Here is a 113,757-nt window from a genome sequence, read left to right on the forward strand (position 1 = left end):
AAGGCAAATTCAGACCTGCCCACCCTGCCCACCCTGCCCACTCTGCGCACCCTGCACGTCCACGCCTTCTTCCGGCTCCGCTGGGGGCTTGGCGCTGCGACGGCCCTCCTTGGCCAGAAGTTCCAGGTAAAACGAGTCGCCGCCCTCACGCGCCACGCCATCAACCAAACCCATGATGGTCGCAAAATGAACCACGGCTGCGCTGTCCTCACTGACGCCGAAACGGCAATCAAAGTCCCAATAGTCCACACCTTCCGGCAAAGGCACCCGGCGCTGCCTTTTGACGTATTTGCGAATGTCGTGCTTGACGGCATCCAGCACACGGTCACGGTTTTTGCCTTCAATATTCAGCTGAAATGTCTTTTTCACGGAGGCCCTTGATGTCGATCGATGACCCGGCCGGAAGGTCCTGAGTCACAAGCCTTCGATTATGCGACCTGGGCAGCTTAAACTGGGCACTTGCGGTGAGGCTCCCCGGGACCACTGCCACCGTCACAAAGCCCTCCATGCCCTTTTCTTCCCTGGGTTTATCCCCTTCCCTGCTGCGTACCATCGGCCTGCGCGGCTACTCTGCACCCACCCCTGTTCAGGCGGCCACCATTCCGGCGGTGCTCCAGGGCCGCGATGTGCTGGCCTCGGCACAAACGGGATCGGGCAAAACCGCGGCCTTTGTGCTGCCCTTGCTGCAGCAACTGCAATCGATACCGTACGACAAACCGCGCAAGGTGCGGGTGGTGATTCTGGTGCCCACCCGCGAGCTCGCGACGCAGATCGGCGAAGAAATCCGCAGCCTCTCGCAACACCTGCCCCAAGTGACCAAAGTGGCCGTCGTGTTTGGCGGCGTCTCCATCAATCCGCAAATGATGCACCTGCGCGGCGGAGCCGACATCGTTGTCGCCACACCCGGCCGCCTGCTGGACCTTGCCGTCCACAATGCGGTCAGGCTGACAGACGTCACCTCATTGGTGCTTGACGAAGCCGACCGTCTGCTGGACCTTGGGTTCGCCGAGGAACTCGGGCGCATCCTCGCCATGCTGCCCGCTCAGCGGCAGAACCTGTTTTTCTCTGCCACTTTTCCACCCTCCGTCCAGGCACTGGCGCAGACGCTGCTGCGCGAGCCCATCCGCATCGAGCTTGTGCCTGAACCGGAACAGGCGCCCGACATCACACAACGCGCCATTGCGGTGGACGCAGGCCGGCGTACCCAGCTTCTGCGGCATCTGATCGGGCAAAACGGCTGGCGCCGGGTGCTGGTTTTCGTGGCAACCAAACACGCGGCCGAAATGGTGGCCGACAAGCTGCGCAAGGCCAGGATTTATGCCGAGCCTTTCCATGGCGAGCTGAGCCAGGGCAAGCGCACCCAGGTTCTGGCCGACTTCAAGGCATCGCGCCTCAAGGTGGTTGTAGCGACCGACGTCGCGGCCCGGGGCATCGACATTGCGCAACTGCCGGTGGTAGTGAACTACGACCTGCCGCGCTCTGCGGTGGACTACACCCACCGCATCGGCCGCACCGGCCGCGCCGGTGAAAGCGGGCTGGGCCTGAGCTTTGTCAGCTCGGACACCCTGGCCCATTGGCGCCTGATCCAGAAACGCCAGCAGCTGGAATTACCACTGGAACAAGTCGAGGGGTTTGAGCCGCTGCAAGCGGCACAAGCAGCAACAGCTGCCGAAGAAGCCGATAGCCCGCCCTCCACCGGCGGCATCAAGGGCAAACGCCCCAGCAAAAAAGACAAACTCAGGGCTGCCGCCAGGCGCGAGCCCTGAGCGCACCAGAAGCTAGAAACTAAGGCTTGCCGCCGGATCCATTCGCCGCGCCGTTGACGCTGGTGATGGCATAACCCTTTTCGGCAATCTGCTGCTCGGGCCGGGGAATCTCGTACTGGCTGACCTGCTCGGCCTTCTCACCCATTTCAATCGCACGGGCTTCGGTTTCCCAGTCGGTATTGGTGGCCTCTTCGGGGATCACTCGTCCCGCGGGCACCGCGAGATAAGAAAATTGCTGGTTGGACTCGGCTCGACGGTAAATATCCACACGCATGGTTTTTTCCTTTGCAGCTGACGGCTCTCCACCTTAACGCTCCCCCGTTTTCCTCTTGTAGGAGAAACCCTCTTGTTCGCGCGGCCTTGCCTTGCCCGTCGGCCGGAATGAGTTTGCACGGCGTCCATGATTCGCTCTGTTTTTCATAGCTATTGGCGCCCGTCGGATATGGAGAAACGGCCTGTTTTACCTGCAAAAATCACCCAAAAGGCCGGTAGAGGCCAAAAGCCGCAGACACGAAGGCGACGCCACGCTGGCGCGGTGCGCGCTAAGCTGGCCGCCCGTCTTCCTTCCCGATTCACCGGAGCAGTCATGAACGATCTTTTTTCCCTGCAGGGCCGCACGGCCCTGATCACCGGTGGCTCACGCGGCATTGGCCGCATGATCGCCGCAGGCTTTCTGGCCCAGGGCGCGCGCGTCTACATCTCGGCGCGCAAAGCCGCCGCCTGCGACCAGACGGCCCGGGAGCTTTCCAGCCTGGGGCACTGCGTTTCCCTGCCGGCCGATGTGTCCACGGCCGAGGGGGTCAAAGCCCTGGTGGAGGCTTACTGCGCTCACGAACCGCAGCTGGACATTCTGGTCAACAATGCCGGCGCCGCCTGGGGCGCGCCGTTTGACGAGTTTCCTGAAAACGGCTGGGACAAGGTGGTGGACCTGAATCTCAAGACGCCCTTCTTCCTGACGCAGGCCTTGGCGCCTCTCTTGCGCAAGGCGGCTGCCAAGCGGCCGGCCAAGGTCATCAACATCGCGTCCATTGACGGCATCTCTGTTAACCCGATGGAGACCTACTCGTATGCGGCGAGCAAGGCCGGCCTGATTCAGCTGACACGGCGCATGGCGCTGCGCCTGATCCAGGACAACATCGTGGTCAGCGCCATTGCACCCGGCGCTTTTGCCTCAGACATGAACAAGGATGCGCGCGACCATGGTGACGAGGTGGCGGCACGCATTCCGGCCGGGCGCGTTGGGGAAGACGCCGACATGGCGGGCGCGGCCATCTACCTGGCGTCGCGCGCCGGCGACTACGTGGTGGGCTCCACGCTGGTGGTTGATGGCGGCGTCACCCATGCGCGCTGAGCAGTTAACCCGCTACAGCGATTCGCGAACTCTTAATCTTCGGTGCCGGAGGTCGACAGCGCATCGCTGACATGCTGCGGCAGCACCAAGTTGCCCTGGGCATCCGGCAAGGCTTCGATGCGAATCAGCGGTGCTGAGGAACTCACACCGCCAAACATGGTGGCAAACGCGGCATCCGCCGCGTCACGGCCCGTCGCAAAACGCACGAAGCCCATGGGAATGGCCGTGCCCGACGGGTCGAACATGTACCAGCGGTGGCCCACATACACCTCCACATAGGCGTGAAAGTCGGTCGGGCCCAGTGACGGATCGGCGCCATAGTCGATCCCGCTGACAAAACGCGCAGGAATGTTGACCGCGCGGCACAGCGCAATCATCAAATGGGCAAAGTCGCGGCAAACACCCGATTCGTCAATCAAGGTGTCCACCGCCGTGGTGTAACCGGTCGAGCTGTTGGAGGTGAAGGTCACGCGCTGGTTGACCCAGTCACGGATCGCCTGGACACGGCTGTAGCCCTGACGCAGGTGGCCAAACTCCTTGACCGCCAACCGATGCAGCCGGTCGGACTGGCAATAACGGCTGGGGTAAAGGTAAGCCAGCACCTGGCCGGGCAGCTGAAGCACGCCGATCTCACCCAGGTTTTCGGGCTGTTCCTGGTGATGATGGATCTCCACCGTGGCGCCGTAGCTGACCGTCAATGGCCCGGGAGCAGCCCTGAACTTCAGGTAGCGGTTGTGGCTGACCGGGTCGGTATAGAGGTCAGGCTGGAGTATCTGGCTGATACCCAGGGTTTCACCGAGGACGTTTTGCTGGCGCGTTTGCGCGGCATGGATGTTGAAAATGAAATCACAACCAGCATCAGCCACCTGGTAATTGAGTTCAATCGAGAAGCCGAGCCTGACCATATGCGGTTTTCCTGAGGTATGTACCGCGAAGCAGCGCAACTGAAAATAAATGGCCGCCCATCCAGGAAGTCACAGGCAATCATCGAGTCGTGCCACGCCGAAGCGGGGGTTGAACGATTGTGGACCTGAAAAACAACCCTTCTTGCAAGTCAGGCCAACCGGCCGCCATGCTTGCGCCGCCGGCGCAGGCTCGCACATGGTGCGTCTGACGCCAATGAGAGCCTGCTTCCTACAGACGGGATGCGTACTGCAAGCCTCCACCAGAGCCGAATCCGGTCTGGCGGCAATTTGCTACATTATTTATAGCTGTCAGCGCCCGTTTCATATGGGCTACAGCCCTATTTCATTAAAAAAACAAATCTACCCGCGGAACTCGCGCCGATACGTGGAAGGCGATGTTTTCAGCGAAGCTGCAAAGTGCTGGCGCAACGATACGGCCGTGCCAAAACCCGCGTCCACGGCTATTTGCTCGACGCTGCGGCTGGTGGACTCCAGCTGCCGCTGTGCAAGCGCCAGGCGCTGGTTGAGCAACCACTGGCCCACCGTGGTCCCGGTGACCTGCCTGAAATGACGCGTGAAGGTGCGCCGCGAAAGCAGCGCGCGGCGTGCCAGGTCATCCAGGTTGTGTGGCTGGTTCAAATTTTTCTGCACCCAGGCCAACACGCCAGCCAGCCGATGATCGGCGCCTGAAGCAGGCAGCGGCTGCTCTACATACTGCGCCTGCCCACCCTGCCGGTGCGGCGCCACCACCATGCGCCGCGCCATGTGGTTGGCCACCTCGGCGCCGTGATCGGTGCGCAGCAGGTGCAGGCAACAGTCGATGCCTGCGGCAGTTCCGGCCGATGTCAGCACATCACCATCGTCCACATAAAGCACGTCGGGCCGCAGTTCCACCTGCGGGTAACGCTGCGCAAAAGCGGGAACCACCGCCCAGTGCGTGGTGGCGGGCCGGCCATCAAGCAACCCGGCCTCGGCCAGCACAAAGGCGCCCACACACAAACCCACGATGCGCGCGCCGCGCTTGTGAGCTGCGCGCAGCGCCTTCAACAAGGCTTCGGGCGGCGCCCGGTAGTTCTTTTCATTCGGGCTGTGCCATGAGGGAACGATGACGATGTCAGCCCGCGCCATGGCCGAGAGCTTGTGCACCACATCAACGGAAAAGCCGGCCGGTGTGCGCAATGGCCCGGGCTCGGCCGCGCACACCAGCAGCTTGAAGTGAGGCATGTGCGGGCCACCCATCTCCTGCCCAAACACCAGACAGGGCACCGAGAGATGAAACGGACTGATGCCGTCGAAAGCAACAACTGCCACGGTTTGCACCGAGCCGGTTTTGTGGGAAGAAGCGCGCATGGCCCGATTCTATCGATTTATGGCTATTGGGCCACTTTCGCCAAAACGCCTCGAAGCGAACAATCCATCTCATCAACCACTTGCTTCAAGGAGAGCTTTCATGACCACCACCACCCCACGCCGCGCCCTCGTTGTGATCGACGTCCAAAACGAGTACTTCACCGGCAATCTGCGCATCGAGCATCCACCGGTGCAGCAGTCCCTGCCCAATATCGGCCGTGCCATGGATGCCGCCCGCGCAGCCGGCATTCCGGTGGTGGTGGTGCAACACAGCGAAGCAGCCAGCGCACCGCTGTTCGCCAAGGGCTCCGCCACTTGGGAACTCAACGAGATCGTGGCCAGCCGCCCGCGCGACCACTACATCGAAAAGGCCTGGCCCAGCGTCTTCACCGAAACCGATTTTGCGGACTGGCTGAAAGAAAAGCAGGTCGACACATTGACGGTGGCCGGCTACATGACGCACAACTGCGATGCCTCGACGATTTTTGAAGCCATGCACCGAGGCCTGCAGGTGGAATTCTTGCAGGACGCCACCGGCGCACTGCCCTATGCCAACACGGCAGGCAGCGCGACGGCAGAAGAGATACACAGGGTGTTCAGCGTGGTGTTCCACACCGGGTTTGCGGCCGTCGCATCCACCGATGATTGGATCAACACCGTGCAGGCAGGCGGTGCACTGAAGAAAGGCAGCATCCTGGCATCAAACCAGGCAGCGCTTGCCTTGAAGTGACTGTCAGGGCGATTTCAAAAGCTACAGCTCTCAGGCCTCGTCCATGAAGCGCACCTTGACGCTTTTGCCCTTGACGCCGCCATTGGCCAGCTTTTGCTGTGCCTGGCTGGCAATGGCGCGGTCCACCGCCACGTAGGTTGAAAATTCGTTGACGTTGATCTTGCCGACCTGCTCGCGCGTGAACGGCGGCAGCTTGCCGGCATCGCCGGTCAATGCGCCCAGCACGTCGCCGGCGCGGATTTTCTCCTTGCGCCCGCCCACGATTTGCAGCGTCACCATGGGCGGCAGCAGCGGTTCGTTGCTGGCCGGCGTCAACTCGGTCAGCTTGTGCCATTCGGACTCGGCTTTCTGCAGCACCTCGATTTTCCCCACGTAACCCATCTCGTCCATGCTCGCCAGGCTGATGGCCCAGCCCTCCTCGTCGGCACGCCCGGTGCGGCCGATCCGGTGGATGTGCACCTCGGCGTCCGGCGTCACGTCAACGTTGATGACCATTTCGAGTTGCGCGATGTCCAGGCCGCGCGCGGCCACGTCGGTGGCCACCAGCACCGAGCAGCTGCGGTTGGAAAACTGCACCAGCACCTGGTCACGCTCGCGCTGTTCGAGCTCGCCGAACAGGGCCAGCGCACTGAACCCTTGCTCTTTCAGATAAGCGACCAGCGCACGGCACTGCGACTTGGTATTGCAAAACGCCAGCGTGCTAGCCGGCCGGAAATGGCGCAGCACTTGCGCCACGGCGCCCAGGCGGGCTTCGTCATGGTCGCTGTCAGGAACCTGGTACCAGCGTTGCTGGATCTTGGTTTTTTCATGCTGCGCCTGCACCGTGATGGTTTGCGGCGTCTTCATGAACTGCTGGCTGATTTTTGCAATGCCTTCCGGGTAGGTGGCCGAGAACAGCAGGGTCTGCCGCTCTTTGGGGCATTGTTTGGCGACGGTGACGATGTCTTCGAAGAAACCCATGTCCAGCATCCGGTCGGCTTCGTCGAGCACCAGGGTGTTCATGGCTTCCAGCGTCAGGTTGCCGCGTGCCAGGTGGTCCATGATGCGGCCCGGTGTGCCGACCACAATGTGCGCGCCGTTCTCCAGGCTGGCGGTCTGGTTGCGCAATGGCACGCCACCGCACAGCACCACGACTTTCACATTTTCTTCCGCACGCGCCAGGCGACGAATTTCGGTGGCCACTTGGTCCGCCAGTTCGCGGGTCGGGCACAGCACCAGGGTCTGCACGGCAAAGCGCCGCGCATTGAGGTTAGCCAGCAAGGCCAGCGCAAACGCCGCGGTTTTTCCGCTGCCGGTTTTGGCCTGGGCAATCAGGTCTTTGCCGGCCAGCGCCAGCGGGAGGCTGGCCGCCTGGATCGGCGTCATCGCGAGGTAGCCCAGCGTTTTGAGGTTGGCCTGCATGGCAGGGTTCAGCGGCAAAGTGCTGAAGTCAGCGCTTGCTGCGCTGGAAGGCTTGGGGGAAGAGGTCATGCACCGATTATCGACGTTGCACTTTTTGGAGCCCGCTGGACGAGGCGGTACCCCTTCGTTCATGAGGTGCTGCCGGGAGCTCCTTCACTTGATTTGCATGACAAACCAGCAGTTACCCCTTAACCCACGGGCGCAAGCAGCTATGTTATTAATAGCAAAATCAATTGCTACAGATACGGCGATAACTCGGCCTTGCCCCAGCGCAGAGGCAAAGACGCCTTCACCCGTTTCATGGACAGCGGTCTGAACCGAAGCAGGCGCTGCGCCCCCTCAAACGCCGCCAGGTCCGGGCCGTCCCAGACGATCTCTGCCGACACAGCAAGATAAAGCAGGTCACCATTCTCGAAGTCAATCAACAGCAAGCCGGCACGCGGATGGACCGCAATGTTGCCCAGGGTGTTGAAAAAGAAGTTACCGGCATAGTCCGGCATGGTGAGGACGCCGTCTTCGCTCACCCGCACAAAGCCGGGCCTGCCGCCGCGGTGCGACACATCCACACCACCGGCACGCCCGGCCTCCGCGGAATCTCCCGCGTAGGCGGTGGCAATAAACAGCGTGTCGGCCATGGCAATCATGCGGCGTGCCGCGTCGTCCAGTTCCCTGGCTTCATGCACTGCCGGCGCTGCGACGGATGCGCCTGCCTGCACATACACCGGCTCACGCGCCTGGATGTATTTGGGGCAATTGCCAAAACTCTGGCTGAGTTCCACGGTGAACCCCGACGTTCCCACATCGCGCACTACACCGTTCATCCGGTTGCGGCGCCGGGTATGCGGCTCAATACCCAGCAGGCCTATGGCCGCACCATCGACCAGCGTGTGTATCAGCGGGTCGCCTTGCAGAGGCTGGGCCGCAACCTGCAAATGCCACGGATCGGGAGAACGGATAAAACCAGGCGGCTGCGCCAGCACCGAGGCCCAGGGCTGACCATCGGCATCGACGGTGCCTGCAATCAGAAAAGGCAGTTGCTCAAAAAAAGCGCGATGCTGTTCGGGCATAAAGTCGCGTATCACGCGCGGGCCGAGCTGCTCCATCCGGCTTTCCACACCCACCCGCGCCTGCACTGCGCGTTCGCCGGCATGAAACGCAGGGCTCATGCCGCGAGTCCCACGGGGGTTTTGACCATGGGCACAAAACCAGGCAGGGCCTCAACGCGGGCCAGCCAGGCACGCAGCGCCGGATAGGGCACCAGCGACACATTGCCTTCCGGCGCCCGGGCCACATAGCTGTAGTTGGCAATATCAGCCAGCGTGGGTGTGCTGCCGGCCAGAAAAGCGGACTGCGCCAGTTGCTGCTCCATGACCGCGAACAACGCATGCGATCGTGCGACGGCTTCGGGATTGTCCGGCCGCTTGAACAGCTGAACAACACGCGCCGCAGCCGGGCCAAAAGCGAGCTGGCCTGCAGCAACTGACAGCCAGCGCTGAACACCCGCCGCGGCCAGGGGCTCGGAGGGAAGCCACGTGTTCGCATCAACCGCATAGCGCCCGGTGAGATAAACGAGGATGGCATTCGAGTCCGCCAGCGTGACGTCACCGTCCTGAATCACTGGCACCTGTCCAAAGGCGTTCATTGCCAGAAAATCCGGCGTCTTGTGGCCCTTGGCCGCCAGGTCAATGTCCACACACTCAAAAGGCAGGTCCAGCAGGGAAAGCATCAGTTCCACCCGGTGCGAATGACCGGAAATCGGTGTGCGGTAAAGCTTGATCGGCTGCGCAGGTGCAGTCTTCAGACGGGGGCGCGATGTTGGAGCTGGCGATGCGGTCATACGGGTCTTTCAGTCAAGTTTTATCTCGGAAGGCCTGATTTTGTTTGATTCGATATCTTCAATAAATGGCGTTGAATGTATTTGACTAATCCATTTATCGGATGAATATGAATTACCATCCTGCGCATGGACAAGCTCCGGGCCATGCAGGCTTTCATACATATTGCCGATGAAGGCAGCCTCACGGCTGCGGCGCGGGTCATGGCGTCTTCACTGCCCGCCATGGTGCGCACTCTTGCTGCTTTGGAGGCGCAGCTCGGCGTGCGCCTGTTCAACCGCACCACACGCCGCATTTCGCTGACCGAAGAAGGCCGGCGCCACCTGGACAGCTGCCGGCAAATACTCTCAGCCCTGGATGACGCCGAAGCCGCCTTGTCTGCCGATGCCGCAGAACCGGCGGGCCATCTCACCATCACCGCACCCATCCTGTTCGGCCAGATGCATGTAGCGCCCGCGGTAACGCGCTTTGTGCAGCAGTACACCCAGATGCGCTGCAGCGTGGTGCTTGCCGACCGTGTGGTCAACCTGCTTGAAGAAGGCATTGATGTGGGCATTCGCATCAGCGAACTGCCGGACTCCTCTCTGGTGGCCCAATCTGTCGGGCAGATCCGCCGGGTGGTGGTGGCCAGCCCCGCCTGGCTGCGCCTGCATGGCACACCCCGCCACCCGAAAGATTTGCTCAAGGCCAACTGTGTACGCGTCACCGACCATGCGCCAACCTGGGGGCCCTTTAATGATCAGGGCCGTCCCCTGCGGCTTGCCGTCAGTGGCAACCTGGAGTTCAACCAGAATGCCCCGGCGGTTGAAGCCTGTGCCGCAGGCGTCGGTGTGGGCAACTTTTTTTCGTACCAGGTCGCGCCCTTCCTGAAAAGCAAACAACTGCGCATCATCCTGGAAGATTTCGAGCCTCCACCCCGGCCCATCAGCATCGTGTACCCACACGCACGCTTGTTACCTGTGCGCACCCGGGTTTTTATTGAATGGATGAAGAAAGAACTGCGGGCCTTCCAGCGCTGACGCGATGAACATGCATACAAAACCGCTGTGGGCCGTTGTTGCACGGTCACAAGCAGCTATCATTTTTATAACAAAAACCCCTTCACAATGCGGGTGCAAGCCAAGGCAGGCATGCTCCTGCCAGGATCAGCAGAGAAAGAATATCCATGCAAACTTTTGATTTCGACCTGTTTGTCATAGGCGGCGGCAGCGGCGGCGTGCGTGCCGCGCGCATGGCGGCGCAGCGCGGAGCACGGGTGGCGCTGGTCGAGGTTGCGGCCATGGGCGGCACATGCGTCAACGTGGGCTGCATTCCCAAAAAGCTCTACAGCTATGCTGCGCACTTTGCCGATTCCTTTGAGGAATCGCACGGCTTTGGCTGGACCGGCGAGGCGCCAGTCTTCAACTGGGATGTATTGAAAACCAACCGGGCTCGCGAAATCCTGCGGTTGAATGGCATATACAACCAGTTGCTCACCAATGCCGGCGTAACCATCATCACCGGCTGGGCCAGCCTGGTGGACGGCCACACCGTGAAGGTGGAGGAGCGCAGCTTCACCGCCAAAAACATTCTGGTCAGCACGGGCGGCACGCCCACCGTGCCGGCACTTCCGGGTCGTGAACACATCGTTACCTCGGACCAGATGTTCGATCTGGACCCGTTCCCGCGGCGCTTGCTGGTGGTCGGCGGTGGCTACATCGCCTGCGAATTTGCATCCATCTTCAATGGCCTGGGTTCCGAGGTGACGCTCGTGCACCGCGGAGAAAAATTGCTCACTGGCTTTGATGAAGATGTACGCAGCTTCATCGCCGCCGAAATGGAAAAGACGGGCGTCAAGCTCCAGCTGGCCAGCGAAGTAACGGCCATCACCAAAACGGGCGATGGCCTGCAGGTCAGTCTCAAGGGCGGCCATGCCGGCCCTTTCACGGTGGACAGCGTGCTCTACGCCACCGGCCGCGTACCCAACACCAACGGGCTCGGGCTCGAAGCTGCAGGCGTGAAGCTCAATAGCAAGGGGGCTATCGAAATCAATGCCCACTACCAGACGTCGGTGCCTTCCATTTACGCGCTTGGCGACGTCACCGCCCGCCTGCAGCTGACGCCGGTCGCGCTTGGCGAGGCCATGGTGGTGGTTGACCAGCTTTTTGGCGCCGCCGCCGGGAAGAAGCCGCGCTGCATGAGTTACGAATTTGTTCCGACTGCCGTGTTCACGCATCCGAACATCGGCACGGTCGGTTACTCCGAGGCTGCCGCACGCAAGGAGTTCGGCAAGGTCAGCGTGTATCGCGCAGATTTCAAGGCACTCAAACATACGCTGAGCGGCAGCACTGAGCGCACCCTGATGAAACTGCTGGTGGAAGACGCCACCGACCGGGTGGTGGGCCTGCACATGGTGGGGCCCGACGCGGGTGAAATAGTTCAGGGTTTTGCCGTGGCCATGAAAGCCGGCGCCACCAAGGCCGTGTTCGACAGCACCATAGGCATCCACCCCACGGTGGCCGAAGAATTTGTGACCATGCGCGAACCGGTGCAGGTACTGGCAGGTTCCAACGCCTAGAAATTGCTGTCCGGCAAGAAGGCAATGTTGCTGCGCTCGATGGCTGCATCAAATGCAGCCAGCTCCGCATCGCCCTGGGTTGCTGTCCGTGTGTCCAGCGGATGAAAAACCTGGTGTTGCAAGCGACGCAGTGCGTCGGATTTTTCCATCACCTCCAGTACCTGTTGCGGTGCCATCATCAAGACAAAAGGGTTGGCGTTCGGTGCGTCGACTCGCATGGCAGGGCTCCTGGTCAAAGGGGTTGGTACAGGCATCAATGAGATGAATGCACTTTAGGAGAAGCCTTAAATTCCTGGAAGTCAGCGGGCAGCGTGACCGGGTGTAGGCGTCCGGCTGACACGCGTCCAGCCGGGTTGGCATCGCACCTCACCGCCAGAGCACTCAGAACGCACGTTCACCCCTGTGCCAGGCCGCCCGGACGATGGGCATGCCGCCGCTCATCCGGACGCGGATCAAGTCTGCCCGCAGGCCGGGAGCCAACTCACCGCGGTCTGTGAGGCCGATGGCGTGCGCCGGATTGCGTGTGACGGTATTGACGGCCTTGGGCAGGCTCCAGCCGGCAGTGTCCTGCAACAAAAAAGCCGACTGGAGCAGGCTGGCCGGCACGTAGTCCGAGGAAAAAATATCGAGCAGATCAAGCTGCGCCAGTTCCGCCGCCGAAACATTGCCCGAATGGGAACCGCCCTTGACCAGGTTCGGCCCGCCCATGACGATGCCCATGCCGGCCTCCCGTGCCGCGCGGGCGGCAGCCACGGTGGTCGGGAATTCCGAGATGGCGATTCCCTCTTCGCTGGCCTGCTCGACATGTTCGACTTCGGTGTCGTCGTGGCTGGCTACCGGCAGGGCACGCGCGCGGCTGCCGGCAATCACGGCCGCGCGGTTGGGCATGGCAAAACGTTCCTGGTGTATCCGGCGCTCCTGAACAAGTGCTTCGTATTCCGCATCATTGAAGCTGCCGTACCGCTCGGCGTAGCGCCGGTATTTGCCTAGGTCGCGCCACTGGCGCTGGCCCGGTGTGTGGTCCATCACGCTGACCAGTTCGAGCAGGGAGTCGTCGGCGTAGTGCTCGAAAACATCCACGATGTCAGGGGCCGAGACCTCGCAGCGCAGGTGCAGCAGGTGTTCAACTCGCAGCAGGCCTTCGGCACGGCATTCATGCAGGGCCTCGATCGATACATGCTGGGTCTGGCTGCGTGTGCCGCCCTGGTCCATGTCACCGATCACCACCGAATCGAGCACGGTGATGATGCCCGCAGCCGCACACAGCGCATCGTGCATGACGGTGGCTGAATGTGCATTCCACAGCACGCCCGGGCGCGGTACCAGGTGTTTCTCGAGGTTGTCGGTATGCAACTCGACCAGGCCGGGTAGCAGCCAGTCGCCCTGCCAGTCTTCGGCTCCCGACACGGAGGTGCCGCCGCGCTCGAGGGAGCGGATGAGGCCGCCTTCCACCACCATGCAGCCGGTGAATTCCTCCGTGGCTGTGACAATTCTTGCGTTCCTGATGATCTTCTGTTTCATGCTTGTTTCGCTTTAAAGTGATTTTCGATAGTGTTCGACGTCCAGGCAGCGGCTGGCCACCGCTTCGCGCACTTCGTCGTCGTGAAAAATGCCGACTACCGCAGCCCCGCGCGCACGCGCCGCATGAATCAGCTCCACCACAACACGGCGGTTATCGGCATCCAGCGAGGCTGTGGGTTCGTCGAGCAGCAACACGGGAAGGCCGGCTATCAGGCCGTGCGCGATGTTCACCCGCTGCTGCTCGCCACCAGAGAAGGTGGCGGGCGGCAAATGCCACAGGCGCTCGTGAAGGTTCAGGCGCGTCAGCCATTCGGCGGCATGCCCGCGCGCCTCGTCGGCCGCCACACCGAGCCGACGCAGCGGCTCGGCCACGATGTCCAGCGTCGACACCCGGGGAATCACGCGCAGAAACTGCGACACATAGCCGAGGGTGCGGCGCCGCACGTCCAGCACCTCGCGCGGCAGGGCGGCCGACAGATTGACCCACTGGTCCTGGTGGCGAATGCGCACATCTCCGCTGCTGGCTGCGTAGTTACCGTAAAGGCAGCGCAGCAACGAGCTTTTACCGCTGCCGGAGTGGCCTGTCAGTGCCAGGCACTCGCCGGAACTGACACTCAGGCTGATGCCGGAAAAAACAGGCAGCGCCACGCCTCCACGCGCATGCAGGGTGAAGGTTTTGGAAAGATCGGCGGTTTCAAGGACAGCGGTCATGGTGAGGTTCGGGTGTGACAGTCAGGGGGTGAGAACGGAAGACACCAGCAGCTGGGTGTAGGGGTGCTGCGGGTCGTCGAGCACGCGGTCGGTCAGGCCCTGTTCCACCACGCAACCGTCTTTCATGACCAGCATGCGGTGCGCAAGCAGTCGCGCCACGGCAAGGTCGTGGGTGACGATGACCGCAGCCAGATTCAGCTGGTCGACCAGTTCGCGCAGCAGATCAAGCAGCCGCGCCTGCACCGAAACGTCGAGCCCGGTGGTTGGCTCGTCCATGAAAACCAGCCGCGGGTGGGTCACCAGGTTGCGGGCAATCTGCAGGCGCTGCTGCATGCCGCCCGAGTAGGTACCCGGCAGGTCGTCAATGCGGTCCACGTCGAGCTCGACCCGCTCCATCCAGCTCAAGGCCTGGCCGCGCAGCTTGCCGTAATGGCGTGCACCCAGCGCCATCATGCGTTCGCCGATGTTGGCGCCACCCGAAACATTCATGCGCAGGCCGTCGCGCGCATGCTGCTCGACAAACCCCCAGTCGGTGCGGGCCAGCCAGCGCAGCCGCGCTTCCGACAGTTCGGCCAGATCCACCAGCCCCGGCGCTGCGCGGGCTGCGGACACTTCGGTGCCGGCTTCGTCCCGCAAGTCGTAATGCACGGAGCCCTCATCGCAGGCCAGGCGGGAAGCCAGAAGCCGCAACAGCGTGGATTTGCCGGAACCGGATTCGCCGACAACGGCCAGCACCTCGCCAGGGTAAAGATCGAAACTCACATCACGGCAGGCCCAGCGCAGGCGGTTGCCCTGCATGAACTGCTTGCCGGCGCCGCGTACAGACAGGAGAAGACCGTCGCTCATGCGATGTCCTTTGCTGCGGCACGCGCCAGCGCATTTGGCATGGATACCGCCTGCTGCGAGCCCACATGTCCGGCCTCGCGGCGCTCGCCGCAGAAGTCGCTGTCCGAACAGACAAACAGCCGGCTGCCTTCGTCATCCACAATCATTTCGTCGAGAAAACTGTCCGCCGCACCGCACAGCGCGCAGGCATGATCCCAGCGCTGCACCTCAAACGGATGGTCTTCAAAATCCAGGCTGCGCACAGCGGTATAAGGCGGGATGGCGTAAATGCGTTTTTCGCGGCCAGCTCCGAACAGCTGCAGGGCCGGGTTCATGTGCATCTTGGGGTTGTCGAACTTCGGTATCGGCGAAGGTGAGGTCAGGTAACGCTCGTTGACCAGCACCGGGTAGTCGTAGGTCTTGGAGATGGCACCGAGCTGGGCAATGTCTTCGTAAAGCTTGACATTCATCAGGCCATACTCCCCCAGCGAGTGCATGGTGATGGTTTCAAGGCGGCGCGGTTCGAGCCGGAACAGCGGTTCCGGCATGGGCACCTGATACACAATGGTTTGCGCTTCTGTAAGTGCCGTCTCCGGGATGCGGTGCCGCGTCTGGATGATGGTGGCCTCAACCGTTTTTTCCGTCGTTGGCACGCCGGTGGTGCGCGCAAAGAAGCGACGGATGTTAACCGCGTTGGTGGTGTCGTCCGCACCCTGGTCAATCACCTTGAGCACATCCTCGCGGCCTATGATGCTGGCCGTCACCTGCACGCCGCCAGTGCCCCAGCCATACGCGAAAGGCATCTCGCGCGAACCGAAAGGCACCTGGTAGCCCGGAATGGCCACTGCCTTGAGCATGGCGCGGCGTATCATTTTTTTTGTGCGTTCGTCGAGGAACCCGAAGTTGTAGTTCTCGTCCATCATGCTGCCCTCTGTATCGCCGGTGCGGCGTTGCCGGGACCTTCTGCGCGGCCTTCTTCCATCTGCCTGTCGTTCTGTCTTTCCTGCGCGTGGGCTACACGCAGCTTGCGCACCAGTTCCAGCTCGGACTGGAAGTCCACGTAATGCGGCAGCTTCAGGTGCTGGACAAAACCCGAGGCCTCCAGGCTGTCTGCGTGGGACAGCACAAATTCCTCATCCTGCGCAGGTGCAACGGCCAGCTCACCCAGCTCGCGCGCACGCAGTGCGCGATCAACCAGTGCCATGGCCATGCTCTTGCGTTCTGCTCCGCCGAAAGCCAGGCCGTAACCCTGGGTGAACTGCGGCGGCACCTCGCGGTTGCCGGCAAACTGGTTGATCATCTGGCACTCGGTAAGCTCGACCTCACCGATATCGATCTCGAAGCCGAGCTCGTCGGCCAGAATTTCCACCGACACGGTGCCGCGCCGGATCTCACCGGCAAACGGGTGCGCATTGGCATAACCACGCTGGGTGGAATAACCGAGACCCAGCAACCAGCCTTCGTCGCCGCGCGCCAGCGCCTGCAGCCTTCGCGGCCGGTCGGCCGGGAACATCAGGGGTTCACGCGTCAGGTCACCGGGCTCGCTGTCTGAAAGAGGGCGTGGTGTTTCCATCAGGCCTTCCCGCGCCATCAGCTCATTGACACGCGGCATGCTGGCCGGGAGTTCCTGCGCTCCAGCCTGCATCGCTTCCTGCTGCTCCTCGCTGTCGCTGCCTTCGGCCAGCAAGGCAAAGTCCAGCAGGCGCTGGGTGTAGTCATAGGTGGCACCGAGCACCTGACCGCCGGGCACGTCCTTGAAGGTTGCAGACACACGGCGCGTCAGTTTCATTTTTGCAGTGTCCAGCGGCAGGCTGTAGCCAAAACGCGGCAAGGTGGTGCGATAGGCGCGCAGCAGGAAAATCGCTTCAATCAGATCGCCACTGGCCTGCTTGATCGCAAGCGCGGCCAGTTCAGGGTCGTAAAGAGACCCCTCGGACATGACTCGATCCACTGCCAGCGACATCTGTGCGCGTATCTGCGCGACGGACAGTTCCGGCAGAGAGGTATCACCACGGCGTTGCGTCGCAAGCAGGCGCCAGGAGTTTTCGATGGCGGCCGTGCCGCCCTTGACTGCCACATACATTTCAGACTCCTTCCAGACGCCGCACGCGGGTCGTTCGCGGCAGCCCAAGCGCAAGGTCTGCGCAGGTAAACACAATGTCCACCCCTTGCGGAAAGGCAGCATGGTTGGCTTGCCATTGCGCCCAGAAGTCATCGGGCAGCCCGGCAATACACGCCGTCTGCGTATCCTGGATGCCAGGGCCTCGCCACTCGACAGCAGGCCCGGTCTCCAGCGACGGCACTTCCACCAGCAAGGTGGCGGAGCGCTCGGGTGATGCCACCAAGCCGGGCGGGAAACTGTCCAGCGCCGGCATGTTGCCCGCGTCGATGAGCACGGCGAAAGCAGCTTCATCCGGCATATCAGCCAGGCCTGCACCGGTATGAAAACGCAGCCAGCCTGAAGCACGCCCATCGTCCTGCTGCCACCAGACGGGGGTGTCGTGGTCGGTCAGGGCCAGCAGCAGGTGGGCCATGGCCGCGCCCAGGGCCAGACCCTCGACCGGGCTGCCAAGCGCAAAACGCCTGCCCGGCCGCGACAGGGCTTCGAGCACGCGGCGAAAAGCGGTTTGTGCGTCATGCACCGGGTCGACAAAACCGGCGCTGAGTTGGACAGACTGTTTCATGCCTGGCCCCGGACAAAGGTAAAGAATTCAACTTTCGAAGCCGCGGCTGCGCGGCTGGCAGCGTCGCGCTCCGCAGCCTGCTGCTTTGCCAGCGGCTCGACCACCAGGCGCATGATGTCCGCATGCCACTGGACGTCCTGCAACAGCGCGTCGAAGACAGCCATCAGTTCAACCTTGCGGCGATCACGCCCCAGGGCATAGCCCACCCCCAGCGCGCCGGAACCGACACGTATTGCGCATCGCGTCACACTGGCCTCGCCAAGATTGAAAGCGTCGCCGGTTCCGCCTACACGACCACGCAGCATGACCATGCCGGATTCGGCGGGCCGCACATGCGCCAGTGGCGGCAACTCTTCCAGGAAGAGCCGCGCCTTTTCCAGCTCTGGACGGGGCGCGCGTGCCAGCACGGCCAGCCAGCGCCTACGCGCCTCGTTGTCGGGATTCACGGTCTTTGTCATACAGATGTCTAAATCAGTCGCTAGAGTTGGGTCTGTCGCTGCAAACAGCCACAAGGGCTGCAGGAAGACCCTAGTTCAACCGGACAACATGACCAAATGATGACAAGCGAACGCCCTCTTTCCAGTGCGCCCGGCCGGCGCAGCGGTGTGGCTGTGTGGAAGCAGATAGCCGACACACTGAGCACCGAAATCCGCGACCGCGCCTTCACCGCGACCGGCCGCCTGCCCAGCGAAAACGAACTCTCCATACGTTTTGGCGTGAACCGCCATACCCTGCGCCAGGCCGTTGCCGCCTTGCAGCTTGATGGCCTGGTGCGCATCGAGCCGGGACGCGGTACTTTTGTCCAGCACGAACTGCTGGACTATGTGCTCTCGCGCCGTACGCGCTTTAGCGAAAACCTCCAGCGCCAGGGGCTGCTGCCGAGCAAGCAACTGCTCACCGCCAGGGAGATGCCTGCGCCCGAACGGGCAGCGCATGAACTGCGGTTGGACAAGGGCGCCAAGGTGTTGATGGTGGAGATGCTGGACGAAGCAAACGAGCAGCCGATAGCCCTGGCCACGGCCTACTACCCTGCAGCCCGCTTTGCGGGTTTGCTCGACATGCTGGGCAGCGGCACCTGCACCACCGACATCCTGCGCCATTTTGGCGTCGAGGACTATGTGCGTGCCGAAAGCCGCATCACCACCCAGATGCCCTCTGACGAAACCGCACGGCTGCTCAGGCAGCCGGCCACGCGGCCGGTGCTGTGCGTCGAATGCCTGGACGTGGACATGGCGGGTCAGGCCATCAAATATGGAGAAACCGTGTTTTGCGGCGACCGGGTCCAGCTGGTGGTTGGCACAGGGAATGACGCGGGAGAAGAGGCATGAGCGCGCGGTATGCCATTTATTTTGCGCCTTACCGACACTCTCCATGGTGGACCTTTGGCGCGCATTGGCTGGGCCGCAACGAACATGACAACACCGCGCTGCCCCAGCCGCAGCTGGAGGAAATCAGTGCAGCGGAACTGGCAGGCATCACTGCAGAACCCCGGCGTTACGGCTTTCACGCCACCCTGAAAGCGCCCTTTCGGCTGTCTGCTGCGCACACCGAACCGGATCTGGTGGCGCGCCTCGGGCGGCTGGCCCAGACACTGGCGCCAGTAGCGCTGGGATCGCTGCGCATCGCCACCCTGGGCAACTTCGTGGCCCTGGTCCCCGAGACCAGTCCCGCCGGCCTGCAGGCCCTGGCTGCAGCCTGCGTGAGCGGGCTGGATGAATTGCGTGCGCCACTGGAAGAGGCTGAACTTGCCCGCCGCCACGCCGCTGGCCTGGACGCCCGCGAAGCCGAACTGCTGGCCCTCTATGGATACCCCTATGTCATGGAGCGGTTCCGCCTGCACCTCACGCTGACGGGGCCGGTAGATGGTTCACTGGCACAGCGGGTCATACGCACAGCCGGCCCTGCCATTGCCCGCCTCAACAAGGAGGCGCCGCTGTCGCTGGACCGGCTCTGCCTGTTTGTGGAGCGGAGTCCGGGTGCGGCGTTTCAGCGCGTCATCGATGTCAGGCTGGGTGCATGAGCGGCCTGTGGGTGTTTGTCTGCGGGCCTTCCGGCGCCGGCAAGGACAGCGTCATCGACTCCGCGCAGAAAGTGCTCGGCGCGCGTACCGGCATTGTGTTTGCTCGCCGCATGGTCACGCGCGCCGCACATGCAGGCTCCGACCATGACCCGGTAAGCGCATCGGCCTTTACCGACCTGCTGCAGTCGGGCGGCTTGTGCTGGCACTGGCAGGCCCATGGCTTTTGTTATGGCATCGCCGGGCATTACGGCGACGCCGTACGGTCCGGATGCCTCGTGGTCGTCAACGGCTCACGCGCGCATGTAGAAAGCCTGCCGCCTTCCCCCGCCCTGCGGGTGGTCCGGATCAGTACCGACCCCGACCAGCTGGCATCCCGCCTGCTGCAGCGTGGCCGCGATACAGCCGCGGCCGTCGCCGACAGACTGGCACGCAATCTTCATTTCGCCGACATGCAGGCTGACTGCGTGATCGTCAACAACGGAGAACTGGCAGCCGCCGGCCACCAGCTGGCGGGCTATCTGGCCAGTGCGGTCCGGCCTGTGAGTGTGATCGACAGTACCCCGCACTTGGCCTGCATGAGAACCTCCACGTAGTAAGCCCAATCGGGCGGGCTCGCTGCAGGGTCCTTGGCCAGATCATCCCAGCGCCGGAGTGCCACCGCATCGGCGGCAAAAGGCTGTTCAATAAAGGCCGCCGCTTCCTCTTCTGAAAAGGAGCCGCCCTGCAGCGCCAGGCTGCGCACCGAGGCCGCCGACAGGCTGGAGCGGTAATGCCTGTCCACATGGCAAAGATAGCGCTTGGCATCCACATGCATGCGGATGGGCTCGAGCACGGCGTCCGGGAACACTCCGCGCAAAAATGGCAAGGCCAGGTACTGGTGCAAGTCATCACCAGCTGCGGACTTCGCCGATACCGGGGAGGACAGCAGATGGCCGAGGTCATGCAGCAATGCGGCTGCCGTCAACTCGGGTGACGCGCCCGCACGCTCCGCCAGGCAGGCGCACTGCAGGGCATGCTGCTGCTGACTGACCGCCTCGGAGCCGTATTGCACGGCGCCCTGCGTTTGAAACAGCTCCGTGATTTCTTCTATTTCCAGGGCCATGCCTTTTGACTCGCAGCGTATCGTGACTAATTGGTGTGAACAGGGCCTAAACGAGCGCCTTGCGGATGCGCGCCGAGATCAGGTCGATGACGCTCACAGTGACCACGATGATGATCATCACGGCGCAGGTTTCGGCGTACTGAAAGCCGCGGATGATTTCCCATAACACGACACCAATGCCGCCCGCGCCCACCATGCCGACCACGGAAGCGGAGCGCACATTGGACTCGAAGCGGTACAAGGTGTAGGAAATCCACAGCGGCAGCACCTGCGGAATCACGCCATAGCAAATTTCTTCCAGGACATTTGCGCCGGTGGCCCGTATGCCCTCGACCGGCTGCGGATCGATCGATTCGACGGCTTCCGAAAACAGCTTGGCGAGAATGCCGGTGGTGTGAACCCAGAGCGCCAGCACCCCGGCAAAAGGCCCCAGCCCCACCGCCACGATGAACAGCATGGCAAACACCATTTCATTGATGGCGCGTGCTGCGTCCATGAGCCGACGTACCGGCTGGCGCACCCAGACGGGCGCGATGTTCTCTGAGCACAGCAAACCCAGAGGGATGGCGCAGACTACGGCAAGGGCGGTGCCCCACAGCGCGATCTGCAACGTCACCACCATCTCCTCCAGGTAGTAACGCCACTCCTTGAAGTTGGGTGGGAAGAAGCTGGAGGCGTACTGCGCCATATTGCCGGAGTCGCGCCACAGGTCTGCCGGGCGCATTTCGGCGCCCTTCCACGACGCCGCAAGCAACGCGATCAGCACGCCCCAGGCCAGCAGCGCCACCAGGTTGGCGCGCGGCGGCGCCGGGGGAAGACCGGGCACGACGGAAAGATGCGGGTTATGGGCGTTCACGGCGTTGTTACCCGACCGATCAGCCGGCCTGCTGCAGCTCGGCCAGCTTCTTGTTGATGGCGTCGAGCTTGGTCGCCTTCTCCTGCGGATTAACCGTGGCGTCGGCCTCCAGCTTGGTCTTTTCCTTGAACAGCTCGAGTTGGCGAATGGGCGAAAGCTGCGCGTTGCTGGAGTCGCGGAAACCGCCGAGCACAAGCTTGTTCAGGATCGCCAGTTCACGGGCCGAGTCGCTGCCCTTGCCATAGGAAAGCAGGAAGGCCTTGATCTTTTGTTTGCTGCCCTCGTCCAGATCCTTGCGCCACACGATCGGGTCGCCCGCGATCAGCGGTGACTTCCACACGATGCGCAGCTTGGTAAAAACCTCGGGCGAACGCTTCTCGATGCGCTCCAGCACGTCGGAGCTGTGCACTGCGGCGTCGACCTGCTTGTTGGCCACGGCCATGATGTTGGATTCGTGGTTGGCGCCGCGAATGTTCTTGAAAGTGGCCTTGGGGTCGAGATTGTGCTTGGCGAAAACGTAGTAGCTGGGGACCAGGAAGCCCGAGGTGGAGTTGGGGTCGCCGATGCCGAAGCTCAGGTTCTTCGCATTCTTGAGCACATCGTCCAGCGTGTGGTACGGGCTGTCCTTGTGCACCGAGATCATCGACCAGTAGCCGATCGAGCCGTCCACATTGACGACCTGCGAGAACACTTCACCGTTCGCGCGGTCCACGGCTTCCATGGCCGACTTGTTGCCAAACCAGCCGACCTGCACCTTGCCGAAGCGCATGGCCTCGATCACGCCGGCGTAGTCGGGCGCGAAGAAGGCGTTGACCTTCAGGCCGGTGCGCTTTTCCATGTCTGCCAGCAGCGGCACCCAGTCCTGCTTCAGATTCTGGCTCGACTCGGTGGAAATGATGCCGAAGTTGATTTCCTTGGTGTCTTTGGTTTGGGCCCAGGCAGCCCCGGTGGTCGCAACGGCCAGCGCCAGCATGGCGACGAGTTTCTTGAACATGATGGGTTCCTTGTGAATGCGAGAAAGAAGAAAGAAGAAAGAAAGGGTTTCAGGCCGCCTGCGGCAGCGGCTGCGTCCAGGCCGGTACGGCCGGGGGCTTGCGGGCGCCATGCAAGCTGCCGATATGGTCGCCCAGCGAGAGGATTTCATGGGCTTCCGCGCCGTACAGTTCACGCAGCAACTGCGGCGTCAGCGCCGACGACGGGCCGTCGTAGACCACGCGGCCGTGGTGCAGTGCCACCGTGCGAGCGCAGTAGCGCATCGCCACGTTCACCTGGTGTAACGAGACGACCACCGTGCAGCCGTCCTCGCAATTGACCTTGGCCAGGATATCCATGACCTTGCGCGAAGATTCCGGGTCCAGCGACGCAATTGGCTCATCGGCCAGCAATACCTTGGCTCCCTGCACCATGGCGCGCGCAATGGCCGCGCGCTGCTGCTGCCCGCCCGACAGCGTGGACGCACGTTGCGCGCAACATTCGGCAATGCCGACACGGCGCAGGGCTTCGATGCCCCTGGCTCTTTCCTCAGATGTGAACCAGCGGATCAGACTGCGCCACATGGGCACCCTGTGCAGCGTGCCTGCCAGCACATTGATGATGACCGGCAGCCTGCCCACCAGATTGAACTGCTGGAAAACAAAGCCCACGCCGGATCGGACCGAGCGGATGTCGGAGGCAATCTTTCCGTCACGCTGGACGGTTCTGCCGTGGATCTCTATAGACCCCTTTGCATCTGTATCGCCGGCCATCAACCCGGCCATGTGCCTGAGCAGGGTGGATTTGCCGGAACCGGAAGCGCCGATCAGCGCAACCATCTCGCCCGGCGCAATGCTCAGGTCCACCTGCCGCAGGGCCTGACGGCCATTGCCGAAGGTCTTGCTCAGGGTATTGATTCGAATGGCAGCTTCCATGGTCTCTCCAAGTGTTGGGCCGTGTTGAATCTAGGGTCGCAATGTGTCGTTTTGATGTCAGTTCCGGCATCAGGAGCCTCCCGGGATACCCGATGCCTGCCTCCGGACAGGTCCGGCGCGAGCGGGGCACAATAAGCCCATGCCTTACCTCCCCGCTTTTATCGCCCCCTCCCGTTACACCGACCCCGTCGCCGCTCTGGCCCAGGTGCGGCTGATTTATGACCAGCAGATTGCGCACCTGCGTGACGCCATGCACCGTTATGTGGCAGGCGAAACCCTGTCCGGTCATGTGCGTGCCTGCTACCCCTTCGTGCGGGTTCACACCGAGACAGTGGCACGCGCCATTCTTGAAACACCCGATATCGCGCAACTCAGCTACGGTTTCGTGGCAGGGCCCGGCCGTTATGAGACCACGCTGACGCGGCCTGACCTGTACGGCAACTACTACTTGGAGCAATTCCGCCTGCTGCTGCAGAACCATTCGGTCGAACTGGAAGTGGGCACCAGCACCCAACCGATTCCGGTGCATTTTTCGTTTGCCGAACATGACCACATCGAAGGCAACCTGAGCGGGGACCGCCGCATGCTGATGCGCGATGTGTTCGACCTGCCGGACCTGGCCGCCATGGACGATGGCATTGCCAACGGAACCTATGAGCCTCGGCCCGGCGAGCCGCAGCCGTTGTCGCTGTTCACTGCCGCCCGGGTCGACTATTCATTGCAGCGCCTGCGCCACTACACCGGCACCTCGCCGGACTGGTTCCAGAACTTTGTGCTGTTCACCAACTACCAGTTCTACATCGACGAATTTGTGCGCCTGGGCCATGAGGAAATGTCACGCCCCGACAGCGACTACATCGCTTTTGTCGAGCCCGGCAATGTGGTGACGCGCCGCACGGGCTTGCCACCCATCACCGGCGACGAGCTGGGCATGGCGCCGCCGCGCCTGCCGCAAATGCCGGCCTACCACCTGATGCGCGCCGACCGCACCGGCATCAGCATGGTGAATATCGGCGTCGGCCCGGCCAATGCGAAGAACATCACCGACCACATTGCCGTGCTGCGCCCGCATGCCTGGATCATGCTGGGCCATTGCGCAGGCCTGCGCAACAGCCAGCAGCTCGGGGACTATGTGCTGGCGCACGGTTATGTACGGGAAGACCATGTGCTGGACGAAGAGCTGCCTCTGTGGGTGCCGATTCCCGCGCTGGCTGAAATTCAGGTGGCGCTGGAGCGCGCAGTGAAAGACGTGACTCATCTGGAAGGCCCTGATCTCAAGCGCATCATGCGCACAGGCACCGTGGCATCAACCGACAACCGCAACTGGGAACTGCTGCCGGGCAACCAGCCGCAGCGCCGTTTCAGCCAGAGCCGCGCGGTGGCGCTGGACATGGAAAGCGCCACGATTGCCGCCAACGGTTTCCGCTTCCGCGTTCCCTACGGCACGCTGCTGTGCGTCAGCGACAAACCGCTGCACGGCGAAATCAAGCTTCCGGGCATGGCCAACCACTTCTACCGCGAACGTGTAGACCAACACCTGCGCATCGGCATGCGTGCCATCGAGCTGCTGCGCGAGCAGGGCAGCACGCAGTTGCACAGCCGCAAGCTGCGCAGCTTTTCGGAAGTGGCGTTTCAATAGGCGCGTTGCCCGAAGTCAGTCGCGTCCAATGCGGGTGAGTTCGGCTACCTCGTTGATCGAGGATACCAAGTTGTTAGGTGATGGAGCTTTCGCCTCGAACCGAACGACGCGACGTAGTTCCGGTGAAAACCACACAATCGCTTCGTAAGGAGCCTGAGAAACCAAACGACTATTCCGATTTTCGACCCAGCCGCGCAGGTCAATGCGAATGGCACGGAACTCCCCAGCGGGTGTGCGAATGGGGCGCTCTCGATCAGCATTTGCAACCAGGTCATAGTGCACCGGCACGCCTGACATGCGGGTAGTAAAAGCCGTTCCCCAACTGCCTCGTGGCAATCTACCCCCCGGCATCCACCCACCCGGTGGCGTCGCCAGATCCAACTCACCCGCTATCGCCGTCACGATGCTTACCACTTCGCCGTTCTGCTTTTCAATGCGCGCACCATTGTTAAAAGAGATTTGTTTGTCGTCCGCGCGGTCAGCACGCAACAGCACGGTTTGTGATCGGCCGGTCATGCGGTCGGTAACAAGATAATCGAAAGTGTCGCCTGAACGCACCGGCCCGCGTGATGCCGCCTGGGACGGATTCACAGTTGCCGCGGGGGTGGTTGCCCCGGGAGCGCTGGGAACCGGGGAGGCGGAAGATTCTGATCCCACGCTCCCCGCTGCGGCCATTGCCGACCCCTGCTGCTCGTTACGTCGGTCAAAAAGACCGTCGTATCCGAACACAAGCCTCACCCAGGAGGGGTAGGTGTAAGCGGCACCGGAATTGTGGTCAACAAGCGCGCCAATGCCCCCGCCAATGATGAGGTTGCCAGCAAGACCGGCGTTGGCCCGCGAAACGAGGCGCCCGCTGGCCTCTGGCAGCCCCGGACTGGTACAGGTGATTCTCAGATCCTGCCCCGAGCGGCGTACTGGTGAGGTCCGGCCGGACTGCGCGTGCGTCGTCCCATGGTCGTTGACCAAGACGCAATCGGCATCGTCAATCAGTTCGCCTTTGGCGTTTTCGGTGTCGATACGCAAGGGCTGCGTCGTGCCGTGGGTAACGGACGCGCAACCCGAGCATAGAACAAGCAACACGCCCGCGGCGAATATCCATTTCATCGTCATCTCCCTTGTTTTAGATCAGGCGATTCTAAGGAGCTTTGGGTCCCGTCGCGGTCTTTGATGTGCGAAAAAAACCGCCTCCGTTGCAGGACAGCGATTCGCTATAACTTTAGTAGTTATCCGCGCCCGGCATTAAAGGGCTCGCGGCTCAAAAGGCCTGCCATCTTGCTCTTTTCCGAGTTCCGCGCGCATAAGCGGCAGATGCTGCGGATACGCACGCTGCATCAGGTCCACCAGCGCCTCGCGCAGATGGCAGCGCAGATCCCAGTTGCGGCCCGAGCTGCTGGAAGTCACGAGCAGTCGCAATTGCATGGCGCCTTCGCCGGCTTCGGTCACCTGCAGCTTGCACAGGCGGCCGTCCCAGTCGGAAGAGGCTTCGCACAGGCGCTGCGCTTCGGCGCGCAGCGGCTCAAGCGGCATGCGATAGTCCACCCACAGGAAAACGGTGCCAATGATGCTGGAACTGGCGCGGGTCCAGTTCTCGAACGGGTTCTCGATAAACCACTGCAGCGGAATGATCAGCCGGCGTTCGTCCCAGATTTTCAGCACCACATAGGTACCGGTGATTTCCTCCACCCGGCCCCACTCGCCCTGGACGACCACGACGTCGTCGATGCGGATGGGTTGCGCCAACGCAATCTGCAGCCCGGCAATCAGGTTGCTGAAAACCGGGCGTGCCGCAATACCGACCACCAACCCGACCACGCCGGCCGAGGCCAGCAAGCTGGCACCGAACTGACGGGCACCCGGGAAAGTCATGAGCATCAGAGCCAGACCGGTCAACAGGATGACAAACATGGCCGTGCGGGCCAGCATGCGGGTTTGGGTGTGGATGCGGCGCGCGTTCAGGTTGTCTTCCACCTCGACGGAGTGCAAACCTGTAACCCCGCGCGCCACGCCACGCACCGCGCGGAGCCCCAGCCAGGTCAGCGCCGTAATCAGCAACAGGCCATTGGCATGACGCACCCCGCCTATCATGGCCAAGTCGTCGGGCGCCCCCTGCCACACGGCTTGCAGCGCAATCAGGGGCAACAGCAACTGGGCCGGTGCCCTGGCGTGCTCGACCACCGTCGCGGCGACCGGCATGGTGCGCGTCAGCCGCACCAGCACGACCCCGCCCATGCGGTACACCAGCAAGGCCAGTATGACGGCGACGGCTGCAACCATCAAAAGGCGCGGCGACGAATCGTCGGCCCATGCCAGCAACCGCATCAGGTCGGCAGAATTCATCGCCACTCCCTCATGCCACGCGGGGTTTAACCAGGGAAGCGGCCAGCTTGGCATTGATGCGCGCGGTTTCCACATCGCCGTCAAAAGCCAGCGCCACGCCCATGCGGCGCTTGACAAAACTCTCGGGCTTGCCGAACAGGCGTATGTCGGTGTTCGGCACGCGCAGCGCGTCGGCCACGCCGTCAAACACAATGCCCTGCGCGTCGACACCGCCATAGATCACGGCACTGGCACCTGGGCTTTTCAGGGCCGTGTTGACCGGCAAGCCGAGAATGGCACGGGCATGCAGCTCGAACTCGTTTTGCCACTGCGTGCACATCGTCACCATGCCGGTGTCGTGCGGACGCGGGCTGACCTCGCTGAACCAGACCTGGTCGCCCTTGACAAAGAGTTCCACACCGAACAGCCCCAGGCCTCCTGGCTTGCCGTCGTGGCCGATGCCGAGGTTGTCTGTCACAGCCTTGCAGATCTCGCGGCTCTTCTGGAGGGCTTCCGAGGCCATCGGTTGCGGCTGCCAGCTTTCCACGTAGTCGCCGCTAACCTGCACGTGGCCGATGGGCTCGCAAAAATGGGTTTCGATCTGCCCATTGGCGCCCCTGGCCCGCACGGTGAGCTGGGTGATTTCATAGTCAAAGTCGATGAAGCCCTCGACGATGACCCGGCCGTGGCTCACGCGGCCGCCGGCCATGGCGTAATCCCACGCCGTCTTCACATCCGCGGGGCCGCTGATCTTGCTCTGGCCCTTGCCGGAGGAGCTCATCACCGGCTTGACAACGCAGGGGTAGCCGATTTTGCTGTCGATGGCGGCCTGCAGCTCGGCCAGCGAATCGCAAAACACATAAGGGCTGGTCGGCAGGCCCAGGGTTTCGGCGGCCAGGCGGCGAATGCCTTCACGGTCCATGGTCAGGCGCGCGGCCCGCGCTGTGGGCACCACGCGCACCACACCCGCCGCTTCGAGTTCTTCCAGCATGGGCGTGGCAATCGCTTCGATCTCGGGCACCACCAGGTGCGGCCGCTCTTTTTCAATCAACGCCTTGAGCTGGGCCGGATCGCTCATGGTGATGGTGCGTGCATGGTGCGCCACCTGCTGGCCGGGCGCGTTGTCATAACGGTCAGTAGCAATGGTTTCCACGCCCAGGCGCTGCAGGGCTATCAGCACCTCCTTGCCGAGCTCGCCGGAGCCGAGCAGCATGACTTTGGTTGCGTGGGGAGACAGGGGGGTGCCGAAAGTGGTCATGGAATATGCGGGGAGTGAAGAGTCAATGGTCAGGGGCCGAAGGCGCATCGCAGGGAATGACGCGCCGTAGCAAACACTTTACTGCACCCGTTGTGCCTGCACTTAACCTTACCAGCGCAGGGTTTACGTCCTCCAGATAATAATAATTCTCATTGCCTACAGCCCCGCACTTCGCGTGACGCTCTACGAAAGCCTGTGTGACCAACATTCCCGCCGCTCCCTCTTCTTCTGCCACCGCTTCCCGCAACGACTCCGGCACAGGCGAAGCCCCCAAACGCCAGCGCCGTCCGCCGCGCCGCGTGGAAGTGCGCCGTGTCGAAGTGCTGAGCCCGGCCATGCGCCGCATCACGCTGGCCGGTGCCGAGCTCGAAGGTTTCATGCCGGCCGGGCCTGCCAGTTATATCAAGCTGATCTTCCCGGAGCCCGGGCAAACCGAGCCGACCCGGCCGCTGCCGGATGGCCCGCGCGCTGTCTCCATGCGCACCTACACACCGCTGGCGATCAGGCCCGAGGCCCTGGAGGTGGATGTCGATTTTGTGCTGCACGGCGAAGGCCCCGCCTCGACCTGGGCGGCGCAGGCCACCGTGGGCCAGGTGCTGTTCCTGATGGGCCCCGGCCCCGGCTACACGCTGGACCCCGCAGTTGCGCAGCACCTGCTGATCGCCGACGACAGCGCGCTGCCGGCGGTGGAAACCATCCTGGCCGCCCTGCCTGCCACGGCCCGCGCACAGGTGCTGCTGGAAGTAATCAGCCATGCCGAGCAGCGTCCGCTGCACAGTGCTGCGCAGCTTGACGTGAGCTGGCTGCCACGCGGTACCGACCACCGGGCTGCAGGCGAACCTCTCATCAAGGCTTTGCGTGCCCTGTCACCGATTGCGGCGAAAGCACGCGTTTACCTCGCGTGCGAAGCAGCGGCGATGCGCCGCATCCGCCAGTTGCTGATCGATGAGCTGGGCGTGAGCCGCGGCCAGATCGTGGGCCGCGGTTACTGGAAACTCGACGTGGTGAACCACCCCGACCACGATTACGGTGACGACGCCTGACACCGGATACCGGTCCGTCCATCCGACGGGGCCGGCCGCAGATAGGCAACAATAGCCGGATGAGCCCTTTCCTTCTTCAGATCCGGGGCCTCACCAAACACTACGGCAGCGCCGTGGTTGTTGATGACCTGTCGTTCGAGATCGCGCCCGGCGAATGTCTGGGGGTGATCGGCCCAAACGGCGCCGGAAAGACCACCAGTATCCGCATGTGCCTGGGTCTGACAGCACCCGACGCCGGCGACATCACCTATTTCCTCAATGGCGACGGCCATGGCCTGCGCATGCCGGCGGATGCGCTGGCCATCAAGGCCAGGCTGGGCGTGGTCAGCCAGTTCGATACGCTGGACCCGGACTTCAGCTGCGCCGAAAACCTGCAGGTCTATGGGCGTTATTTCGGTATGAAGGCGGCCGAGGTACGCGCGCGGGTGCCCGGGCTGCTGGAGTTTGCTTCGCTGTCGCACAAGGCTGCCAGCAAGCCCGGTGAGTTGTCGGGAGGCATGCGGCGCCGCCTGAGCCTGGCGCGGGCGCTGGTCAATGACCCGCGCCTGCTGCTGCTTGACGAGCCGACCACTGGGCTGGACCCGCAGGCGCGCCACCTGATGTGGGAGCGCCTGCAACTGCTGTTGCAGCAAGGCAAGTCGATTCTGCTGACCACCCATTTCATGGACGAAGCCGAGCGCCTGTGCTCACGCCTGCTGGTGCTGGACCACGGTAAAAAAATTGCCGAGGGCCGGCCAAGGGAGCTGATCGCCCAACACCTGGAACCCGACGTGGTGGAGGTGTATGGCGTGGGGGCGCTGGATCTCGCCAGGTCTGAAGAACATGCGGCACTCCGGGCGCTGGCCGCGCGGGTGGAGGTCAGCGGCGAGACCGTGTTTTTCTACACGCAGGATGCCCGCCCGCTGCTGGCCCTGCTGGCAGCGCACAGCCAGCTGCGCACCCTGCACCGGCCTGCCAACCTGGAAGACCTTTTTCTCAAACTCACAGGCCGCCAAATTAGAGAAGACGCGTGATGGACAAATCGAACGAAGCCCACGAAGGAGACCCTCAGGTCGAAAAAGCGACTCGTGCGGCGACTCCGTCCCCACCAGCCGGGGCCGCGGAACCGGCTTTGCCGGGCCGCAGGCGCAGCGCCCCCTCGGGGGGCAGTGAAGTACACGAAGTGACGAACGTGGGGGCCCTATCGCTTTGGAGAACGCCAGATTTGTCGGCGCGCTGGTGGCCCGTCTTCATGCGCAACCTGCTGGTCTGGCGCAAGCTGGCCATTCCCAGCCTGGTCGGCAACATTGCCGAGCCGCTGATGTGGCTGGTGGCTTTCGGTTATGGCATGGGCGCGCTGGTTGGTGAAGTCAGCGTGGGCGGCGACGGCGCGGCCAAAATCCCCTACATCCTGTTCCTGGCCAGTGGCTCGATCTGCATGAGCGCCATGAACGCTGCCAGCTTCGAGGCCCTGTATTCCGCGTTTTCACGCATGCATGTGCAGAAAACCTGGGACGGCATCATGAACGCCCCGGTCAGTCTGGACAGCGTGCTGCTGGCCGAAATGTTATGGGCCGCTTTCAAGGCCCTGTTCACGGTGACCGCCATCCTGGGCGTGATGCTGGTCCTGGGCATCAGCCATAGCCCCAAGCTGCTGCTGGCGTGGCCCATCTTGTTGCTGGTCGGCATGATGTTCTCGTGCATCGCGCTGATCTTCAATGCGCTGGCCAAGGGCTACGACTTCTTCACCTATTACTTCACGCTGGTGCTGACGCCCATGATGTTCCTGAGCGGCATATTCTTTCCGCGCGAACAGCTCCCGACCGTGGTGCGCATCATCTCGGACTGGCTGCCGCTGACCAATGCGGTGGAAATCATCCGCCCGATGTTCATGGACCAGTGGCCGGCCTCGCCCTGGCGTCACGGGCTGGTGCTGCTGGGCTACACGGTGGCTGGCTTCTGGGTGGCGCTGGCCTTGACGCGCAGGCGCTTTCGGAGCTGAAAACAGCCGCGCGCGCCCGCCTGGTGCTTTTATACTTTGGCGGCATGAACATCCCCACGCCCGCCTCGCTGCTGTCGCCCGAGCTGATCGCCATGATGGACAAGGGCGTGTCGGTCAACGTGAGCTCTTGCAGCCTCGAGCTGCGACCGAGCATCATGCGGGCGGTGGGCAGCGCCATCACAGCCGGCTGCCAGACGGTCACGGTCTACGTGTCGCGACCCCAGTCCCGCCAGCTGATTCAGGACATTGCAACCACCGGCCGCATCGCCGTCGTGTTTTCGGAGCCGGCAACACACCGCACCGTCCAAATCAAAGCCAGCGGCGCCCGCATCCGCTGTGCAGAGCCCTCCGACGAAGCCGCGCTGGCGCGCTACCTGGCGTCGATGGAGCAGGAAGTCGAACGGGTGGGGTACGGCCCTGCATTCACCCGAGCCATGCTGGCCCATCGGTTGGAGGACGTGGTGGCCATCAGTTTCGAACCCTCGCAGGCTTTTGACCAGACGCCGGGCCCCAGGGCAGGAACGGCCCTGAACCCCAGACCTTCAAGCGCAGCATGATCCCGCCTACCCTTGCCGATATACGTCCCTGCCTGGAAGGCGCGATCCCGGCCGTCATGGCAACCTGCGCTCTCGATGGAACCCCCAACGTCGCATACATCTCGCAGGTGTTTTACGCGGGCGAGCGACAGGTCGCCCTGTCTTTCCAGTTTTTCAACAAGACACGGCAGAACATCCTGTCCAACCCGCATGCCACCGTGCTGGTATTGCATCCCGTTACGGCGGCATTCTTCCGCCTGCATATCCGCTACCTGCGCACGGAGACGCTGGGCCCGGTGTTTGAAGGCATGAAAGCGCAACTGGCCGGCATCGCCTCACACAGTGGCATGGCGACTGTCTTCAAGCTGCGGGGTTCGGACATCTATGAGGTGCATGAGATCGAGCATATTGCCAGCGAGCCGCTGGCGGCCTTGCCACCGCGTGCCAATGTGCTCACGGCGCTGCGCCGCGGCAGTGAGCGCCTGGCGCGCTGCACCGGGCTGGATGAGTTGCTCAATACAACCCTCGCCACTCTGACCGACTTTCTGGACATTCGCCACGCGATGATCCTGATGCTGGACGCAGGCACCCAGCGGCTCTACACCGTCGCCAGCTGCGGCTATGCCGTGTCGGGCGTGGGCTCTGAAATCGAGATGGGCAATGGCGTGATTGGTGTGGCAGCGCGCGAACGCACGCCGGTGCGCATCATGCACATGACCAGCGCCTACCTTTACAGCCACGCCATTCGCAGCAGCCTGCGCGACCATGCGCCCGGGCTGCTGCTGGACACCAACATTCCTTACCCCGGACTGGCCGAGCCGCACAGCCAGCTGGCTGTGCCCATTGAATCGGCCGGCAGGCTGCTGGGCGTGCTGTTCGCGGAGAGCCCGGAGGACCTGCGTTTCGGTTTTGAGGACGAGGATGCACTGGTCACCCTGGCCGGACATCTGGGCGCCGCCATCGACCTGATGCAGGCCCGGCCCGACACGCTGGATACGCCCTTCCCCCTGCCTGCAACGCCGCCCATTCCGCCCGCAACCGGCACGGCCCTGAGGCTGCGAAGGTTCAGGGCCAACGACAGCGTATTTGTAGATGATAGTTACCTGATCAAGGGCGTCGCCGGCGCCATTTTCTGGAAACTGGCCAGCGACCATGCCCAGCATGGACGCACGGAATTTTCCAATCGGGAGTTGCGGCTCGACCCTGCCATTCAGTTGCCCGATGTGACCGACAACCTGGAAGCCCGGCTGCTGCTGCTGCAGCGTCGGCTCATTGACCACGGCCCGCACATCCGCATCGAGAAAACCGGGCGCGGCCGCTTCCGGCTGCAGGTGATGCGCCCGCTCACCTTGCTGGAAGTCCAGGGCTGAGTCTGCCGCATCAGGCCTCGACCAAGCCAGGCGCAGCCGCCAGCCCCAGGCCGCGCGTAAGCTTCGCCCACTCCGCGTCACTCAGGTGGGGGCGCACCGTATCCATGGCCGCTGCGAAGGCGGGGGCCGGCGCATGGGCCTGCATCTCACCCATCATGGCCTGTCGCTCTGCCGGGTTCATGAAGGGCACCAGCCAGCGCAGGGTGTACATCATCTCTTCCGGTGGAATCGAAGCGACCAGTGCGCCGTGAATGTCCGCCAGCTCCGCATCGGTATAGCGAGACCACAGCACCGCGTTGTGCGCCGTTTCCTCCACATGCATGTGTTGGAAATTGCCGGCAATGAAAAGTGCCAGTTGCCGATACAGCTCCAGCGCCAGGCCTGCGCGCCCTGCCGGAGGCGACTTCAGCAACGCACCAGCCAGTGCGCCCAGGCTGGCAATATGCTGCTCGTGCTCTTCGTGTTCATGGGCAATCACATCACTGGCACCTGGCGCGCGCGCTTCCATGGCCGCATGAATGAACTGGTTTTCGTGCGCCAGATGCGAGGCACAAAAATCCAGCAACTCGCACACGCGCTGCGTGGTTGTGGCCAGCTCCAGGCCGTCGTCGGTATCCATGCGGCCAACGGCCAGCAGGGTATCGGCCATCAGCGCACGCAGCGCCTTGTGGATGCCCGCATACAGATCCATGCGGGGTGCGGTCTGCGCAGCGGCGAGCTGCTTCATCTCTTGGGGGTGGATATTCATGGTGTCTTTTTTTTCTCAGGCAAGGCCTGCTTGCGGCTTGAGCGGCATGACGCACCACGCGCCAGCCATCATGAAGCCAGGCAGGAAGTCTAGAAAGAGACACCTGGGGGCGTCGCTAAATAATGCCTACGACAATCTTAAAAGAACACTATTTTTCGTTCCTAAAGGGAAAACGGAGCACTCCCGGTGTCTGGCCACGACTGGAACACGCCCCATTTCGCCGGCCAGGCTCAGGCTGGTGAAGCAAAACGGGCCGTGAGTTCACCCAGGTTCAGTTCTGCCAACACCTCTTGCAGCCGCGCTTGCGCCTGGCGCGTCTTGGCAGCGTTCAGCGATGACGTCCGGCTTGCAATGATGAGTTCGTTTTTCATCGAATGCTCCCAGCCCACCAACTCGGTCACCGTGACATCGTAGCCATGGGCTTCGAGCTGCAGGCAGCGCAGCACATTGGTGATCTGGCTGCCGAACTCGCGCGTGTGCAACGGGTGCCGCCAGAGTTCGGCGAGCGGCGTTTTGGCTAGTGTCAGCGCCTTGTTCCTGCGCAACACACCCGCCACCTCGGCCTGGCAGCAGGGCACCAGCACCATGTGGCGCGCCTGTTTCTGCAGGCCGAAAGCAATGGCGTCGTCGGTGGCGGTGTCGCAGGCGTGCAGCGCGGTCACCACATCCACCTGCGCCGGCAACTGGTCCGACACCGTGGCCTCTGCCACCAGCAGATTGAGAAATGTCATACGCGCAAAGCCCAGTTTTTGTGCCAGCGCGCGTGATTTTTCCACAAGTTCAGCGCGGGTTTCGATGCCGTAAATCCGGCCGTTCACTTCTTCACTGGCGTGAGCCACATTGAAAAACAGGTCGTAAAGAATAAAGCCCAGGTAGGACTTGCCGGCACCATGGTCGGCCAGCGTGAAGCTCCGGCTCTTGGCCGAAACCTCTTCCAGCAGCGGTGCAATGAACTGGTACAGGTGATACACCTGCTTGAGCTTGCGCCGCGTGTCCTGGTTAAGCTTGCCCTCGCGCGTGAGGATGTGCAGCTCCTTGAGCAGCTCAATCGACTGCCCGGGCCGGAGTTCTTCAATAACCTGGGCGGCGGATGTAGGCTTTCCACTGCCTTTTGAAGATTTCGCGATGTGTGGGGCGCCAGGAATTTGCATTCCCAAAGTTTAGCGGGGTACTAGGTCGCGGGATTTTCCGATTGGGAAAGCCCCTTCCGGACATCTTCGTTGATTCTTGAGTACGGGGAGATCGTCAATTGCACATTTCTATACTGTAGTTAACCTCACAAAATGACCCACGCGCCCTCCCTCACTATGGACAACACCGAGAATGGACATGCAGCTACCGCCTCAATGCGATATGTTGCCTTCTGTGATGTGCTCGGCTTTGGGAATGCAGTACAGGAAAGGTTTGAAGAGACCATTGAAATCTATGACCAATTTACGCGAATGATTGGCGAATGGCCATTCCCTGAGAAAGTTGAGATATGTGTTTATTCAGACTCAATATTGATCCTGTCAGATGAATTGGCACCGTTGCTCCAAGCTGTGCAGTCTTTGTCTTTCGCGACTCTTTCACATGACTTGTTGATTCGCGGTGGCATTGCATACGGGAAATATTGGGAACGGCGAGAGCGCGGAAATTTGTTCGTTGTTAGTGATGCCTTGGTGCGAGCGGTAAAACTCGAGTCACGCATAAAGATACCCGGCGTCGGTTTTTCTCCGGAAGTCGAAATCCCCGTGAGCGCATGGATGCCGCATTTTGCGGATGAAATATTTTTATCTCCCATTTTGCATTTCAGGGATATCACGGTCGTAAATCCATTTAATAAATTTTGGTTCGCCTCTGCGCGAAGTCGAGTCGCTGAGATGCTCAACCGATTTCCAGAGCATTCCAAAAAGTATGAGTGGTTCTTAGAGCTTTCTGCGGCTGTGGAACGACGCGATGTGATGGTACCCAGCTCAGTGATCGACTTTCTGCTCGCAGAGGGCGTGATCAAACGTCGACCCGTAGAAGAGAAAGACATCAACAGGAGTGATGACTTCTAATCATCGCAAAAAATTTTCAACATATATTGCACGCAATTTAATTGTGAGCTACAATTGCGCCATGCCAAACAAAACCGACACCATGCTGCAACTGGACAACCAGCTCTGTTTTGCGTTGTATTCGACCTCGCTGGCCATGACCAAGCTGTACAAGCCGCTGCTTGACGAGCTCAGCCTGACCTACCCGCAGTACCTCGCCATGCTGGTGCTGTGGGAAAAAGACGGCCTGATGGTCTCCGAACTCGGCGAACGTCTTTACCTCGATTCGGGCACTCTTACCCCCCTGCTCAAGCGCCTGGAGGCGTCGGGCCTGATATCCCGCATCCGCGCCGTGGAAGACGAACGCCGTGTCCACATCACACTCACCGCGGCAGGCCGCAAGCTCAAAAGCCGGGCCGCCAGAATCCCCGGCTGCATCCTGGAGGCCAGCCAGTGCTCCATTCCCGAACTGACAGCGCTGACCCAGCAAATGCAGGCCTTGCGCCAGCGGCTGGTCGCGTAGACCCCTTCTTCCGCTTCTTCCGCTTATTCCGCTTTCCCCGTTTTTCAACCCGCTTCCATCCCGAAGCATTTTTTCAAGGAAATCACCATGACCACCAAACTCGAAAAAGTCCTCTACACCGCCAAAGCCCATACCACCGGTGGCCGTGACGGCAAGTCCAAAACCGACGACGGTCGCCTGGACGTCACGCTGAGCTCGCCCGGCACTGCCGGCACGGGCACCAACCCAGAGCAGCTGTTTGCAGCCGGTTACTCCGCCTGCTTCATTGGCGCCATGAAGGCTGTGGCCGGCATGAAGAAGATCACCTTGCCGGACGACGTGAGCATTGACGCCAGCGTTGACCTGGGCAAAATCCCCGCCGGTTACGGCATCGCCGCCCGACTGGACATCAGCCTCCCCGGTATGGACCGTGCCGCTGCACAGGCACTGGTCGACGCCGCCCACCAGGTTTGCCCGTACTCGAATGCGACGCGCGGCAACATCGACGTGACCATCACCCTGGTCTGAGCTGGGCAATGAACAAGCGCCTGATTCCCAACGCAGCCGTTGCCCTGGTGGCGATTGAGCATGTCTACATCCTGATCCTGGAAATGTTCTTCTGGAACAAACCCCTCGGGATGAAAACCTTCAACCTCACGCAGGAATTTGCTGATGCAAGCCAAGCCCTGGCGGCCAATCAGGGCTTGTACAACGGCTTTCTCGCGGCTGGCCTGTTTTTCGGGCTGTTCACGGGCAACCGCACGTTCAAGCTCTTCTTCCTGGCGTGCGTGATCGTGGCCGGCATCTTTGGCGCAGCCACGGCCGCGCCCAAGATCTTCTTCACCCAGGCCCTGCCCGCAATCATTGCGCTGGCACTGGTGCTGTTGATGGACAAGCCTGCAGCGCGAAACTAGCCCTGTCGCAAAAGCGGCCCGCCGGTGTTGAGCCGGCGGGCTTTTTCGTTAAAGTGCTGGCATGAGCACCACCACCCTTCTTGTCCGCACCAGCGATCTCGCCAGCACCCGCCTGCAAAGCGCTGAAGACGCTCCGCTGGCCGACGGCCAGATTCGCGTGCGAATCGAATCCTTTGCGCTGACCTCCAACAACATCACCTACGCCGCCTTTGGCGACGCGATGAACTATTGGCAGTTCTTCCCCACCGGCGAGGAAGGCTGGGGCACCATACCGGTCTGGGGCTTTGCCAGCGTGGTGCAGTCGCTGCATCCGGGTGTGGCGGTGGGAGAGCGGCTCTATGGCTACTACCCCATGGCCTCAGGTGCGGCGCTTACCCCCGCACGGCTGAATGCCTCGGGCTTTTACGATGGTGCACCGCACCGGCGCGAGCTGCATGCCGTCTACAACCAATACCTGCGCTGCAACGCAGACCCGTTCTACACACCCCAAACAGAAGACATCCAGGCTCTGCTGCGGCCGCTGTTCATCACCTCCTTCCTGATTGATGATTTCCTGGCCGACAACGATTTTTTCGGCGCCAAGGTGATGCTGCTGTCCAGTGCCTCGAGCAAGACCGCCTACGGCACAGCCTTCCAGTTGGCCCAGCGCCCGGGCATCGAAGTCATCGGGCTGACCTCGCCAGCCAACGTGGCCTTCTGCGAAAGCCTGGGTTGTTACAGCCGGGTGCTGACCTATGACCAGCTTGACCAGATTTCGGCCGATGCAGCGTCCATTTATGTGGACTTTGCCGGCAATGCCGGGCTGCGCCACGCCATCCACAGCCGCTTTGCCAACCTGAAGTACAGCTGCTCGATAGGCGGCACCCATATAGCCGAGCTGGGCACCGCCCGGGATCTGCCGGGTCCGCGCGCCACGCTGTTTTTTGCCCCTGCGCAGATCAAAAAACGCAGCGCCGACTGGGGTGCGGAAGGCCTGGGCCAGCGGCTGGTGCAGGCGTGGCAGGCCTTCAGCAGGCGCGCCATGCAAGAACCTGCGCCCTGGCTGCTCATGCAGCTGCACAAAGGCCCCGAAGCCGTCGCTGCGGCCTACCAGCATGTCCTGGCCGGCAAGGGGGATCCCCGGACCGGCCACATTCTCAAGCTGTGACGGTAGTCGAGGTGCTACATATTTAATAGCTATTTGCGCCCGTAAACAAAGGGCTAACGGCTATTTTCATTGCATTTTTGAGCCATTTTCGATTGCAACGACAATGGCGGCATGACCGACCAGCCCTCAGGCGCGATGCCACACCAGGCGCGCCACGCCTACGAAAAACTCACGCCCGATGTGGTGCTGGACGCGTTGGCCAGCGTGGGCCTGCTGGGCGACGGACGCCTGATGGCGCTGTCCAGTTACGAAAATCGCGTCTACCAGGTGCACCTGGAAGCGCCGACCGGTACCGGCGCTGCGGCAGGCGACATGGTGGTCGTCAAGTTTTACCGGCCTGGGCGCTGGAGCGATGACCAGATCGTCGAAGAACACGACTTCGCCGCCGAACTGATGGCCGCAGAAATTCCGGTGGTCGGCGCGCTGCGTATCCATGGCCACACCCTGCATCACTTCAACGGCTTCAGCTTCAGCGTTTCGCCGCGCCGCGGCGGCCGGCGGCCCGAGCTGGAAGATTTCAGCGTGCTCGAGTGGATTGGCCGCTTTCTTGCGCGCATCCACACGGTAGGCAGCGCCAAACCTTTCAAACACCGCCCTGCGCTCGACCTGCAGACCTTTGGACACGCCAGCCGCGAAGTACTGCTGGCCGGCAGTTACTTGCCGCTGGACATGGAATCACGCTGGCTCAAGGCTTTCGAAGAAGCCATGAATGTGGCGCAGGCCGTGTTTGAAAGTGTCGGCGACATCCGCAGCCTGCGCCTGCACGGCGACTGCCACCCGGGCAATATCCTGTGGACACCCGAAGGCCTGGAAGGCGCCGGTCCGCATTTTGTCGATCTCGACGATGCGCGCAGCGGGCCGGCGGTGCAGGATCTGTGGATGCTGCTGTCGGGTGACCGCGCACAGTGCCTGCGGCAACTCGGCGCGCTGGTCGACGGTTACGAGGAGTTCCGCGAATTCGATCGGCGCGAACTCGCCCTGATCGAGCCGCTGCGCACCCTGCGCCTGGTGCATTACAGCGCCTGGCTGGCGCAGCGTTGGCACGACCCGATCTTCCCGATCAACTTCCCCTGGTTCGGCTCCAGCGACTATTGGAAGGGCCAGGTCGACATGCTGGAAGAACAGACGGAAGCCATGCAGGATGCGCCACTGGTCGCGTAAATCCATTCCCGGGAGAAAAGATGCCTACCGAATCTTCTGTCCATTCCATTCGTCGCCTCGAGACCGTGACCGAAAGTCAGCTACAGGCGCTGGCCGAGCTGCTGATCGATTGTGTGGACAGTGGCGCCTCCGTGAGTTTCATGCATCCACTGTCGATGGCCAAAGCATTGGCGTTCTGGCGCGGTATAGCGGACAGTGCGGCCCGTGGTGAACGGGCGCTGCTGGTCGCCGAAGACGGCTCGGGCATCGTGGGCACCGTGCAGGTGGTGCTGAATCAACCTGAAAACCAGCCGCACCGCGCCGACGTGGCAAAAATGCTGGTGCATCGCCGGGCGCGGCGCCAGGGTCTGGGTGAATCGCTGATGCAGAGTGCCGAGCAGGTCGCGCACGAATGCGGCAAAACGCTGCTGGTGCTGGACACCGCCAGCGGCGATGCCGAGCGGCTTTATGCCCGTCTTGGCTGGCAACGCTGCGGTGTGATTCCGGGTTACGCGCTTTTCCCGAACGGCGAACTCTGCGACACCACCTACTTCTTCCGCGTACTTGCCAACTGAGACAACTCACCGCAGGCAAAGGCGCTACAGGTTCAGCCGCTGCATTACCGGATGCGCGGCGGTGCCTGCAGTTGCTCTGGCGTGGTGAAGTAAGCGGCGGTGCTGCCCGCACGCGCCTTCGCCTGCGCCAGCTCATGCCGTGCCACGGTGCGCAAATGCACTTCGTCGGGACCGTCCATCAGGTGCAGGGCCCGGCCCCAGGTCCAGAAATAAGCCAGCGGCGTATCGGGTGACAGGCCCATGGCGCCGAAGGCCTGCATGGCACGGTCCACCACCCTCGTCTGCAGCCGCGCGGCCACTACCTTGATCGCGGCCACGCGTGTGCGCAGTTGCGCCGCATCGTCCTTGCCTTCATCAAGCGCCCAGGCTGCATGAAGAATCAGCAGGCGCGCCTGATCGATCTCGATGCGCGACTCGGCGATCCATTCCTGGACATTGGAAAAATCCGCGAGATATTTGCCGAAAGCGTGGCGCTCCAGCGTGCGTTCAGTGGCCAGCTCCAGCGCGAGCTCACACTGGCCGATGGTGCGCATGCAGTGGTGCACCCGGCCCGGCCCGAGGCGTGCCTGCGCCATAGCAAAACCCTCGCCCCAACCGCCCAGCAGATGGTCCAGCGGCACGCGCACGTCGCGCAGCAGGATTTCGCAATGCCCTTCGGGTGCATAGTGATGCACCACGGAAATATTGCGCAGCACCTCCAGCCCCGGCGTGCCCATGGGCAACAACACCATGCTGTGCCGGTGGTGGGCACTGGCGTCCTGGCCTGGCTCAACCTCCACGTTGCGGCACATCACCACCAGCAGTCGGCAGTTCGGGTGCGCTGCACCCGTGATGAACCACTTGCGGCCGTTGAGCACCAGTTGCCCACCCTCGCGCCGCACGGTGGTCTGCAGGTTGGTCGGGTCGGACGAGGCCACGTCGGGCTCGGACATCGCAAAGGCAGACCGGATACGGCCTTCCAGCAAAGGCACCAGCCATTGCACGCGCTGCTCGGGCGTGGCGAAGCGGTGCAGCAGTTCCATGTTGCCGGTGTCGGGGGCGCTGCAGTTGAACACCTCCGCGGCCCAGGGCAGCCGGCCCATGGTTTCGGCCAGTGGCGCGTAATCAAGGTGGCCCAGGCAGGTGCCGGGTTCATCCTCCTGCAGGCCGGGCAGGAACAGGTTCCACAAACCTTCTTCGCGTGCCAGCGCCTTGAGGTCTTCGAGAAAAGGCGGCGGATAAATCCCCTCCAGCACCGAACGGTGCCAGGCCGCGTTGTAGGGCAGCAGGTACTGCTGCATGAAGGCTTCGAGTTGCTGGCGCAGCGCCAGCGCCCTGGAAGAGTGGTTGAAGTCCATGAGGCATTGTGCGATTCGGGCCGGTCGCTGTCAGAACGCAGGCGACACCGCGCCCTTCACAGCCCGAGGGACTGAAAGATGCCGTCCATGCGCGCCTGCACCGCCGAGTCCATGACGATGGGACGGCCCCATTCGCGCTGGGTTTCGCCGGGCCATTTGTTCGTCGCGTCCAGTCCCATCTTGCTGCCCAGACCGCTCACCGGCGAGGCGAAGTCCAGGTAGTCGATGGGGGTGTTTTCCATCAGCAGGGTGTCGCGCGCCGGGTCCATGCGGGTGGTCAGGGCCCAGACCACCTCGCGCCAGTCGCGCACATCCACATCGTCATCCACCACCACCACAAACTTGGTGTACATGAACTGGCGCAAATGACTCCACACGCCCATCATCACGCGCCGCGCATGGCCAGGGTAGGCCTTTTTGATGCGCACCAAGGCCATGCGGTAGCTGCACCCTTCGGGCGGCAGGTAGAAATCGGTGATCTCGGGAAACTGCCTTTGCAGCAGGGGAATGAACAACTCGTTCAAAGCCATGCCGAGCACGGCCGGCTCGTCCGGGGGTTTGCCGGTGTAGGTGGAGTGGTAGACCGGGTCGCGCCGCATGGTGATGCGGTCCACCGTGAACACGGGGAACCAGGCCTGCTCGTTGTAATACCCCGTATGGTCGCCAAACGGTCCTTCGAGCGCATGCTCATAGCCAGTGGGATGGCCGGCATCCGGATAGATGTGGCCCTCGAGAACGATTTCGGCCGTGGCCGGGACGCGCAAGCCGCTGCCCAGCGCGGGCACGACATCGGTGCGTGCGCCACGCAGCAGGCCGGCGAACTGGTACTCGGACAGGCTGTCAGGCACCGGTGTCACCGCGCCGAGGATGGTGGCCGGATCGGCTCCCAGCGCCACCGCCACGGGATAGGGCTGGCCCGGATTCTCTGCAGCATGGTCGCGAAAATCGAGCGCGCCGCCGCGGTGCGCCAGCCAGCGCATGATGAGCTGGTTGCGTGAAAGCACCTGCTGGCGGTAGATGCCCAGGTTTTGCCGTGGCTTGTGCGGCCCCTGGGTGATGACCAGGCCCCAGGTGACCAGGGGCGCAACGTCGTCGGGCCAGCAATGCTGCACCGGCAGGCGCGCGAGATCAACATCGGCACCTTCCCACACCACCTCCTGGCAGAGCGCAGAGCGCACTTCGCGAGGCGCCATGTGCCACAGGGTTTTGAGCAGCCCGCCCAGACCCAGCATGTCTTTCAGGCCCTTGGGTGCTTCGGGTTCCTTGAGCGCGGCGAGCACCTCGCCAAAGGAACGCAGCGCGCGCAGGTCGCTCACACCCATGGCGCGCGCCACACGTTCTGGCGTGCCGAACAGGTTGGCCAGCACCGGCATGTTGTGCCCGGTGGGGTGTTCGAACAAGAGGGCCGGGCCACCGGCACGCAACACGCGATCGCACAGTGCCGTCATTTCCAGGTGCGGCGACACAGGCTCGGCCACGCGGCGCAGGTCGCCGGTCAGCTCGAGCTGGGCCATGAAATCGCGCAGGTCGCGGTAGCGCATGGGTCAGGAATCGGCGGCGGCCGGCGCACCGTTCCAACGTGGCGCCAGCTGGTGCGGCAGTTCCAGCAGGTCAAGCACACGCGCCACACTGGCGTCCACCAGTTCGGCCACCGACTGCGGACGCAGATAAAAGGCCGGCATGGGCGGGCAGATGATGCCGCCCATTTCGGTCACGCTGACCATGTTGCGCAGATGGCCCAGATGCAGCGGCGATTCGCGCACCATCAGCACCAGGCGCCGGCGCTCCTTGAGCATCACGTCAGCGGCACGCGTGATGAGGTTGTCCGCCAGGCCGTGCGCCACGGCGGCCAACGTTCGCATGGAGCAGGGCGCCACCACCATGGCACTGCACGCAAAGGAGCCGCTGGCAATGGAGGCGCCCACATCGCGCGCGTCGTGCACCTGATCGGCCAGGGCTTCGACGGCGACTCGGCTCATGCCCTGCTCCTGGTCGAGGTTGCGCCAGCCCGCGTCGGACACCACCAGATGGGTCTCGACCCCCGCCATGGCATGAAGCACCTGCAACAGGCGCGTGCCGTATACCGCGCCGCTGGCACCGGAAATCGCAACAACGATCCGCTTGGCACTCACGCGCAGCCCGTCACCGGGCGGGGCACACCCAGCGGTGCGGCCAGCAAGTCAGCCGCCACACGCTCCAGCACCCTCTCTGCCTGGACGGGATCGAAGTCCTCATGCGTCCGCTTTTTGACACCGTATTGCTGAAGCGGGTAATGCCGGTCGGCCGTGATGCCATGGCGCGCCAGCACACTTTTCACGCAGGCCAGTGGACAGCCATCGAGCGCAATGACAGGCCGCCCGGAGCGCACGATTTTCATCAGATGGGGCACGTCGCCGCCCACCCCGGCAATGCAGGACATTTCGGCGACGCCGCGACGGTCCAGCTGCAGCGCCACATGGTTGGCCAGTTGTGCGGCGCTGGAACAGCCGGAGCATGAATACACCAGGGGGAGGTGGCGGCGGTTCTCAGTCATGTCTTTCTGCTCCGTGCTCCCGCGGCCCGACGCCGGCCATTCGTTTGCGTGGGCCCAGACGAGCCAGTAACTGCAGCGGCGTCCACCGCTGCAGGTCGAGCGCCGGCAGTTCCAGGGCATCGAGCGCGTTCTTCACGACCAGTCCCAGTTCGGTGTCGCCCTCCATGGCGAGGCGGCGACTGAAAAAGAGCGTGTCCGGGTCTTCCTGGCGCTGCGCCAGGCGCATGAAATCGTGCGCGCTGGCGCTGATGGCCAGGTCGGTCGCCTGCTGGCGCGGGCAGGCGGCAAAGCGCTCGCCCGTCCAGGAGAAGTCAAATGTCAGGCGTGCGTCACGCACATGGATGCGTAGCTTCTTGTGCAGCAACAAGCTGCACACGTCGGCCGGCAGCTGGCGCGCCAGGCCCAGGTTCAGGGCGTTCACCAGCAGCACCGAACCGGGGTAGGCTGGCAAGCGTCCCAGCAACGCCCCCAAGACCGGCGGGAGCGCAAGAGGAGGAGACGACGAAAGTGGTTTCATGACAATTTGGCAGGTCAGGCCACATAAAGCAGCACGGTGATGAAATGGCAAATGCTGCCGCCGAGCACACACAGGTGCCACCAGCCATGGCCGTGGCGCATCTTGTGGTCGGTGGCATAAAAGCCAATGCCCAGGGTGTAGCAGGCGCCGCCCGCGGCCAGCCAGGCAAAACCAGCAGGGGTCAGGGCGGTCCACAAAGGCGCCACCGCCACCAGCGCCAACCAGCCCATCAGCACATAAATGACCAGGGACAGCACGCGTGCGCCTTTGGCCAGCCAGATTTCCTGCACGATGCCCAGCAGCGCCAGGCTCCACACCACACCCAGCAGGGACCAGCCCCAGGCGCCGCGCAGCGACACCAGCGCGAATGGCGTGTAACTGCCTGCGATCAGCAGGTATATCGAACAATGGTCAAATTTGCGCAGCACGTTTTTGGCGCGGCCGCGTACGCTGTGATACAGCGTGGAAAAGACGTACAGCACCACCAGCATCGCGCCGTAGATGCTGAAGCTCACGATCTTCCACGGATCACCCACGATGCCGGCGGGCACGATCAATGCAGCCGACCCACCCACCGCGAGCCCGGCGCCAACGAGGTGGCTGATGCTGTTGAAACGTTCGCCGTGGTACATCGTTGTCAGCCCTCAGCCCGCCACCGCGGAGGCCACCTGCTCCAGGCCGGGGCGGCCGTGCCAGTAACCATTGCAGCCCTTCTCCGGCATGAGGGGCTGCATTCGCTCCAGGGCTTCCTGCGGCGTCAGCACCTGCTTGCGCGCTGCATCGAACAACGCAATCACCTCTGCCATGTGCTGTGCCTGCGGGCTCAAGCGAACCACATCCACCCCCAAGGCGCGCATATCTTCCAGCGCTTCCACCAGGTTATAAACGCGTGCCGATTGCGTCTGTGTTCCGTTGAGCACGAGGAACTCTTCGCGTTCACGCGTCCTGAGCATCAGGCCATCCGGGTGGTCGAGGCAACTGAAGCGGCAGTCGTCCTTGGGCAGGTTGCGCTGCCGCGCGGTAAAGCAGCGCGCCGAGTAGGCCAATGGCATGCGTCCATAGGCAAACACCTCGGTCTCCATGTCGGCCGGTCGGCTTTGCTGCAACAGGGCAAGATCGTCTCGCTTCATCTCCAGCGGCATCACCCAACGGCTGGCACCCAGCGAGGCCATCCATTGCAGCGACGCCTGGTTGTACAGGTTGAGATGCGGGCCGGCCACAAACGGCAGCTTGCCGGCCAGGCGGTGGACGGCACCCATGTCGTTGGCCTCGATCCGGAAATCGCCATTGGCCGTGATCCTGTGCATGGTGCCGACGTCGCTACCCGACTCCAGCAGTACCTGGGTGGAGAGCACCACCTCCTTGCCGGCAGCATGCAGGCGTTTCGCGATGTCCAGCCAGTCGGCCAAGCGCAGTTCATGCCGCCGCGAACACACGGTTTCGCCGAGGTAGACCACATCCACCGGTGCGGCAGCAACCATGTCGTAGAAGCTGAAAACAGTCTCGCGCGGCCAGTAGTACAGCAATGGACCGAGGGAAATTTTCATGGCGCGGGCTTCCCTCATTTCCAGGGCCGGTGGTAAGCGCCCAGCGTGTGCTGCTGGCCCTCGGCCACCTGGTCCAGGCTGGCCATCCAGCTGGCTTTCGGTGCGTAGCGATGCGGGTTGCTGGCGCAATGGTCAATCGCCTCGCGCCAGACCCGGGTCACCTGCGCCACATAGGCCAGGCTGCGCTGGCGGCCCTCGATCTTGATGGCGCGCACACCCATCTTCATGAGTTGGGGCAGGAGTTCGAGCGTATTCAGGCTGGCGGGCTCCTCGATGGCGTAGTAGCTCTCGTCATCTCCCACGTCAAAACGACCCTTGCACAGCGTGGGGTAACCGGCGTTCTCCCCGCTGGCATAACGGTCGATCAGCACACCGCCCAGACGCGATTCCAGACCTCGCGGCGTCTCTTGCCAGCGCACGGCCTTGGCCGGAGAACACACGCCATGCGTGTTGGGCGACTCCCCCGTCACATAGGAAGACAGCGCACAGCGCCCCTCCACCATCACGCACAGGCTGCCAAAACCGAAGACCTCGATTTCCACCGGTGTCTTGTCAATGACCTGCCGCACCTGTTCCAGCGACAACACACGGGGCAGTACCGCGCGAACGATGCCGAACTGTTCTCTGTAGAAGTTGATCGCTTCGTAATTGGTGGCCGAGCCCTGCACCGACAGATGCAGGCGCAGCGCCGGATACCGCGAAGCCGCGTATTGCATGAGCCCCGGGTCTGCCAGGATCACCGCGTCCACGCCCATGTTCGCCGCCTGGTCCAGCGCCGCGCGCCAGGGACCGGGGTTAGCCGCCTGGGGATAGGTGTTGAGCGCCATGAAGACCTTGCAATCGCGTTCATGGGCATACCGAATGCCCGCGGCAATAGCGGCCTCATCGAAATTGAGACCGGCAAAGTTGCGCGCGTTGGTTGCATCGCGCAGGCCCAGGTAGACACAGCTGGCGCCGTTGTCCACCGCGGCTTTGAGGGCCGGAAGGCTGCCCGCCGGACACACCAACTCTGGCGAAGCTGACGGTGCCTGCGGGGTATCAGAAGGGGAAGGAGTAGAAATCATGCACTTGAAAGTCAGGTAAGCCCCCGGAAGAGAGCCATCGCAGCCTGCGACCTTACGCCGAACGAACGCAATACTTTCTGATCCCCGTCAACAGTTGGCCCGAACGCAAGTCCACAAAGCCGGGCCTCGGCACATAAAGTGCCCCCGAACACTCGAAAACAACCCGGACAGCAGCCACCAGAAGCGCAATTGACCTGGATCAATAGGGGAATGAACTTTTCCAATCTTAATAGATGTATTATTTATGCACCTTATAAGTTTTCACCTGTTTTATTGAACGGAGTTCCCATGAGCCACTCTTCCTCAACTTCCACGCTGGATATCCGGACGATTCCTCCCCGTGAACGGCATCCGGCCATTTTTTCGACTTTTGGCCAGCTCAGTGCCGGCCAGACCCTGGAATTGATCAACGACCACGATCCGCAACCGCTGCGCCACCAGTTCCAGGCGGAAATGCCGGGCAAATTCGGTTGGGCCTACCTTGAACAGGGACCCGACACATGGCGCGTGGCCATTACCCGGCTGGCGTCCGCTCACAGCAACGGCCAATGCTGCGGCTCCTGCGGCGGCTCCTGATCCCCTTTACAGAAACCAGAAGGAATACGCGATGAAAAACAACAACATGCTGTGGCGCTGGCTCAGCTTCATCTTTGTCCTGTCGTTTGGTGCATTGGGCTACCTCGGCTTGCAGATCTACCTGACGGCACCCCCTATTCCCAAGGCCGTTGTGACGGCATCGGGCGACGTTCTCTTCACCGGCGAACAGGTCCAGAAGGGCCAGCAGGTCTGGCTGGCCAGCGGCGGCCAGCAGCAAGGCAGTGTCTGGGGACATGGCGCCTACCTGGCCCCTGACTGGTCCGCAGACTGGCTGCACCGCGAAGCACTGGCACTCCAGGCCATCCACACGCAGGCACTGCGCAAGGAACCGGCCGCCATGACGGCCGCCGACCGTGGTGCGATTGACGCCGCACTGAAAGAGGAAATGCGCGGCAATACCTATGACGAGGCGGCTGGTACCGTGACTGTCTCGCCCGAACGCGCACAGGCCATCCGCACGGTCGCCAGCCACTACGAAGCCCTGTTCGGAAGCGATGCTTCATTGGACACGCTGCGCGACCAGTACGCCATGACCCCCGGCACGCTGCCGGACCGTGCCGACCGCCAGGCACTGACTGCCTTCTTTTTCTGGACGTCCTGGGCCGCTGCCACCGACCGGCCGGGTGAAGAAAACCTCTCGTACACCAGCAACTGGCCGCATGAGCCCCTGGTCGGCAACAAGCTGACCGACTCTGCCGCCATCTGGTCGATGGTCAGCATCGTTTTGCTGCTGGCTTGTATTGCCGCCATGTTGTGGCTGCATGGCAGCCAACGACATGAGCCGGAGGCTCTGCCGCCCAAGGCCGATCCGCTGCTGGGCGCGGTGGCCACGCCTTCGATGAAGGCAACGCGCAAGTACTTCTTCGCCGTGGTGGGCCTCATGCTGCTGCAGATCGCCATGGGCGTGATCACGGCGCATTACGCCGTCGAAGGCCAGTCCTTCTTCGGCTTCCCGCTTGCGGAAGTTCTACCCTACGTGGTGAGCCGCACGGTGCATACGCAAGTCGGCATCTTCTGGATCGCCACGGCTTGGCTGGCCACCGGCCTCTACATCGCACCTTTGCTTTCGGGTCGCGAACCCAAGCTGCAGAAAATCGGTGTGGACGTCCTGTTCTGGGCGCTGATCGCCATCGTGGTCGGCTCCACCGTCACCGGCTGGCTGGGCACACTGCAGCACCGCGGCGTGGACTTCAGTTTCTGGATCGGCAACCAGGGGCTGGAATTCACCAGCATGGGCCGCGTCTGGCAAATCCTGCTGTTCGTGGGCCTGCTGTTCTGGGTGTTCCTGCTGGGCCGCGCCCTGTGGCCAGCCCTGAAGAAGCCCTCGGAAACGCGTGGCCTCATCGCCATGGTCTTTCTGTCCGCCACCTGCATTGGCGGCTTCTATGCCACCTCGCTGACCTGGGGCCAGAACACGCACTACTCGATGGTCGAGTACTGGCGCTGGTGGCTGGTCCACCTGTGGGTGGAAGGCTTCTTTGAAGTGTTCGCCACCGCCGTGGTTGCGCTGATCTTCACCAAGCTGGGCCTGGTGCGCTCTGAAAGCGCCAACCGCGCCATCATCGCCGAGACCATCGTGTTCCTGTTCGGCGGCATCCTGGGCACGCTGCATCACCTTTACTTCACCGGCACGCCCACCTCGGTGATTGCTGTCGGCGCGGTGTTCTCCGCCCTGGAAGTCGTGCCCCTGACCCTGATCGGCCTGGAAGCCCTGCAAACCTACCGGCGCTCCAAAGCCCTGCCCTGGCTTGCCGCCTACAAGTGGCCAGTGATGTGTTTTGTCGCAGTCGGCTTCTGGAACACCGTCGGTGCCGGCCTCCTCGGCTTTGCCATCAACCCGCCTGCATCGCTCTACTATGTGCAGGGCCTGAACATGACGGCCGCCCACGGCCACGCCGCCCTGTTCGGGGTGTACGGCATGCTCGGCATCGGCCTGATGCTGTTCTGCCTGCGCGGCCTGTACGCACGCCACCTGCATGCCGACAATCTGCTCAAGCCCGCCTTCTGGAGCCTGAACATTGGCCTGGCCATGATGGTCTTCCTTTCGCTGCTTCCCGCAGGTATCTACCAGGCGTGGGCCAGCGTGAGCAAAGGCCTGTGGTACGCCCGCTCACCGGAAATCATCCACTCCCCGGTGATGGAAACACTGGTCTGGATGCGGGTTCCCGGCGACATCCTGTTCGCCATCGGAGCGGTCCTGCTGGCCTGGTATGCGCTGCGCCTGCTTCGGCGCCCTGCGGTTCAGCCCGCCATTGCGGCGACGGCGCCCGCCAGAAGCTGAAGCACTTGCGAAGCGCCAGCCCGGCCGGCACTTCGCCCTTCCCTTGTTATTGGAGATCATCATGAGTGACACCCAGACACTGAACCATATTCACCCTTTCGACGCTCGCGGCGTCGCCAAACGTTTCCGCCATGCGGCCATCTTCGGCGCCTTGCAAAGCCTGCATGCGGGGGAGACCATGCGCTTCGTCAACGACCATGATCCGCTGCCCCTGCTGGGCCAGCTTCAGCAGGCCTTCGGCGATACGCTGGACATCAGCTATGTCCGGCGTGAGCCGGGCGAAATCGTGATCGACTTCCAGGTGCGCGGCTGAAGCCTTACATTCACCCTCATGAAACTCACCACCTTCACCGACTACAGCCTGCGCGTCCTGATCTACCTGGCTGCACAGCCTGAGAAACGCGCCACGATTTCCGAGATTGCCCGCGCGTTCGACGTGTCGGAAAACCACCTGACCAAGGTGGTCCACCTTCTCGGAAAAAATGGCTGGCTGGCCAATGTGCGCGGCAAAGGTGGCGGGCTCGAGCTGGCCATGCCGCCCGAGCTGGTGGGCGTTGGCGCGGTGGTGCGCGAGACGGAAGGCGCGGCGGTGGTGGCCGAGTGTTTTGCGGAAGAGGGCAACCAATGCTCGATCACGCAGATTTGCCGCCTGCGCGGTGTGCTGGGTGAAGCCGTTGAGGCCTTTTATGTCGTGCTGGACAGCTACACCCTGGCCGATCTGGTCCAGAACCGGCAGTCGCTGGCGAAAGTCCTGTTTGTCGACAGGCCGGTGGGCACGGCTCCGGCAGGTCGTGCCACCTGAAAAGATGACTGTGAAACCGGAAGCAGCGACCATGAGTCCCAGGCCACCCTTTCCTTATGAGGGGCCTGAAGCGCTGCGCCAGACCATTGTCGATGCGTTGACCCGGGTGGTGGATCCCGAAGTCGCCATGAGCATTGTCGATGTCGGGCTGATCTATGGCGTGACCGTGGCCGACGGAAAACTGCATGTTCGCCTGACGATGACGTCGGCAGCCTGCCCGGTTGCCGACCTCATCATTGACGAGGTCGAAACAGAGCTGGACCGCGCGGCACCGCCCGAGCTGTTGATCGAAGTCGAACTGGTGTGGGAACCGCCCTGGTCCGCCGAGCGGATGAGTGAACGCGCCAGGCGCTTCATGCAGTGGTGACCTCGCCGCGTCGCGCCCGGAACCCGCAGCGGAAAGCCGCGCCCGGCAGAATCGCGATGGCCGCACGGCCGCTACTGCTCGCCCTGGTCGCGCTGTCGCTGCTGGCCGGCATGGCTGGTGGCCTGCTTCGCGCCGATGTGGCCCTTCCAGCCATGGCGGGCTCCGCCTGGCAAAGCCAGGCAGTGCTGACCCATGCTGCGTTGATGATCTGCGGTTTTCTGGGCACCGTTATCGGAATTGAGCGGGCGGTGGCCGTCAAGCTGCGCGCCGCTTTCCTCGCTCCGCTGGCCTCCGGCGCAGGAGGCGCATTCCTGTTGCTGGGCCAGTTTGAACTGGGCGCGTGGCTGATCGTGGCCGCAGCTTTCGTCTTCACCGCTGTCAACATCGTGATCGTGGGGCGCCAGCGCGCAGCCCACACTTGGCTGCTGCTCGTGGCCGCGGGGGCCTGGCTCATCGGCAACCTGCTGTTTGCCACGGACCAAGGCACGGTTGCAACGCTGCCGTGGTGGTTCGCCTTTCTCGTGATGACGATCGCCGCCGAACGCCTGGAAATGACGCGGCTGATGCGCCGGCGCCCGGCAGCGGAGTGGTCGCTGCAAATCGTGTTGGTCGCCCTGCTCGGTGGTGCGGCCTGGTCCGCCGTAGCGCCCACCGCCGGCGGGCTGCTGTATGGAGCGGCGCTCGTTTTGCTGGCATTGTGGCTGGCGGCATTCGACATTGCCCGGCACACCGTTCGCGCGCACGGACTGAGCCGCTACATGGCCGTTTGCCTGCTCGGCGGATACGCGTGGCTGGCCGTGGCGGGTGCGGCGTGGGCCGCCACTGCGCTGGGCCTGCCGCTGCACGATGCCGCGTTGCACGCTCTGGGCCTGGGCTTCATCGTCAGCATGATGATGGGCCATGCACCGGTGATCCTGCCCGCGATTGCGCGCATCAAGCTCGAGTTCGGCGTCTTCTTTTACCTGCCACTCGCCATGCTGCACCTGTCCCTGCTTCTGCGGTTGGTCGCCGGAGTGGCAGGCGATCCGCTGCGCAGCACCGGCGCCCTCCTCAATGCTGCGGCGTTGGCGCTGTTTGCAATCACCATCGCAGGTGCTGCCGTGGCCTGGCGCATCAAACATGGCGGGCACGGCACCTTGCCCACAGGAAAGGCTCACCCATGACATCCTTCAACAGCATCGCCGACCCACCTCGCCCGCAACCGGCACATGCCGGCTGGGCGCTCTGGGAAATGGGCTTTCGTCCTCTTTACCTGCTGGCCAGCGCCTTCGCGGCCCTGTCCATCGGTCTGTGGGCGCTGCAGTTCACTGGTTGGCTGGGCCGCCCTTACCTGCAAGGGCCCCTGTGGCACGCGCACGAGATGCTGTTCGGTTTTGCACTGGCCGTGGTTGTAGGTTTCCTGTTCACGGCAGGACGCAACTGGTCAAACCGCCCGACACCCACCGGCTGGCCCCTGGCTGCGCTGGCAGCTCTTTGGGTAGCTGGCCGGGTGCTGGTGCTCACGCCTTTCGGCTGGGCCGCGATGCTGGCCAATGTCGCTTTTCCCCTTGCCGCCGCCATCTCTCTCGCGATTCCTTTTATCGCCGCGCGCAATCGCCGCAACTACTTTTTTGTCGGCCTGCTGCTCATGATGTCGGCAGCCGTGCTGGGCATCCATCTGGCGCAACTCGGCGTGATTCAACTCCCGGGCTGGGTCGGCATCCAGCTCGCGCTCGATGTCATGCTGTTCATCATGGCGGTGATGGGCGGACGCGTGATTCCCATGTTCACCAACAATGGTGTGCCGGGCGCCAAGGCAACCCGCCACCCCCTGCTGGAGAAAGCCGCACTCGGCACCGTACTGGCGTTGCTGCTGGCCGACGCCATGCAGTTGCATGGTGTGTGGCTGGCCGCACTGGCCGGCCTATGCGCAGCTGCCCACCTTGTTCGCTGGAGCCTGTGGCGGCCCTGGAAAACAGCGCGCGCGCCGCTGGTCTGGGTGTTGCACGCCGCCTACCTGTGGATCCCCGTGCATCTTGCGCTGCGTGCTGCCGCAGCAGCGGGATGGGTGGCACCCTCAGTGGCCACCCACGCACTGACAGTGGGCGCCATCGGCGGCCTCATCATCGGCATGATGACCCGCACCGCACGCGGTCACACCGGCAGGCCGTTGCGGGCCGACGGCAGCGATGTGGCTTGTTATGTTCTCATCCTGCTTGCGGCACTGGTCCGTGTGCTGGTTCCGCTGGCTGCGCCCGCCTGGATCATGCATGCCACGCTGTGGTCGGCAGCCTTGTGGTCGGGCGGCTTCGCGCTTTATACCGTGCGTTATTGGCCGGTTTTGACACGGCCGCGCATTGACGGGCAAGCCGGCTGACAACAGCCGCTTTGCCCGCCGGGCGCAAAATGGGTTCATGAAACCACCCAAACGACTGCAATCATTGATCGAAGAAGGCCTGATCGACACCGTGGTGCGGCAGTTGATGAGCGGCAAGGAGGCCATGGTCTACGTCGTACGCTGCGGTGCAGACACACGCTGCGCCAAGATCTACAAGGAGGCCGACCAGCGCAGCTTCCGGCAGGCGGTGGACTACACGGAAAACCGCAAGGTCAAGAACACACGCCAGGCGCGCGCAATGGCCAAAGGCACGCGCTTTGGCCGGCAGGCGGCCGAGGCAGCCTGGCAAAGCGCTGAGGTCGATGCCCTTTACCGGCTGGCGGCCGCCGGTGTGCGTGTACCCAAACCGCACAACTTCTGCGATGGCGTGCTCCTGATGGAGCTGGTGACCGACGCCCAGGGCGACGCCGCCCCGCGCCTGAACGACGTGGAGTTCACGCCTGAGGAGGCACGCATGCACCATGCCACGCTGCTCTCGGAAGTAGTACGCATGCTGTGCGCCGGCATTGTTCATGGAGACTTGTCGGAATTCAACGTGCTGCTGGCGGAAGATGGCCCCGTCATCATCGACTTGCCGCAGGCGGTGGACGCCGCCGGCAACAACCACGCCAGCCGCATGCTGCTGCGCGATGTGGCCAACCTGCGCGGGTTTTTCGGTCGTTTTGCACCCGACCTCCTGAAGACCCACTACGATCATGAGATCTGGGACTTGTATCAGCGCGGTGTGCTTCACACCGATACGGTGCTGACCGGCCGCTTCGCACACAAGACCGGTCCGGTCGACGTGGGCGGCGTGCTGGGAGAAATCGACGATGCACGCGCAGAGGAAGCAGCGCGCCGGGTCCGGATGCAGTCGCTGTAGGCACCCGGAGGCGCCGGCGGACAGACAGGCGCATGTATTTCGTGTACGGTGGTCAGGAAAGGTCGTACACCTCGTGTGCGCAAGGCCCACCATGAACAACCCCCACCACACCCCCCGAACCTTTGGCGACCGCTTCGCTTACGCCTTTGTCCGCTTCCTGCGGTTCTTTGCCGACCTGTTTTTTGCCAAACGCTACGGCCACCGGGCCATCGTGCTGGAAACCGTGGCTGCAGTCCCCGGCATGGTCGGAGCCACACTGACGCATCTGCGCTGCCTACGCCGCATCGAGGATGACAGAGGGTGGATACGCCACGCTGATGGACGAGGCCGAAAACGAGCGCATGCACTTGATGACCTTTATCGAGATCGCGCAGCCCAACTGGTTCGAGCGCGGGCTCGTCATCTTTGTGCAGGGGTTTTTCTACAACGCCTATTTTCTGCTGTACCTGATCGCTCCAGGTGTCGCGCATCGGGTGGTCGGTTACTTCGAGGAAGAGGCCTATACCAGCTACACCAACTACCTGGAACTGATCGACTCGGGTGCACATGCCAACGTCCCCGCGCCCCAGATCGCCAAGAACTACTGGAAGCTGCCTGCTGACGCCACGCTGCGTGATGTGGTGCTGGCTGTGCGTGAAGACGAAGCGGGCCACCGTGACGTGAACCACGGTTTTGCCAATGAACTGCACGGCGGCGGTGCGCCGCGCCACGCCACCAGTTGAGGACAGCCCGCCAGGGTAAAACTCAAGCCTTAGAGCAGCAAGGCGTTGACCCGCTTCACATAGGCCGCCGGGTCATCCGGTAGCCCGCCCTCGGCCAGCAAGGCCTGGTCAAACAGGATGTGGGCGAGATCGTCGAAATGCTCGCTGCCCTCAAGCTTTTTCACCAGCGGATGCTGGGCATTGATTTCCAGGATGGGCTTGACCTCAGGCGCGGCCTGGCCGGCCTGCTTGAGCATGCGGGCCAGTTGCGTGGACATGTCGCCGTCCTGTACCACCAGGCAAGCCGGTGAGTCGACCAGGCGCGTGGTGGCGCGTACGTCCTTGGCCTTGTCTTTCAGCGTCTCCTTGAGTTTGTCGAGGACAGGCTTGAACTGGGTTTGCGCTTCTTCGGCAGCTTTTTTCTCGTCTTCGTCCTGCAGCTTGCCCAGATCTACCGCACCCTTGGCCACCGATTGCAGCGGTGTGCCGTCAAACTCGTGCAGGTAATTCAGCGCCCACTCGTCCACGCGGTCGGTCATGAGCAGCACTTCAATGCCTTTCTTGCGGAAGATCTCGAGCTGCGGGCTGTTGTTGCCGGCGGCCTGGGTGTCGGCCGTGATGAAGTAAATCGCGTCCTGGCCGTCCTTCATACGGGCCTTGTAGTCGGCAAAACTGACCGTCGTGGTGTCGGTGGTTGAACTTGCAAAACGCAGCAACTTGGCCAGCCGGTCACGGTTGGCAAAATCTTCACCTAGCCCTTCCTTGAGGACGGCGCCAAACTCGGCGTAAAAGGTTGCGAACTTTTCCGGCTCGTTGGCGGCCAGGTCTTCGATCATGGACAACACGCGCTTGGTACAGCCTTCACGGATGGCCTTGACGGCGCGGCTTTCCTGCAGCAACTCGCGCGAAACGTTCAGCGGCAGATCTGATGAATCGACCACGCCCTTGACGAAGCGCAGGTAGGTAGGCAGCAAGGCCTGCGCATCGTCCATGATGAACACACGTTTGACATACAGCTTGACGCCGGCCGCCTTGTCGCGGTTGAACAAATCCATCGGCGCCTTGGCCGGGATGTACAGCAACTGCGTGTACTCGGTGGAACCTTCGACGCGATTGTGCGTGCTGGCCAGCGGCGGCTGGCTGTCGTAACTGATCTGTTTGTAGAACTCGTCGTACTGTTCCTGGGTGATGTCTTTTTTTGCGCGCGACCAGAGCGCCGCAGCCTGGTTCACCGTTTCCCATTCATCCGTGGTGACCATTTCGCCGGGTTGGTCGTTTTCGCCTTCCTTCCACTCCTCTTTCTTCATCAGGATGGGCAGGGAAATATGGTCGGAGTATTTGCTGATGATGCTTTTGAGCTTCCAGGTGTTCAGGTACTCGGTAGCATCGTCCTTCAGATGCAGGATGACGCTGGTGCCACGCTGTGCCCGTTCGATGGTCTCAACCTCGAAATCACCGGTACCTGCACTGGTCCAGCGCACAGCTTCGCCAGCGGGCAAGCCGGCGCGACGGCTTTCAACCGTGATCTTGTCGGCCACGATGAAACCCGAATAGAAGCCGACGCCAAACTGGCCGATCAATTGCGCGTCGTTTTTCTGGTCGCCGGACAGCTTGGACATGAAATCACGCGTACCGCTCTTGGCGATGGTGCCCAGATGCTCCACGGCTTCGATCTGCGACAGGCCGATGCCGTTGTCGGTGATGGTCAGGGTTTTGGCCGCTTTGTCGAAGCCGACACGCACTTCCAGATTGGGTGCGTCTTCGTACAGCGCGGCGTTGTTCAGGCCTTCGAAACGCAGCTTGTCGCAGGCATCCGAGGCGTTGGAGATCAGCTCACGCAGAAAAATATCGGGATTGGAATACAGCGAATGGGTGACGAGGTTCAGCAGCTGGGCTACTTCAGCCTGGAAGGATAGGGTTTGTTTGCTCATGGTCTCGGTTCTTGAAATTCGGGGAATAAACGAAACGCCTCTGGAATTAGGGGCGTTTTCGCCTGTTTCAAGACCCGATTATCGCGGGTGCCCGGATGACGCGGCCCGCGACTGCCCATAAAAAAAACGGCCTCTTGCGAGGCCGCTTCCGGGCATGGCGCACGTCCGGGAGCAAGCCCCGGAACCAAACCATTACATATTGACAAACCGATCGCTGTAGTCGCCTGCGTTGAGCACGGCATATTCGCCGTTGCTACGGGCAGCAGACAATTCAGCCTGAACTTCGGCGCGGGTCTTGACTGATTGTGTGGCTTGCAAGGCGAAAGCGTCGCGATATTCGCTGCCAACGGTCAGGGCCGAGTATTCGCCGCTGGTACGGGCTGCGGCCAGTTCTGCACGAACCTGGTCGCGCGACTTGAGCGATTGGCTGGTGTAAGCAACAACGACATCGCCGTAGTTGCCGCCGGACTGAACCGGGTACTGGCCGCCGGATTGTGCGAATGCGCTGCCTGCAGCGAGGGTGGCTAGAGTAAGGACGACTGCGAAAGAAGAAGACTTGTTCATGATGATGACCTTTTCAGTGAGTGGTAAAAAAAACCGGAAGTTCGGCTGGGGCCCGGCTCTTTCAAGCTCAAACTTCAACCGTGACCTCACTGTATTTGGGGCAAATTAGGCGACCATGAGTGAAGTCTTAGCTGAGAATGAGGACAGCGAAAACCGCCTCACAACACCTCGACCCGCGCCACCAGGCCGCTGCGGTCATCACGATTGCGCAGGCTGATGCGCATGCCGCAGCGCTGTGCAGCCGCCTGCGCAATGGAAAGGCCCAGGCCGCTGCCGCGCACATCGCTTCCGGCGACGCGGTAGAAACGGTCGAACACCCGGCCCAGCAGCTCGGGGGGAATGCCCGGGCCGGTATCCACCACCTCGATGGCCAGGCGGCCCTCCTTGCTCATGATGCGCACATCCACCACACCGCCATCGGGGCTGTAGCGCAAGGCGTTCTCGATCAAGTTGTCCACCACGCTGCGCAAATCACCGCTTTGGCATCGAAGCAATGCCTCGCCCACGGGCTGTCCGGAATCTTCCAGCCCCAGATCGATGTTGCGCTGGTCAGCCAGGGCAATCAGTGTGTTGATGCTGTCGTGGACCACCTGATGCACATTCACGGAAACGGGCACTACTTCGCTGCCTGTCCACTCTTGCCGCGACAGTTTGAGGAGCTGGTCCACCAGCCGCTGCGCACGCTGTACACCGGCTTCCAGCTGGGCAAAGCGTTGCGCCGGCGGGCCGGCAGCAAAGTCGCCGCGCAAGTTCTCCAGCTGCAGGCTCACCGCCGTGATGGGTGTACGCAGCTCGTGTGCGGCGTCCTGCACAAAGCGGCGCTGGTTCGCAAAGGCATCACGCAGCCGTGTCAGAAGGCTGTTGAAAGAGACGACCAGCGGTGCAATTTCCTGCGGCACCCGGTCCAGCGGCAGCTCGGCAATGCTGTGTTCGTCCTGCGCCGCGGCCTGGCGTGCGATGTCGCCAATGGCACGCGACATGATGGCCGCCACACACCAGAGGACAAAGGCCGAAAGCGGCAGCAAGATGATCACCGGCAAAATCGCGGTGCCGGCCCGCTCGGCGGCCAGGTGGCGGCGGAACTCGCCGCTTTGCAACACCTGCACGCGGCGCGAACCCGAAGCCTCGTTCACCGGCGTGGTGTAGATGCGCCAGCGCTTATCGTTGACCTTGACGTCATGGAACCCACTTTCCGGCTGCAGGCTGAGAGCCAGTGCAGGCGAAGAGTTAGACCGGGCGCGACCATTCGCATCGAACACCTGCACCACATAACTGCCCCATTTGTGGATCTGCTCGCCCGTTAGCGCCGGCAACGCCACATCCTGCTCCTGCGCAGCCATGGACTCGGCGATCAGCTCCATCTGGTTGTCCATGAAGGTGGCCACCATATGGTTGTAGGACCAGTAGGCAAAACCGGCCGACGCCGCGCCCACCAGCAAAAACACCGGCAGCAGCCACAGCAGCAACGCGCGGCGCAGAGAACACAGCCGGCCTGCCGGGAAGACGTGGATCATCATGCCGAGTCTCCAGCGCCGGAAGAAGCCGTCGGCGTGCCGGTGATACGCCAGCCCAGGCCACGCACATTGCGGATGACGTCCGCGCCCAGCTTCTTGCGCATGCCATGAATCAATACGTCCACCGCATTGCTCATGACTTCTTCACCCCAGCCGTAAATGCGGTTTTCGAGCTGGTCACGCGAGAGGATGGCACCCGGCCTTTCCAGCAAGGCGTGAAGCAGTGCGTACTCCCGTGCAGACAGTGCCGACTGCTCTCCATTGACCATCACCTCGCGCGTGGTGAGGTCGAGTTGCACCACGCCATTGCCGATGACGGAATGCGGGCTGCCGTCACGCCGCCGGATCACGGCGCGCATGCGTGCAAGCAGTTCGCGAAATTCATACGGTTTGACCAAGTAGTCGTCCGCGCCCAGGTCCAGCCCGGTAATGCGGTCATCCAGCCCGTCCCGCGCGGTCAGCACCAGCACCGGCGTGGCGTCGCCGCGGGTGCGGGCGTGGCGCAATACTTCGACGCCGTCGCGTTTGGGCAGGCCCAGGTCCAGCAGCACGCAGGCGTAGGCCCCGTCGGCCAGCGCGCTTTGCGCCAGCATGCCGTCGCGTACCCAATCCACCGACCAGCCATTGGTCTCCAGCGCCTGCTGCAGGCTGCGGCCAATCATGTCGTCGTCTTCGACCAGCAGAACACGCATCAGGCCTCCCAGCGCCGGGGAATCCGGCCGTCCCAGCGGGCCTGCTGCCGGGCCGCCTGCAACAACAGCACGCCGGCAAACAGCAATGCGGCCATACCAGCCAGGTTGAGATAGAAGGCACTCATTGCGCTAAAGCCAGGCGTGGCCAGCGCAATGCCGACAAAGCCGGCCTGGCTGAGCAGCCCCGTCGCAACAGCCACAGGACGAATCGCCCGGAAGAACACGGCGCCGAACAGCGCCGCAGCCAGCAAGGCAATCAGAAACTGGTAGTGCAGCAGCACGGGCATCGCCGTACCGTCGGCGGGTGGCAGCGCCAGCAGGACCAGCAGGGCGCTCACACCGACGGCGAGCAGGATGGCACGGGCGATACGTTCGGGAAAGGTGTCCATGGCTTGCAGGATGTGGTGGTGGAACCTGTATCTTCGCTGACCTGAATTAGCCTTGAATTAGGTTGCGGACGCTCCATCTGAGCCCAGCCAGCGCTTGAGCTGGCCATAAACCGCCGGACTGTGCAGCAGGGCCATATGGCCGGTTTCCACTGCGATCCACTGCCGATCGGGCGGAAACGCCAGCTGGCGCGCGGGCTCCGTATGCTGGCCCAGTGCGCTGGACAAGGGCACCAGACCGTCACCCAGCACCTCGTCGATCTTGCGCTCTTGCCCGGCCGCGGCAGGGGCCGCACCGAGGGTTGCGGCCACCGCAAAGCAAGCAACACCGTCCGGCAAAGCCAAGGGCTGGCGGGCATCCACACCGCTGGCGAAGCGATCCATGTCCTGCCAGTCCGCCGGCAACACGTTGCCGTGGCGCAGGTCGGTGATACCCGCGCTGCGGATCTGCCCTATCTGGGCAAATGGCCGCGTGACCGGATTGCTGCCCAGCACGGTGTCCACCCAGTTCCCGACTTTTTCCAGCGGTGCACCGTGATGCGGCGTACCAAGAAACACCAGGTTCCGGAGCCGGCCCAGCCAATGCAGCTCTCGGGAAGCCGCGCTGTGGCAGGCACTGCGCGCCACCAGGCCGCCCATGCTGTGGGTCAGCAAGGTGAGTTCTTCGACCGGCTGCGGCCAGGCCTGCAGCAAGGCTTCGAGCAGCGCGGCGAATTGCCCGCCATTGACCGAGGTGTGCAGGCCGGTGTTGTAGTGCAGGTAAACCGGGGTGTAGCCCAGCTCCCGGGCCTGCTGACCGTAGTCCTGCACTCCCACCGGCGTCTCGCTGCGCCACTGCAGATCGTTCATGCACAGGCCGTGAACAAGCACCAGAATTTTTCCGGTGATGCCTGGCAGTTGCCGCGCCAATGCGGCCTTGTCCAGCAGCAGGGTCTGGCCTTCGTGGCGCAGGCTCATCGAGATAGCCAGTGGATTGGCGGTGTCCAGCAACTGGTCTCCAAGCACGCCGTTGAGCGCGGACAGCAGGGCCTCGCGCTGGGGCGACGAGGCCTGCGGCGACTCGCGAGGCGCCACACGTGACAACACGGCCTCAACAGTGCCACCAGTCAACCGGGTGATGCCCTTGACCGCGCCATAGACCAGCCCGGTGATGCCCCGCTTGTTGACGCCCGACGCGCCGGCCGTGCGGTCCACAAAACGCTGGCCAGCCGGACCAAAAGGCGCAGCGACAGTTTTATAAACGTTGCCCTGTACTTTTTCGACCAATTCAGTAATGCCCAGCGTACCCCGCGTGGCGAGTTGCGCCAGGCCCTGAATATCGGAAGCATGCAGGTGGCTGCGCAGCTCGTTCAGCGAGGGCAACCGGGGCCGGCGCGGCGGTGGAATAGTCATACAGGCATTGTCGCGGCCGGCAAGGCGCACGTCCATGGGACGGGTTTTAGCCAGTTTTATGAAAGAAAAGTGACTCTAGCCCAATGAATTCGTGCGCCACTAGCTCTTAAAACAATAGCGAATGAAACCTAGAAGCGTTCGTGCGGAGCCAGGTAGCGCCACTGGCCCACAGGCAAATGGCCCAGGTTGACCATGCCGATGCGTACCCGTTTGAGCCCGGTCACAAACAGGCCGACCTGCTCGCACATGCGGCGGATCTGCCGCTTTTTGCCTTCCTTGAGCACAAAACGCAGTTGCTCCGGGTTTTGCCATTCGACGCGCGCCGGCTTCAGGGCCTCGCCATCCAGGCTCAGTCCGTGGCGCAGCTGGGCGAGTTTCTCTGGCGGAAACACGGCCTGCACATTGGCTGTTTCCGCACCATAGCTGACACGCACCAGATATTCCTTTTCAATCTCCGAGTCTTCACCAATCAGCTGGCGCGCGACGCGGCCGTCCTGCGTGAGCACCAGCAGGCCGATGGAGTCGATGTCGAGCCGGCCGGCCGGTGCCAGGCCGCGCAACTGCTCGTGGCCCCAGCGCATGCGGCTGTTGCACTCGCGCCAGCGGTTCTGCGGCTGCACCAGCACCACCGCAGGCTCGTGGCCGTCTTCGGCCTGGCCGCTGACATAACCCACCGGCTTGTTGATCAGGATGGTGACCTGCTGGCGTTGCTGCTGCTCGGCTTCGCGCGCCACCTCGATGCGCGCATTTGCCGCCACCGGCTGCCCCATCACTGCCGGCTGGCCATCCACACGCACCCAGCCGCGTGCAATCCAGTCATCGGCCTCTCGGCGCGAACACATGCCAAGTTCGGCCATGCGTTTGTTCAGTCGGACTGTCAATGCCGGAGCGCCCGGGGCCGCCACGGCTTTGGGAATGCGCACCGCAGCGCCAAGGGCGGGAGATTTGGGGGAGGTGGGTTCTGCCATGAAGAGTCCATTTTAGGACGGGATCACCCAACGCGGCACCACCGGCGGATCAGTGCAACTGCTGTTTGCTACACATTTAATAGCTGGTTGCGCAATCAATACAAGGGCCAGAGGCCTATTTATTGATTAATACTGTTGCGTAGCGCCGCCAGGTCCAGCACGCGCAAGCCCCCGTACTCCACACGAATCGTGCCTTGCGCTTCCAGCGCTGTCAGCGCTTCGTTCACGCGCTGACGTGACAGCCCGACCAGGTAGGCCATTTCCTGCTGGGTGATGCGCAGGATTTCACCAACGCCCGGATACAGCACGGGATTGAACAGCGCCGCCAGGCTGCGAGCCACGCGTACATCGGGGTTGTTCAGGCGGTCGATCTCGCGCGCGGCAATGAACTGGCCCAGGCGTTCATTGAGCTGGTTCATCACAAAACGATTGAAGCCGATGGAGTGATCCAGCAGCCAGTGAAAGGTATCCACCGGCAAACCCGCGACCACGCTTTTGCGCAACGCCTGGATGTTGTAGCGGTAAGGTTCGCGCTTGAGCGCCGTGCCTTCACCGAACCAGCCGCCCGGCGGTAAGCCGGCAAAGGTCATGGTTGCGCCCTGCGCGTTGTCACTGCTCATCTTGAGCAGGCCTTCGACGACGCCGAACCAGTAGGTCACCGGCTTGCCGACCCGGCAGACGTAGTCACCCGGTGCCGCGTCGCCCACCTGTAGCTGAGCCATCGCGCGTGCGCGCTCCTCCGGCAGAAGTTGCCACAGCCAGGGAATGCCCTGCTGCTCGTCAGGTGTGGGCGCCCTGCGGCGCTGGTGAAGGGTCAGGTCAGAGGACATGGGGTGACCGGGTCAGGTTGGAATTGCACCGCGGGAAACTCCGGGGAGGGCACACCCTCGGATTGTCGCTGGATAGACATTTTGCAGTCAATGCAAAGCCTAGCATCGGCCCACCTCAGAGATCAACCGAGCAGCAAGGACAGTATGACAAGCACCCCGACACACACCGCACCGACTCCTTCCCCGACACGCCGCCGCGCGCTGGGCACGCTTGCGGCCCTGCCGCTTGCCTTCCACGCACCGATGCGCGCAAGCACTACAGCGCCCCTACGCATCGCCCAATCAACCGCGCTCAGCGGGCCTCTGGGTGAACTGGGCCAGGCCATGCACCAGGGCGCCAAGGCCTGCTTTGCCGCCATCAATGCCAAGGGCGGCGTCAACGGCCGGCCGATTGAACTGGCAGCTGTTGACGATGGCTATGACGTCAAGCGCGCGCTCGCCAACGTGAAGGGCTTCATCGAGGACAGCAACAACTTCGCGCTGTTCAACTGCATGGGCACACCCATGATTGAGGCCATGCTACCGCAGGTGATCGAATCGGGCATTCCGTTTTTTGCACCCTTCTCCGGCGCCCTGTCCGTGCGCCCCAAAAATGCCCGCAACGTGTTCAACATCCGAGCCAGCTATGCAGACGAAGCTGAGCAACTGGTGCAACACCTGGCCACCGTCGGCATCAAGCGCATCGCCATCGTTTATCAGAACAACTCCTTCGGCAAGGAGGTTTTTGATGCCACCCAGCGCTCCATGACCAAACACAAGCTTGATGCCACGGCCATCGTCACGGTGGAAAACAACTCTTCAGATGCCGGTGCGGCTGCGGCAAAAATTGCGACCTCCAACCCGGAGGCGGTGCTGGTGGGATTGGCGGGCAAACCCACCATCGATTTTGTCAAGGCTACGCGCATGCACAGGAAAGGTCTGCCGTTGTATGCGCTGTCCATCATGGGCGCTGCAGCAACCCTCAAGGCCATGGGTGACGACGCCACCGGCATCGCGATTTCGCAGGTCGTTCCCCTGCCGAACAACACGGTGGTGCCGATGGTGCGCGAGTTCCAGCAGGCCTGGAAGGCGGCCGGTGCCACGCTGGCACCTTCGCACCTGGCGCTGGAGGGTTATGTCAACGCGCGGGCTTTTGCAGAAGCCTTGCGGCGTGCCGGAAACAACCCCACCCGCAACAGCTTCATCGACAACACCTGGAACATCAAGCGTTATGACCTCGGAGGCTTCGAGTTGAGTTTCACCGATTCGGCAACCAACGCATCGCGCTTTGTCGAACTCACCATGGTTTCACGCGACGGGCGCTTCATTCGTTAGCGCTACAGCACCCCGGGCACACCCCACTAGGACTTACCCGGAAATTGTCGTCGCAATGACACCATGACGTCAAACTCAGTCCTACCATGACATCACACCGCAGCCTCCCGGAACCCTGAATCGGAGGCGCACAAAAATGGAGACCAGGTACCGAATGCAGACCACCTTCCCCCGACTGCTGCTCAAGCATGCCGCGGAGCGTCCCACGGCGCCCGCCATGCGCGAGAAGGAATACGGCATCTGGCAGGCGCACAGCTGGGCCGGCATGGCCGCACTGGTTGAACACATTGCCTGTGGGCTGCACCAGGCCGGCCTGCAGCGCGGCGAGCACATGGTCGTCATCGGCGCCAACCGGCCCCGGCTGTACGCCACCATGCTGGCGGCGCAGTCCCTCGGCGCAATTGCCGTACCGCTGTACCAGGACGCGGTGGGCGCCGAATGTGTCTTCCCCATCACCAATGCGGAGGTACGTTTTGCGATGGTCGAGGACCAGGAGCAGGTCGACAAACTCATGGACATCCGCAGCCAGTGCCCGCAACTGTCCAGCATCATTTACGACGACCCCAAGGGGCTGCGCAATTACGTTGAGCCCGGTCTCGCTGCGCTTGACGCACTGATTGCGTCCGGAAAGACTTTTGCCGCTGCCAACCCCGGTTTTTTCACCGGACAGGTAGAGCAGGCGCATCCGGACGACGTAGCCGCCATGTTCTTCACCTCGGGGACCACCGGCAACCCCAAGGGCGTGGTGCACACGCACAACACCCTGCTCGACCGCGCCCAGGCTGGCGCCGAGTTCGACAGGTTGACAAGCAACGAGGAAGTGCTGGCCTACCTGCCGCCGGCGTGGATCGGTCAGAACATTTTCAGCTATGCCCAGTGGCTGTGCTGCGGCTACGTGGTGAACTGCCCCGAAAACGCCAGCACGGTGACGATCGATCTGAAAGAAGTCGGCCCGACGTATTACTTCGCGCCGCCCCGCGTGTTTGAAGGGCTGCTCACCAGCGTGATGATCCGCATGGAAGATGCGGGCCTCCTCAAGCGCAAGATGTTTCACTTCTTCATGGACGTGGCCAAACGGGTGGGCCCGGCGCTGATGGATGGCCAGCCGATAGGCATCGGCGACCGGCTGCTCTATGCACTGGGCCAGGTCATGGCCTATGGCCCGCTGCGCAACAACCTGGGTTTCAGCCGCGTCAGGGTCGCCTACACGGCGGGTGAAGCAATCGGCCCGGACCTGTTCACCTTTTACCGATCCATCGGTATCAATCTCAAGCAGCTTTACGGGTCCACCGAAACGGCCGTGTTCGTCTGCCTGCAGCCGGACAACCAGGCGCGCGCGGACACGGTGGGTGTGCCGATCAAGGGCGTGGAGATCAAGGTTGCTGACAACGGCGAAATCCTCGTCAAGTCCGCCGGCCTGCTGAAGGGTTACTACAAGAACCCGGAAGCTACTGCCGAAGTGCTGACAGCCGACGGCTGGTACCACACCAGCGACGCGGGCTTTCTGGACGCCGGCGGCCACCTGAAGATCATTGACCGCGTGAAAGACGTAGGACGCATCAAGGGCGGCGTCAATGACGGCGCCATGTTTGCACCCAAGTACGTCGAAAACAAGCTGAAGTTTTTCCCGCACATCAAGGAAGTTGTGGCTTACGGCGACGGCCGCGAAAAAGTCTGCGTGATGATCAACATCGACTTCGACGCGGTGGGGAACTGGGCTGAGCGGCGCAACCTGCCTTATGCCGGCTACACCGACCTGGCGCAAAAGCCGGAGGTGTACCAGCTCATCAAGGAGTGTGTTGAAAAGGTCAACGCCGACCTGAGCGCCGATACCCTGCTGGCGGGCTCGCAGATCAGCCGCTTCCTGGTGCTGCACAAGGAGCTCGACGCCGACGACGGCGAGCTGACCCGGACCAACAAGGTGCGCCGCGGTTTCATCGCCGAGAAATACCTGCCCCTGGTCGACGCGCTGTACAGCGGAAAAACAGAGCAGTTCATTGAAACCGTGGTCAAGTTTGAAGACGGCCGCAGCGGCAGCGTGAGCGCGACCTTGAAGATTTCGGACGCAACAACATTTCCACCTGTGAAGGCAGCAGCAGCATGATCGCAGCGCAGAACCGCTTCAAGCAAGATCGCACTCCCTCAGGGGGCAGTGCAGCCGCCTTGGCGGCAAACGTGGGGGCCCAATGAGCACCATTCCCCTGCGGACCGAACCCGTTGAAGCCATCGAACCAGCTGCCGCGGCGCGCCTCGTCGAACAGACCAGCGCCAACCAGACCATCGGCACGGCCAAAAAAATCGGCGAGGTCATTCTCGATGTCAATAACATCTCACTGAGCTTTGGCGGAGTCAAGGCCCTCTCGGACATTTCCTTCAACGTCAAAGAGCATGAGATCCGCGCCATCATCGGCCCCAACGGCGCAGGCAAAAGCTCCATGCTGAATTGCATCAACGGCGTCTATGCGCCGCAGCAGGGCTCCATCACTTTCCGGGGTCAGACCTTCAAACACATGAACAGCCACCAGGTGGCTGTGATGGGCGTCGCGCGCACCTTCCAGAACCTGGCGCTGTTCAAGGGCATGAGCGTGCTCGACAACATCATGGCCGGGCGCAACCTGAAGATCAAAAGCAACCTGCTGCTGCAGGCGCTGCGCATCGGTCCGGCAGAACGGGAAGAGTTCCAGCATCGTGAGGCGGTCGAAAAAATCATCGACTTCCTGGAAATCCAGGCCTACCGCAAGACACCGGTCGGGCAACTGCCCTATGGCCTGCAAAAGCGGGTGGACCTGGGCCGCGCGCTGGCCATGGAGCCGCAAGTGCTGCTGCTCGACGAACCCATGGCCGGCATGAACGTGGAAGAAAAGCAGGACATGTGCCGCTTTGTGCTTGATGTCAATGACGAATTCGGCACGACCGTGGTCCTGATCGAACACGACATGGGCGTGGTCATGGACATCTCAGACCGCGTCGTGGTGCTCGACTACGGAAAAAAAATCGGCGACGGCACGCCCGACGAAGTACGCAACAACGAAGACGTGATCCGGGCCTACCTGGGAACGAGCCACTAACTATGTACAACAACATCAACACTGAACAGGCCCATTCAAGCGGCCGCAGTGGAACCGGCTTCGCCGGGCCACAAGCGGCGTCCCCCGGAGGGGGAGAGGCCGCTACGCGAAGCGAGTCGGCAACAGGGGGGAGCCAATAACATGGGTTCATTTCTCGAAACCGTCATCGGCGGCCTGATGTCCGGCATGCTGTATTCGCTGGTCGCGCTGGGCTTTGTGCTGATCTACAAGGCTTCGGGCGTTTTCAATTTCGCCCAAGGCGCCATGGTGCTGTTTGCCGCGCTGGCCATGGCGCGGTTTTCCGAGTGGATACCGCAGTTCACGGGCTTGGACAACAAGTTCTTGAACAACGCACTGGCCTTCGCAGTCGCGCTGGCCATCATGGTGGTGGTGGCCTGGTTGATTGAAAAACTGGTGCTCAGCAAGCTCGTGAATCAGGAAGGTGTCGCGCTGTTGATGGCGACTCTCGGCATTTCCTATTTCCTGGACGGCTTTGGCCAGACCATCTTCGGCTCCAGCATCTACAAGATTGACGTGGGCATGCCCAAGGACCCCATGTTTCTGCTGGAAGGCGTCTTTCAGGGCGGCTTGCTGGTGAATCAGGAGGATCTGGTCGCCGCGCTGATCGCCACTGCTCTGGTGGCCGCACTGGCCGCCTTCTTCCAGTACACCAGCACCGGGCGCGCCCTGCGCGCCGTGGCGGACGACCATCAGGCCGCGCAATCCATCGGTATTCCACTGAACCGCATCTGGGTCATCGTCTGGAGTGTTGCAGGCTTTGCGGCGCTGGTGGCCGGCATCATCTGGGGCAGCAAGCTGGGGGTGCAGTTCTCCCTCTCGGTGCTCGCGCTGAAGGCGCTTCCGCTGGTGATTCTGGGTGGCCTGACTTCTGTTCCCGGCGCCATTGTGGGCGGGCTGATCCTGGGCGTAGGCGAAAAACTCGCCGAGGTTTTTCTTGGCCCTTATGTGGGCGGCGGGATAGAGATCTGGTTTGCCTATGTGCTGGCTTTGTGCGTGCTGCTGGTAAGGCCCCAAGGCTTGTTTGGCGAAAAAATAATTGACCGCGTCTGAGCCAAACCCACACAAGAAAAAATCATGTTCTACAGAGAAAACGGCCAATTCAAAACTAGCTACCGGGCAGACCAGCAGATCTTCCCCATCCTGCAGGATCGCCTGGCCATTGCGCTTTTGCTGGCCTTTGCCTTTGCCGTCGTGCCGTTTGTGGCCAGCGACTATCTGTTTCGAGCCATCCTGATCCCCTTCCTGATTTTCTCGCTGGCTGCCGTCGGCGTGAACATTCTGGTGGGGTACTGCGGCCAGATCTCACTGGGCTCTGGCGCCTTCATGGCTGTGGGCGCGTACGGTGCGTACAACTTTTTTGTCCGCATTCCCGGCATGCCCCTGATTCCCGCGTTGATTCTGGGCGGACTGTGCGCCATGGTCTTTGGGATTTTGTTCGGCCTGCCCAGCTTGCGCGTCAAGGGCCTGTACTTGGCGGTGACCACCCTGGCCGCGCAGTTTTTCAGCGACTGGATGTTTCTGCGCATCAAGTGGTTCACGCTGGACACGCCCTCGGGCTCGGTGTCCGTGTCCAACCTTCAGGTGTTCGGCATTCCCCTCGAAAGTGCGGTCAACAAGTACTTGTTTTGCCTGGTGATCGTGGTGGTAATGACGCTTCTGGCCAAAAACCTGGTGCGCGGTGCCATCGGCCGTGAGTGGATGGCCATCCGAGACATGGACGTGGCTGCGGCGGTCATCGGCATCCGGCCGATGTACGCCAAGCTCAGTGCTTTTGCCGTCAGCTCTTTCATCATTGGCGTGGCAGGTGCCTTGCTGGCTTTTATCTACCTGGGCGCGTGGGAGCCAGCCGCCTTCTCGGTGGATCAATCGTTCAAGCTTTTATTCATGGTGATCATCGGCGGCATGGGCGCCATCATGGGAAGCTTTTTTGGTGCGGCCTTCATCACGATTTTGCCGATTGCACTGAGCCAGTTTCTGCCGGCGATAGCGAGCTGGTTCGGCATTGAAATGTCGACTGCGGGCGTTTCGCATGCGGAGCTGATGATTTTCGGCGGCCTGATCGTCTGGTTCCTGATCGTCGAGCCACACGGGCTGGCCAAACTCTGGTCCATTGGCAAGCAGAAGATGCGGCTCTGGCCCTTCCCTCATTAGAACCATGGCGTACTAGGGTTAAGGATTACTCGAAATCACCCATGTGTTTTGAAAGATTCGCGCGTTTACTGGCAGATCAGTTTTTTCAGGTGTTTTTTTAATTTTTAGGAGACAACAATGAAGGTTCGTAATTTGATACTGGCAATCACCGCCGTAGCAGCAGGTGCTTCTTCGCTGGTGACCACCACTGCCTTTGCTCAAGCCAAAGAGCAGTTCATTCCGGTGCTGTCCTATCGCACAGGTCCCTATGCTCCCAATGGCACGCCCTGGGTGAATGGCTATGTTGACTATTTCAAGCTGGTCAATGCCCGAGGTGGCCTCAACGGGGTCAAGATTGCCTGGGAAGAGTGCGAAACCGGCTATGACACGGCGCGAAGCGTGGAATGCTACGAACGCCTGAAGGGAAAGAACGGCGGCGCCTCGCTGGTGCAGCCACTGTCCACCGGCGCCACCTTTGCCATCACCGAAAAAGCGCCAGTTGACAAAATCTCCGTCGTTACCGTGGGCTACGGCCGCAGCGAGAGCGCGGACGGCTCGGTTTTCAAATGGAACTTTCCGATCGCCGGCACCTACTGGGTGGCAGCCGACGCCATTACACAGGCCATCGGTAAAAAAGAAGGCGGTCTCGACAAGCTCAAAGGCAAGAAAATCGCGCTGGTATATCACGACAGTCCGTACGGCAAGGAGCCCATCGCCCTGCTCCAGGAGCGCAGCAGGCAACTCGGCTTTGAACTCCAGCTGCTGCCCGTGACGGCACCCGGTGTGGAGCAGAAAGCTACCTGGCTGCAGATCCGTCAATCCAAACCCGACTACACCTTGCTATGGGGCTGGGGCGTGATGAACTCCACCGCTATCAAGGAAGCGCAAGCCACCGGCTACCCGCGCGAAAAAATGTATGGCGTATGGTGGGCCGGCGCCGAGCCTGATGTCAAGGACGTGGCCGAGGGAGCCAAAGGCTACAACGCCGTGACCCTGCAACACGGTGCTGACACCAAAGCCAAGGTGGTCCAGGATGTGCTGACCATGGTGCATGCCAAGGGCCAGGGCACGGGCCCCAAGGACGAAGTCGGCCAGGTGCTGTACATGCGCGGTGCCATGAGCGCCATGCTGGGCCTGGAGGGCATTCGCGCCGCGCAGGATCGCTTTGGCAAGGGCAAGGTCATGACGGGTGAGCAGGTCCGCTGGGGGCTGGAAAACCTGAACCTGACCCAGGCCAAGCTGGACGCACTCGGTTTTGCCGGCGTCATGCGGCCGATCAGCACCTCTTGCATGGACCACATGGGTGCGGCATGGGCCCGTATTCACACCTGGGACGGCAAGGCCTGGAAGTTCACTTCCGACTGGCTGCAGGCTGACGAGCAGATCATCAAACCGATGGTCAAAGCCACCGCTGCCAAATACGCGGCGGAAAAGAAACTCACCGCGCGCACTCCGGCCGACTGCCAATCCTGATGTCCTGAACGATTCAACCCCCTCCCTGCGGGGAGGGGTGCGGCTCAGCCGAGCCGCCAAACGCCAGCGCTTCGACAACTCTCGCAGCGCTGCTGTTTGGTTCCAATCAAGCAGAAACACCGCATGGAAAAAACTGACATAGCCAACGACATCGTCCTCAACGTCAACGGAATCGAGGTTATCTACAACCACGTGATTCTTGTGCTCAAAGGCGTGTCACTGCAGGTGCCGCAAGGCCGGATCGTCGCTATCCTGGGCGGCAACGGCGCAGGCAAGACGACCACCTTGCGGGCCGTTTCCAACCTGCTCAAGGGCGAGCGGGGCGCGGTCACCAAGGGTTCGATTGAACTGCGCGGCGAGCGCATCGAAAACCTGTCACCCGCCGACTTGGTGCAGCGCGGCGTGGTGCAGGTCATGGAAGGCCGCCACTGTTTTGCCCACCTGACGATCGAGGAAAACCTGTTGACCGGCGCCTACACCCGCAAGAGCAAGGTAGAGGTGGCGGCTAATCTGGAAAAGGTCTACAACTACTTTCCCCGGCTGAAAACACGGCGTAGCTCGCAGGCGGCCTACACCTCGGGAGGCGAGCAGCAAATGTGCGCCATCGGCCGCGCGCTCATGGCCAACCCCACCATGGTGCTGCTGGACGAACCCTCCATGGGCTTGGCGCCGCAGATCGTCGAAGAGGTTTTTGAAATCGTCAAAGACCTCAACCAGAAGGAGAAAGTGACCTTTCTCCTGGCCGAGCAGAACACCAACATGGCCCTGAAATATGCCGACTATGGCTACATCATGGAAAGCGGCCGGGTGGTGATGGACGGCCAGGCCGCCGATTTGGCGAACAACGAAGACGTCAAGGAGTTCTACCTCGGCGTTGGCGGCGGCGAGCGCAAGAGCTTCAAGGACGTTAAAAGCTACAAGCGCCGCAAGCGCTGGCTTGCATGAAGCCCCCACGGTTGCTCACTGCGAGCCTGCGGCAACGCCCTGCCCCTTGCGCTGGAAAAGGGGGCGCTGCGCCTGCGGTCCGGCAAAGCCGGTCCCGCGGCCCCTGCTGGCAAAGAGGGGAGCCCAACGCTCCCTCGGAGATCTTATGACTGAGTATTACGACGCCCTGGAGACACGTGACCCGGCCGCCCGCGAGACCCAGCTGATGGCGGCGCTGTCGGCCCAGGTGGCGCATGCGCAAACGGCCTCGCCGGCTTTTGCAGCCATTCTGGCCGGCGTTGACGCTGCCCGCGTCCGCTCCCGAGAAGCGCTGGCCCAACTTCCCGTCACCCGCAAGCATGAACTTCTTGAGCGCCAACAAGCCAGCCGTGTCACAGATCCGTTTGGCGGTTTTTCTGCACTGTCGCGTGGTCCGGAAATGTCGCGTATTTTTTCTTCTCCGGGGCCGATTTACGAGCCCGAAGGCACGGCCAAAGATTATTGGCGGGCGGCGCGCGCGCTTTTTGCCGCCGGATTTTGCTCCGGCGATCTGGTTCATAACGCCTTCAGCTACCACATGACGCCAGGTGCTTTCATCATGGAGTCGGGGGCGCACGCGCTCGGTTGCACCGTATTTCCCGCCGGCGTGGGCCAGACTGAGCAGCAACTCCAGGCCATTGCCGAACTGCGGCCTCAAGCCTACATGGGCACGCCCAGCTTCCTGCGTATCCTGGTGGAGAAAGCGCTCGAAACGGGTAGCGATATCTCCAGCTTGCGCAAGGGACTGACGGGCGGCGAGGCGCTGCCCCCCAGCCTGCGTGACTGGTTCGCCGAACGTGGTTTGGCTGTTTACCAGAGCTTCGCGACTGCCGACCTCGGCCTGATCGCTTACGAAACCACTTCACGCGAGGGCCTGGTGCTCGACGAAGGTGTGATTGTGGAGATTGTCCGGCCCGGCACCGGGGACCCAGTGCCTGAGGGTGAAGTTGGCGAGCTGGTGGTTACCGCCCTGAACACCGCTTACCCTTTGATACGTTTCGGGACGGGCGACCTGTCAGCCGTCCTGCCCGGCACCTGCCCGACGGGCAGAACCAACACCCGCATCAAGGGATGGATGGGCCGGGCCGACCAGACGACAAAAATACGCGGCATGTTTGTGCACCCGGGACAGGTGGCCGATATCACCCGCCGCTTTCCGGAGGTGCTCAAGGCCCGTTTGGTTGTTACCGGGGAAATGGCCAATGACAACATGATCCTCCAAGTGGAAGCCGCTTCTGTGCCCGAGGGTCTGGAGACCCGGATCAGCGAGGCAATCCGCGACGTGACCAAGCTGCGCGGCCATGTCGAGCTGATGGCGCCGGGCAGCCTGCCCAACGACGGCAAGGTCATTGAGGACGCCCGAAGCTATAAATAGAGCCCCCACGTTCGCTCACTGCGTGTAGCTCTCTGCCCCCCCGAGGGGGCGCTGCGCCTGCGGGCCGGCATAGCCGGACCCGCGGCCCCTGCTTGAAAAAAGAGCCGCCGACTCCTCACTTCCTATCCGTTCGTCCTGAGCCTGTCGAAGGATGCCCCTTGTTGGGCGCTGCGCCTGCGGCCCGGCGGAGCCGGTTCTGTGGCCCTGGCTGGCCTGGAACCTCTTGCATCGCGCACTGCACTGGCCGCGAGGAACCTGAGGACTTGCCCTTACGTAGTTCCCGCGATGGACGGGGCCCCGCCGGCTCCTACACTGGCGAGGTCCATTTCAAAGGAGACTTTATGAAACGCCTGTTAGTTCTTGCTGCGGCTGCGACAGCCCTTTTCGCCAATGCACAAACCTACCCCGGCTCCAAGCCGATTTCGATCGTGGTTCCGTTTGCTGCGGGTGGTCCTACCGACCGCGTCGCGCGCGACCTGGCCGAGGCCATGCGCAAAGCCCTTCCCGGCTCCAACTTCGTCGTGGAAAACGTCAACGGCGCGGGTGGCACGATTGGCGCCACCAAGGTGGCCAAGGCCAGCCCGGACGGCCACACCCTGCTGCTGTTTCATATCGGCATGGCCTCGACACCTGCCCTGTACCGCAAGCTGCAGTACAAGCCGCTGGAAGACTTCGAATACCTCGGCCTGGTCAACGAGGTGCCCATGACCCTGATCGGCAAACCCCAGTTGCCGGCCAACACCTACCGCGACTTCGAAAATTACATCAGGGCCAACTCGGGCAAGCTCAACATTGCCCATGCGGGTCTGGGTTCCGCCTCGCACCTGTGCGGCCTGATGTGGCAATCGGCGATCAACGCCAAGGAAGCCATGACCACCATTCCCTTCGGCGGCACCGGCCCGGCGATGAATGCGCTGGTCGGCGGTCAGGTGGATCTGATGTGCGACCAGACCACCAACACCACCGGCCAGATTGAAGCCGGCCGCGTCAAGGCCTTTGCGGTGACCACCGCCAAGCCATTGAGCAAGCACAAACTGCTCAAGGATTACCCGTCGCTGCAGGAAATGGGCCTCAAGGGTTTTGACCTGACCATCTGGCACGGTCTGTATGCCCCCAAAGGCACACCACCCGCCATCCTGACGCAGCTGAACACAGCACTCAAAGCCGCATTGAAAGATGCCGACTTCATTAAAAAGCAGGACGGCCTGGGCGCTGTGGTCGTCACGGACAACCGTGTTGAACCTGCGGCCCACAAAGCTTTTGTCGCAGGACAGATTGCCAAGCTCAAGCCGGTGATCGAAGCCGCTGGCAAGTTTGCCGACTGATCTGCGTCGCCCCGCAAAAAAGCCGCCGGCCGCAAGCCCGGCGGCTTTTTTTTGCCCCTGCCGTCCCTGGCATCGATCACGGAACCGGGTCGCCACGGTCGATTTTCAGCCGGCGCGACTCGCGCCCGGCCACCTTTCTGGCCGGGATTGCCCCGATTGAAACGGCTACCCCTTCACCCTAAGGTAAGGCTGCCTTTGACACCTCCACACAGGAAATTCTGATGCCCCCCATTTTTAAGACAAATCGACGCCTGGCCCTTTCCAGCATTGCGCTGGCAGCTATTGGTTTCATAGCAATACCGGCCGCCGTGGCGCAGACGGCCTGGCCCACCAAGCCGGTGCGTATCGTCGTGCCCTTTGCACCCGGCGGCACCACCGACATCCTTGCGCGCGCCATTGCGCCCGAGCTGACCCGGGTTTTTGGCCAGCCCTTCATCGTGGACAACAGGGCGGGCGCCGGCGGCAATGTGGGGGCCGACCTGGTGGCCAAATCACCCGGCGACGGCTACACCCTGCTGATGGGCACGGTGGGCACACACGGCATCAACAAGTCGCTGTACAGCAAGATGCCTTTTGACCCGCAGAAGGACTTTGCACCCGTCACGCTGGTGGCCGGTGTGCCCAATGTGATGGTGATGAACGCCGACAAAGCCGCCAAGCTGGGCATCAACAGCGTGACCGACTTCGTCAAATATGCCAAGGCGCATCCGGGTCAGTTCAGCATGGCCTCCAGCGGCAACGGCACCTCCATCCATCTGGCCGGCGAGCTGTTCAAGTCGCAAACCGGGATTTTCATGACGCATATTCCCTACCGCGGTTCCGGCCCGGCCCTGCTCGACCTGGTGGGAGGCAGTGTGGATGTGATGTTCGACAACCTGCCCTCGGCCATGCCGCAAATCAAGGGCGGCAAACTCAAGGCCTTTGCCGTCACCAGCGCCCAGCGCTCGACCGCCATGCCCGAATTGCCCACAGTGGAGGAAGCCGGCAAGCTCAAGGGTTTTGAGGCCAGCAGTTGGTTCGGCTTGCTGGCACCCGCCGGCACGCCGCCCGAGGTGGTTAGCCGCATCCAGCAGGAAGTGGCCAAGGCCCTGGCCACACCGGCCATCAAGGAAAAAATGCTGGCCCAGGGCGCCATTCCAAGCGGCAACACACCGCAGGAATTTGCCAAGATGATTGAGGCTGAAATCGCCAAATGGGCCCTGGTCGTGAAGGCCTCGGGCGCCAAGGTCGATTAACGAGCGGCGGGCCACTGTCCCGCGAGCGAGTTTCTTTTCAAGCAGGGGCCGCGGGTCCGGCTTTGCCGGCCCGCAGGCGCAGCGCCCCCTCGGGGGCAGCGTAGTACGCGAAGCGACTAGCGTGGGGGCTGTATTTCTAGACTCCCCAGACCACCTCATGCCCGGCCTTGTGGTTTCGCTCGAGCATCTCGATAAACGGCAGAGCACGTTGGCGCAAACCCAGACCCTCGCGGGGCACCGTGTCGGGGGCATCATCATCATGGGATTCTTCGAGTGCAATGGCCACCTGCAGCGCAACGATGGCCGCCGGCATCTGCTCGGGCAGGATGATGCCTTTGGGCCCGGCCTCCTTGCCTATGACTTCAAGCACCCGACGACCATTCGCCTCGAGCATGATGAGGTCGCCGGAAGCTTTGGACTTGAATTTGTAGAGCATGAACGACTCCTCATGGTTGCGTGAATAAATCTGATTATGGTCGCGTCCCCGGCCTGGACCTGTAGGCGGCTTTCCCGTGCGGGACAACCGCCGTGAAGCAAAATAAGGGGCTATGTTCAATATACCCAGCGTTCCAAAACCCGCCGTCCAGGGGCTGAGCCAGGACGGCCTCGCCCTGCTGTCGCCCGCCGACCTTGCCGCAACTCTGCCAACGGGCTGGGCGCGAGGCTGGCCCGCGCTGGGCGCTTCCTGGGAGCACCTGCCGCCCGATACCCACCTCAAGGATGGCGGCCACTACCGCCGGCGCCGGCACAGCTGCTTCATCCAGGACCTGCCCGGCGGCCAGCTGGTGCAGACGCCGCACCGCGCGCACTGGCAACCCACCGACTACAACGCCTTGCATGGCGGCTTTGAGCGCTGGTTTGAACCGGTCGACCCTGCGGTGGCCACAGCGCCCGCCTGGAGCAGCCTGCTGGCCGGGCTCGGACAACTGTTCGGCCAGGTGCGGCCCGTCCCGCGCTGGTACATCGAGGCTCACCAGTTCCGCATCGATACCACGGGCGGCGTGGGCCGGCCGACCCCGGAAGGCGCACACCGGGACGGTGTCGACTTCGTGGTGGTGATGCTGGTGGCACGGCGCGGCGTCAAGGGCGGCGAAACCCGCGTCTTCGACGCCAACGGCCCGCATGGCTTGCGCTTTGTCATGCAGGAGCCGCTGACCATGCTGCTGCTGGACGACGCCCGGGTGATTCATGAAACCACGCCCATCCTGCCCCAGGAAGCGGGCGAGGTGGACGGGCACCGCGACACCTTGGTGCTGACCTACCGGGCGGGTGACTTTCAAGCACCTTGAGCCCCCACGGTCGCTCACTGCGTGTAGCTCCCGAGGCCTTGCAGGCCGCGGCTCGCGAGACGCTTCGCCTCTGTCGCCTGTCCAAAGCTGCTCAAGCAGCTTTGGAGCCGCAGGCTCCAGCCCCTCGGGGCCACTGCGCCTGCGGGCCGGCAAAGCCGGACCCGCGGCCCCGGCTTGAAAAGAGCTGCCTCGTCCGCGGCAATTCACGGTCCGTCGGGGGACAGCGTTAACCATGACGTTACAACCCTCAAAATCGCTTGACGAAAATAGTTTAAACCTAAACAATTAAGATTCGATCAATCAATTTGAACGGTCTTACCGATGCGCATTCTCTGTTTGGGCGGCGGGCCCGCCGGTCTGTATTTCGCACTGCTGATGAAGCTGCAGAATCCGGCCAACCAGATCACCGTGGTGGAACGAAACCGCCCGTTTGACACCTTCGGCTGGGGCGTGGTCCTGTCCGATCAGACGCTGGGCAACCTGCGGGCCGCCGACCCGGTGAGTGCACAGCTGATCGGTGATGCCTTCAACCACTGGGATGACGTGGAGGTGTTTTTCAAGGGCCGCTCGGTACGCTCGGGCGGCCACGGATTTTGCGGCATAGGCCGCAAACGTCTGCTGAACATTCTGCAGGAGCGCTGCATCGCACTCGGCGTCGAGCTGGTGTTCGAAACCGACGTGCAGGACGACCAGGTCATGGCGGCGAAGTACCAGGCGGACATCGTGATCGCCAGCGACGGCCTGAACAGCCGCATCCGCAACCGCTACGCCGACACCTTCAAGCCCGACATCGACCTGCGCGCCTGCCGCTTTGTCTGGCTGGGCACACACAAAACCTTCGACGCCTTCACCTTTGCGTTCGAGCAGACAGAACACGGCTGGTTCGCGGCCCACGCCTACAAGTTCGACGACAACACCTCGACCTTCATTGTCGAGACCCCGGAAGCCGTCTGGAAAGCCCACGGCCTGGACCAGATGAGCCAGGAAGAAGGCATCACCTTCTGCAAAAAACTGTTTGCCAAATACCTGGACGGCAACGCGCTGATGAACAACGCCACGCATGTACGCGGCTCGGCCATCTGGATCCGGTTTCCGCGCGTGGTCTGCGAACATTGGGTCCACCACGAAAACATCGGCGGCAAAGATGTGCCCATCGTGCTGATGGGCGACGCGGCCCACACCGCGCATTTTTCCATTGGCAGCGGCACCAAGCTGGCGCTGGAAGACGCGATCGAACTGACACAGTGTTTTGCCCAGACGCCCGAACCAGCCAAGGCGCTGGAAACCTACGAAGCGTTGCGCTCGGTGGAAGTGCTGAAGATCCAGAATGCCGCCCGCAACTCGACCGAATGGTTTGAAAACGTGGATCGCTACAGCGGCCTGGATGTCGAACAATTTTTCTATTCGCTGCTGACCCGCTCGCAACGCATCAGCCATGAAAACCTGCGCGTGCGCGACGCCTCCTGGCTGCACGGTTACGAGCAGTGGCTAGCCAAAAGCGCCGATCAGCCCGCGCCACCACCGATGTTGCTGCCGTTGAAGGTGCGTGAGCTGCAACTGAAAAACCGTATTGTGGTCTCCCCCATGGCCACCTACAGCGCGGTGGACGGCATGCCCCAGGACTTCCACCTGGTGCACCTGGGCGCGCGCGCGCTGGGCGGCGCGGCCATGGTGTTTGTCGAGATGACCGCGCCCTGCCCTGAAGGCCGCATCACGCCGGGCTGCCCGGGTTTGTGGAACGAGGAGCAAATGCTGGCGTGGAAACGCATTGTCGATTTTGCGCATCGCTCGGGCGAAGGCGTGGCCATGGGCATGCAGCTGGGCCACAGTGGTCCCAAAGGCTCGACGCAGCTCGGCTGGGAAACGCCCGACGAGCCGCTGCCTGCGGGCAACTGGCCGCTGCTGGCTGCCAGCGCCGTCTCGTATGGCCCGACCAACGCGGTGCCGGTTGCCATGACCCGGGACGACATGGCTCGCATCAAGGCGCAGTTTGTCCAGTCAGCGCGCTACGCCGCGCAGGCTGGTTTCGACTGGCTGGAGTTGCATTGTGCCCACGGCTACCTGTTGTCGAGTTTCATCACGCCGTTGACCAACCAACGCAGCGACGAGTACGGCGGTTCGCTGGAAAACCGCTGCCGCTACCCGCTGGAAGTCTTCGAGGCCATACGTGCGGTCTGGCCCACGCACCTGCCTATGAGCGTGCGCATCTCGGCGCACGACTGGGCGCCGGGCGGCAACACGGCCGACGATGCAGTGGCCATCGCGCGCCTGTTCAAGGTCGCTGGCTGCGATTTCATCGACGTCTCTTCAGGCCAGACCACACGCGACGCCAAGCCGGTGTATGGCCGCATGTACCAGACACCGTTTGCCGACCGCATCCGCAACGAGGTCGGCATCCGGACGATTGCCGTCGGCGCGATCTCCGAGGTTGACCATGTGAACAGCATCATCGCGGCAGGCCGCGCCGACCTGTGCGCGATTGCACGGCCGCACCTGGCCGACCCGGCCTGGACATTGCATGAAGCAGCCAAACTGCAGAGCCGGGCCGTGGACTGGCCCCGGCAATACCTCAGCGGCCGGGACCAGCTGTATCGCGAACTTTCAAAGCAAAAACAGGCCTGAGCCCTTATGGGACGGGCACAAGCGACTATCAAATAGGTAGTAAAACAGGAGAACAACATGGACATGGAAGCACGGGGACACCGCGAACATCCGGAGGCGTTGCGCCTGTGGCTGCGTCTGCTGACCTGCACGCAATTGATTGAAAAGCAGGTGCGCGGGCAATTGCGCGAGCAGTTCGACACCACGCTACCGCGGTTTGACCTGATGGCCCAGCTCGAACGTAATCCCGAGGGCCTGAAGATGAATGAGCTCTCCCGCCGGATGATGGTGACCGGTGGCAATGTCACCGGCATCACCGACCAGCTGGTGGCGGAAGGCCTGGTCGAACGCATGGATGTCGAAGGCGATCGCCGTGCCTACCGCGTGCGCCTGACTTCGCGTGGCCGCAAGACCTTTGACGAGATGGCGCGCCAGCACGAAGACTGGATTGTCCAGGCCTTCGGCGGCCTGTCGCCGCGCGAACTGGAAACCCTGCACAAGCTGCTGGGCAAGGTCAAGCAGCACCAGATTGACCTGAACGACCTGAACCAGGAAACGGAAAACGCATGAAACACTACATCTCCTCAAGCAACCCGATGCATAGGCAATTCAACGCGTTTGCAGGCTACCAGGCGCGTCATTTTTCATACGCTTTCGAGGGCGGTGTGGCCACCCTGAGCTTGAACCGGCCGGAGCGCAAAAACCCGCTGACCTTTGAGTCCTACGCCGAACTGCGTGATCTGTTCCGCGCGCTGAACAGCGCCACCGACGTCAAGGTGATCGTGCTGACCGGCGCCGGTGGCAACTTCTGCTCAGGCGGCGATGTGCATGAAATCATCGGCCCGCTGACGAAAATGTCCATGCCTGAAATGCTGGAGTTCACCCGCATGACGGGCGACCTGGTCAAGGCCATGCGCCTGTGCCCGCAACCCATCATTGCCGCCATCGACGGCATCTGCGCCGGTGCCGGTGCCATGATGGCATTGGCCGCCGACCTGCGGCTGGGTACCGCCCAGGCCAAAACTGCCTTCCTGTTCACGCGCGTGGGGCTGGCCGGCGCCGACATGGGCGCCTGTGCATTGTTGCCGCGCCTGATCGGCCAGGGCCGCGCGTCTGAGCTGCTGTTCACCGGGCGCGTCATGACCGCGCAGGAAGGCTTGCAGTGGGGCTTCTTCAACGCGCTGCACGAGCCAGCAGAGCTGCTGGGCAAGGCGCAGACACTGGCTGCGGAACTGGCCGCCGGTCCGACCTTTGCCCATGGCATGACCAAAACCATGCTGCATCAGGAATGGGCCATGACCCTGGACCAGGCGATTGAAGCCGAAGCCCAGGCGCAGGCGATTTGCATGCAGACGAAAGACTTCACGCGCGCCTACGAAGCCTTTGCCGGCAAACAGAAACCGGTGTTCCAGGGAGACTGATATGAAAGCCTCCACTACGCACCTGGCTCTGCCTTTTTTTGACGAAGCGCATCGCGCACTCGGCGAGCAACTCGCAGCCTGGACGCCCGCGCAGCAGGTAGACGAAAGCGACGATCGCCGCGCCTGCAAAGAGTGGGTGCGCCTGCTCGGCAATGCTGGCTGGCTGCGTTACTGCGTGCCTGCCAGTGCAGGCGGGGCCATGGAAAAACTCGACTCCCGCGCGCTGGTGATCCTGCGCGAAACCCTGGCCTTTCATTCCCCTTTGGCCGATTTCGCTTTTGCAATGCAAGGCCTGGGCAGCGGTGCCATCACCCTGGCCGGCACACCTACGCAGCAAGCGGCCTACCTGCCCGCCGTGGCGCGCGGCGACAAGATTGCGGCCTTCGCACTGAGCGAACCCGATGCCGGCTCCGACGCCGGCGCCATGACCACCAGCGCCGATGCGGTGGATGGTGGCTGGGCCCTCGACGGCAGCAAAACCTGGATCAGCAATGGCGACATCGCAGATTTTTACGTGACCTTCGCCAAAACCGATCGCGAAGCCGGCACACGTGGAATCACGGCCTTCATCGTCGACGCAAGTACCCCCGGGCTGGACAGCAGCGAACACATTGCGGTAATGGCACCGCACCCGCTGGCAACCCTCAAGTTTGCGCACTGCCGGGTACCCGACTCGGCACAGCTGGGTGCGCTCAACGGCGGTTTCAAGCTGGCGATGCAGACGCTGGACATTTTCCGTGCATCGGTCGCGGCGGCGGCGCTGGGCATGGCAAGGCGCGCGCTGTTTGAAGCCGTCCGGTTTTCGCGCGAGCGCAAGATGTTCGGCCAGACCTTGGCCGACTTCCAGTTGACGCAAGCCAAGATCGGTGAAATGGCAGCACTGATCGACGCCGCCGCGCTGCTGACTTACCGCGCTGCCTGGTTGCGCGACGACAGCGAGGCCAGCGGTGCAGGCAAACGCGTCACCGCTGAAGCGGCGATGGCCAAGATGACGGCTACCGAAAACGCCCAGCGCGTGATCGACATGGCCCTGCAGATGCATGGTGGCCTCGGCGTCAAAGTGGGCACCAAGGTGGAAAGCCTGTACCGCGACATTCGTTCACTGCGAATCTATGAAGGTGCGACCGAAGTCCAGCAACTGATCATCGGCAAGGCAGTACTGCAATCATGAGTTCTCAAACACACCCTTCCGTCCAGACAGACCGCTTCGTCCACGACCGCTTGCCACCGCAGGACCAATGGCCTCAGATGCGTTACGACCTGCCGGAGCTGCAGATTCCGGCGCAGGTGAATCTGGTTGATGTACTGTTCGGGCGTATTGAAGAACGCGGCCTGTCGGACCGGCCCTTTTTACGTTCCGACAGGATTACCCTGAGCTACGCCGACGCCAGCGAACGCGTCAGCAGGATTGCCCAGGTCCTCACGCAAGACCTGGGGCTTGTCCCCGGCAACCGCGTGTTGCTGCGCGGCGGCAACACCATCGGCATGGCGCTGGCCTGGCTGAGCGTCGTCAAGGCCGGACTGGTGGCGGTGGCTACCATGCCATTGCTGCGCGCCAAGGAACTCGGCGAGATCATCCACAAATCGCAAGCCACCGTGGCGCTGTGCGACGCCGGCCTGCTGGCCGAGTTGCAAACTGCACAAGCGTTGAATCCGGCCCTTCAAACGATTGTTCCGTTCAACCTGAATGAGCCGGGTTCCCTGGCTGTGATGGCCGCAACCAAGGACGGCCACTTCGCGCTCTGTCGCACTTCCGCAGACGACATTGCCATGATGGCCTTCACCTCGGGCACCACCGGCACCCCCAAAGCTGCCGTGCACACGCACCGTGACGTGCTCGCCGCATGCGAAGCCTGGCCGCGCCATGTGCTCAAGGCCAGGCCCGAGGATGTCGTGATGGGCTCGCCGCCGCTGGCGTTTACCTTCGGCTTGGGCGGCATGCTCATCTTCCCGATGTGGGCGGGAGCCTCGGTTTATTACCCGGGCATCCCTTACACCCCGGAAGCCATGGTCAAGCTCATCAATGAGGTCGGCGCCACTATTTGCTACACCGCGCCCACGTTCTACCGCCAGATGGCAGGTTTTGCGAAGCAACATGGCGTGCCCACCCTGCGCACCTGCGTCAGTGCCGGCGAAGGCCTGCCGGATGCCACCCGTCAGCTCTGGAAAGACGCCACCGGTATCGAAATGACCGATGGCATCGGTGCCACCGAGATGTTTCACATCTTCATCTCCGCGGCACAGCAGGATGTACGCCGCGGAGCCATCGGCAAGGTGGTGCCGGGCTATACCGCAAAAGTGGTGGGAGACGATGGTAAAGAACTGCCGCGCGGTACGGTTGGCAAACTCGCCGTGATCGGCCCCACCGGCTGCCGCTACCTGGCCGATGATCGCCAACTCAAGTATGTGAAAGGCGGCTGGAATTACCCCGGTGACGCCTTTCTGCAGGATGCCGACGGATACTTTTTCTTTCAGGCCCGGGCCGACGACATGATCATCACCTCGGGCTACAACGTGGGCGGCCCCGAGGTTGAAGACGCGCTGCTCAAGCACCCTGCGGTGGCCGAATGCGGCGTGATCGGTGTACCCGACGAAGAGCGTGGCATGGTCGTCAAGGCCTTTATCGTGCTCAAACCCGGCCAACCGGCGGATGCAGAGATGACCCGGCTGTTGCAGGACCATGTGAAATCGACGCTGGCCCCCTTCAAGTACCCGCGCCAGATTGAATTTGTGGAAAACCTGCCGCGTACCGAGACCGGCAAGCTCCAGCGCTTCAGGCTGCGGCAACCATGAAATTCGAGACCAGGAAGCAAATCCGGTTTCATCATTGCGACCCGGCCGGCATTGTTTTTTATCCCCAGTACTTCTACTTGCTGCATGAGGCTCAGGAAGACTTTCTGGCACACATCGGCCATCCCGAACACACATTGATAGCCGCCGGCCTGGGCGTGCCCATCGTGGACCTGAAAACCGAGTTTCTCGGCATGTGCCGTTATGGCGACGAGATCGACATCAGCCTTAATCTGACCCGGCTGGGCAATGCCAGCATTGGCATGCACTATGAAATTCATAGCTATCCGCGCCCGACAGATAAGGGCCAGGGCCTTAAACTTCGCGCAAACAGCGTGGTGGTCTGCTCAGAAATACCCAACGGGAAGGTGCTGGGCATCCCGGATGGACTGCGTCAGGCGCTGATGCCTTACCTTGAAACAAAATCGAAAGAAGAACCATGATGAAACTACTGCAACCACCCGGCTGGACGGCGCCCAAGGGATATGCCAACGGCGTGATAGCCAAAGGGGCCATGATTTTTGTGGGCGGACAAATCGGCTGGAATGCCCAGCAGCAGTTTGAGAGCGACGACTTCATCGCCCAAACCCGCCAGGCCCTGCAAAACATCCTGGCTGTGCTGAGGGCAGGTGGCGCTGGACCGGAGCATATGGTGCGGATGACCTGGTACGTGGTGGACAGGGTGGAATACATTGAGCGCCTCAAGGAACTGGGCGCGGTTTACCGTGAGGTGATGGGGAAAAACTTTCCCGCCATGACCTGCGTTGAAGTGGCCGCCCTGGTGGAAGAGCGGGCCCGCATTGAAATTGAAGTCACGGCCGTTTTGCCGGACTGAAGTGTGGTCATCATCTGACGCCTTTTGGATGCGGCCGGGAGGCTCGCCGGGTGAGCTCACCATGGACCTGACAGGTCTTCTGGCTTAAGATGACCTGACTTCCGGTGTCAATGTATTTGGAGATTTCCATGACCCCCACCCGACCGATCTTGACCAGGACCGCATCACATGGCTGACAACACGTCCGGTTTCAGACAAGTCCCGCCAGATCCGGAATTCGGTCTGGCCGAGGCCCAGCGGAGGATGCAGCGGCAGTTGATGGAAACAACGGGCGTCGCCCAGAGCGTTTTTCATCTCGAAACGCAACAGCTCAAGTGGAACGCCCGCACCTACCAGATGTTTGGTGTCAGTCCCGTGGGCTCGCCCATTACGCTGGAATTCGCCATGAACCTGGTCTACCCGGACGATCTGGACCTGCTGGTCCGTGCTCGCGACCAGCTACGCAAGACCCCCGGCGCCATCGAGCTTGACTACCGCGTCATCCGTCCTGATGGCGGGCTGGTAGACGTACATTCGCTGCTTTACGCCGAAACCGATACCCAGGGCCGCGCGCTGGTTTACGTTGAAATGAGTCTGGACGTGACGGAGCGCAAACGTGTGGAAGCTGCCCTCATCCAGTCAGCCCGCCTGTGCCGGGCGCTGGACCAGGTGTCCACTGACGGCTATTGGGAACAGACGGTCGCGGGACAGACCAACCCGGCGGGAAGTCTTACCGCCCCCCTCACTGCCCCCAAGGCAGCCAGTGACGGTCCGCAGCGAAAAATGCGGGTGCTGTATGTCGAGGACAACATGTACAACCTGATGCTGTTTGACGACGTGATGCGAACCCGCGAGGACGTGGATGTTCGCATGGCGCAAAACGGTGCTCAGGGCTATGAAGTGGCCACCACCTGGTTGCCGGACGTGCTGGTTCTTGATGGCCGCCTGCCGGACACGCATGGCATTGATCTGCTCAAACGTATACGTAGCGTGCCTGGCCTGCAGGCCACACCAGCGTACATGTGTTCGGCAGACACTCAGCCGGAGCACAAGGTGCTTGCGGAACAGGCGGGGTTTGTGGGCTACTGGACCAAGCCGGTGGACTTTGACAAGGTGTTTGACGAGCTGGACCGGATAGCCGCCAATAGCGACCTGCGTTGAGTCGGCCCCGGTCAGCGTCAAGCCGGCTGAAGATTGAGGGACGCTACAAGGCGGTTGAACGTCTGCACAAGTGCGGCGCCTGAAACCCGCGTTACTGGATACCGGCTGCCGGCGTAACCGAGCTCTCACGCATGATCAACCAACGGTCATCCACTCGCACCCACTGCAGCGTTTTGGTCACGACGTCACGGTAACTGGCGGACCGATAGGTCTGCCTGAACGTTGTCGATGCATGAGTTGCATCGGTCTTCGTCACCGACACTTCGCTCACGTCAACCGCAATATCCACCGCGCGCCCCAGAACAGCCTTGCGCTTTTCCCTCCAGGCGTTGCGGTCACTATCTGCGGACGGCGTAAAACCAGGCGCGTAAAACCCAAGGTAGGCGTCTACATCACGCCGGGACCATGCAGCGCGCCAGCCTTCCAGTGCCCTGTTGAGATCGTCGCCGCTCGCTGCTTCAGGCAAGGTGCCAGAAGGCGCAGCAGAAACCACGGTCGCCGGTTTGGGAGCTACCGCAACCTGGGATGCAAGAGGCAATGCAGTGGCCTGACGCGCCGCTTTCTCGCGGGCATTGATCAGAGCCGTCTGTTTCTCAAGAGATTGCTGGGGCTCAGTGCCGCCAGATCTGCTCGAAGGTGCGGCCGGAGCCGGCGCAGAGCCGGGTGGGGATGCCGGCGCCGTTTCGCCGCCTGGAGAAAATGGTATTCCGCCCGGTGTCAGCACCTCTTGCACGGCACGCTCCCGCGCATTGAGCAACGCGTTCCGCTTGACCAGCTCCTCAGCACGCAGAAGCAATGCGCCCTTGTCAACCACGTACACCGCTACAGGTTCGGGCGGGCAGTGCTGCGATGCGTCCTCGCCTTCGTTCCATTGATCCTGTCCAGGAACTGCATCGGTTTCGATTTTTGACAACTCAAGGGCACCGAGCAAGGTACCTAGGCCCGCGTGCGTCCTGGCGTAAGCAATGTTGAGATCCTGCTCGGCGTTTGCCACCGCGCGCCGCGCCTGGAACAGTTCATTTTCTGTGTCGAGCAAATCCAGCAAAGTACGCTGGCCAATGTCAAATTGCTGGCGGTAGGCATTGCGCGCCTTCTCGACAGACACCTTGTTCTGATCGAGGTAACCCAGCTGCTCCTTGAGCTTGCGCGCATCGTTGTACGCAATCAGCAACGTTTGCCGAATATCCCGGCAAGTCTTGTCGCGCAGGTCCTTGGCCACATTGAGCTGTTCGGCAAACTGGCGCTGCCGCGCCCTGTCGCTCAATCCGTTGAACAGGTTCCAGCTCATGACCACCTCCGCCACAGTGGTGTCGGAACTGCCGGGAATGCCATTGAGATTGTTGCCCTGATCCCGGCGCAGACGCAGGTCGAAGCGTGGCTGGTAAGCACCGCTACGGGAAGCCAACGCGGCATTGGAAGAGCGCACATTTTCAATCGAAGCGCGCAAGGCACCGTTGCGCTGCTGTGCCTCTCGCAGGGCAATGGTGGCATCGGTCGGAATATTCTGCGTGAGTGCTGGCGGCAGAGGCATTTCAGCGGCCGGCATCAAGCCCACGACGCGCTGAAAACGTGCCGTGGTGTCATGCAAATTGGAGGTTTCCGTCAGCAGGTTGGCTTCCGCCAATGCCAACCGTGCGGAAATCTGCTCCAGATCCACGGCACGTGCCACCCGCGCCTTGACCCGGCGCTCCGTTTGGTTGAAAACCGAACGGTGCTGAACAAAATTCTCCTCAGCGAGGCGCACAAGTTCCCGATACCGCAGGACGTCGTAATATGCACGGACAGCTTCAAGCGCCACGCTCTCGGACGTATCAAAAAACTCAAAAAGACGCACCAGACGCGCGTGATCCAGACGCTTGACGTCGTTGCGCGTGGCAAAACCGTCGTAAAGCAACTGGGTGATGGTTAAGGAAGTTGAGCTTCTGTCGAAGTGGGTGCTCGCAACGGTCGCAGCATTGCGCCGCTCGACGCCACTGCCAGCGGCCAGATCGACCTTGGGGAAAAATCCCCCTGCACTGACGCCACGCTCGCCATCTGCCGCCTTGAGGGTATGCCAGCGCGCAAGCACCTCCGGATTGTTCAAAACAGCGTTCTGCACCGCCTCTTTAAGGGCCAGTGGCTTGGTTGCCTGCGCAAAAGAAGGAGCCGAGACAACCAGAGCGGTACATAGCGCCAGGGAGTGAAGCAAAAAACAGGGGGGATTTGTCATGCGTCGCGCCCGGGCGTTGTGCGCGCAAGGGATATGAGGAACAGACATAGGCTCTCGCAAGCTCATGCGACCAACAGTGTGGCCGTTACACTGCGAAAGCATGGGACACGGGCAATCGACGCCGCCATCGACAGAGCAAAGCTTTTTGGTGGCTTTTCGGACATCTTTTTACTCTCGCTGCGGGGAAACCCAGCTGTACATATCGGCACGGGAGGCGTCAACTGCTGATCTGACCTGTTGAAATTATTCGAATTCAGGTTAACAAATCACAGGTAGTTACTGTTTTATATAGACATTTTCATGTTAACGCAGGGAATTCGGAAGAGCAATTAATATCCCGGGGCAAATCCGCCATTGCGGCAAAAACGAAACACTTGAAGCACTTTTCAAAGGCCTTCCTGGTCGCTCTGTTGGTCTTCGTTGGTGCACTCAAGGTCGCCGCGGTTGATTTTGACCGGATGCAAGCCGTCCTGGCACAGCGCTTTGGTCCGGCAAGCCAAGGCTCTTTTCGCGACTGGCAAAAGCTACTTCAGGACAACGCCGATCAAGCGGCTCCTGCCAAGCTCCGGCAAGTCAACGACTTCTTCAATCGCCAAGTCAAGTTCCGGGATGACCAGTCGGTCTGGGGACAAAGCGACTACTGGGCCACCCCCATGGAAACCCTGGGCCGAGGCGCTGGCGATTGCGAGGATTTTGCAATTGCAAAGTACTTCACCCTGCTGCTGCTCAACGTTCCCGACGAAAAATTGCGCCTGATCTATGTACAGGCCCGTCTTGGCGGGGCCAACAGCAGCATCACGCAAGCTCATATGGTCCTGGCCTATTACACGGCTCCGGATGTAGAACCCCTGATTCTCGACAACCTGATCAATGACCTGCAGCCCGCTTCACGCCGCGCAGACCTTCAGCCTGTTTTCAGCTTTAACAGCCAGGGGCTCTGGCAGGGGGCCTCAGGCGCCCGGGGGGCCGGAGGACCTGCCAATCTGTCGCGCTGGCAGGAGTTGCTCAGACGCGCGCGTGCCGAAGGCTTTGATTGAATCCGTTTAGAAACCGCTATAAAGAACCGTTCCGAGGGGAATCTTCCATGTCGATGTACCGCCAAATGTGGCTTGCAATCATTCTCAGCACCCTGCTGGCGCTACTGGGCAGCTTGCTTGCGTCCACGTTGAATGCTCGCAACTACCTGTCTGAGCAGCTGAGCTCAAAAAATACCGACAACGCGACTGTACTGGCCTTGGCACTAAGTCAGCAAAATGCAGACGCTGTCATGGTGGAGCTGACGGTGTCTGCCCTTTTTGACAGCGGCCACTACGAACTGATACGCGTTGCCGATCCGCTGGGAAAGATCATCGTCGAACGCGTGGCGCCGGTAAAAACTGGCGCAGTTCCGGAGTGGTTCGTCAAGGCACTTCCCCTGGACGCCACGCCCGGGAAGGCGCAAATCAGCAACGGATGGAATCAGCTCGGCACCCTGACACTCGTCAGCGACAGCCGTTTTGCCCATCTGGCGCTATGGGAAAGTGCTATGCAGCTGGTGATCGCACTGAGCCTGTCAGGTTTGGTAGGCGGCATCCTCGGAGTTATGACACTTCGGCGTTTGCATGAGCCATTGCAACGCGTCATCAAACAGGCGACCGACATCAGCGAACGTAGATTCGTAGTGATAGATGTTCCGGATGTGCCGGAACTACGCCGGCTCGCAATCGCCATGAACAGCACGGTCACGCGCCTCAAAAGCATGTTTGCGGAGGAGGCACAGCGCCTGGAAGTCCTGCGGATTGCGGCCAATTACGACCCCTTGACTGGTCTGGCAAACCGGACTTTCTTCCTGGTTCAATTGCTGGACTCTTTAGACCGTGAAGAAGCGGTAGGCAGCACCCTGCTATTGGTCCGCGCTTCGGATCTTTCCAGACTCAATCGGCAACTTGATGCAAGCGCTGCCAATGCCCTTCTTAAAAGCTTTGCAGAAGCCCTGAATCGTCATGCCGTTCAAACCGACGGCGTAGCGGCTCGCATCGGTGAGTTTGACTTTGCCTTGCTGGTCCCGGCGAGAGTCGATGCCCGCGAGACGGCAAACGAGTTGCTCTCTTCATTGTCAGCGGACAGCCTGGCTGGTCAACCCCTGAATGTCTGTATCGGCATGAGCAGGCTCAAGCATGGTCAGGACATGGCAGGACTGATGGCAGAAGCCTCAAGTGCATTGATTGCAGCGGAAACATCAAGCGGCAACTCCATTCGTGAGGCCACCACCAAAACTGCAATTGAGGACGATGAAAAAACCGTCGAGTTGCTCAAGTCCGCAATCAATGAGGGCCGGGTCCGCCAGTTGCTTGTCCCAGTTCTGGACATGCAAGGAAAACTTGTCCATCACGAATGCGCCATGGAACTGATGCTTGATGGCACGGAAGTATGGCAACCCGTCAGGCACTTCCTTCAGATCGCCGACAAATTCCATCTGCTCCCACTAATGAATCTTTCAGCCATTCGACTCGCATTTGAAAAAATGCGAGTCGACCCCGACCTGCCGGGCCTGGCCGTGAGCCTGCTGGGAGACACGGTTGACGAAAAGAATTTTCAAGCTCAATTGCTGGAGCTAACAGGGAAAAATCGGGATATTGCCAACCGCCTTTGGCTGGAGGTGCCCGAAGCAACCGTAGCCCGAAACATCGAAGGGTTCCGTGAGCTGGCAATTTCAATTCGAACCGCTGGAAGCAAGGTTGGCCTCGAAAACTTTGGCCGCCATTTCAATCAGGTCAGCGCGCTGCATGACTTCGGGCTCGACTTCCTCAAGATCGATTCCAGCCTTGTCCGGGGATTGCAATACAGCACTGACAACCAGATCTTCCTCCAGAGTCTGTCTGCCATTGCGCACAAAATGGGCACCCTGGTTTTTGCCGAAGGTGTGATTGACCGGGCGGAGCTGGTGGCTCTTGAAAGCGCGGGGTTCGATGGTGCGTCCGGACCGGCCGTTAGAGAGCCTGGTTGAAAGTAGTTGCGAAACAGCCGTCGAATCTTTCCGATCCGACGACTGTTTTCAAAGCAAGACCACGCGATCAGTCGGTATTGAGTTTTCCCTTCGTCAGCAAGTCCTGAATGACTTGCTGGTCGGTGGTGTAGGCCCCAATCATGTCGATGCCGGACAGAACAATCCTCTGATCCTCCGCGCCCGTAACCACACCTGACGGTGCGCCGACCGTATGAGGATCCGAAGCAAAACCGCCTGTCGTGCTGATATGAACAATCGTGTCGGCCCCTGATTTTTCGAAATGCAGGAAGTTCGCCAGATTGTCTTGCCCCAACAGTGAGCCCGCTGTTTCTCCCACCAGAAGGTCGCGCAGATCCAGAACGTCTCCACCCGCGGCACGAGTTGCCAGGTCGAAGTCAGTCACCGTATCGGTAACGGGTGCACCAGCTGTCCCGCCATCGTTAAGTTCCCAGGCAAAAATGTCAGCACCAGCGCCGCCGGTCAAGGTATCAGCGTCCTGCCCTCCGATCACAAGATCACGGTCCGCTCCGCCGCTGATGATATCGCTGCCGGCACCACCCTCCAGCCGATCATCCCCTGCCCCACCCGTCAGCGTGTCGATACCGGCATTGCCGAACGCAAAATCTGAATTCGCGGTAAGAGTGGGGGTATTGTTGCCTCCCGTACCTTCGTAAGCATTCGTGATGCTCACCAGGCTGAGGAACTGATCCACCGTATGAACGCCTTTGGTAGCGCTGATGTCGATCATCGCCGATTGCGCCGTGGTGATCCCCGTCACGGTCAGGGGGCTGTCGAAGCTCCATGTGGAAATATCTATAAATTGCGTGATACCGGTGCTGGTGGCGGTATGACCGCTGTCGTCGCTGACCACCCAGCCACTCTGCAAACCCGACACTGTCAGCGTGTCAAATGCGCGCGCCGTCACATCAAACTGGAAGCTACCTCCGTCGTTGGCAATACCCACGTCGTGATGGTTGGTCTCGGTTTCCCAGATAGACCGCACTTGTTCGTTGGTCAATACGTTACTGTAAATTCGCAGGTCATCCACACCGGCATTCAGGTACTTGTCATTAGCGATGTTGCGGGAGAAATCGTTGTTGACGCCATTGGTAAAACCGATGCCGAATACATTGGTAATGGTGCCTTGCAGCCCTGTCGCTGTAACGGTGTTCTCAAGTACGCCGTCTACCCAAATCTGGGTTTCCCCGGTGGTCGAGTTACGGGTCATTGCAACGAAATGCCAAGTGTCGTCGGAAATGACGGTGGTACTCTTGGCACCCGCCGTATTGCCCACATTGAGAGCGATATGTCCCGTGTTGTCAATCCACCCCCATTGCGCATCGTTGACCGCACTGTTTTGCTCAGAACCAATAACGCTCGGCCGGTTCCAGCCAATATCGGTCCCCCCAAACTGAGCCGCATCGGTTGTGGCGTTTTGAGTTGTCTTGATCCAGAAGGTGACAGTCGCAGAATTGGTGATTGGATCGAGTTCGGCAGGATCCACCGAGAGCGACGCGCCTTTGCCGTCAAACTGCAAAGCGGTATTCGATGTCGTGGCATGACCCGTAATCCATGTCGGCGTGGCGTTGCCATTCGTCGTATTGGCATCTGCCAGCGTACCAATAATGTTCCGGTATTCGTTGAGCGCAGGAACGCCGAATCCCTCGTCAAACGTCCATTGACCGACTGGCCGCACCTGCAGGATGGGCGCGCTGTCAAGATCGAGAATCGTAGCCGTCCCGACAGCCACTGAATTGATAACCGGGCCGGAAGAAACGGTGGCCGTGAGTGTAAAAGTCTCCGAACCTTCGATACTGCCATCAGCTGTCGTGGTCGTGCGGACCAGAACACTGGTTTTACCGGAGGAAATCACCATGGCCCCGGTATAGTTTGCCCAGGTCGTTCCGCCGTTAACTGAATATTGCAAACCTGCGCCGTAGTCAGCACCCGTGGCCGTACCGTTGGTGGTTTCCAGTGTCACTGTCACATCGTTGGCAGTTTGCGCGCCAAGCCGGATGTCGAACATTGCGTAGTCGCCCTCCACGATGGTGGTGTCGTTGACCACAGCCATCAATGGGGGATCGCCGGCCGACATGCCTTGCTGGAAGATATGGAAGGTCAGTGTCTGCGAATTTGTCGCTGTCGCGCCATTGAGGCTCTCGGTGGAGGTCGCCGTAACACCCAGATCCACCCGACCGGAGTAATCTTCCGGGAACATCAAATATGCGGCAGCGAGTGCGCTGTAGGGAATCGTCACCTGCCCACTGATCGGGCTGTAAGTAGTTGCGCCAGACACGATACGAGATCCCCCCGGCATGTTGGTGATAACAAGGGACAGCGTTTCTGAACCATCAGTATCCACCAGGCCGGCCGTAACTTGTCCGGCCAACGAAATGCGTGTGACGGTGCCGTAGTTGGCGCTGAGATAGTTGTCCTGCATGGCGCCTTGGGCTTCCACCAGGCGAATATCGTCGAAATAACCGCCAACACCGTTGCCACTTTCGGGCGAAGTGGTTTGAATCGTGATCGTATGGCTGCCCGTCGTAGCGAAGCTGAAGCCTGAGCGCACCGCCTGCCACACAAGGGAGGAGTTGGCAGCGGACGCTGTATACGTGCCAACGACAACACCGTCCACCAGCACCTGGAAGCCGGTATTGGCAGTCGGCGCTGCATCGGGTGCGTAATTCAAGCTCAATTGATAGACGTGATTGATGTCGGTCACGTTGATGGTTCGTGTAATCGCCGGCGTCTGGTAGTTCGGGTTGAGTGCCGACACTCCATTAACCGCATTGTCCAGATGCAGAAATACGCGCTGTGCATCGCCACCAGTCGTGCTACCAAGCATGCCCGCTGCGGTATACAAGGTAGCCGAATTCGAGTTGAGTATCTGGTCTCCGTCCGCATTGAAGTAGAACTGGCTGACCTGCGTTCCCCCTGAAGTACCGACGGTATCTGCAACCGCAGGAGTGGTCAGCGACCACCCTTCGATTGCAGCAGTTCCCATGGCATGCGTTGCATTGTTGGTGTCGTCTGAGGTAGCCGTGAGCGCCCCGACCGACTCCCAGCTGGTATTGAAAACCTGGGTCAGCGAATTGTTGACCGTCAGGCTTGGCGTGTCTGCGACCGCAGTGACATTGACCGTTGCGACTGTACTGGTGCTGTTGGCGCTTGAGTTGTCGGTAGCAAAGAAATTGAAAGTCGTGCTGCCAGCCCAGTGAGTGGTGGGCTGGAAGTACAGCGTCAAACTGCCGCCAGACGCAGCGTAGGCCGTGCTGGTTGCCACGGCTTGCGTCATTCCCGCATCGGTATACAGCGTGCCGTTGGCCGGAACACTACTCAACGTGAAGGTGCTGACCGTACCGTTGGGATCGACCGCACTCAGTGTGATGGGAATACCACCGACAGCATCCTCGTTGCCAGTGGAACTTGCCACTGCGGCAATCGGATCGCCGGAAGTTGCGACATTGACTGTCGCGTTCGCCGTATTGCTGACTGTGACGCCATCAGTGACCGTCACTGTAAAGCTGCGTGCAGTCAAACTCGCCGTCGTACTTGCATTGGTAAACGTAATGGCCTGAAGTGCCGTCTGGTAATTCGCCACGCTCGCAGAACCTGAGAGAGTCACGATGTTGTTGTTCGCACCCGAAATCACCGCAGTAATGCCGGATGGCAAGCCGCCCACAGCCAGCACATCGCTGGTTTGCCAATTTGTCAGCGTGATCGTTGCGCCGGTCAGATTGGCATTGTCGGCGTCCGAGATCACATCGTCGAGATCGGCGATCCTGACTGGCGTCGGTGCCGGACCGACACTTCGGATGAAGTAGTTGGAAAAATCCGTACCCGCCGCGTTACCGTCGAGGTCAAGCACGGGAGCGTCATTAATTGCAGTCACATTAACGGTTGTGGTCGCAGTACCGCTGTCAACTAGCCCGTCGTTCACTACAACCGTGATTGTCCGCGGTGTCGTATTAGGGTTCTCGGATGTACTGGAGTAGGTAATTGCACGCAAAGCCACCTGGTAGTCTGCCACCGTCGCAGCACCAGACAAGGTCAGGATATTGTTGTTCGGACCGGACAAGGTATAGGTGATACCAGCTGGAATTGACCCGATCGCCAGCACGTCACCAGCCTGCCAGTTGGTCAGCGTAACGGTGGCACTCGCGAGATTGGTGGCGTCATCCGACAGAGTCATGTCCGAATCGGTGATCTGTACCCCAGTTCCGTTCTCGGTATAGGCGGCTACATAACCGGTCCCTGCCACACTGCCGTCCAAGTCGAGTATTGGCGCGTCATTAACAGCAGTGATGTTCAGTGTGATCGTGTCCACATCGGTCAAAGTACCACCGGCACCAGTGTTACCAAGGTCGCTGGTAGTAACGGCCAACGTCACGGTGCCATTGGCATTGGCCGCCGTTGTATAGGTCACGGCGCTTGCGGCAATAAAGCTGTTGATATTTGCCTGGGTACCAGTGAGAACCAGGCTGCCGGTACCTGATCCGGCAACCGTCACCCCACCGGCGGAGACCGCACTCAGTGTGCCTGCTGGCACCCCAAATGTCACTGTCATGGTGCTGCCGCTTGCGTCGGCATCGCTGATGCTGATACCGGTAATAACCGATGCTACGTCCTCAGTGACGGTAATCGAGGCCGGGGTCGAATTGACTGGCGCATCGTTGATTGCGCTGACCGTCACATTCACCGTAGCGGTTTCCGTCACGCCGCCACTGGTCACGGTGTAGGTAAAGGAGTCGTTGCCACTGTAGTTGGCGTTGGGGGTATACGTCAGCACACCCGCAGCTGTGAAGCCGACCGTGCCATTGGCGCCCTGCGTCACCGCCGTGACGACTCTTCCGGCATTTTCAAAAGTATCTGCGGTCGCTCCGCTCGTTCCCGTAATGACATTGAAGCTGAGTGGGGTGTCTTCGGTAGTTGTGACAGCATCATTGGTAATGTCTGCAACCGCCGCTAGTGTGATGGTCACCGTATCGACATCGGTCAAGGCACCACCGCCCACATTCCCGCCATCATCGGTCGTCATGGTCAGCACAGCAGCGCCATTGAAATCTGCTGTTGGCACGTAAGTCACTGCGCTCAACCGCGTATTGATGTTAGCCACGGTCCCGGTAAGAGTGACCGTGCTGGTATTGTTGTTCGTAATGGTGGCGCCGGACCCGGCCACCGTAATGGTGCCGTTGGTCACAGTCAAGGTTACCGTTATCGTTCCGGTATTGCCGTCTGCGGCATCGGAAATCGACAAGCCAGTGATAGCCCGGTTCGTATCCTCGGTCCCAGCAAACGCCGCAGTCACGGTGTTGACAGGCGCATCGTTGACCGCGGTCACCGTGATCGTGCCGGTGACGGTAGTACTCAGGTTCCCGGCATTATCTAGCGCCCTGTACGAGAACGTCGGAGCACCGTTGTAATTTGCATTCGGCTTGAAATACAGCGTCAAACTTTGGGTTGCCAGCGGCGTCACGGCGATATTGGCGTTCAATACCACCGCTTGCGTCATGGCCGCATCCGTGTAAAGCGTGCCATTGGCAGGCAATACCGTCACCCTGAAATTGTTGATCGTTCCGTTCGGGTCACTTGCATTAAGCGTGATCGGAATCCCGGCGGGGTCATCCTCATTGCCGGTTGCACTGGCTGCAACCGCAACAGGTGCACTAGTGGATCCGTTGATGGTAATTGTCGTATTTGCGGCTGTACTTGCAGTAACTCCATCAGTTACAACAACAGAGACTGTTCGAGTGCTGTTGTTGGTCGATGTGCTGTCAAATCTCATGGATCTGATGGCTGTCATGTAATTTGCAAGGGTATCGGTTCCGGACAAGGTCAAAACGCCTGTTGTCGAGTTATAGGCACTCCCGGTAATGCTCGCAGTATTGGTAAACGTCAGGACATCCGTCCCTTGCCTGCCGGTGCCAATCGTGATGGTTGCCCCCGTAAGTGTTGAGTGATCCAGATCGGTAATAAGAATGTCTGCATCCGCTATAGCAATGGGATTGCTGACGTTGTCGAAGAAAGTAGTGGCATAACCCGTCCCGCTGGCGCTGCCATCCAGGTCCACGACTGGCGCATCGTTCACAGGATTAACATTGACCGTCGAGGCAATGGAAAGTGCGGTGGTATTCACGCCACCATTTGCCGTCCCGCCGTCATCGGTAATTTGCGTCAGCGTGAACACCCTGTTTCCATCACTCGGGTTGTCTATGCTGGTATTTTGGTAGGTAATGCCGTTGACGAGGGTCTGCGTGGCGGCGTTGGCAAGAGTTCCACCGCTCAACACCACGGTTGCCGTGCCGGAAACAATGGTGACGCTGTAAGTCATTCCATTGGTAGTCGTGGTTCCTGACGTATCAGCACCCAGTGTGATGGTTGTTCCGTCCACCACGATCTGCTCGTTGGCGCCGTTGAGCAAACCGCTGACCGTGAAAGTGAGCCCGGTGACCGATTGGGTGGCCTCCACAGCACTGACCGTCGCACCACTGAATACCGATACCGCCGCAGCCTGCGTCGAACCAGCACCCTCGGTGAAGGTCGGATTGGAAGCTGTGGCAGTCAAGGTTGGCGCATCATTCACCGCCGCAATATCCAAGGTGACGGTATCCACATCGGTCAGGGTACCGCCTGTGCCAGTGTTACCCAGATCAGATGTGGTGACCGTCAAGACCACACTGCCGTTCACATTGGAAGCCGTCAGATAGGTCACATTGGACGCCGCAATGAAAGCGTTGATGTTGGCTTGTGTTCCAGCCAGAACCAAACTGCCGGTACCAGACCCGGTTACGGTCACACCGCCGCTGGAAATGGCTGCCAACGTACCCGTCGGAGCACTCAGGGTTACGTTCATCGTACTGGACGATGCGTCAACATCGCCGATGCTGATGCCGGTGATGACAGTCGCGACATCTTCCGTGCCTGCGATGGAAACAGGCACCGTGTTCACCGGAGCGTCGTTGATGGCAACGACGGTAATCCCGACTGTGTCCACGTCGGTCAACGCACCTCCACCAACGTTTCCATTGTCATTGGTTGTCATTGTCAGTGTGTCTGCACCGTTGTAATTGGCGTTCGGCACATAGGTGACGTTGGACGCAAGCGTTGCATTGATTTGCGCCACGGTGCCGATTAGCGTGACAGTACCTGTTCCGCTGTTGGCAATACTGGCCGTGCCACCGGTGACTGTCAAAGTACCGTTCGCCACAGCGAGCGTAACAGTCATGGAGCCGACGTTGCCGTCGGCCGCATCGGAAATCGTCAACCCGGTAATCGCTTTGTTGGTGTCTTCGTCGGTCGTCTGCGCAACCGTCACTGTATTGACCGGTGTGTCGTTCACCGGCGTAATGTTGAGCGTAATGACATCAGTGTCGCTGAGTGCTCCGCCGGTACCAGTGTTGCCACCGTCATTGGTGGTCATAGTCATGACAACGCTGCCGTTTGCATTGGCGGCCGTGGTGTAGATCACCCCGGAGCCTGCAATGAAGCTGTTGATGTCGGTTTGCGAGCCTGTCAAAGTCAGTGTATTGCTGCCGGAACCGGCGACGGTCACACCACCGCTGGTCGTTGCCGTAAAGGTTCCAGCTGGTACGCTCAATGTGACGGTAATCACACCCGCTGCGACGTCAACATCGCTGACGCTGATACCGGTAATTGCGGTCGGCACGTCCTCGGTAATCGAAATCGAACCGGCAACCACATTGACCGGGGCATCATTAACGGCGGTCACAGTGACATCAACGGTAGCGGTCTCGACTGCGCCGCCCGACGTCACCGTATAGGTAAACGATGCGAGGCCAACGTAGTCAGCAGCCGGTGTAAAGATCAGTTGGCCGCTGGTATTCAGACTGACGGTACCGTTTGCCACAGCAACAGCGGAGCCACCGGCGGTAATCGCCAGACCTCCCACTGATGTAATTGTTCGACCAGCATTCTCAAAGCTGTCATTGGTGAGCACGCTAATGGTGATTGGCGTGTCTTCCGCTGTTGTTGCCGTATCGTTGGCTATATCAACAGTAGGAGAGACCGTGATACTGACCGTATCCACATCGGTCAACGCGCCACCGCCGACGTTGCCGCCATCATTGGTCGTCATCGTCAACGTTTCTGTGCCGTAGAAATCTGCCGTCGGCACATAATTCACCGTCGCGGCCAGTGTCGCGTTGATCTGGGCCACTGTGCCAGTCAATGTTACTGTGCCGGTGCCGCTATTGGTAATGGTGGCTGTTCCGCCACTCACCGTCAACATGCCGTTGGCCACAGCCAGGGTCACAGTCATAGTGCCACTGTTGCCGTCAATTGCATCCGAAATCGACAATCCGGTGATGGCTTGGGTAACTTCCTCGCTGGTCGTCTGCGCGCCCGGAACTGTGTTGACCGGCGCATCATTGACCGGGTCGACCGTGATGGCAACCGTGTCGGTGGCATTCGAGAAAGCTGTGGTTCCGCCATTGGTGGAAGTATCGACCTTGGTTCCCGCCGTTCCGGAAGTTTGATCCCAGGCACGAATCGTCAGGCCGGTTGTTACCGTCCCGGTGTAGTTCGCATTTGGCTGAAAGTAGATACGCGTATTGGCGTTTGATGCCAAGAGCAAGGAACTGGCGTTGCCCACGGCGCCAACTGCTATCCAGTTCGTCCCGCCATTGGTTGAGTAGTACCAGGTGCCATTGGTAGCATCGGCTGCTGTAATCGCGATCCCTTGGATTGCACTGCCATCAGCATCTGTGCTGCCACCCAACAGGGTCGAGATCAAGCTACCCACGGCACCGGATGGCGTAGCCGCATCTTCATTGACACTCGTTAACGTCAGGGCGGTGTTTGCCAGCACGGCCGCGTCTTCTGCGCCGTTGATGGTCACCGTGATGGTCTGGGTGCTGCCGTTCGTGGCCGTGTAGGTGATCGTGTCCGTCGTGCTCTGGCCCACGTCCAGGAACTGCACCGCCGCGTTGTTCAGCGTGTAGGTCCAGGTCCCGCCCGACAGCACGAAGCTGCCGTAGCCGTTGCCCCCGGCCGTGCTGGCCACGTTGGCAAAGCTCACCGGCTGGTCATTCGTGTCGACGTCGCTGATGCTCAAGGCGCCGCTGGCCGTCGCCGCGCCGTCTTCGGCCACCGTCCCCACAAACACGCCGCCTATCACGGCCGCGTCTTCTGCGCCGTTGATGGTCACCGTGATGGTCTGGGTGCTGCCGTTCGTGGCCGTGTAGGTGATCGTGTCCGTCGTGCTCTGGCCCACGTCCAGGAACTGCACCGCCGCGTTGTTCAGCGTGTAGGTCCAGGTCCCGCCCGACAGCACGAAGCTGCCGTAGCCGTTGCCCCCGGCCGTGCTGGCCACGTTGGCAAAGCTCACCGGCTGGCTGGCCACCTGAGTACCGTCTTCGGCCACCGTGCCCACAAACACACCCGCTATCACCGGCGCAGCTTCTACAACAGGCTGCGAAATTACTCCTGGTGTGGGAGTCAACACCGGCGCCACCAAACTCTCTTCTGGAGATATACGGGCAATAATTTCGTCACCAACCGAGCGCCGATCAAGAGACGCATATTCATAACTCAACGGGGCAAGCTGCTCGGCTGTTCTGAACAAACGAACAAAATTATTGCCGTCGTCTGGCCTGAAAGCGGTAGCACGACCATCAGAAGTCGAATTCACACCGGCCGATGTTTCCTGCAACAATCTGTCAAGGCTGCTACCCTCGTTAATCGCATTGAGAATAGTTGTCAGTTCTCCAACACGCGTCAGGAGAGCCCCGCTATTCCCATCGGGCAACAAGTTGTCAAATACCGTGGAATCGAGGGTTACAGTTTCTCTGGAACGAAGAAGAAACTTTCCGCCCTGATCAAACGCTAGTTCCACACGGCCGCCGGCCGTTGTAACGATTACCTCGCCCTCGAAAACAGGGTCGCCAAATCTGAGTTGACGCTGCTCACCTTCGGCATTTTGGGCAAACGCCACCCCTTCAATCAAAACCACATTGCCCACAACTTTGGCTTCATTTGCCATGGCGATTCCAGACGGAGTTATTACAATTGGATCCAATGTAGTCCGTTTGTTTTTCCGTGGGAACTGTACCGAGGTACTAGATCAAGGCTACCCCCGGGAAACCCCGGATACCTGGCCATTCACCACCAGGGATAGCTGGAGGCGATCTCGCACATGAAGCTTTTCAAGGATGGCCCCTACGTGAGCTTTGACGGTGCGCTCCGTAATGCCAAGCGCCCTTGCAATTTCCTTGTTACTGGCGCCGGTGGCCAGAGTGAGGGCAACCTCTTTCTCCCTGTCGGTGAGCCCCTTAGACCAAGTTTGTCGAACGAAGGGCGCGGTAACGCCAGTAGCCACCTGGACGCGACTAGTCGCTCCAACCAACCGCTGCATTAAAGACTCGCCAATCCACAACCCCCCCTGCAACACAACTGCCGCCACCTGGACCAAGACCTGCGCTGCAGCATGGGTATTGCAATAACCCCGCGCGCCAGCCGAAAAAGCCGCAAGGGCCTCGTCGTCTGTCGGTCGATCACTGAGTACAACGCAAGGAAGGAACCTCAAGCCAGGGGAAAGATGGTCTATTTGTTCAGCGACAGACACGCCCTGCTCGAGACGAAGCCAAACGACATTCACCTTGGCTGATTCCGATTGGGCTCTGGTAGTTTGAATCTTCCCTGCTTTTGCCGCCTCAAAGGCTTCGCTCCAGCGAGGGAGCATGCGGCCATGCGAACAAAGAAATAAATGCCCCGCGTCCTGTATACCCACTGCTATCTCGATCTAACGCTCTGTAAAGGCTGCCTGCTTTGCCTTTAAAACGGGTTTTAGTAGATAGGACAATATGGATTTTTGGCCGGTAATGATATCTACCTCGGCCACCATGCCGGGAATAATAGGCAACCCCTCCCCCAGCTTGGACTTTTCAGTACGAACACGTACGGTATAAAAGGTGTTGCCACGCTCATCGGTGACGGAATCCGCCCCAATGAACTCAAGTTTGGCTTCGAGGCCCCCATAGATGGAAAAATCATAGGCCGTGAACTTCACCAATGCCCGGTCTCCCGGTCGCAAAAAGGCGATGTCTTTTGGCAATACCTTAGCCTCAAGCAACAAGTTTTCCTCCAGAGGCACGATCTCGATGATGTCTCTGCCAGGTTGAACCACGCCACCGACAGTATTAACAAGAAGACGTTTGACCGTTCCCCTAACGGGTGAGCGCAGGGAAGACTTGTCCACCTTGTCTGCCAGACCAACCCCGCCAGCAGAACTCACATTAAGCTTTGCGAGGGTTTCTGACAATTCCTTTCGAGCCTCACTCTGAAAATTCAGGGTGATTTCCTGGACCTTGCGCGAGGCTTCTTCAATGGCTGATTGTGTCTTGGAGATTTGAGCAGAAGCCATTTCCCGCTCCCCAAAAAAGCGACCTGTCTCGCGCTCCAACCTCAACAGCTCAACTTCCGATACCGCACCATCTTTCAGTAGTGGTTTGGTATATGACAGCTCCTTGGCGGACAGCTCATAAGCCCTAGACGCCTGTTCGCGCTTGGCACGCATCTCAACCAGCTCCTGCTGACGCTGGGACAACTGCTGCCGAGCTATCGCCAACTGGGCATTCAAAGTCGACGTACTCGCCTCATAAGATCGAAATTCTTCCTCTACAGTCTTCGGTGCCTCGGCAGCGACTTCGGGCGGAGGAACGAAAGGCACCCCCTCCGCAAGAGCGCGCACTCTGGCCGCCTTGGCCAGTAACGCTAAATATTGCACCCGGTTTTCTTTCACCGACGAATCAAAGCGCGTCGTATCAATATTTACCAGTGCCTGCCCAGCGTCCACAACCTGACCTTCTTGAACCAGGATTTCGGAAACAACTCCACCATCAAGGCTTTGCAGAACCTGTAACTGCCGGGAGGGAATAACTTTCCCCTCTCCTTTTGTAATTTCATCAACTTCCGAAAGACCTGCCCACAAAACCGCCAGAACAAATACCACGCCAAGACTATTCACCAACATGCGAGCTCGCAATGGCTCCTGTTCAATCATTGCCCGATCCGCATCGCCTCCAAACCCGGCATCCATGCGTCGATCATCCTGACGCCAAGTCGAAAGTGTGCGATCAAGACTGGGCTGCAGCGTTCGCCGGATCATTTCCAAAGCAGAAATGACGGGTCGCACCCAAGTGATCCATCTCGGCTTCATGAAGCTTTCCCTATTCGGCCGGCTTTCAATGCCTCGATTACCTGTTCATAAGGTCCATCGGCGACAACCCGCCCTTCGTCAATGACAATAATGCGGTCAGCCAAATCCAGCAAGGTATTCCTATGCGTTACCACCACCATTGTTTTGTGTTTGGCGTAGCCGCGCAGGCGTTCTTTGAACTGGGCCTCAGATGAGAAATCCATGGCACCAGTCGGCTCATCAAGCAGCAGCACAGGCGGTTCCAACAATGCAGCTCGCGCGATGGCAACACCTTGTCTTTGACCACCGGACAGAGACTCTCCGCGCTCCCCGATGATCATGTCAAAACCTTGGGGATGCCGGTTTGCAAATTCGATCAAACCGCCCACCTCGGCGGCCGCCAGAATAGCCCCATCGTCGGCGTACGGTGCTGCAATAGCGATGTTGTCACGCAATGTGCCATAGAAAAGCATTGCATCTTGTTCAACATAACCAATATTACGACGCAAATCAGCAGGATCGAGCTGTCGCAGATCAATGCCATCCATTGAAATCGCGCCTTCCGATGGCGTATAGAGCCCCAGCATCAAGCGCTGTAACGTTGTTTTGCCCGAACCCACACGGCCGATCACCACTACATTTTCCCCCGGCTTGATCCGGAAGGAAACCCCACGCAATGCCTCTTGTGTTCGCCCGGGATACTTGAAATGTACGTTGTCAAATACGATTTCTCCGGCGATGTCGGGACGATGAACGAAATTTATTTCGTCAGGGCGCTCACCCGGCTTTTTCATGGTTTCTTCCAGAGAAGCCAAAGCCGTCCGAGCATTCTGATATTGCATCAACAGGGCAACTATTTGGCCCAGTGGCGCCATGGCACGTCCTGACAACATGGTGGCAGCAATCAACCCACCCATGGTCAACATGCCCGCATGGATCAGATACACGCCGGCAACAATCATGACAATATTGATCAGCTGCTGCAGACTTGACACAACATTGATTACAGAAGAAGACAGCAGCCGAAGTTGGGCGCTCACCCGGGCCAAAAAGGCAGCGGTATCTTCCAGCTTGGCCTGCATCTGGCTTTCGGCGCCATGAGCTTTGATGGCCTCCATTGCGGTTAGGGTCTCGACCAACGTCGCATTGCGCATGGCAGACGCACGAAAAGTCGTCTCGGAAAGCGCATGCATCTTGTGCTGAACAATATAGCTGTAAATCACAACCAACATGACGCCAACCAAGGGAGGAATCACAAGCGGCCAAGAAATCCATCCAAGCACCAGGAAGAAAAGCAGCGCGAAGGGCAGATCTACGACGGCTGTGACGGTAGCCGACGCAATAAAGTCGCGAACCGATTCAAATGATCGCAAGGTAGCAGCGTAGGACCCCACCGAAGCCGGGCGCTCCGACAGCCGCATTCCCAGAACTTTCTCCATAATCAATGTTGAAAGCTTGATATCAATACGCGAGCCAGCCAGATCTACGAAATACCCACGCATCACCCGGAGAAAATAGTCAATTACCAGCACGAGCAGCAGTCCAAAGGCCAGCATCCAGAGCGTTTCCACCGCAAAGTTAGGCACCACGCGGTCATAAACATTCATCGAGAACAGAGGCAAAGCAAGCGCAAACAAATTGATCAGAAGCGCTGCAGCCAGAATGTCCCGATAAAGAGGGAACTGATCACGAAAAGCCCCCCAAAACCAGTGCCGCTGGGGGATATCAGCAAGTTCTGGCGTACGTTGGTCAAAGCGAAAGTTAGGACGCGAAAATATCGCGATGCCTGCATAACGGCCCAACAACTGTTCGCGGGAAAGCAGAACAACTCCTTGACCAGCTTCCGGGAAAAGCAGGCTTGCTGTTTCACCCTTGTCGTCCCAACCCAACAGAAGGCAAGCTCCGTCACCTTCCAAAAGTAGAACGACGGGCAGCAGAGCCGCATCTATTTTTTCAAGCGGCCGGCGCAATATCTTGCAAGAGAGCCCCGCGCGAGCAGCCGCTCGGGAAAAAAGGGAAGGTGGAAGTCCACCCTTGGGAAGGGGTAGGCCGGCAGACAGTGCAGCTCGGGTACTAGGACGCCCATGTATGCGAGTCAACTCCACCAAGCAGTCCAGCAACGGATCGTGATGCAGCAAGTCTTCACGCAAACCTTGAGCCAAGTGACTAGATTCGCTCTTAGGACTGGTTTGCAATGGCACGTTCATGTCACTCATTTTTCTTAATCTTGAAGGCGAGCCTCATCAATATTGATTTTTACAAAAAGTAACCAATTGTAAGGAAATCAAGTACTTGGGGCTATATGTGCAAGTGATTTTTCTTCAATTGACGCCGATGAAAACCCTTTCTTGCCTCATCGTACAAGGTCATGAGCCAAGGTCAATCCGGATTGGCATCGTCAGCAACATACCATGTCGAGCCCTCTGAGGCGAGTCTAAGTGATGGGTGCAGTAAAGTCCGACATTTCTACCCCGCAAAAACCATCCTCACTCGTGATCCATGTTACCGCGCCTAGTTACAGCGGCAGATTCGTACAATCTTAAGCAGACTGAAGATCAAAGGTGTCAGAGGAGAACTTGTTTTACTCCGTGCTTTTTCGCATGAAAACCCGACAGAGCGAAAAATGCCCACATGAAAGGGCGTTTTGCATTTCAAATGCTAGACCTGAATTGGTTGCGCGCTTACGCTTGAAAATTCGAGTCTACCTAATGCCCCCATCAACGAACACTGTCAGGTAACAGTTTCAATCGTCCGCGAAGTGATTGGCGACATGCATGTGACAGCGGGGGCATTGAAATCAAGAAAGATTGTCGTCACTGATAGGGTCAGGCATGGACTCATCGCCAGCAATGCCCGCTAGAACCAGTTACGCCAAGACCGATTGCAAAATTTACCCCAATGGTTGCTATTCTCACGCCCCAAGCTCAGGGGTACAAATGAGGCACAACGTGGGCACAAAGCAAAACGCCCACATGAAGTGGGCGTTTGCTACCAGCCTAGACGGCTTGGGATTTGGTTGCGCGGGCAAGATTTGAACTTACGACCTTTGGGTTATGAGCCCAACGAGCTACCAGGCTGCTCCACCGCGCGATAAGTGTTAATTATAACCTATTCTGCTTTTGTGATTTCAGAACCAGCGCCTTCGGCAACTTCAGGCCGATCCACTAATTCCACCAATGCCATGGGCGCATTGTCACCCACACGAAAACCCATCTTGAGAATGCGGGTGTAGCCACCAGGTCGGGCCTTGTAGCGGGGGCCAAGTTCAGCAAAAAGCTTGACAACCATGTCTCGATCGCGCAATCGATCAAATGCCAAACGCTTGTTGGCCAGCGAAGGTTCTTTCGCAAGTGTGATCATTGGTTCAACCACACGACGCAACTCTTTGGCCTTGGGAAGAGTCGTCTTGATGGCCTCATGTTGAATCAGCGAGTTCATCATGTTGCGTAACATGGCCAGTCGATGAGAGCTGGTCCGATTGAGCTTACGAAGTCCGTGTCCGTGGCGCATAGTGCTTATCCTTTCAATTTTGTAATTCGGCTAGCCGTATCAGGTACTACCCGTGCACCGCCTTCTGATAAAGGCGTATTTCAAATTAGCGCTTATCCAGCCCGGCCGGAGGCCAGCTTTCCAAACGCATGCCAAGGGTTAGCCCCCGCGAGGCCAACACTTCCTTGATTTCGTTGAGTGATTTACGACCCAAATTCGGAGTCTTAAGGAGCTCATTCTCCGTACGCTGAATCAAATCACCGATATAGTAAATATTTTCCGCTTTGAGACAATTGGCCGAGCGAACGGTCAACTCAAGTTCGTCGACAGGGCGCAACAAAATCGGATCGAACTGTTGTGAACTGCGCTGAACCGGCGCATCAAACGCAGCGAGCTCATTACCCTCAAGCTGCGCAAACACGGCAAGTTGTTCAACCAGAATTTTGGCGGAGGCGCGAACGGCATCTTCCGCAGTCACCGCTCCGTTGGTCTCGATTTCGAGAACCAGTTTATCCAGATCGGTACGCTGTTCAACGCGGGCACTTTCCACTGTATAGCTCACACGCTTTACTGGAGAAAATGATGCATCAAGGACAATTCGCCCGATCGACTTGGTCGACTCGTCACCGTAGCGACGCATGGTTCCCGGAACATAGCCGCGACCATTTTCGACCTTGATTTGCATATCAATCTTCCCACCGTGAGACAAATTGACGATAACGTGCTCGGGGTTAATGATTTCAACGTCGTGCGGTGTCTGAATATCGGCCGCGGTCACCGGACCTTCGCCGTCCTTGCGCAAACTCAAGGTAACCTCGTCCCGGTTGTGCAACTTGAAAACCACGCCCTTGAGATTCAAGAGAATGTTGACAACATCTTCCTGGACGCCGTCAATGGACGAGTACTCGTGCAACACACCAGCAATCGTAACTTCCGTAGCGGCATGACCCACCATGGAAGAAAGCAGAACGCGGCGAAGGGCGTTGCCAAGCGTATGGCCATAGCCTCGCTCAAAAGGTTCCAGAGTCACCTTGGCACGGTTGGCGGCCAACTGCTCAACGTTGATGGTTTTTGGTTTCAGTAAATTGGTTTGCATGCATCTTCCTCTCAATACCCTCGGCTCGTTACACCGATAAGGCCGGGTGAAGCGACCCTGCGGCTACAGTGCCCCGTAAGCGCAGGAACGAAAATTAACGGGAATACAGTTCGACGATCAATGACTCGTTGACGTCTGCGGCAAACTCGTCGCGATCAGGTACCTTCTTGAAGATGCCTTCGCCCTTGTCAATACTGACATCAACCCAAGCCGGTATACCGACCTGTTGTGCCAACTGGAGGGCTTCCGCAACGCGGGTCTGCTTCTTGGACTTGTCGCGAACGGCGATCACATCGCCGGTCTTAACCATGTAAGACGGAATATTCACCGAGCCGCCATTGACTGTGATTGCCTTGTGCGAGACCAACTGGCGCGCTTCCGCACGGGTAGATCCGAAACCCATCCGGTAAACGACATTGTCCAGCCTGGATTCAAGAATGAATAACAGATTGGCGCCGGTGTTGCCTTTACGGCGATCAGCTTCTTCGAAATAGCGGCGGAACTGCTTCTCCAGCACACCGTACATGCGTTTGACCTTTTGCTTCTCGCGAAGCTGCAGACCAAAATCAGACGTCCGGGTGCCTGAGGTACGGCCATGCTGACCGGGTTTGGAGTCGAATTTAGCCTTATCCCCGATAGCTCTACGAGCGCTTTTCAGGAAAAGATCAGTGCCTTCACGACGGGATAGTTTGGCCTTGGGGCCGAGATAGCGTGCCACTTGAATTCCTTATGTCATCTGCTGCAGAAACTGCAGGAGCCGAAGGTAGAAACCTGACGGCGGTGGGCTTGATAAAAAACTTACACTGGATGGCCATTGCACAACAGCCAAGGCCAACCTAGTGAAGTCGAACTTAAATACGGCGGCGTTTTTGTGGACGGCAACCGTTATGGGGAACTGGTGTGACGTCGGCAATCGAGTTGATTCGAATTCCTAACGCGGCAAGTGCGCGAACCGACGACTCACGCCCGGGGCCAGGCCCTTTGATTTCTACATCAAGGTTCTTGATGCCTTGCTCAATGGCAGCACGACCAGCAACCTCCGAAGCAACCTGAGCAGCGAAAGGAGTCGATTTACGCGAACCTTTGAAGCCCTGACCGCCAGAAGACGCCCAGGACAACGCGTTGCCCTGGCGATCTGTGATCGTGATGATGGTGTTGTTGAAGGACGCGTGAACATGTGCGACGCCGTCGGCCACATTCTTGCGTACTTTTTTGCGAACGCGTTGTGCTGCGTTACTGCTGGGGGCTTTTGCCATAACTACCTCTTACTCAATTATTTCTTCAAGGACGCTGCAGCCTTGCGCGGGCCTTTGCGGGTCCGGGCATTGGTGCGCGTGCGCTGACCGCGCATGGGCAGTCCGCGACGATGGCGGAAGCCACGGTAGCAGCCGATATCCATCAGGCGCTTGATGTTCATCGTGGTTTCACGACGCAGATCACCTTCAATGGTGAATTGCGCGATCTGGTCACGAATTTTTTCCAGATCACCGTCTGTGAGGTCTTTGACCTTCTTGGAATACGCAATATCGCATGCAACGCAAATTTTGCGAGCACGAGTGCGACCGATGCCGAAAATAGCAGTCAAGCCGATTTCGGCGTGCTGCTGCGGCGGAATATTGATACCAGCGATACGAGCCATGTGCGTCCTCTAAAACTCTTGAAAATCAGCCCTGGCGCTGTTTATGACGTGGGTCTGTACAGATCACGCGAACAACACCCTTGCGGCGGATGATTTTACAGTTGCGGCAAATTTTCTTGACCGAAGCTGAAACTCTCATTTCTTTCTCCTAAACTTCTTAACAGTGCTTATTTGGCGCGAAACACTATGCGTGCACGCGACAAATCGTAGGGCGTTAACTCAACCGTCACCTTGTCACCCGGAAGAATGCGAATGTAGTGCATGCGCATCTTCCCTGAAATGTGACCCAAAACAACATGTCCATTTTCCAGCTTCACGCGAAACGTCGCGTTGGGCAAGTTCTCCACGACCTCACCTTGCATCTGGATGACATCATCTTTCGACATCCCAATCAACCACCTGGTGAGGTTTTAAAGTTTGCTTTCTTCAGCAGGGATTCATATTGCTGAGACATCATGTAATTTTGTACTTGTGCCATGAAGTCCATGGTCACAACCACAATGATCAATAACGAAGTTCCGCCGAAATAAAACGGTACGTTGTATTTCAGAATCAAAAATTCAGGCAACAAACATACAAAAGTGATGTAAACAGCGCCAGCCAAGGTTAATCGGACCAGAATTTTGTCGATGTAGCGGGCCGTTTGATCTCCGGGTCGAATACCAGGAATGAACGCCCCACTTTTCTTCAGGTTATCTGCAGTTTCCCTGCTATTGAAAACCAACGCCGTGTAAAAGAAGCAGAAAAATATGATCGCGCTTGCATACAGCAATACGTAGATCGGCTGACCGGGGGTCAGGGTGCTGGCGATATCTCTAAGCCACCGCATCCCTTCGCCTGCACTGAACCAACCCACCACAGTTGCGGGCAACAAAATAATGGACGAAGCGAAAATCGGAGGAATGACACCGGCCATGTTCAGCTTGAGGGGCAAGTGCGACGACTGTCCGCCATACACCTTGTTGCCCACTTGCCGCCTGGCATAGTTAACCAGAATTTTCCTCTGCCCTCGCTCAACGAACACCACAAAGTAAGTAACCAGTACAACGACGACGACGATCACAATCGCGACGAGAATATTCATCGCGCCAGTGCGAACCAACTCCAGCAAACCACCAAGTGCACTGGGAAGGCCGGCAGCGATCCCAGCAAAGATCAGGATTGAAATACCGTTACCCAATCCTCGCTCAGTAATCTGTTCGCCAAGCCACATCAGAAACATGGTCCCGGCGGTCAGACTTACAACAGCCGTCATGCGGAAACCAAAGCCCGGAGCAAGGACAAGACCAGGCGAGCTTTCGAGGGCAATCGCAATCCCCATGGACTGAAACAAAGCCAGACCCAAGGTTCCATATCGGGTGTACTGGGTAATTTTCCTGCGCCCAGCTTCGCCTTCTTTCTTCATTTGCTCAAATGTCGGAACGACATAAGTGAGCAACTGCATGATGATGGAAGCCGAAATGTAAGGCATGATGCCTAACGCAAATACCGTAAACCGTGACAAGGCGCCACCAGAGAACATATTGAAAAGACTCAATATGCCGCCCTGCTGACCCTTGAAAAGTTGCTGTAATTGCGCAGGGTCAATTCCAGGAACTGGAATATGCGCACCCACGCGATACACCACCAGTGCAAGCAGCAAAAATACAAGCCTGTTCCGCAGATCGCCGAACTTGCCACTTTTTGCAATTTGTGCAGAGCTGGTTGCCACTGATTGTTATCCGGATAAAAGTATTAAGCGATCACGCCGCCAGCAGCTTCGATCACGGCTTTTGCGCCTGCAGTGGCGCCAATGCCATTGAGCTTCACCGCCTTGGTCAACACACCAGACTTGATCACTTTGACATTCTTGGCCAGTTGCCCCACCAAGCCAGCCGTTTTGAGAGCCAGCAGATCAACTTCGGCCAAGCCAAGCTGTTCCAGCGCTGCCAACGTCACTTCGGCATTGAATTTGAGGTTGTGGGATTTGAAGCCCCGCTTCGGCAGGCGGCGCTGCAAAGGCATTTGACCGCCCTCAAAACCGACTTTGTGATAACCGCCTGCGCGCGATTTTTGACCTTTGTGACCACGGCCTGACGTTTTACCCAGACCCGAGCCAATGCCACGCCCGACGCGGCGCTTGGCATGTTTTGCGCCTGCGGCAGGCTTGATTCCGTTTAATTCCATCATAAGCTCCGCTTACAGCACCTTGACCAGGTAGCTGATCTTGTTGATCATGCCGCGCACTGCGGGCGTGTCCTGCAGTTCGCTCTTGCTATTGATACCACGCAGGCCCAAGCCGCGCACGGTGGCGCGATGGGATTCCTTGGTGCCAATGGGGCTGCGAACCAGGGTCACAGTGAGTTTTTTCTCTGTCGTCATTGGGTACCGCCTTAGCCGAGAATGTCTTCGACTGATTTGCCACGTTTGGCCGCGATCTCCGAAGCCGTCGTGGAGTTATTCAGCGCGTCCATCGTTGCACGCACCATGTTGTAGGGGTTGCTGGAACCATGGCTTTTAGCCACGATATCGGTAATACCCATTACCTCAAACACTGCGCGCATCGGGCCACCAGCAATGATGCCGGTACCTTTGGCAGCAGGCATCATCATGACGCTGGCAGCGCCATGGTGGCCAAACACATTGTGATGAAGCGTGCCGTTTTTCAAGGACACTTTAGTCATGTTGCGACGGGCTTCTTCCATGGCCTTCTGCACAGCAGCAGGCACTTCCTTGGATTTACCCTTACCCATACCGACGCGACCGTCACCGTCACCAACCACGGTCAAGGCAGCAAAACCGAGAATACGGCCGCCCTTGACAACTTTGGTCACGCGGTTGACCGCGATCATTTTTTCCTTCAGACCATCGTCTGGAGCGTCGTTTTGTGATTTTGCTTGAAACTTAGCCATACTTAATTCCAGTCTGCTTAGAACTGCAAGCCAGCTTCGCGGGCAGCCTCAGCCAACGCTTTAACGCGGCCATGGTACGCAAAGCCAGCGCGGTCAAACGCTACTTTTTCCACACCCGCTGCTTTTGCCTTTTCAGCAATGCGCTTGCCAATGGCCTGCGCAGCAGCAACGTTGGCACCCTTGCCTGAAGCGCCGAGATCCTTACGGACTTCGACTTCCGCGGTCGAGGCAGAGGCCAGGATTTTGGTGCCGTCGCCAGAGATAACACTGGCGTAGATATGCAAATTGGTACGATTTACCGTCAGACGGGCAACGCCTTGCGTGGCAATGCGAATGCGAG

109 protein-coding genes, 1 tRNA gene and 1 pseudogene (1 of these 111 only partly in view) are annotated in these 113,757 nt (G+C 60.6%); 52 read left to right on the forward strand and 59 right to left on the reverse strand.

Translation table 11 applies throughout. The features are described 5' to 3' along the window. Positions 1-9: 9 nt before the first annotated feature. On the reverse strand, positions 10-369 hold the full coding sequence (locus tag B0B52_RS04270; RefSeq protein WP_077592386.1) for a DUF6172 family protein: 360 nt from the start codon (positions 367-369) through the stop codon (positions 10-12). Positions 370-506: 137 nt separating this feature from the next. Here B0B52_RS04270 and B0B52_RS04275 point away from each other — a divergent pair, with 137 nt between their 5' ends. Beyond that, on the forward strand, positions 507-1,766 hold the full coding sequence (locus B0B52_RS04275) for a DEAD/DEAH box helicase (RefSeq protein ID WP_077592387.1): 1,260 nt from the start codon (positions 507-509) through the stop codon (positions 1,764-1,766). Between the two features lie 19 nt (positions 1,767-1,785). On the opposite strand, the gene B0B52_RS04280 is transcribed toward B0B52_RS04275, so the two are convergent. Continuing rightward, on the reverse strand, positions 1,786-2,040 hold the full coding sequence (locus B0B52_RS04280; RefSeq protein ID WP_077592388.1) for a DUF6139 family protein: 255 nt from the start codon (positions 2,038-2,040) through the stop codon (positions 1,786-1,788). 312 nt (positions 2,041-2,352) lie between these two features. Here B0B52_RS04280 and B0B52_RS04285 point away from each other — a divergent pair, with 312 nt between their 5' ends. Continuing rightward, on the forward strand, positions 2,353-3,117 hold the full coding sequence (locus B0B52_RS04285; RefSeq protein ID WP_077592389.1) for an SDR family oxidoreductase: 765 nt from the start codon (positions 2,353-2,355) through the stop codon (positions 3,115-3,117). 32 nt (positions 3,118-3,149) lie between these two features. Here B0B52_RS04285 and B0B52_RS04290 read toward each other — a convergent pair whose 3' ends face one another. Together B0B52_RS04290 and B0B52_RS04295 are read right to left on the reverse strand one after the other, a co-directional pair. Then, a complete protein-coding gene (locus B0B52_RS04290; RefSeq protein ID WP_077592390.1) occupies positions 3,150-4,022 on the reverse strand; it encodes a transglutaminase family protein in 873 nt (290 codons plus the stop codon). A 360-nt stretch (positions 4,023-4,382) separates the two neighbouring features. Then, positions 4,383-5,372, reverse strand: a complete 990-nt coding sequence (locus B0B52_RS04295) for a GlxA family transcriptional regulator (protein ID WP_077592391.1) — start codon at positions 5,370-5,372, stop codon at positions 4,383-4,385. 100 nt (positions 5,373-5,472) lie between these two features. Between B0B52_RS04295 and B0B52_RS04300 the strand changes: the two genes are divergently transcribed. Further along, positions 5,473-6,102 carry a cysteine hydrolase family protein gene (locus B0B52_RS04300; protein ID WP_077592392.1) on the forward strand — a complete coding sequence of 210 codons (630 nt, stop codon included), beginning with the start codon at positions 5,473-5,475 and terminating at the stop codon, positions 6,100-6,102. A 30-nt stretch (positions 6,103-6,132) separates the two neighbouring features. Here the strand turns inward: B0B52_RS04300 and dbpA are convergent, their stop codons facing one another. From dbpA to B0B52_RS04315, 3 genes are all read right to left on the reverse strand, one after another. After that, positions 6,133-7,572, reverse strand: coding sequence for an ATP-dependent RNA helicase DbpA (dbpA, locus tag B0B52_RS04305; protein ID WP_077592393.1), 1,440 nt, complete (start codon positions 7,570-7,572; stop codon positions 6,133-6,135). A gap of 167 nt (positions 7,573-7,739) precedes the next feature. Continuing rightward, positions 7,740-8,669, reverse strand: coding sequence for a pyridoxamine 5'-phosphate oxidase family protein (locus B0B52_RS04310; RefSeq protein ID WP_077592394.1), 930 nt, complete (start codon positions 8,667-8,669; stop codon positions 7,740-7,742). Further along, positions 8,666-9,340 (reverse strand): glutathione S-transferase family protein, encoded by a 675-nt coding sequence (locus B0B52_RS04315; protein WP_077592395.1) that lies wholly within the window; start codon positions 9,338-9,340, stop codon positions 8,666-8,668. The genes B0B52_RS04310 and B0B52_RS04315 overlap by 4 nt, the downstream gene beginning before the upstream one ends. Before the next feature lie 126 nt (positions 9,341-9,466). Between B0B52_RS04315 and B0B52_RS04320 the strand changes: the two genes are divergently transcribed. Then, the gene (locus tag B0B52_RS04320) at positions 9,467-10,357 is read left to right on the forward strand and encodes a LysR family transcriptional regulator (RefSeq protein WP_077592396.1); all 891 of its coding nucleotides are present in this window, start codon (positions 9,467-9,469) and stop codon (positions 10,355-10,357) included. A 146-nt stretch (positions 10,358-10,503) separates the two neighbouring features. Then, positions 10,504-11,895 (forward strand): glutathione-disulfide reductase, encoded by a 1,392-nt coding sequence (gene gorA, locus B0B52_RS04325; protein ID WP_077592397.1) that lies wholly within the window; start codon positions 10,504-10,506, stop codon positions 11,893-11,895. Here the strand turns inward: gorA and B0B52_RS04330 are convergent. The 8 genes from B0B52_RS04330 to phnG form a co-directional block, all read right to left on the reverse strand. Next, positions 11,892-12,113 carry a hypothetical protein gene (locus B0B52_RS04330; protein ID WP_077592398.1) on the reverse strand — a complete coding sequence of 74 codons (222 nt, stop codon included), beginning with the start codon at positions 12,111-12,113 and terminating at the stop codon, positions 11,892-11,894. The genes gorA and B0B52_RS04330 overlap by 4 nt on opposite strands. A gap of 163 nt (positions 12,114-12,276) precedes the next feature. After that, the gene (locus B0B52_RS04335) at positions 12,277-13,416 is read right to left on the reverse strand and encodes an alpha-D-ribose 1-methylphosphonate 5-triphosphate diphosphatase (protein ID WP_077592399.1); all 1,140 of its coding nucleotides are present in this window, start codon (positions 13,414-13,416) and stop codon (positions 12,277-12,279) included. A 12-nt stretch (positions 13,417-13,428) separates the two neighbouring features. Continuing rightward, entirely contained in the window at positions 13,429-14,127 is a 699-nt protein-coding gene (gene phnL, locus B0B52_RS04340; protein ID WP_077592400.1) for a phosphonate C-P lyase system protein PhnL, read from the reverse strand. 21 nt (positions 14,128-14,148) lie between these two features. After that, entirely contained in the window at positions 14,149-14,973 is an 825-nt protein-coding gene (phnK, locus tag B0B52_RS04345; protein WP_077592401.1) for a phosphonate C-P lyase system protein PhnK, read from the reverse strand. Then, positions 14,970-15,875: an alpha-D-ribose 1-methylphosphonate 5-phosphate C-P-lyase PhnJ gene (locus B0B52_RS04350; RefSeq protein WP_077592402.1), complete on the reverse strand. Its 906-nt coding sequence runs from the start codon at positions 15,873-15,875 to the stop codon at positions 14,970-14,972. The genes phnK and B0B52_RS04350 overlap by 4 nt, the downstream gene beginning before the upstream one ends. Continuing rightward, complete coding sequence (locus B0B52_RS04355; protein ID WP_077592403.1) at positions 15,872-17,035, reverse strand: carbon-phosphorus lyase complex subunit PhnI; 1,164 nt, start codon at positions 17,033-17,035, stop codon at positions 15,872-15,874. The genes B0B52_RS04350 and B0B52_RS04355 overlap by 4 nt, the downstream gene beginning before the upstream one ends. 1 nt (position 17,036) lies before the next feature. Beyond that, complete coding sequence (phnH, locus tag B0B52_RS04360) at positions 17,037-17,636, reverse strand: phosphonate C-P lyase system protein PhnH (RefSeq protein WP_077592404.1); 600 nt, start codon at positions 17,634-17,636, stop codon at positions 17,037-17,039. Continuing rightward, complete coding sequence (gene phnG, locus B0B52_RS04365) at positions 17,633-18,094, reverse strand: phosphonate C-P lyase system protein PhnG (protein ID WP_077592405.1); 462 nt, start codon at positions 18,092-18,094, stop codon at positions 17,633-17,635. Before phnG ends, phnH begins: the two co-directional genes overlap by 4 nt. A 96-nt stretch (positions 18,095-18,190) precedes the next feature. Here phnG and phnF point away from each other — a divergent pair, with 96 nt between their 5' ends. The 3 genes from phnF to phnN are packed head-to-tail and all read left to right on the forward strand — an operon-like array spanning position 18,191 to position 20,249. Beyond that, the gene (gene phnF / locus B0B52_RS04370; RefSeq protein WP_254425635.1) at positions 18,191-18,964 is read left to right on the forward strand and encodes a phosphonate metabolism transcriptional regulator PhnF; all 774 of its coding nucleotides are present in this window, start codon (positions 18,191-18,193) and stop codon (positions 18,962-18,964) included. Then, on the forward strand, positions 18,961-19,656 hold the full coding sequence (locus tag B0B52_RS04375; RefSeq protein ID WP_077592406.1) for a DUF1045 domain-containing protein: 696 nt from the start codon (positions 18,961-18,963) through the stop codon (positions 19,654-19,656). The genes phnF and B0B52_RS04375 overlap by 4 nt, the downstream gene beginning before the upstream one ends. After that, positions 19,653-20,249, forward strand: coding sequence for a phosphonate metabolism protein/1,5-bisphosphokinase (PRPP-forming) PhnN (phnN, locus tag B0B52_RS04380; protein WP_077592407.1), 597 nt, complete (start codon positions 19,653-19,655; stop codon positions 20,247-20,249). Before B0B52_RS04375 ends, phnN begins: the two co-directional genes overlap by 4 nt. Here the strand turns inward: phnN and B0B52_RS04385 are convergent. Genes B0B52_RS04385 through phnC form a run of 4 tightly spaced genes read right to left on the reverse strand, consistent with a single transcriptional unit; the run spans position 20,171 to position 23,521 of the window. Beyond that, a complete protein-coding gene (locus B0B52_RS04385; protein WP_077592408.1) occupies positions 20,171-20,758 on the reverse strand; it encodes a phosphonate degradation HD-domain oxygenase in 588 nt (195 codons plus the stop codon). The two genes, phnN and B0B52_RS04385, sit on opposite strands and share 79 nt — an antisense overlap. Before the next feature lie 46 nt (positions 20,759-20,804). Beyond that, complete coding sequence (phnE, locus tag B0B52_RS04390; protein ID WP_077592409.1) at positions 20,805-21,614, reverse strand: phosphonate ABC transporter, permease protein PhnE; 810 nt, start codon at positions 21,612-21,614, stop codon at positions 20,805-20,807. Positions 21,615-21,633: 19 nt separating this feature from the next. Then, positions 21,634-22,608: a phosphonate ABC transporter substrate-binding protein gene (gene phnD, locus B0B52_RS04395; RefSeq protein WP_077592410.1), complete on the reverse strand. Its 975-nt coding sequence runs from the start codon at positions 22,606-22,608 to the stop codon at positions 21,634-21,636. A gap of 49 nt (positions 22,609-22,657) precedes the next feature. Further along, entirely contained in the window at positions 22,658-23,521 is an 864-nt protein-coding gene (phnC, locus tag B0B52_RS04400; RefSeq protein WP_077592411.1) for a phosphonate ABC transporter ATP-binding protein, read from the reverse strand. Between the two features lie 139 nt (positions 23,522-23,660). Between phnC and B0B52_RS04405 the strand changes: the two genes are divergently transcribed. Further along, a complete protein-coding gene (locus tag B0B52_RS04405) occupies positions 23,661-25,160 on the forward strand; it encodes an AMP nucleosidase (RefSeq protein ID WP_077592412.1) in 1,500 nt (499 codons plus the stop codon). A 15-nt stretch (positions 25,161-25,175) separates the two neighbouring features. Here B0B52_RS04405 and B0B52_RS22545 read toward each other — a convergent pair whose 3' ends face one another. The 3 genes from B0B52_RS22545 to purT form a co-directional block, all read right to left on the reverse strand. Continuing rightward, complete coding sequence (locus B0B52_RS22545) at positions 25,176-26,264, reverse strand: FimV family protein (protein WP_174575469.1); 1,089 nt, start codon at positions 26,262-26,264, stop codon at positions 25,176-25,178. Between the two features lie 135 nt (positions 26,265-26,399). After that, positions 26,400-27,497: a mechanosensitive ion channel family protein gene (locus B0B52_RS04415; protein ID WP_077592413.1), complete on the reverse strand. Its 1,098-nt coding sequence runs from the start codon at positions 27,495-27,497 to the stop codon at positions 26,400-26,402. A 10-nt stretch (positions 27,498-27,507) separates the two neighbouring features. Further along, a complete protein-coding gene (gene purT / locus B0B52_RS04420) occupies positions 27,508-28,734 on the reverse strand; it encodes a formate-dependent phosphoribosylglycinamide formyltransferase (RefSeq protein WP_077592583.1) in 1,227 nt (408 codons plus the stop codon). Between the two features lie 197 nt (positions 28,735-28,931). Here purT and B0B52_RS04425 point away from each other — a divergent pair, with 197 nt between their 5' ends. The 5 genes from B0B52_RS04425 (at position 28,932) to B0B52_RS04450 (ending at position 33,664) form a co-directional block, all read left to right on the forward strand. Next, positions 28,932-29,777, forward strand: coding sequence for a siderophore-interacting protein (locus B0B52_RS04425; protein ID WP_077592414.1), 846 nt, complete (start codon positions 28,932-28,934; stop codon positions 29,775-29,777). 59 nt (positions 29,778-29,836) lie between these two features. After that, positions 29,837-30,790, forward strand: a complete 954-nt coding sequence (locus B0B52_RS04430; protein WP_077592415.1) for an ATP-binding cassette domain-containing protein — start codon at positions 29,837-29,839, stop codon at positions 30,788-30,790. 218 nt (positions 30,791-31,008) lie between these two features. Beyond that, on the forward strand, positions 31,009-31,758 hold the full coding sequence (locus tag B0B52_RS04440) for an ABC transporter permease (RefSeq protein ID WP_077592584.1): 750 nt from the start codon (positions 31,009-31,011) through the stop codon (positions 31,756-31,758). A 44-nt stretch (positions 31,759-31,802) separates the two neighbouring features. Then, entirely contained in the window at positions 31,803-32,315 is a 513-nt protein-coding gene (locus B0B52_RS04445; RefSeq protein WP_077592585.1) for a hypothetical protein, read from the forward strand. 56 nt (positions 32,316-32,371) lie between these two features. Further along, positions 32,372-33,664 (forward strand): GAF domain-containing protein, encoded by a 1,293-nt coding sequence (locus tag B0B52_RS04450; protein ID WP_254425637.1) that lies wholly within the window; start codon positions 32,372-32,374, stop codon positions 33,662-33,664. A gap of 10 nt (positions 33,665-33,674) precedes the next feature. Here the strand turns inward: B0B52_RS04450 and B0B52_RS04455 are convergent, their stop codons facing one another. Next, the gene (locus tag B0B52_RS04455; protein ID WP_077592418.1) at positions 33,675-34,412 is read right to left on the reverse strand and encodes a hemerythrin domain-containing protein; all 738 of its coding nucleotides are present in this window, start codon (positions 34,410-34,412) and stop codon (positions 33,675-33,677) included. 230 nt (positions 34,413-34,642) lie between these two features. Continuing rightward, positions 34,643-35,563, reverse strand: coding sequence for an SAM-dependent methyltransferase (locus B0B52_RS04460; protein WP_077592419.1), 921 nt, complete (start codon positions 35,561-35,563; stop codon positions 34,643-34,645). Between the two features lie 132 nt (positions 35,564-35,695). Between B0B52_RS04460 and B0B52_RS04465 the strand changes: the two genes are divergently transcribed. From B0B52_RS04465 to B0B52_RS04495, 7 genes are all read left to right on the forward strand, one after another. Next, positions 35,696-36,454, forward strand: a complete 759-nt coding sequence (locus tag B0B52_RS04465) for a hypothetical protein (protein ID WP_077592420.1) — start codon at positions 35,696-35,698, stop codon at positions 36,452-36,454. A gap of 61 nt (positions 36,455-36,515) precedes the next feature. Next, positions 36,516-36,956 (forward strand): MarR family winged helix-turn-helix transcriptional regulator, encoded by a 441-nt coding sequence (locus tag B0B52_RS04470; protein WP_077592421.1) that lies wholly within the window; start codon positions 36,516-36,518, stop codon positions 36,954-36,956. An 87-nt stretch (positions 36,957-37,043) separates the two neighbouring features. Then, entirely contained in the window at positions 37,044-37,463 is a 420-nt protein-coding gene (locus B0B52_RS04475) for an organic hydroperoxide resistance protein (protein WP_077592422.1), read from the forward strand. Between the two features lie 8 nt (positions 37,464-37,471). Further along, positions 37,472-37,849: a DUF1304 domain-containing protein gene (locus B0B52_RS04480; RefSeq protein WP_077592423.1), complete on the forward strand. Its 378-nt coding sequence runs from the start codon at positions 37,472-37,474 to the stop codon at positions 37,847-37,849. Between the two features lie 61 nt (positions 37,850-37,910). Next, the gene (locus tag B0B52_RS04485) at positions 37,911-38,996 is read left to right on the forward strand and encodes a DUF2855 family protein (RefSeq protein WP_077592424.1); all 1,086 of its coding nucleotides are present in this window, start codon (positions 37,911-37,913) and stop codon (positions 38,994-38,996) included. A gap of 111 nt (positions 38,997-39,107) precedes the next feature. Beyond that, complete coding sequence (locus B0B52_RS04490) at positions 39,108-40,157, forward strand: serine/threonine protein kinase (RefSeq protein ID WP_077592425.1); 1,050 nt, start codon at positions 39,108-39,110, stop codon at positions 40,155-40,157. Positions 40,158-40,177: 20 nt separating this feature from the next. Then, positions 40,178-40,711: a GNAT family N-acetyltransferase gene (locus B0B52_RS04495; RefSeq protein ID WP_077592426.1), complete on the forward strand. Its 534-nt coding sequence runs from the start codon at positions 40,178-40,180 to the stop codon at positions 40,709-40,711. 44 nt (positions 40,712-40,755) lie between these two features. Here the strand turns inward: B0B52_RS04495 and B0B52_RS04500 are convergent, their stop codons facing one another. Genes B0B52_RS04500 through B0B52_RS04535 form a run of 8 tightly spaced genes read right to left on the reverse strand, consistent with a single transcriptional unit; the run spans position 40,756 to position 47,709 of the window. Next, complete coding sequence (locus B0B52_RS04500; RefSeq protein WP_077592427.1) at positions 40,756-42,048, reverse strand: acyl-CoA dehydrogenase family protein; 1,293 nt, start codon at positions 42,046-42,048, stop codon at positions 40,756-40,758. Between the two features lie 56 nt (positions 42,049-42,104). Beyond that, on the reverse strand, positions 42,105-43,589 hold the full coding sequence (ubiD, locus tag B0B52_RS04505; RefSeq protein ID WP_077592428.1) for a 4-hydroxy-3-polyprenylbenzoate decarboxylase: 1,485 nt from the start codon (positions 43,587-43,589) through the stop codon (positions 42,105-42,107). A 3-nt stretch (positions 43,590-43,592) separates the two neighbouring features. After that, entirely contained in the window at positions 43,593-44,180 is a 588-nt protein-coding gene (locus B0B52_RS04510; protein WP_371327365.1) for a UbiX family flavin prenyltransferase, read from the reverse strand. After that, positions 44,177-44,581, reverse strand: coding sequence for a putative zinc-binding protein (locus tag B0B52_RS04515; protein ID WP_077592430.1), 405 nt, complete (start codon positions 44,579-44,581; stop codon positions 44,177-44,179). Before B0B52_RS04515 ends, B0B52_RS04510 begins: the two co-directional genes overlap by 4 nt. Continuing rightward, positions 44,574-45,098, reverse strand: a complete 525-nt coding sequence (locus B0B52_RS04520; protein WP_077592431.1) for an SCP2 domain-containing protein — start codon at positions 45,096-45,098, stop codon at positions 44,574-44,576. Before B0B52_RS04520 ends, B0B52_RS04515 begins: the two co-directional genes overlap by 8 nt. Positions 45,099-45,112: 14 nt before the next feature. Further along, the gene (locus tag B0B52_RS04525; protein ID WP_077592432.1) at positions 45,113-45,730 is read right to left on the reverse strand and encodes a hemolysin III family protein; all 618 of its coding nucleotides are present in this window, start codon (positions 45,728-45,730) and stop codon (positions 45,113-45,115) included. Between the two features lie 12 nt (positions 45,731-45,742). Next, the gene (locus B0B52_RS04530; protein WP_077592433.1) at positions 45,743-46,645 is read right to left on the reverse strand and encodes a U32 family peptidase; all 903 of its coding nucleotides are present in this window, start codon (positions 46,643-46,645) and stop codon (positions 45,743-45,745) included. A gap of 14 nt (positions 46,646-46,659) precedes the next feature. Beyond that, complete coding sequence (locus B0B52_RS04535) at positions 46,660-47,709, reverse strand: peptidase U32 family protein (protein ID WP_139351813.1); 1,050 nt, start codon at positions 47,707-47,709, stop codon at positions 46,660-46,662. A gap of 288 nt (positions 47,710-47,997) precedes the next feature. Here B0B52_RS04535 and B0B52_RS04540 point away from each other — a divergent pair, with 288 nt between their 5' ends. The 10 genes and pseudogenes from B0B52_RS04540 to B0B52_RS04580 all read left to right on the forward strand — a co-directional run bounded on the left by B0B52_RS04540 (position 47,998) and on the right by B0B52_RS04580 (position 55,717). Further along, a complete protein-coding gene (locus tag B0B52_RS04540; RefSeq protein ID WP_077592434.1) occupies positions 47,998-48,285 on the forward strand; it encodes a DUF2249 domain-containing protein in 288 nt (95 codons plus the stop codon). 31 nt (positions 48,286-48,316) lie between these two features. Beyond that, the gene (locus B0B52_RS04545; protein WP_077592435.1) at positions 48,317-50,587 is read left to right on the forward strand and encodes a nitric-oxide reductase large subunit; all 2,271 of its coding nucleotides are present in this window, start codon (positions 48,317-48,319) and stop codon (positions 50,585-50,587) included. Between the two features lie 61 nt (positions 50,588-50,648). Beyond that, positions 50,649-50,900, forward strand: a complete 252-nt coding sequence (locus tag B0B52_RS04550; protein ID WP_077592436.1) for a DUF2249 domain-containing protein — start codon at positions 50,649-50,651, stop codon at positions 50,898-50,900. A gap of 18 nt (positions 50,901-50,918) precedes the next feature. Further along, complete coding sequence (locus tag B0B52_RS04555; protein ID WP_077592437.1) at positions 50,919-51,389, forward strand: Rrf2 family transcriptional regulator; 471 nt, start codon at positions 50,919-50,921, stop codon at positions 51,387-51,389. A gap of 31 nt (positions 51,390-51,420) precedes the next feature. Further along, entirely contained in the window at positions 51,421-51,756 is a 336-nt protein-coding gene (locus B0B52_RS04560) for a metal-sulfur cluster assembly factor (RefSeq protein WP_077592587.1), read from the forward strand. A 56-nt stretch (positions 51,757-51,812) separates the two neighbouring features. After that, complete coding sequence (locus B0B52_RS04565; protein ID WP_077592438.1) at positions 51,813-52,919, forward strand: hypothetical protein; 1,107 nt, start codon at positions 51,813-51,815, stop codon at positions 52,917-52,919. After that, a complete protein-coding gene (locus tag B0B52_RS04570; protein WP_077592439.1) occupies positions 52,916-54,112 on the forward strand; it encodes an NnrS family protein in 1,197 nt (398 codons plus the stop codon). The genes B0B52_RS04565 and B0B52_RS04570 overlap by 4 nt, the downstream gene beginning before the upstream one ends. A gap of 37 nt (positions 54,113-54,149) precedes the next feature. Continuing rightward, positions 54,150-54,995 carry a PA4780 family RIO1-like protein kinase gene (locus tag B0B52_RS04575; protein ID WP_077592588.1) on the forward strand — a complete coding sequence of 282 codons (846 nt, stop codon included), beginning with the start codon at positions 54,150-54,152 and terminating at the stop codon, positions 54,993-54,995. Between the two features lie 91 nt (positions 54,996-55,086). Continuing rightward, positions 55,087-55,239, forward strand: a pseudogene (locus B0B52_RS22655) (alternative oxidase); the annotation flags it as partial. A gap of 46 nt (positions 55,240-55,285) precedes the next feature. Continuing rightward, a complete protein-coding gene (locus B0B52_RS04580; protein ID WP_254425638.1) occupies positions 55,286-55,717 on the forward strand; it encodes an alternative oxidase in 432 nt (143 codons plus the stop codon). Between the two features lie 29 nt (positions 55,718-55,746). On the opposite strand, the gene htpG is transcribed toward B0B52_RS04580, so the two are convergent. From htpG to B0B52_RS04620, 8 genes are all read right to left on the reverse strand, one after another. Then, positions 55,747-57,627: a molecular chaperone HtpG gene (gene htpG, locus B0B52_RS04585; RefSeq protein ID WP_077592440.1), complete on the reverse strand. Its 1,881-nt coding sequence runs from the start codon at positions 57,625-57,627 to the stop codon at positions 55,747-55,749. A gap of 192 nt (positions 57,628-57,819) precedes the next feature. Next, complete coding sequence (locus tag B0B52_RS04590) at positions 57,820-58,191, reverse strand: DUF4148 domain-containing protein (RefSeq protein ID WP_139351814.1); 372 nt, start codon at positions 58,189-58,191, stop codon at positions 57,820-57,822. Between the two features lie 158 nt (positions 58,192-58,349). Further along, the gene (locus B0B52_RS04595; protein WP_077592442.1) at positions 58,350-59,708 is read right to left on the reverse strand and encodes an ATP-binding protein; all 1,359 of its coding nucleotides are present in this window, start codon (positions 59,706-59,708) and stop codon (positions 58,350-58,352) included. Next, positions 59,705-60,397, reverse strand: a complete 693-nt coding sequence (locus B0B52_RS04600) for a response regulator transcription factor (RefSeq protein WP_077592443.1) — start codon at positions 60,395-60,397, stop codon at positions 59,705-59,707. The genes B0B52_RS04595 and B0B52_RS04600 overlap by 4 nt, the downstream gene beginning before the upstream one ends. Continuing rightward, complete coding sequence (locus tag B0B52_RS04605) at positions 60,397-60,786, reverse strand: hypothetical protein (protein ID WP_077592444.1); 390 nt, start codon at positions 60,784-60,786, stop codon at positions 60,397-60,399. Before B0B52_RS04605 ends, B0B52_RS04600 begins: the two co-directional genes overlap by 1 nt. 57 nt (positions 60,787-60,843) lie before the next feature. Further along, positions 60,844-62,211, reverse strand: a complete 1,368-nt coding sequence (locus B0B52_RS04610; RefSeq protein ID WP_254425639.1) for a triacylglycerol lipase — start codon at positions 62,209-62,211, stop codon at positions 60,844-60,846. A 92-nt stretch (positions 62,212-62,303) separates the two neighbouring features. Next, positions 62,304-63,143 (reverse strand): pseudouridine synthase, encoded by an 840-nt coding sequence (locus B0B52_RS04615; protein ID WP_077592445.1) that lies wholly within the window; start codon positions 63,141-63,143, stop codon positions 62,304-62,306. A gap of 119 nt (positions 63,144-63,262) precedes the next feature. Continuing rightward, positions 63,263-63,973: a Crp/Fnr family transcriptional regulator gene (locus B0B52_RS04620; protein WP_077592446.1), complete on the reverse strand. Its 711-nt coding sequence runs from the start codon at positions 63,971-63,973 to the stop codon at positions 63,263-63,265. Positions 63,974-64,117: 144 nt separating this feature from the next. Between B0B52_RS04620 and B0B52_RS04625 the strand changes: the two genes are divergently transcribed. The 10 genes from B0B52_RS04625 to B0B52_RS04670 all read left to right on the forward strand — a co-directional run bounded on the left by B0B52_RS04625 (position 64,118) and on the right by B0B52_RS04670 (position 76,877). Next, complete coding sequence (locus B0B52_RS04625; RefSeq protein WP_077592447.1) at positions 64,118-65,287, forward strand: ABC transporter substrate-binding protein; 1,170 nt, start codon at positions 64,118-64,120, stop codon at positions 65,285-65,287. A gap of 154 nt (positions 65,288-65,441) precedes the next feature. Next, positions 65,442-67,391 carry a long-chain fatty acid--CoA ligase gene (locus tag B0B52_RS04630; protein WP_077592448.1) on the forward strand — a complete coding sequence of 650 codons (1,950 nt, stop codon included), beginning with the start codon at positions 65,442-65,444 and terminating at the stop codon, positions 67,389-67,391. A gap of 82 nt (positions 67,392-67,473) precedes the next feature. After that, positions 67,474-68,355 (forward strand): ABC transporter ATP-binding protein, encoded by an 882-nt coding sequence (locus B0B52_RS04635; RefSeq protein ID WP_254425640.1) that lies wholly within the window; start codon positions 67,474-67,476, stop codon positions 68,353-68,355. A 141-nt stretch (positions 68,356-68,496) separates the two neighbouring features. After that, positions 68,497-69,426: a branched-chain amino acid ABC transporter permease gene (locus tag B0B52_RS04640; protein ID WP_077592449.1), complete on the forward strand. Its 930-nt coding sequence runs from the start codon at positions 68,497-68,499 to the stop codon at positions 69,424-69,426. A gap of 24 nt (positions 69,427-69,450) precedes the next feature. Continuing rightward, on the forward strand, positions 69,451-70,527 hold the full coding sequence (locus B0B52_RS04645) for a branched-chain amino acid ABC transporter permease (protein ID WP_077592450.1): 1,077 nt from the start codon (positions 69,451-69,453) through the stop codon (positions 70,525-70,527). A 117-nt stretch (positions 70,528-70,644) separates the two neighbouring features. Continuing rightward, positions 70,645-71,979, forward strand: coding sequence for an ABC transporter substrate-binding protein (locus B0B52_RS04650; RefSeq protein ID WP_077592451.1), 1,335 nt, complete (start codon positions 70,645-70,647; stop codon positions 71,977-71,979). Positions 71,980-72,102: 123 nt separating this feature from the next. Beyond that, positions 72,103-72,924 carry an ABC transporter ATP-binding protein gene (locus B0B52_RS04655; protein WP_077592452.1) on the forward strand — a complete coding sequence of 274 codons (822 nt, stop codon included), beginning with the start codon at positions 72,103-72,105 and terminating at the stop codon, positions 72,922-72,924. 145 nt (positions 72,925-73,069) lie between these two features. Continuing rightward, on the forward strand, positions 73,070-74,317 hold the full coding sequence (locus B0B52_RS04660) for a phenylacetate--CoA ligase family protein (protein ID WP_077592453.1): 1,248 nt from the start codon (positions 73,070-73,072) through the stop codon (positions 74,315-74,317). 341 nt (positions 74,318-74,658) lie between these two features. After that, a complete protein-coding gene (locus B0B52_RS04665) occupies positions 74,659-75,642 on the forward strand; it encodes a tripartite tricarboxylate transporter substrate-binding protein (protein ID WP_077592454.1) in 984 nt (327 codons plus the stop codon). Positions 75,643-75,863: 221 nt separating this feature from the next. Then, a complete protein-coding gene (locus tag B0B52_RS04670) occupies positions 75,864-76,877 on the forward strand; it encodes a tripartite tricarboxylate transporter substrate binding protein (RefSeq protein ID WP_077592455.1) in 1,014 nt (337 codons plus the stop codon). 136 nt (positions 76,878-77,013) lie between these two features. On the opposite strand, the gene B0B52_RS04675 is transcribed toward B0B52_RS04670, so the two are convergent. Then, positions 77,014-77,313, reverse strand: coding sequence for a DUF1840 domain-containing protein (locus B0B52_RS04675; protein ID WP_077592456.1), 300 nt, complete (start codon positions 77,311-77,313; stop codon positions 77,014-77,016). Between the two features lie 112 nt (positions 77,314-77,425). Between B0B52_RS04675 and B0B52_RS04680 the strand changes: the two genes are divergently transcribed. From B0B52_RS04680 to B0B52_RS04720, 9 genes are all read left to right on the forward strand, one after another. Further along, positions 77,426-78,166, forward strand: a complete 741-nt coding sequence (locus B0B52_RS04680) for a 2OG-Fe dioxygenase family protein (protein WP_077592457.1) — start codon at positions 77,426-77,428, stop codon at positions 78,164-78,166. A gap of 321 nt (positions 78,167-78,487) precedes the next feature. Beyond that, positions 78,488-80,788 (forward strand): bifunctional salicylyl-CoA 5-hydroxylase/oxidoreductase, encoded by a 2,301-nt coding sequence (locus B0B52_RS04685; protein ID WP_077592458.1) that lies wholly within the window; start codon positions 78,488-78,490, stop codon positions 80,786-80,788. Between the two features lie 57 nt (positions 80,789-80,845). Next, positions 80,846-81,337, forward strand: coding sequence for a MarR family winged helix-turn-helix transcriptional regulator (locus tag B0B52_RS04690; RefSeq protein WP_077592459.1), 492 nt, complete (start codon positions 80,846-80,848; stop codon positions 81,335-81,337). Continuing rightward, positions 81,334-82,188, forward strand: a complete 855-nt coding sequence (locus B0B52_RS04695; protein WP_077592460.1) for an enoyl-CoA hydratase family protein — start codon at positions 81,334-81,336, stop codon at positions 82,186-82,188. Before B0B52_RS04690 ends, B0B52_RS04695 begins: the two co-directional genes overlap by 4 nt. 1 nt (position 82,189) lies before the next feature. Continuing rightward, positions 82,190-83,359: an acyl-CoA dehydrogenase family protein gene (locus B0B52_RS04700; RefSeq protein ID WP_077592461.1), complete on the forward strand. Its 1,170-nt coding sequence runs from the start codon at positions 82,190-82,192 to the stop codon at positions 83,357-83,359. Then, positions 83,356-84,981, forward strand: coding sequence for an AMP-binding protein (locus B0B52_RS04705; protein ID WP_077592462.1), 1,626 nt, complete (start codon positions 83,356-83,358; stop codon positions 84,979-84,981). The genes B0B52_RS04700 and B0B52_RS04705 overlap by 4 nt, the downstream gene beginning before the upstream one ends. Continuing rightward, on the forward strand, positions 84,978-85,421 hold the full coding sequence (locus tag B0B52_RS04710) for a thioesterase family protein (RefSeq protein ID WP_077592463.1): 444 nt from the start codon (positions 84,978-84,980) through the stop codon (positions 85,419-85,421). The genes B0B52_RS04705 and B0B52_RS04710 overlap by 4 nt, the downstream gene beginning before the upstream one ends. Beyond that, positions 85,418-85,813 (forward strand): RidA family protein, encoded by a 396-nt coding sequence (locus B0B52_RS04715; protein WP_077592464.1) that lies wholly within the window; start codon positions 85,418-85,420, stop codon positions 85,811-85,813. The genes B0B52_RS04710 and B0B52_RS04715 overlap by 4 nt, the downstream gene beginning before the upstream one ends. Positions 85,814-85,981: 168 nt before the next feature. Continuing rightward, positions 85,982-86,953, forward strand: a complete 972-nt coding sequence (locus B0B52_RS04720; protein WP_077592465.1) for a response regulator — start codon at positions 85,982-85,984, stop codon at positions 86,951-86,953. A gap of 91 nt (positions 86,954-87,044) precedes the next feature. On the opposite strand, the gene B0B52_RS04725 is transcribed toward B0B52_RS04720, so the two are convergent. Beyond that, entirely contained in the window at positions 87,045-89,162 is a 2,118-nt protein-coding gene (locus B0B52_RS04725) for a TolC family outer membrane protein (RefSeq protein ID WP_077592466.1), read from the reverse strand. Positions 89,163-89,536: 374 nt separating this feature from the next. Between B0B52_RS04725 and B0B52_RS04730 the strand changes: the two genes are divergently transcribed. Both B0B52_RS04730 and B0B52_RS04735 read left to right on the forward strand, forming a co-directional pair. Continuing rightward, positions 89,537-90,199, forward strand: a complete 663-nt coding sequence (locus B0B52_RS04730) for a transglutaminase-like cysteine peptidase (protein ID WP_254425641.1) — start codon at positions 89,537-89,539, stop codon at positions 90,197-90,199. Positions 90,200-90,246: 47 nt separating this feature from the next. Further along, positions 90,247-92,148 (forward strand): LapD/MoxY N-terminal periplasmic domain-containing protein, encoded by a 1,902-nt coding sequence (locus B0B52_RS04735; RefSeq protein WP_077592467.1) that lies wholly within the window; start codon positions 90,247-90,249, stop codon positions 92,146-92,148. Between the two features lie 67 nt (positions 92,149-92,215). On the opposite strand, the gene B0B52_RS04740 is transcribed toward B0B52_RS04735, so the two are convergent. The 17 genes from B0B52_RS04740 to rplR all read right to left on the reverse strand — a co-directional run. Beyond that, positions 92,216-102,148 (reverse strand): tandem-95 repeat protein, encoded by a 9,933-nt coding sequence (locus B0B52_RS04740; RefSeq protein ID WP_077592468.1) that lies wholly within the window; start codon positions 102,146-102,148, stop codon positions 92,216-92,218. An 87-nt stretch (positions 102,149-102,235) separates the two neighbouring features. Beyond that, positions 102,236-102,847, reverse strand: a complete 612-nt coding sequence (locus B0B52_RS22810) for a response regulator transcription factor (RefSeq protein ID WP_077592469.1) — start codon at positions 102,845-102,847, stop codon at positions 102,236-102,238. A 60-nt stretch (positions 102,848-102,907) separates the two neighbouring features. Further along, the gene (locus B0B52_RS04750) at positions 102,908-104,323 is read right to left on the reverse strand and encodes an HlyD family type I secretion periplasmic adaptor subunit (RefSeq protein ID WP_077592470.1); all 1,416 of its coding nucleotides are present in this window, start codon (positions 104,321-104,323) and stop codon (positions 102,908-102,910) included. Beyond that, entirely contained in the window at positions 104,320-106,509 is a 2,190-nt protein-coding gene (locus B0B52_RS04755) for a type I secretion system permease/ATPase (protein WP_077592471.1), read from the reverse strand. The genes B0B52_RS04750 and B0B52_RS04755 overlap by 4 nt, the downstream gene beginning before the upstream one ends. Positions 106,510-107,315: 806 nt before the next feature. Further along, positions 107,316-107,392, reverse strand: a tRNA-Met gene (locus B0B52_RS04760). 18 nt (positions 107,393-107,410) lie between these two features. Next, positions 107,411-107,812, reverse strand: a complete 402-nt coding sequence (rplQ, locus tag B0B52_RS04765; protein ID WP_077592472.1) for a 50S ribosomal protein L17 — start codon at positions 107,810-107,812, stop codon at positions 107,411-107,413. A gap of 85 nt (positions 107,813-107,897) precedes the next feature. Further along, positions 107,898-108,887, reverse strand: coding sequence for a DNA-directed RNA polymerase subunit alpha (gene rpoA / locus B0B52_RS04770; protein ID WP_077592473.1), 990 nt, complete (start codon positions 108,885-108,887; stop codon positions 107,898-107,900). A gap of 94 nt (positions 108,888-108,981) precedes the next feature. Beyond that, positions 108,982-109,605, reverse strand: coding sequence for a 30S ribosomal protein S4 (gene rpsD / locus B0B52_RS04775; protein WP_077592474.1), 624 nt, complete (start codon positions 109,603-109,605; stop codon positions 108,982-108,984). A gap of 133 nt (positions 109,606-109,738) precedes the next feature. Then, positions 109,739-110,143, reverse strand: coding sequence for a 30S ribosomal protein S11 (gene rpsK / locus B0B52_RS04780; protein ID WP_077592475.1), 405 nt, complete (start codon positions 110,141-110,143; stop codon positions 109,739-109,741). Positions 110,144-110,160: 17 nt separating this feature from the next. Beyond that, positions 110,161-110,526: a 30S ribosomal protein S13 gene (rpsM, locus tag B0B52_RS04785; RefSeq protein WP_077592476.1), complete on the reverse strand. Its 366-nt coding sequence runs from the start codon at positions 110,524-110,526 to the stop codon at positions 110,161-110,163. A 25-nt stretch (positions 110,527-110,551) separates the two neighbouring features. Then, the gene (gene rpmJ / locus B0B52_RS04790) at positions 110,552-110,665 is read right to left on the reverse strand and encodes a 50S ribosomal protein L36 (protein ID WP_011481465.1); all 114 of its coding nucleotides are present in this window, start codon (positions 110,663-110,665) and stop codon (positions 110,552-110,554) included. 28 nt (positions 110,666-110,693) lie between these two features. After that, the gene (infA, locus tag B0B52_RS04795) at positions 110,694-110,912 is read right to left on the reverse strand and encodes a translation initiation factor IF-1 (RefSeq protein WP_007869286.1); all 219 of its coding nucleotides are present in this window, start codon (positions 110,910-110,912) and stop codon (positions 110,694-110,696) included. 5 nt (positions 110,913-110,917) lie between these two features. After that, positions 110,918-112,237: a preprotein translocase subunit SecY gene (secY, locus tag B0B52_RS04800; RefSeq protein WP_077592477.1), complete on the reverse strand. Its 1,320-nt coding sequence runs from the start codon at positions 112,235-112,237 to the stop codon at positions 110,918-110,920. A 23-nt stretch (positions 112,238-112,260) separates the two neighbouring features. Further along, the gene (gene rplO / locus B0B52_RS04805) at positions 112,261-112,692 is read right to left on the reverse strand and encodes a 50S ribosomal protein L15 (protein WP_077592478.1); all 432 of its coding nucleotides are present in this window, start codon (positions 112,690-112,692) and stop codon (positions 112,261-112,263) included. Between the two features lie 12 nt (positions 112,693-112,704). Then, positions 112,705-112,887, reverse strand: a complete 183-nt coding sequence (gene rpmD, locus B0B52_RS04810; RefSeq protein ID WP_077592479.1) for a 50S ribosomal protein L30 — start codon at positions 112,885-112,887, stop codon at positions 112,705-112,707. Between the two features lie 11 nt (positions 112,888-112,898). Next, entirely contained in the window at positions 112,899-113,417 is a 519-nt protein-coding gene (rpsE, locus tag B0B52_RS04815) for a 30S ribosomal protein S5 (RefSeq protein WP_077592480.1), read from the reverse strand. Between the two features lie 17 nt (positions 113,418-113,434). Further along, positions 113,435-113,757, reverse strand: the 3' portion of a protein-coding gene (rplR, locus tag B0B52_RS04820; RefSeq protein ID WP_077592481.1) for a 50S ribosomal protein L18. It continues 43 nt past the right edge of the window; the window shows 323 of its 366 coding nt (coding positions 44-366); its start codon lies beyond the right edge, outside the window; it ends in the stop codon at positions 113,435-113,437.

It is taken from the genome of Polaromonas sp. A23, from assembly GCF_002001015.1.
Classification (GTDB): domain Bacteria; phylum Pseudomonadota; class Gammaproteobacteria; order Burkholderiales; family Burkholderiaceae_C; genus Polaromonas.

Bases quoted from the DNA above. Each gene is read 5' to 3' on its own strand.
- B0B52_RS04275 (WP_077592387.1), top strand. From the start codon at position 507: ATGCCCTTTTCTTCCCTGGGTTTATCCCCTTCCCTGCTGCGTACCATC.
- B0B52_RS04280 (WP_077592388.1), bottom strand. From the start codon at position 2,040: ATGCGTGTGGATATTTACCGTCGAGCCGAGTCCAACCAGCAATTTTCT.
- B0B52_RS04285 (WP_077592389.1), top strand. From the start codon at position 2,353: ATGAACGATCTTTTTTCCCTGCAGGGCCGCACGGCCCTGATCACCGGT.
- B0B52_RS04290 (WP_077592390.1), bottom strand. From the start codon at position 4,022: ATGGTCAGGCTCGGCTTCTCGATTGAACTCAATTACCAGGTGGCTGAT.
- B0B52_RS04295 (WP_077592391.1), bottom strand. From the start codon at position 5,372: ATGCGCGCTTCTTCCCACAAAACCGGCTCGGTGCAAACCGTGGCAGTT.
- B0B52_RS04300 (WP_077592392.1), top strand. From the start codon at position 5,473: ATGACCACCACCACCCCACGCCGCGCCCTCGTTGTGATCGACGTCCAA.
- dbpA (WP_077592393.1), bottom strand. From the start codon at position 7,572: ATGACCTCTTCCCCCAAGCCTTCCAGCGCAGCAAGCGCTGACTTCAGC.
- B0B52_RS04310 (WP_077592394.1), bottom strand. From the start codon at position 8,669: ATGAGCCCTGCGTTTCATGCCGGCGAACGCGCAGTGCAGGCGCGGGTG.
- B0B52_RS04315 (WP_077592395.1), bottom strand. From the start codon at position 9,340: ATGACCGCATCGCCAGCTCCAACATCGCGCCCCCGTCTGAAGACTGCA.
- B0B52_RS04320 (WP_077592396.1), top strand. From the start codon at position 9,467: ATGGACAAGCTCCGGGCCATGCAGGCTTTCATACATATTGCCGATGAA.
- gorA (WP_077592397.1), top strand. From the start codon at position 10,504: ATGCAAACTTTTGATTTCGACCTGTTTGTCATAGGCGGCGGCAGCGGC.
- B0B52_RS04330 (WP_077592398.1), bottom strand. From the start codon at position 12,113: ATGCGAGTCGACGCACCGAACGCCAACCCTTTTGTCTTGATGATGGCA.
- B0B52_RS04335 (WP_077592399.1), bottom strand. From the start codon at position 13,416: ATGAAACAGAAGATCATCAGGAACGCAAGAATTGTCACAGCCACGGAG.
- phnL (WP_077592400.1), bottom strand. From the start codon at position 14,127: ATGACCGCTGTCCTTGAAACCGCCGATCTTTCCAAAACCTTCACCCTG.
- phnK (WP_077592401.1), bottom strand. From the start codon at position 14,973: ATGAGCGACGGTCTTCTCCTGTCTGTACGCGGCGCCGGCAAGCAGTTC.
- B0B52_RS04350 (WP_077592402.1), bottom strand. From the start codon at position 15,875: ATGATGGACGAGAACTACAACTTCGGGTTCCTCGACGAACGCACAAAA.
- B0B52_RS04355 (WP_077592403.1), bottom strand. From the start codon at position 17,035: ATGTATGTGGCAGTCAAGGGCGGCACGGCCGCCATCGAAAACTCCTGG.
- phnH (WP_077592404.1), bottom strand. From the start codon at position 17,636: ATGAAACAGTCTGTCCAACTCAGCGCCGGTTTTGTCGACCCGGTGCAT.
- phnG (WP_077592405.1), bottom strand. From the start codon at position 18,094: ATGACAAAGACCGTGAATCCCGACAACGAGGCGCGTAGGCGCTGGCTG.
- phnF (WP_254425635.1), top strand. From the start codon at position 18,191: ATGATGACAAGCGAACGCCCTCTTTCCAGTGCGCCCGGCCGGCGCAGC.
- B0B52_RS04375 (WP_077592406.1), top strand. From the start codon at position 18,961: ATGAGCGCGCGGTATGCCATTTATTTTGCGCCTTACCGACACTCTCCA.
- phnN (WP_077592407.1), top strand. From the start codon at position 19,653: ATGAGCGGCCTGTGGGTGTTTGTCTGCGGGCCTTCCGGCGCCGGCAAG.
- B0B52_RS04385 (WP_077592408.1), bottom strand. From the start codon at position 20,758: ATGGCCCTGGAAATAGAAGAAATCACGGAGCTGTTTCAAACGCAGGGC.
- phnD (WP_077592410.1), bottom strand. From the start codon at position 22,608: ATGTTCAAGAAACTCGTCGCCATGCTGGCGCTGGCCGTTGCGACCACC.
- phnC (WP_077592411.1), bottom strand. From the start codon at position 23,521: ATGGAAGCTGCCATTCGAATCAATACCCTGAGCAAGACCTTCGGCAAT.
- B0B52_RS04405 (WP_077592412.1), top strand. From the start codon at position 23,661: ATGCCTTACCTCCCCGCTTTTATCGCCCCCTCCCGTTACACCGACCCC.
- B0B52_RS22545 (WP_174575469.1), bottom strand. From the start codon at position 26,264: ATGAAATGGATATTCGCCGCGGGCGTGTTGCTTGTTCTATGCTCGGGT.
- B0B52_RS04415 (WP_077592413.1), bottom strand. From the start codon at position 27,497: ATGAATTCTGCCGACCTGATGCGGTTGCTGGCATGGGCCGACGATTCG.
- purT (WP_077592583.1), bottom strand. From the start codon at position 28,734: ATGACCACTTTCGGCACCCCCCTGTCTCCCCACGCAACCAAAGTCATG.
- B0B52_RS04430 (WP_077592415.1), top strand. From the start codon at position 29,837: ATGAGCCCTTTCCTTCTTCAGATCCGGGGCCTCACCAAACACTACGGC.
- B0B52_RS04440 (WP_077592584.1), top strand. From the start codon at position 31,009: ATGCGCAACCTGCTGGTCTGGCGCAAGCTGGCCATTCCCAGCCTGGTC.
- B0B52_RS04445 (WP_077592585.1), top strand. From the start codon at position 31,803: ATGAACATCCCCACGCCCGCCTCGCTGCTGTCGCCCGAGCTGATCGCC.
- B0B52_RS04450 (WP_254425637.1), top strand. From the start codon at position 32,372: ATGGCAACCTGCGCTCTCGATGGAACCCCCAACGTCGCATACATCTCG.
- B0B52_RS04455 (WP_077592418.1), bottom strand. From the start codon at position 34,412: ATGAATATCCACCCCCAAGAGATGAAGCAGCTCGCCGCTGCGCAGACC.
- B0B52_RS04460 (WP_077592419.1), bottom strand. From the start codon at position 35,563: ATGCAAATTCCTGGCGCCCCACACATCGCGAAATCTTCAAAAGGCAGT.
- B0B52_RS04465 (WP_077592420.1), top strand. From the start codon at position 35,696: ATGACCCACGCGCCCTCCCTCACTATGGACAACACCGAGAATGGACAT.
- B0B52_RS04470 (WP_077592421.1), top strand. From the start codon at position 36,516: ATGCCAAACAAAACCGACACCATGCTGCAACTGGACAACCAGCTCTGT.
- B0B52_RS04475 (WP_077592422.1), top strand. From the start codon at position 37,044: ATGACCACCAAACTCGAAAAAGTCCTCTACACCGCCAAAGCCCATACC.
- B0B52_RS04480 (WP_077592423.1), top strand. From the start codon at position 37,472: ATGAACAAGCGCCTGATTCCCAACGCAGCCGTTGCCCTGGTGGCGATT.
- B0B52_RS04485 (WP_077592424.1), top strand. From the start codon at position 37,911: ATGAGCACCACCACCCTTCTTGTCCGCACCAGCGATCTCGCCAGCACC.
- B0B52_RS04490 (WP_077592425.1), top strand. From the start codon at position 39,108: ATGACCGACCAGCCCTCAGGCGCGATGCCACACCAGGCGCGCCACGCC.
- B0B52_RS04495 (WP_077592426.1), top strand. From the start codon at position 40,178: ATGCCTACCGAATCTTCTGTCCATTCCATTCGTCGCCTCGAGACCGTG.
- B0B52_RS04500 (WP_077592427.1), bottom strand. From the start codon at position 42,048: ATGGACTTCAACCACTCTTCCAGGGCGCTGGCGCTGCGCCAGCAACTC.
- ubiD (WP_077592428.1), bottom strand. From the start codon at position 43,589: ATGCGCTACCGCGACCTGCGCGATTTCATGGCCCAGCTCGAGCTGACC.
- B0B52_RS04515 (WP_077592430.1), bottom strand. From the start codon at position 44,581: ATGACTGAGAACCGCCGCCACCTCCCCCTGGTGTATTCATGCTCCGGC.
- B0B52_RS04520 (WP_077592431.1), bottom strand. From the start codon at position 45,098: ATGAAACCACTTTCGTCGTCTCCTCCTCTTGCGCTCCCGCCGGTCTTG.
- B0B52_RS04525 (WP_077592432.1), bottom strand. From the start codon at position 45,730: ATGTACCACGGCGAACGTTTCAACAGCATCAGCCACCTCGTTGGCGCC.
- B0B52_RS04530 (WP_077592433.1), bottom strand. From the start codon at position 46,645: ATGAAAATTTCCCTCGGTCCATTGCTGTACTACTGGCCGCGCGAGACT.
- B0B52_RS04535 (WP_139351813.1), bottom strand. From the start codon at position 47,709: ATGATTTCTACTCCTTCCCCTTCTGATACCCCGCAGGCACCGTCAGCT.
- B0B52_RS04540 (WP_077592434.1), top strand. From the start codon at position 47,998: ATGAGCCACTCTTCCTCAACTTCCACGCTGGATATCCGGACGATTCCT.
- B0B52_RS04545 (WP_077592435.1), top strand. From the start codon at position 48,317: ATGAAAAACAACAACATGCTGTGGCGCTGGCTCAGCTTCATCTTTGTC.
- B0B52_RS04550 (WP_077592436.1), top strand. From the start codon at position 50,649: ATGAGTGACACCCAGACACTGAACCATATTCACCCTTTCGACGCTCGC.
- B0B52_RS04555 (WP_077592437.1), top strand. From the start codon at position 50,919: ATGAAACTCACCACCTTCACCGACTACAGCCTGCGCGTCCTGATCTAC.
- B0B52_RS04560 (WP_077592587.1), top strand. From the start codon at position 51,421: ATGAGTCCCAGGCCACCCTTTCCTTATGAGGGGCCTGAAGCGCTGCGC.
- B0B52_RS04565 (WP_077592438.1), top strand. From the start codon at position 51,813: ATGGCCGCACGGCCGCTACTGCTCGCCCTGGTCGCGCTGTCGCTGCTG.
- B0B52_RS04570 (WP_077592439.1), top strand. From the start codon at position 52,916: ATGACATCCTTCAACAGCATCGCCGACCCACCTCGCCCGCAACCGGCA.
- B0B52_RS04575 (WP_077592588.1), top strand. From the start codon at position 54,150: ATGAAACCACCCAAACGACTGCAATCATTGATCGAAGAAGGCCTGATC.
- B0B52_RS04580 (WP_254425638.1), top strand. From the start codon at position 55,286: ATGACAGAGGGTGGATACGCCACGCTGATGGACGAGGCCGAAAACGAG.
- htpG (WP_077592440.1), bottom strand. From the start codon at position 57,627: ATGAGCAAACAAACCCTATCCTTCCAGGCTGAAGTAGCCCAGCTGCTG.
- B0B52_RS04590 (WP_139351814.1), bottom strand. From the start codon at position 58,191: ATGAACAAGTCTTCTTCTTTCGCAGTCGTCCTTACTCTAGCCACCCTC.
- B0B52_RS04595 (WP_077592442.1), bottom strand. From the start codon at position 59,708: ATGATGATCCACGTCTTCCCGGCAGGCCGGCTGTGTTCTCTGCGCCGC.
- B0B52_RS04600 (WP_077592443.1), bottom strand. From the start codon at position 60,397: ATGCGTGTTCTGCTGGTCGAAGACGACGACATGATTGGCCGCAGCCTG.
- B0B52_RS04605 (WP_077592444.1), bottom strand. From the start codon at position 60,786: ATGGACACCTTTCCCGAACGTATCGCCCGTGCCATCCTGCTCGCCGTC.
- B0B52_RS04610 (WP_254425639.1), bottom strand. From the start codon at position 62,211: ATGGACGTGCGCCTTGCCGGCCGCGACAATGCCTGTATGACTATTCCA.
- B0B52_RS04615 (WP_077592445.1), bottom strand. From the start codon at position 63,143: ATGGCAGAACCCACCTCCCCCAAATCTCCCGCCCTTGGCGCTGCGGTG.
- B0B52_RS04620 (WP_077592446.1), bottom strand. From the start codon at position 63,973: ATGTCCTCTGACCTGACCCTTCACCAGCGCCGCAGGGCGCCCACACCT.
- B0B52_RS04625 (WP_077592447.1), top strand. From the start codon at position 64,118: ATGACAAGCACCCCGACACACACCGCACCGACTCCTTCCCCGACACGC.
- B0B52_RS04630 (WP_077592448.1), top strand. From the start codon at position 65,442: ATGCAGACCACCTTCCCCCGACTGCTGCTCAAGCATGCCGCGGAGCGT.
- B0B52_RS04635 (WP_254425640.1), top strand. From the start codon at position 67,474: ATGAGCACCATTCCCCTGCGGACCGAACCCGTTGAAGCCATCGAACCA.
- B0B52_RS04640 (WP_077592449.1), top strand. From the start codon at position 68,497: ATGGGTTCATTTCTCGAAACCGTCATCGGCGGCCTGATGTCCGGCATG.
- B0B52_RS04645 (WP_077592450.1), top strand. From the start codon at position 69,451: ATGTTCTACAGAGAAAACGGCCAATTCAAAACTAGCTACCGGGCAGAC.
- B0B52_RS04650 (WP_077592451.1), top strand. From the start codon at position 70,645: ATGAAGGTTCGTAATTTGATACTGGCAATCACCGCCGTAGCAGCAGGT.
- B0B52_RS04655 (WP_077592452.1), top strand. From the start codon at position 72,103: ATGGAAAAAACTGACATAGCCAACGACATCGTCCTCAACGTCAACGGA.
- B0B52_RS04660 (WP_077592453.1), top strand. From the start codon at position 73,070: ATGACTGAGTATTACGACGCCCTGGAGACACGTGACCCGGCCGCCCGC.
- B0B52_RS04665 (WP_077592454.1), top strand. From the start codon at position 74,659: ATGAAACGCCTGTTAGTTCTTGCTGCGGCTGCGACAGCCCTTTTCGCC.
- B0B52_RS04670 (WP_077592455.1), top strand. From the start codon at position 75,864: ATGCCCCCCATTTTTAAGACAAATCGACGCCTGGCCCTTTCCAGCATT.
- B0B52_RS04675 (WP_077592456.1), bottom strand. From the start codon at position 77,313: ATGCTCTACAAATTCAAGTCCAAAGCTTCCGGCGACCTCATCATGCTC.
- B0B52_RS04680 (WP_077592457.1), top strand. From the start codon at position 77,426: ATGTTCAATATACCCAGCGTTCCAAAACCCGCCGTCCAGGGGCTGAGC.
- B0B52_RS04685 (WP_077592458.1), top strand. From the start codon at position 78,488: ATGCGCATTCTCTGTTTGGGCGGCGGGCCCGCCGGTCTGTATTTCGCA.
- B0B52_RS04690 (WP_077592459.1), top strand. From the start codon at position 80,846: ATGGACATGGAAGCACGGGGACACCGCGAACATCCGGAGGCGTTGCGC.
- B0B52_RS04695 (WP_077592460.1), top strand. From the start codon at position 81,334: ATGAAACACTACATCTCCTCAAGCAACCCGATGCATAGGCAATTCAAC.
- B0B52_RS04700 (WP_077592461.1), top strand. From the start codon at position 82,190: ATGAAAGCCTCCACTACGCACCTGGCTCTGCCTTTTTTTGACGAAGCG.
- B0B52_RS04705 (WP_077592462.1), top strand. From the start codon at position 83,356: ATGAGTTCTCAAACACACCCTTCCGTCCAGACAGACCGCTTCGTCCAC.
- B0B52_RS04710 (WP_077592463.1), top strand. From the start codon at position 84,978: ATGAAATTCGAGACCAGGAAGCAAATCCGGTTTCATCATTGCGACCCG.
- B0B52_RS04715 (WP_077592464.1), top strand. From the start codon at position 85,418: ATGATGAAACTACTGCAACCACCCGGCTGGACGGCGCCCAAGGGATAT.
- B0B52_RS04720 (WP_077592465.1), top strand. From the start codon at position 85,982: ATGGCTGACAACACGTCCGGTTTCAGACAAGTCCCGCCAGATCCGGAA.
- B0B52_RS04725 (WP_077592466.1), bottom strand. From the start codon at position 89,162: ATGACAAATCCCCCCTGTTTTTTGCTTCACTCCCTGGCGCTATGTACC.
- B0B52_RS04735 (WP_077592467.1), top strand. From the start codon at position 90,247: ATGTCGATGTACCGCCAAATGTGGCTTGCAATCATTCTCAGCACCCTG.
- B0B52_RS04740 (WP_077592468.1), bottom strand. From the start codon at position 102,148: ATGGCAAATGAAGCCAAAGTTGTGGGCAATGTGGTTTTGATTGAAGGG.
- B0B52_RS22810 (WP_077592469.1), bottom strand. From the start codon at position 102,847: ATGCTCCCTCGCTGGAGCGAAGCCTTTGAGGCGGCAAAAGCAGGGAAG.
- B0B52_RS04750 (WP_077592470.1), bottom strand. From the start codon at position 104,323: ATGAAGCCGAGATGGATCACTTGGGTGCGACCCGTCATTTCTGCTTTG.
- B0B52_RS04755 (WP_077592471.1), bottom strand. From the start codon at position 106,509: ATGAACGTGCCATTGCAAACCAGTCCTAAGAGCGAATCTAGTCACTTG.
- rplQ (WP_077592472.1), bottom strand. From the start codon at position 107,812: ATGCGCCACGGACACGGACTTCGTAAGCTCAATCGGACCAGCTCTCAT.
- rpoA (WP_077592473.1), bottom strand. From the start codon at position 108,887: ATGCAAACCAATTTACTGAAACCAAAAACCATCAACGTTGAGCAGTTG.
- rpsK (WP_077592475.1), bottom strand. From the start codon at position 110,143: ATGGCAAAAGCCCCCAGCAGTAACGCAGCACAACGCGTTCGCAAAAAA.
- rpsM (WP_077592476.1), bottom strand. From the start codon at position 110,526: ATGGCTCGTATCGCTGGTATCAATATTCCGCCGCAGCAGCACGCCGAA.
- rpmJ (WP_011481465.1), bottom strand. From the start codon at position 110,665: ATGAGAGTTTCAGCTTCGGTCAAGAAAATTTGCCGCAACTGTAAAATC.
- infA (WP_007869286.1), bottom strand. From the start codon at position 110,912: ATGTCGAAAGATGATGTCATCCAGATGCAAGGTGAGGTCGTGGAGAAC.
- rplO (WP_077592478.1), bottom strand. From the start codon at position 112,692: ATGGAATTAAACGGAATCAAGCCTGCCGCAGGCGCAAAACATGCCAAG.
- rpmD (WP_077592479.1), bottom strand. From the start codon at position 112,887: ATGACGACAGAGAAAAAACTCACTGTGACCCTGGTTCGCAGCCCCATT.
- rpsE (WP_077592480.1), bottom strand. From the start codon at position 113,417: ATGGCTAAGTTTCAAGCAAAATCACAAAACGACGCTCCAGACGATGGT.